We start from the raw sequence: 115,343 nt of genomic DNA on the forward strand, positions 1-115,343 counted from the left end.
TCGGAGTGGTTTTTCGGGTGAAGACTTTTAGTCGCTGTTTCAATCTTTTCCATGCTTTCTTCCCTACCACCAATTGCTATTTGCCTTTATCTCCTTTCCTGTAAGTTGATTCAAATCCGAATCCCAATAGTTCAAATTGAACTGGTTTTCTAACTCCACTTTTATACTCGTTCTTTTATTTTTTTTTCAAAGGTACTCATGAGCTCATTTCAATCGGTTCACGATTTATAGTGAGTTTAAGTTTTGTTTTCAAAAACTTTTCAATGGCTTTTAGCGTTGCAGTTGCATGGCTTTTATACTGAGTATAAATACTAAAATCATCTGCGTAGCGTACAAATCGGAGTTTGCGTCTTGTCAGTTCTTTATCCAACTCGTTGAGCAGGATATTAGACAATAGCGGACTTATTGGAGAACCTTGCGGAACTCCCCTTCTTCGTTTGTGTAATTTACCATTGATTTGGATTGGAGCTCTTAACCATTTACGTATTAAACGCATGGTTATCGGGCATTTTACCTTTTGATAAAGTAGGTTTAGAAGTAAGCAATGGTCTACTTCATCAAAGAATGTTTTCAAGTCAATGTCTACGATAAACGTAAAACCCTCATGGATATGTTCCAACGCTTTACCAACTGCTTGGCGTGCGTTTTTGTTGGGTCTAAATCCGTAACTATTAACGCTGAATTCACTCTCATAATGTGGCATCAGAACTTGTGATACCGTTTGTTGCAACATTCTATCTGTTACTGTTGGTATTCCTAGAAGTCGTGTTTTACCATTTCCTTTAGGAATCTATTCATTTCTTGTCTATTTTTATTTGTATTCATGAGCTCGTTACTCGGTTCTACTCCAAGAATAGGTTGAGCAAGATATTCCATCTCCATTATGGAAGAATAAAGCTGTGTTTTTCCTTTCCGAAAACTTTCGGTCAGTTCATTTACACTTAATCTGTCCACTCCTGCACTACCTTTATTAGCAATTACTTGCTTTAGGGCTCGTTGCACATTGTGAGGATGTAATACTCGTTCTATCATTCTTTTACTTTTAATCTGTTCCGCTTTCTCAAGGCTATCCCGTTAAACGGCATTCCGTTGAGAATTTAGAACCAAAATACGTTCAGTCCTTCCTTTAGTTGTGAGACCTCCGCTTCATTCATCGGCTCGTATCTCCAAAGTACTATGACTTCTGCTGACTTCTTGGCGCATAGAAACCGAATCTATTCCAAGACCTCCCTCGGCGTTGCAGAGAGCCTGTCGAACTGTAAGGCAAATGTCCTTCCGTCTAATCCTGCGGAATCTACATAGTTGCACTTTTGTATTCGTTGGACTTCGCAATGATGTGCTTACTCATCCATACAACTATGCCTCTTATCCCGTTCCTGTTTCCCGATTAAAATGCGGGACAGGCTGTCAGTTCAGACTTTTGTAGCCTCGCTTACTTCACTGCATGGATCGCTCCAAACCAGCTTGCGACTTACTAATGTTTCCAGGCGTTACCCCAGCACATGAGAGACTTGCACTCTCTGGACTTTCTCACAACTTGTTGTGAGAATTTATTTATATTTACCATTCAAGGCACACACACAGCCTTTGACGATCAGCCTGTAAAAACCTTCGATTTTTACATTAATGTATATCTAAATGTTTGTATCTTCGATAAAACATTTAGCAAACAGGCCGCCGCAAAGTCTCAATCATTGTACACGTTGGGCTTGTAAAGTGGCGCTTTTTCTTGTGGATATTTTTGGTATCTATTTATTACTTTTTAATTCCTTCAATAAAAGTTTAGCTTCATTACTGCCTAATTTCTTAGCAAGTTTCAAATTATTTTCAGCCTCGTCCTTTTGATTCAAACAAAGGAGGAGTCTCCCTTTAATGAAATAGAAGAAACTTTCTTTTGGAAGTTCATCAATACATTGATCAATATACTGAACGGAATTTTCACAATTCCCTGTTTTTTCTTTGAGGAGACAATAATTAATTCGCGGTTTAAAATATGAATTACTGCTAATTTCAATTGATTTTTGATAATAAACAAGAGCTGAGTCAGTTTTACCAAGCATTTCGTAATTCCAAGCTATGTCATTAAATACAAACCATTTGTCAACTCTGTATTTCAAACTCTTAAATTGTATTTCAAGTGACTTTTGCCAACTCTCCATATCACTTAATATGTCAGCATAGTTTTGATAAGCTAATGTATCGTCAGGATTGAAAACCAATTTTTTTTCGCAATTCTCTATTCCTAAATTAGGTAATCCATAAAGTGAAAAAGAGCTACAACCATAATCTAATGCATACTTTTCGTATTCGTTATTAACATCAAGTTTTTCTCCCATTTTATAGAAAACACTTGGATCCATTTCAGATTGAATCGCGCGCACTTTCATTCCATAAAATTCAGTCCTTTTTTCTGGCTGTTTTATTACTTCTTGAACCAACCAAAATCCAAAATAAATACCTGGATTATTTGAGTCAATTAACCATGCTTGATTGAATCTTTTCATAGCGGTTTGCAATTGACCTCGGTAAAAAAAATCCATTCCCAACAATACTAATTCTTTAGAAGCTTTACTTTTGGGAACTCCAGCTTCTTCTATTTCCGTCATGAACTCTTCATCTGCATATTCATATTTATAAGCCTTTTCAACTAATGAATTGCCATACATTGGAATTAAATTTATTTTTCCATTTTGATGTAGCGCATCCAAATCTTCTTTGGTTTGTGTTTTTCCATTCAAAAAAGATAGTGATATCAGGATTGTCAATAAATATTTCATGTATTCTTATTTTATAATAACTGCTAACCATTAGCTTAACAAAATAGAGTTTAGCTATCACATATCAACTCAAATATAATAATTTTATGGAGCTTTAAAAAGTTCATCATTTCGAATATTTTGGTTTAAATATGCTGCTGTGAAATGTGTTCAAATGTATATTATTATAATAATGAAATAGCGCTATTTTTTGGTACAGCTTTACCGAATTTATTTAATCAGAAATAATAGTTAACTCTGTTCTTCTGTTGCATCCGTACATTTCTTCTTGTCTTTGTTTATTGTCCTCATCTTTTATAAGATCCATTGGAACTATTGGTTTAGATTCACCATATCCTTTTGTTAAAATCCGAGTTGAATCAATTTGATAATCTTGAATTAGACAATCTTTTATTGCTTTAGCTCTCTTTTAAGATGAAATAAGAAACGCCAATCGGAAACTTTATCCCTGATTGCTTTTTAAATAAAATTAGCAATAAGAATAAGTATTTTTCTTTTTCGCATTGCTCCAAAAAGAAACAAAAAGATCTAGCGCTTAATATTTTTTATTCAATCTTTAATATTTTTTCATTTGTTTTCATGAGCTTGCTTCGCTGCGGTTCTTGTCTCCACTCCTAAAAGTCGATAATGTCGGTGATCTCCTCCGCAAGCTCTGGAGCTACCGCCATTATTAACGACTTTTAGCACGCTTCACCTTCAAAAAAACATAAAGCACGTCCAAAACAAGTGAATTCCTCTAATAATTGATCATTTTGATTTCATAATAATAGCAAAGATCAGTATCACAGTATTTTAAGAACCTCTAATGAAATTTTTAGAATAAGCTTTTATTCTACAAGTAAGAAGAGAGAATAGTCGAATAAATAATTTAGGAGTAAAGAAAACGATAAGCATTAAATAAGATTTCCTTTTTCACTTCCTCTTTGATCTGTATGTGAGCCAATTTCGAATATAAAATTTTCATTACTATTAATAAAATCAGCGATTATAATTAATGAAGAATCTGAGTTTTCTTTTTGAATTCCAGGCCCACCAGACAGATTGAAGGTTATTATAGGACACAAAATCTTGTAATTCTTTTCGAATACGGTGTCGCTAAAAGATTTATATCCTAAAGGAACACATTGAGAATAAACCATACTAAAGTTTATAATAAGAAGAAGTGAAATTATATTTTTCATGCTCATTCGTATAATGTTTTATAATTCATAAACCGATACTTTTAAGCTAAACCAACTAAAAAAGCCTCAAGAAATAATCCTGAGGCTTTCCATTATATAAATTAGTTATTATTGATAGTTGATCTTTTTCTATTGTGAAAAGTTACCTATGTAAACACCATTTGTAATTGTTTTAACGTCACCTCCTCTATATACCTTGCAACTAAATTTGATATGAACTTTAACCTGAATTTCAAAACCTACTTGAACTTGTTTTCTAGAAACTATTTCGAAAGTACTGCCTGCTTGGGGACCATCATTTGAACTGTAGTTAATTCCATTTGGAGAACCAATTTCAATTGAAACTCCTTCTTCTGATAAATCTGCATAAGTGTATGTTCCAGGCATAAAGTAATCATAGAATTCAGAATCACTAAGACTACCATTAGGATAAGTTAAAACCCCCTTAGACACATCAAATATCGCATATTGCTCAACATCATCATACAAATATGAGCTCCAAACTGCGTCTGTGGTACTCTGCCCTATATTCTTACTTGCACCTGTAGCACTGAAAAAAGTCATATTTGCTTCTTGACTTACTGAAACGCCATCTATCGTATATTTAACTTTAGGATTACCATCAATCGCATTGCCTGCTGGTGGAGTTTGAGCATAAATGCAAGAACCATCGTCTTTGTCAGCTTCACTCGAATAATTTGTTGCAGCTGAATCTGTGCAACCTTCCTTTTTACAAGAAGAAATTGTAAGACCAAGAAATAGCATAGATGCTAGTGTAATAAATTTTGTTGTATTCATAATTAGTGTTTTAATTTGTTGCAATATAATGAAATAGAAAACTTCACCAATTAAACTTAGCTTAAAGAGGTTTCGAATTGAAAGGATGTTTTAAAGTTTATTTATGTACTGATATAAGGATTTATCATTTTTCCAACCCCTAATCTCCAGTAATTGTATGAAACTTATTCTTGTACCAAAAAATATATCCACCGCCACAAGATTCAAGATTATGCCCAAAGATTGCATTATATCCCAAAACTAATTTCTTGTTAGCGGGATGATTAAAATCAACATTCAGGTTTGACATTTCTTCATCTTCTGGCCATAAATTAATATTACTGGAGACTGTTTCAAACTGTTCTGTCCAGCCAAAATATAATTCTGTATCCGCTAGATTGTTTTTGGTAATTATTACAGCTTCACTTTTGTTTTCTTGTTTGTAGTTAATAAATCCTAGCGTAATCAATTTTGAGTCTTTGATTTTTATGACTAAATCATTAACGTTATCGCCAAAAAAGTCTCCGTTTAAAATGAATGGATTACTATTTCGGTCTATTTCATAAGTGTTGAATTCAGGATATGCTTTCATTAAATTTTCTAAATCTTGAATGAAAACATCTTCGTTCTCTAAAAATCCGTCAAAAACATATCCGTATTCTGCTTCTTCAGCGTAATTATAAGGATAGTTATGTGTTTTGATTTTCACCCAGTTCCCTTTTATTTCTTTACCGTTTTCATGAATTGATAATTTTTCATTTGTCTTTTCTGAAATATTTATTTTAGATCCAAAGGGAATTAATCCTATTCGTTTGCTTTCTAAACTTGGATTTTTTCTGATGATTATTCCATTTTTCGCGGTGACAATGAATGTGTTTTTTTTATCATTTTCTAATTTGGTTTCATGCGTATTATGGAAATATGAATTGTTTGCTGGAATATTCGCAAAAGAATATAGAGACATTGAAATGAGAAATAATATTGAGAGGATGTGTTTCATTTTAAAGTTTGACGTTTTTTTATTTTAAACAGATTAGTTGCATAATGTAAATTTAGGCATTCTAAAGCTTATAATCTCTTACTTCAATCCATTACCCCATTTCTTGACCAAAGTCAATGAATAAAAAAATACAAGCTTATACTTTTGAGGAAATAAAAATAAACTATGATACTCAGAAAAAAATTACTCGTTATTTTAATGTTTTCGGCATCATTTGTATTTGGACAAAAAGCCGATGCAATAGATTCTTCAAAAAGGGAAAGTCAAATTAAACACAGGAACAGTTTAGGTTCTTCATTTTTTATGTTGGGGAATTTACTAGAAGATGCTCCCGATTATGTTTTACTGACTTATGGATACCGACTCACGAAAAAAGACAGACTTTTTGTGGAATTTAATACTTGGAAATATGCTGAACCATTAGGCACTTATGGCAATTCAAAAGAAATGTACCCTGGATTTATAAGGGCATTTGGGATTGGAGTTGGTTATCAACGCTTCTTGTGGAGAGGATTATTTACAACTATTCAAGCAACTCCTTTTATGAAACAATACCATGATATTAATGATGACAAAACTCAAAAAGGTTTTCAATTATATCTTCAATTGATTGCTGGTTATCGTTTTGAATTTTTCAAAAAACGTTGGTATTTAGAACCTGCTATTGCTTTAAAATATTGGCCTGTTGACACCAATTATCCAGTTGATTTTAAACTAATTCAAAAGGGGACGCCAAAATATATATTTGAGCCTAGTTTGAATTTTGGCTTTAAGTTTTAATCATCCAATGAAACCCTTTTTCGAATTCGACTAAGGGTTTCTGGTTTAATTCCGAGATAACTTGCCAATTGATATTGTGGAACTCTTTGAATTAAATCAGGACGGTTTTTGAGTAAATTTAAATACCTTTCTTTGGGAGTTGAGTTTATAAATATGGACATTTCTTCTTGATTTGATCCCAGCATTTTCTCCATCTCTACTCGGCATACTTCACCAAAACGTGGAAACTTTTTATACAAGTCATTCTCTTTTTCAGCATTCAAAATTCCGATAGTTGTTTCTTCTGCGCAAGTAAAATAGTATTTGGAAGGCTTATTATTTGCCATACTTTCAAAATTTACAGCCGATTGAAATTCCGTATAAAAGTTTTTGGTTTTTTCTTCTCCATCATCAATGGAATACTCTCTTATACAGCCCTTAATTACCAAATAAGCATCTTTAGCAATTTGATTTTCTTTAAGTAAAACAGTTCCTTTTGAGTATGTTTTTATGGGAAAAGCATCTAAAATCCCTTGTTTTTCTTCATCACTTAAGTCAATAAAACTTGACATCATTTCTACTAAAGTATTCTCCATTGGTGTTGTGATTCGTTGATGAATTTTTATATTTCAAAATTGGTAACGTTTGACCTTTTTATTCAATAAGTTGAATAAATAATTTATCGAAGATACAAAGTTTTAGATTTACAATAGTGCAAAATCAAAAGGTTTCTTGAAAGCAGATTCCCATTAAACTTATGATCAACTATGCACCATGATTTTTCGTCTTTCATAAGGAATCAATTTCATGTTATAACTCATTACAGCGGTAGGACTTTATTTATACTATTTTGGAATTCTTGAAAACCAGGTTTAGAAACTCATTTCAAACAATGATTCATAATAAAAAATCACTCGTTTATTTCTTTAATCAAAACTGAATTATTTCCTTTCATTTTCTAGCTTAAAATGGTGCACTATTACTTTTAGCAAATAATTTCCTCTCCATACTACTCACTAAATTACCTTTTGTATATTCAATTCTATTTAATGTCCCAAGCTTGTTTAATAACGTAAGTATTTTTATAACTAAAATATATAATTATTGGTATATTTGATTCATGTATAATTACTTAAAATCAATTGAAGCACTTTCTAACAGCGCAAACATACATAAAGGAGAAATAACTGATTTCGCCAAAGAAGTTTTAATTACTGCAACAAAAACATTGGATTGTAATCGCGGCAGTGTTTGGTTGTTTGAACAAGACCAAACCAAATTAGTTTCACTCATCTCTTATGCATGTTCTGATAATATGTTCAGTAATCAAATGACATTAGACATAGCTCAATTGCCTAACTATTTTAAATTTCTTAAAAAGAATGTAATAATTGTATCAAATGATACGATGAATAATCCGATGACTTCTGAATTATTAGACAGTTATATAATCCCTAATAAAATCACTTCTATGGTTGATGTCCCTCTGCGCTCCGAGGGTAAAATGATTGGTGTAATATGTTTTGAATATATAGAAATTCAGCATTCCTGGACAGACGACGAGCAATTATTTATTCAGTCTCTGGCTCAGCTATTGTCTTTGGCATTAGAGACAAAGAAGAAAAAGGAATATCAAATTGCACTTGAAAAAATAATTATTCAAAAGGAGGTTTTGATCTCTGAAGTCAATCATAGGGTTAAAAACAATATGGCTGTTATTATTAGTTTAATCAATTTACAGAAGCAAAAAACGAAAGATATTTATCATTCTTGGTTATTCGAAGAGATCAATAATAAAGTGTATTCGATGTCGATGATTCAAGAGCAATTAAATGCGAATGGAAATGTTGAAAGTATCAATTTAGGAACATTCTTAAAAAATTTGGTTAACAATCTAAACACCTCCTATGGCGAAGACAAAAACATTGAGATTAATTTAGAATTGGAAAAAGTGGAGGTTGATATTTCTAAAGCCATACCCTGTGGATTAATTGCAAATGAAATTCTCACCAACTCATTTAAGTATGCCTTTGATTTAAGAAATGAATTTCCGAAGTTGACAATTACTTTAAAACAAAAAGACGACAATGTAGAATTAATCTTTTATGACAATGGCCCTGGATTTGACCTAAAAACTCCACAAGCTGGTATGGGATTAGAATTAATTAAAGATTTATCTGAGCAAATAGACGCAGAAATAACTGTTAATTTTGAAAAAGGTGTGGTTATAAAAATAGTATTGCCATCTTTTTAAATTGTTAATTAATGATTTATATAAAGTAGGAATTTGGTGATTAACTGTTTAATTCCTAGTTAAAATCACCACCAGTAAACCCAATCACCAAACCCCTCTTTACGCATTTATTTTGTTAAAAACGCTTACTCTTCTTCATTAAAAAATTCTATTTCCGCAGTATAATCTATCTGTCCGAAATCTTCTTTTTCAATCCATTTCTTTGAAGTAATAATTTCCATTGACTTTTCACCCGTCTTTTTAAAATTCCAAATCACTTTTTCAGCGTCAGTAAAGGCAATTTCTCCTTTTACTTGATCTTCGAAGAGTCTGTGAATTAAATTTCCATCATTTAACCCTCCACACAAAGCTTTTATTAAAATCTCCTTGGTCATTTTTGAATCTAAATCTATTCCATCAAAACTTGCTGTAATAATTGTCGCTTCAGTATCTGGAAACTTTCCATTATAAGCCTTACGCAAAAATTGATTTATGTTGTAAAGATCAAAATGCAAGGCTGGTTCGGCATATTGTTCCGCTACCTTTTCTATCAACATTTCATGCGATAAGTTTTGAATTTGACCTTCATTCAATTTGTCACTCATTTTGTAGGTCAACACAATTTCTGCAGCCTCTGCTGGTTCAAAATCTGAAATTGCCATGAATAAAAACTCCAAAACTTCAGCATCTTTCAATTTCTCCGCATCAGGATAATCGAACGCTTTCAATAGATTTTTGTAATCCTCAATTTCCCAATAAATATCTAATTCATGCACAGTTTTTACATCTTCTACCTTTACTCCTATTTTCATTGATCTTTTGATTTTAGTTTATGAAAGTCAAGTAGAGAAAATATTAATCGTATTTAATCTTTTTGACTTTTACCCCAATTTAGCAATAGAAGTGATATGATATTAATTTGAGGTGCTAAAAGATGTTATAATTGAGAGAGAATACCAATAAGACCTTCCGAATCTTCAAAATTTAAAAAATAATGCTCAAGGTAATCTTGTAGGTTAAATTATCTTCAACGTAAGGAGTAGCGTAGTTTCCATATCTATAAAAAACTCCAATTCCAAAACCTGATATACCGCTAACTAATAAATTATTTACAAGTAAACCAGACTCTGTATATCCTTTCGAATAATCTATAAATTCAATATTTGTGTGACTGGTTCTGCCATTCATTTCTCCCCAACCTAAAGCTGTGTGAATTCCGAATTGAGGTTTAGTCCAATCTAAATTCGTTTTAATTGGAAGGAAATTGAATCGAACAAATAAATCAGAGTGCATTCCGCTATAAAATTCTCCTGGCAACATTGTTTCAAAAGAATTATTAATAGATAAGTTCCAATTTCCACCAGTTCCTTTAGACGCTTGTTGATATGATAAAGGCGTATTTTGAGTTGTTGTACCTGATGACGAAAGGATACTTAAAAACCCAACTCCGCGTATCGAAACATCTTGATACACTTCTAAATTAAATCGATAATAATCATAATCACTCTCAAACAAACCTTTAATTCCTTTTGCAGCCTTTAACTTTATACGTGGAAATTTAGTTCCCCTCGAGATTCTTAAATCGCCCAACTGCATAACTCTTTCTCTGATATTCCATATAAGCTCTACTGCAGTTTCAGCTTGATCAAAAACAGTAGAAGTTGAGTAAACAGAAGGGTCAGACGATGAAAATGCATAACCATCCGTAAACCATCTTCTTTGATAATTGGCAATCAATTTCACTTGAATATTTGATTTTATTCTTCCTGATAAAACAACTTCTCCTAAGCGCTCTCTATCCATTTGATTCACATAAAACCCTGAATAAATCTCTGATTGGGTGAGGTCAAAATTGTCATCATGAAAAGTTGTACCACCTCTTTCTGTAACATCTTCTTGGTATCTAAATTTAAGATTTATTCCCAGAGGTTTAAAAATTCTTATGGTTGAATAACCTCCCCATTTCCATTCTTTATCTCTAAATCCATAAGCAAAATATCCACCAACGTTAAATACTTTACTTATTTTTTTACTCGTTTCTAAACCTAAACCAAGTCTATACCCTTCATACATGTTAAAATCTATGATTCGTTTTAATGGAATATTTACGACGCCCAAAGGAATATTCCCATTCAGTAATTCCGCTGCCAATTCTAGCCTGTATTCTAACTTATTGACATCAGAAATTGAATCTACTTTTATATAAGTAAGCGAATCTTTTTGATCAAATTCAACCGCTCTAGCTGATATTAATTCATTTTGATTTTCTAATGCATCCTCTTCCACAGAAACCTCTACGTTATTAAATTTCTTTTTGACATCAATATCAAACTTTACGTTTTTAGTGTACATGTTGTTCTTAAACAAAAGATGTGTCCCCGTATCATCAAACGTCAATCCGTCTGCTGTAATAGTTGCGCTTAATTTTGAAGGAAACCATTTTTGATTATTTAAGAATGTATATTCTTGCACAATTCGTGGAGTTAAACTGGATTCTTCAGAAGGTTCTGCAATCACTTTTTCAATTGCCCAATTATTGGTATTTATATGTAAAAACCCTTCTAAACCAGAGAAATTTTTGTTTATCCTTGGTTGAAATCGAATAATAAATGTAGAGTCAGCACCTGTGATTATAGTATCTTGTAAAATGAACAAGTAACGCCTCAGACTCCCTTGAGCAATTGGATTAATATACTCAACTCCTAAAATTTCAACTTGACTATCGTAGAAAGAAAAACTTTGCATTTGATTTCCGAAAGTAGCAAATAATGGATTTTCAAATCCTGAAGTTCTGTAAGATGATATGATATCTTCAGTGTATGTTGGTGGACTGAAAATTTTCTTTCCAACCGTTTCAGAAAGGAAAATATGTTGTTTCTCCAGCGTTTCTTTAATTTCCTTCCCTGATTCGGAGAGTGCTGAAGTGTCAATTGCCAAAATTTCATCGTTGGTGACGATAAGTTTATTGTAATATTCACTCGAAAAAGATAAATCTCTCGTTGGATGATTTTCTTTTCGCTTATCAATAGCGTTTTTTATAATTCGATGCGCTGGATTTTCGCCTGGAAGAATGACTACTTCTTCAAAGGATTGCACATCTGGAGAAAGCGTAATTTCGTCTGTTTCCTTTAGAAAATCTGAGGTATAACTTGTGTCTTTATATCCATAAAACCTAAGTTCAATTGAATTTATTCTAGTTAAATCAAGCGTTATTATACCATCAATATCTGATAACAAGACTTCGCCAGTATTGTCTATAACTTTTACAAACGGAAGAACGGTTTTGGTATCAAAATCAACGATTTTAATTTGTTTTTGCGCAAATAAAACTTGTGCAGTAAAAACAATAATCAGTAGTGCAATTAATTTCATAATAGGATAAAGGTAATTGATAATTGACAATTCACAATTGATAATTGATAGTTATGTAGATTGTTTTTAAAATGGTTGCTCTAACGAGCGGCTGGAGTATTGAGAAGTTGTTGGTTTTAATTTCTTTGCTTTAAAAACTTCATTGAAACTAGACAATGTAATCGGTTTAAGGTTATTTGAGGTGATAAAGATGTGATATCATGATCCAATTTAATCAATCTTTAGAATTCTTTGTGTAGTGATTATTTCATTTTCGTTTGATAAAACAGTAATTATATATTGTCCTGCTATTATTCCTGAAAGTGAAACCACTTGTTGATCTGTCATAAAGGATTTTAGTATTTTTCCATTGAGATTTGTTACTACGATTTTCTTACTTCCAAGAACAGGAACTGTGATAAGATTTTTTGTTGGATTAGGAAAAATAAGAAATTGATCTGCTATATCATTGTCTAAAACACTTGTTGTTGCGCCAACTTTTATAACAGACTTTGTTATGCGTTTTGACGAACCAATATCCAACCTAACAAAATAAACTCCGGCAACTAAACCGTCACCAAATAGATTTATATTATAGGAACCACTTGGTAAAACTGTTGATTGAAAAAAAGTTTTCACTGATAATCCAGAGGAATTAAAAACCTCCAAAGTTATTGTATCAGATTCAACAATGTCAAAATGAATTGTTGCAACATGCTCAAAAGGGTTCGGATATACGCTTAAACTGTCTGTGGTTTGAGAATAAATTATTCCAAAACAGAAGGTCATAAGTGATATTAAAAACGTTCGGTTTATGTTTTTCATATTAGTCAAATTTAAGAAAGGTTTTGGTTAATTGAAAATACGTGAATATCTGGTGTTTAAGGTCTGATGAATTATTAGGTTTCTTAGAAAGAAAATTAATACTATAATCCTATTTTACTCATTCTAGATTATCATCCTTTGATTTCTGACTGATTCCTTTTGCATTTGATGATGATATCACACTTTTCCCTGTTTTTTCTTCAATTTCTTTTCTCGTATTTCCAGCAATTGTGCCTCCTTGTTTGGCAATTTTTTTACTTTCTGAAAACAACTTTGGTTTTTTCTCTTTTGAAATTTCGGTTGTCGTAGCTTCTGCCAACATATTCAAAACCAATTCTAGATTCGTCATGTTGTCTCTTAGGTTTTCTTTCTTCAAGTCCTTAAGACCTTTGTACTCTTTAGATGTCAAACCTGCCCAAGCTTTTGTGATTTCATCTGTTAATATTGCATATTCCATTCCTTTTTTAACACCACGTAAATCCCATTCATCCGTTAAATCTTTGCGAACTTCAATACTTTTCAATCGTTGATTAATCCAACTTGCTGAATAACCCTTTTTCATATAGGTATCCATTGCTCGATCGAATGCTTTTTCCGGATCCTCTGTTTCCTCTATTCGTTCATAACCTACTTTGGCTAACCAAGTTTTAAAAGGTTCTGCTTTTGGAGATGGAATTGATTGGATTAATCGCAAAATCTGCTCTGTATCAGCCACATCTGTTCTGTAATACTTACCGTCTGATGAAAGCATTTTCAGTTGACTACAATTTGTAGCCAACTCACTACCCTCCTTTTTTAATCTTGTTTTTAAAACACTCCAGTATTTTCTTGGATTTGTGCTCTCCGTTAATACACCTATAATATCTACAACGGAAAAAAACCATTTCTCTTGGTCGTCATCCCATTCAACGCGAACTCTGTGGTCTTGAAATAATTTTATTGCGGTCTCTTTTTTCATGATTTCAGGTATTAATTTTATAGGCTTTAAGGCTTCAAAAGATTTAGATTTTTATTAATTCTAGTATTCAAATAAAAGGATATACTACATTTCAAATTATTCGTTAACATTTAATGAAGATACAAAATTTTAAATATAAATTTCCCAAATAAATAAACTCTATTCCAAATCACCTAAAATTTAAATCCAAAAACCTCTCCACCAAACCATTAATAATTCCCAATTTCCACCTCTAATCTCAAAGATTAATCCTACTTTTATTCTCTTATTCTAAACTGAAAAATGAAAGTAGAAGATATCGATAACATCACGCTAAAATTTTTAGACATTGATGATTATCAAGAGTTAAAAGAAGTGATGCAGTCAGCTTATCCAACGATGGGTACTTACTGGAGGGAAAATCACATTGAAAAATTATTGTCTATTTTCCCTGAAGGACAAGTGGTTGTAAAAATCAATGGTGAATTGGCTGGATGTGCGCTATCACTCATTGTGGACTACGACAAATACGATGATGCACATACTTATTCCGATATCACAGCCAATGAAACATTCACTTCTCATAACCCAGATGGTGATGTTTTGTATGGAATTGATGTTTTTATTAAGCCTGGATTTCGCGGACTGAGATTAGGTCGTCGTTTATATGATTACCGTAAGGAATTGTGTGAAAAACTAAATTTGAAAGGAATTGCATTTGGTGGAAGAATTCCGAATTACCATAAATATCAAGATCAATTATCTCCTAAAGAATATATAGCGAAGGTAAGGAACAAAGAAATCAATGATTCTGTATTGAATTTTCAGATTTCAAATGATTTTTTCCCAACTAAAGTTTTAAAAAACTATTTAAAAGGAGATGTTCATTCTAACGATTACGCTGTTTTATTAGAATGGCGAAATATATATTATGAAAAACCATCGAAAAAAGCAGGTTCAAACAAGCGTGTTGTAAGGCTAGGTTTGGTTCAATGGCAAATGCGTCCATACAAAGACACAGAAACTTTCTTTGAACAATGTGAGTTTTTCATTAGTTCGTTGTCAGGATATCGCTCTGACTTTGCGCTTTTCCCGGAGTTATTTAATGCTCCATTAATGGGGAATGACAATCACATGTCGGAAGCAAATGCTATTCGTGCTTTGGCTGAATTTACGGAAGAAATAGTTGATAAGTTCTCTGGATTCGCTATTTCATACAACATCAATATTATTACTGGAAGTATGCCAGAAATGATTGATGGAGATTTGTATAACGTTGGGTATTTATGCCGACGTGACGGAACGGTTGATCGTTATGAAAAAATCCACATTACTCCAAACGAGGTGAAGTATTGGGGTATGAAAGGTGGAGATAAGATCAAGGTTTTTGACACGGATTGTGGTAAAATTGGAATCTTGATTTGTTACGATTCAGAATTCCCAGAATTAAGTAGAATCTTGGCAGACCAAGGAATGGAAATTCTATTTGTGCCTTTCTTAACAGATACACAAAATGGATATTCACGTGTTAGACATTGCTCTCAAGCCAGAGCAATCGAAAATGAATGTTATGTTGCCATTGCTGGAAGTGTAGGTAACTTGCCGAACGTGCACAACATGGATATTCAATATGCACAATCTATGGTTTTTACGCCTTGTGACTTCGCTTTTCCAACAAATGGTGTAAAAGCAGAAGCAACGCCAAACTCAGAAATGATTTTAATTGCAGACGTAGATTTAGATTTACTTCGTGAATTGAATGAATTTGGAAGTGTTCGAAATTTAAAGGACAGAAGAACAGATTTATTTGAATTAAATTTGAAACCAAAGAAGAAGCTTTAATATTGTGAAAATATAATTAACCTTTTAAATGTTGGAGATAATTCAGCATTTGAAAGGTTGTATTGAATAGCTTTAGAATAGTAAAAGATTAAAAACTAACAACTATGTTGACATTTTTAAAAGATTACCAATATGAGATAATTTATATTATTGTCACCATTTTCTCAGTATTTGCATTGCGTTTTTTAACCACTTTTATTCAAAAGAAAGCCTTAAAAAAAGGTGCAGAAAGATTGGGCTATGAAAGCGATGGAACTACCAGAACAGTTAGAAAGATTTTAAATACCTTGTGGTTAATTTTAGGTGCAACAGCAATTGTTTTGCTTTTTGTATCTGGTGAGGTTCATGAAAAATTATTAGCCAACTCAAAATTTATCGTTTACACTACTATTGTTGCTATTGGAACAATAGTTTTTGCCTCAACAACCAACAGATGGTTCAAATGGAAGGTTACAAAAAAGAACACCGAACATGACGATCCAACGAGTTTAAAATTCTTAAGATATATAGCAATTGGTGCTATTTATACACTCGGAGTTTTGTTAATTCTATTGGTTCTACCCGGATTTAAAGGAGTAGCACAAACTGTACTAGGAGGAGCTGGTGTGATCGCTGTAATCGCGGGTATTGCTTCTCAAGAAGCTTTAGGGAATATTGTAAGTGGGCTTTTTATCGTATCCTTTAAACCTTTTAAAATTGGTGATGTGATAAAAATCGAAGGCGAAATGACTGGAAAAGTTATTGATATTACTCTAAGACATACGGTACTTCAAAATTTCGAAAACCGTATGATTGTCGTGCCAAATTCTGTTATTAACAAAGAGAAATTAATCAATTATGATTCCATCGACCAAAGGGTTTGCGAAAGATTGGGATTTAATATTTCTTATGACAGTGATATTGATTTAGCAAAAAGCATCATTCGAGATGAGTGTGAAAACCATCCATTACTCCTAGATAAAAGAACTGCCAAAGAAATTAGTGATGGGATTCCAAAAGTGAATGTAAAAGTAATTGAATTAGCTGCTTATGCAGTAGTTATTCGCGCTTGGGCATGGACAGCAAATTCCGATAACAGCTATACTTTACGCTTCGATTTATTAGAAAGTATCAAGAAAAGATTCGATAAAGAAGGCATTGTTATTCCATTTCCTAATCAAACGATTAGTTTTAAAAATCCGTTAAAAACAGAAGAATGAGATTGTTTCGAATTGCTTTAATGTCATTACTATTATTGAGTTTATCTTCTTGTAAAGTAGGCCGTTTTTTCGTTTACAATTTCGCGGGAATAAAAGATTACAAAATATTTCCAAGCCGCACAATTGAGAAAGGAGATTCTACCTTCTACTTTACTCAAGGAGTTGAGAAAAAACCAAAAACGATAAGCTATAAAGACAAAGAGTTATCATTTGAGGAATTCCTAATTGAACAGAAAACAGTTGCATTTTTAGTGATTAAAAACGACTCCATTCTCTATGAAAATTACTTTAACAAATATGAAGAAGAAGCTATTGTTGCTTCGTTTTCTATGGCAAAATCTGTCACGTCTATTCTTATTGGAATCGCAATTGATGAAGGATTAATTCTATCAGTAAACGAACCAGTCACCAAATATATTCCAGAATTAAAAGCAAATGGATTCGACAAAGTGACCCTCAAGCATTTATTACAAATGACTTCAGGATTAGACTACAATGAAGGATATGCAAATCCTTTCGGAGATGTGGCAACGTTTTATTATGGAACAAAACTACGAAAAGAAATTCCAAAAATGAAGTTGAAATACGAACCCGAGGAAAAATTTGATTATGCCAGCGGAAGCACACAAATTTTAGGTTTAGTATTAGAAAGAGCATTAAAAGACCAATCTATTTCGAGCTATTTACAGGAAAAATTATGGATCCCCTTAGAAATGGAATTCGATGCGAGCTGGAGCATTGACAGAAAAAAGAACGGATTAGAAAAGACTTTCTGCTGTTTAAATGCAAGAGCAAGAGACTTTGCAAAAATTGGAAGACTATACCTGAACAAAGGAAATTGGAACGGAAAACAAATCGTTTCGGAAGAATGGGTAGCGGAATCTACTAAATATGACGTCTCCGAAGGAAGCGCAAATCACTACCAATATCAATGGTGGATTCCCTCAGAAAATGGCGACTTCATGGCCCGAGGAATTTTAGGACAATACATTTATGTTCATCCAGAAAAAGACCTCATAATCGTAAGATTAGGAAAAAAAGAAGGAAAAGTAGATTGGTTTAGTGTTTTGCCAAAGATTGGGAAGGCTTATTGAATTACGAATATTGTAATTACGAATTACGAATTGTTGTGGACTTAATTGCCTTCACCAAGTTCTGAACAATGCGATGCAATTGCGGTTAAACTTCCTAATATTAAACTAACTTTGTATTTTAAAACACCAAAAAAATGATTCAAGAGAAACTTCAAGAAAGAAGCAACAATCAATGCGAATTGTGTACTTCGACAAGCGATTTGACGGTTTACACTGTTCCACCAAGAGATACTGAAAGCGAAGAAAATTCGATCTTAATATGTGAGAATTGCAATACTCAAATTAATGATGAGAGTAAAGTAGATCCAAATCACTGGAGATGTTTAAATGACAGTATGTGGAGCGAAGTTTCAGCGGTGAAAGTTGTGGCTTGGAGAATGTTAAACCAATTGCGTGCTGAAGGTTGGCCATCTGATTTATTGGAAATGATGTATCTTGAAGAAGAAACTTTAGCATGGGCAAAAGAAGGTGCTGCAGCTGAAGTGACAGAAGAAGCAATTATTCATAAAGACAGCTATGGAGTAGTTTTAGAAGCTGGAGATACTGTTGTTTTAATTAAAGATCTTCCAGTAAAAGGTTCTAGTTTGGTGGCCAAAAGAGGAACGGCGGTTAGGCGGATTTCACTTGATCATGAGAATGCAAATCATATTGAAGGGAAAGTTGAGGGGCAGCAAATCGTAATTTTGACCCAATTCGTAAAGAAATCCTAAATTTCTAATTTAGAAATTTGTTTTTGTGCTTTAATGGCACTTTCGGTTCTCCCCTTTTTATAATGGTTGAATGTAATTGAAACTGGATTAAAATTATTTATCCATACATAAGTTAAACGAACAAAAGAATAATCCAAGAACTCTGGATGATACTTTTTGTTGCGCTTTAATGGCACGCGGGCCCACTGCAAGAACTGTTACCACGAGATAAAATCACTGTTACCACGAGATAAAATCACTGTTACCACGAGATAAAATCACTGTTACCACGAGATAAAAACTGTTACCACGAGATAAAATCTCGCGGTAACAGTTTAGAAAAAGGATTAATAATCAAAAAAGAGGGATGAAAAATAATGGCGTTAAAACGCCAATATTTTTCATCCCTCTTTTTTGAACGCACACCACCAAAAATCAGTTACCGCGAGATTTTATCACGGTAACATTTCCTATTCACAAAGACCCATTAAAATAAGAGTAGAATCTATTTTTTCTTAAGTAAAGAAATAGACCAAACTGGTAAGAAACACAAAGCTGCTGTTGTCCCCAAAGCACCGCCAAAGCCCTCAAAATACGGAGAGGTAAAAAGATAAATAAAAGTAAACAGAAATCCGGCTATTCCGATTAATAAATAGGAGGAAAGAATTTTATTGGAAGCCATTCCAATAAATGCCGCACCATAGAAAATAACGGGTGCTTCTGTGGCTAACGTTATAGGTAAATAAGGTGCGAAAACCATAACTAATAATGCAAAAACCAATGATGGCAGTGCAGAACCAACTACAATTCCCATTTTGAAATTATTATTGAGAATAAATGCAATTAATGCACCTGCTAATCCGACGATATAAAGTGAGCCTACTATCATCTTAACATAAAGAGTAAAACAGTTGCTAAAACACCTGAAAAAGCGACGCTGCCCAGTTTTCCACCATAACCAATCAGTAATCCTCTGGTGTAGATGTAGAACAATCCAGAAATTGCGCTGGCGATAAAAATGTAATGGATTTCATCAAATAATGAAGTACTTGCCATTCCGACAAATGTTCCACAATAAATAGCAATTGCAGCAGATTTTAGAGATTCAGAAGATGGTTTTATGTAAGGCAATAATCCTCCAGCAAGTCCAACGGTAGCGGATGCTAAAACAGCTCCCCATTCTAAATAATTATTGAGATAAAAAGTGAGTAAGCTTCCTATTACAAGCGCTAGAAATTCAAAAATAGTAGCTTTTGAATTGAATTTATCACGAAGTAAGTGGATATAACTGTAGATTAATAATCCTAAAATAATCAAGAAAAGTAATGATGAAATATTGAAATCTGATGTATCAAGAAGACATTTTCCTATGAAGAAAAGATGCAAAAACAGAAATAATATATAACCAATTATGGATGAATGTTTAGTCATGGAGTGACAAAGATAAATACAAAGGTGACTTCGGCTTCGCTCAGCCACCTTTATATTATATCTTATTTGATTTATTTTTTTTAAAACTACTTTTTCAAGAAACTATACTCTTTTGCATATTCCAACATTTGTTCTTTAAATCCTGAAACGTAATCAACCTAATTACAAATAGTTAACATGCTAAAAACGAACATCAATTGATAAAAGATATTCTAATTATTTTTTTTGTAAACTTGATTAAACATATAAAAGGGTTCTATATGATTTTGTGTGGGTAGTTTTAAAATCTATGGTTTTAATTGAAGCTAAACGATTGTTAATTTGGTTCTACTTTTATTTAAATGGAAACTTTCTATTAAAAATTTAATTCACTTAATTTGATAAGCTCCTGTAATTTACAGTATTTATAATTTTAAGTCCCAGAGGGACGGCATATTAATAGGGATGGACGTAAGTCCATCCGACAAACGATACAAACCGAAACATAACCCCACAAAATCGACCTAATTGCATGCAATTAGGTCGATTTTGTGGGGTTATGTATTATATCTATTTGTTTTAAACCAAGGACTTACGTCCTTGGTTATTAATATGCCGTCCCGCCGGGACTAATCAATTGAAATACAGACCACCATGTGCTTACTTGTAAAAATGAAATGATAATTTTGAAAAATACTTTAAAATACAACTCGTTTAGGTTACAGTTAAATTCGCAGTAGAACCATTAATTTTTCGAAAGATTAAAATTGATTACCCACAGTATTTCATATAGAGCCGTTTAAAAATTATGAAATTCCAATTCTCTGGAAAAAATAAATTTTACAAGCTAAATTTTGTAAAACCAAAAAACCTACAAAACACTTCACTTTCGTTTGGCATTCCGTAGGTTTTTAGAATATTTATCAACTTAATATTACTTTTTCAAGAAACTATATTCCTTAGCGTATTCTAACATTTGCTCTTTAAATCCAGAAACGTAAGTAACTTTTACATCTGTAATGTTTCCCTCTTTGTCCATTTCCGGAACTAAAACTGGATTCACGAATCCGCTGTATGGTGGAATGTTCAAAGGTTTAACACGCTCCAACACTTCAGCGTGAATTGCCTGATCAACATTTACTGCGTAAGTTTCAATTAAAGCTTTACCCGCTTCATAATCACCTTCCGATTTTATGCGTTGGATTTCTTTTAGTAATTCTCCAAACAATCCTTGTAATGCAACATAATCGCGCACTTTGAAATATGTTTTTCCATCACGTTGAATTTTCTCAATAACCGTATCTGCTTTGCCTTTTTCATAAACCCAAGCAGCAACCAATTGACGGTTTCTCATGTGAGATTGTTCAATTTTATCACCTACTTTAAGTCTTTGTAATTGCGTCATCAAACCATTTCTGATGTAACCATCGTACTCCGCTTTTCCAACTTCCAAAGATTCCATTAGATTATAATCAATCAGTTTTTCGTTCATTAAATAGTACAATGCAACCAAATCGGCACGTGCTTCTTCCAAAGCACTAGCATAACTTTTTAAGGTTTCTTTTGGCGTCCCAACACCTGGATTCAATTGTCCACTTGCGTGACCAACCACTTCGTGAAGTGCTGTATGCAATTTAGAACCAATATCTCCATATTTTCTAGCACGTTCAGCTTCTTCTTCATCATAAGTAAATTCGTCCAGCATTGAACCTCCAGATGCTTTTCCATAAGCTTCAACAATGTTTCCAAGGCTCACAGATTTCGAACCATGTTCAGCACGAATCCAATCTGCATTTGGTAAATTAACTCCAATTGGCGTTGATGGAGAAGCGTCACCAGCCTCACCCAATACATTCACAACTTTATAAGTTACTCCTTTTACATTCTTTTTCTTGTGCTCTGCTTGAATTGAAGAATTATCCTCAAACCATTGTACATTTTCTTCAAGCACTTTCATTCTTTTTGAAGCATCAAAGTCTTTCATCTGAACAACCGTTTCATAAGTCGCTCTGTATCCTTTGGCATCGCCGTAAACTTCAATAAATCCATTGATGTAATCAATATCTCCTTCAGTTGCCTTAACCCAAGCAATGCTGTATGCATCCCAATCTTTTAAGTCTCCAGATTTGTAATATTTCACCAATAATTCTAAAGCATGTTTTTGGGCATCATTTTCTGCAACAGTTGCCGCTTTTTCTAACCAATACGCTACTTTTTCTAGTGCCGATCCATACATTCCACCAATTTTCCATGGAATCTCTTCAATTTGTCCTTTATCATTCAAAACCATTTTAGAATTCAAACCATAAGAAACGGGAAATGAATCTCCAGGAACTTTAATTTTCTTGTAATAAGCATCCACCATTTGCTCCGTTACGCCTTCTCCATAGAAGTTGTTTGCACTTCCTTTAATAAGTCCTTTTGAAGCATCCAGATTCTTCGCTTTTGCATCCACTTTAGGATCAAAAATAGCCGTCAATGCTACATCACTGATTTCAGTTTTTGTTTCTGTCAATAATTTATTGAAATAAGCTTTATCAAATTCAGGCGTAAATTTATCTTTTGAATAATGATGGTGAATTCCGTTAGCAAACCAAACTTGCTTGGTGTATTGCATGAATTTATTCCAATCCTCACTTTCATCACCTTCATGATTCGCTACAATATTGTCTAGCGCATTACGAATTTCAATATTGTGTTTATAATTTTGATCGTAAATTATATCTCTTCCGCTTAGTCCAGCTTGGGTAAGATAATACGCCAACTTTTTCTGATCCAAGGTTAACTGGTCGAAGCCATTAATCTTGTAACGAAGTACACGAATATCTGCAAATCGATCTGCTTCATATTCGAAATCTTCATTCTCATCTTGTTCTGTTTGAACGACTGGTTCTTTCTCAGTCGTTGTCTCGTTTTGTCCACATGAAAAAAGTACTCCTGCGGCAAGTGCTCCCAAAACCAATCGGGAATTTATAATTTTCTTCATTCTCTCTTTTTTTTGAAAGTCTAAGGTAGTGATAAAAATCGTTTTTGGGAGTTTTTCAGTATTGAGTAGGGAGTTTTGAGTAAGGAGAGGGAGAGGGGAGAGGGAGAAGGAGAATGAGGAAAGAAAGAAAGAGTTATAGAGGAAGAACGAATGTCAAGGGAAATAATTCATAATTCAAAATTACTTCCCCCGCGGTCTATCGCTTTTTTGAAGGACGATTTCGGAATGTAGAAACTCCGCTGCATCTGCTGAATCTTTCACTTTTGTTGAGCTTCTTTCTAACATTTCTGATTCAAATTGAGTTAAAACACTTTTTCTAATTCCATTTGCTCTCCAATTAGACATTGGTCTGCATCCTTTTGAAATTCCTCTGGCCAGTGCTAGCGCATCTAATAATGCTTGATTCGCACCTTGACCTTTAAATGGACTCATGGGGTGTGCTGCATCTCCAATTAAAGTAATATTTTGTGATTTTGCCAAGGTTTCTGAATCTAGAATTGCCCTATCATAAACAGGATAACCTGAAATTAGTTCTTCATCTGCAGCTTCTAATATTTGTGGAATAGGCATGTGCCATTGAGTTCTTCGAATTGCTTCCGTTTTTAAAGCCTGCTTTCCTTGAACGCTTAATTCTTTAGCTTCTTGTTCTGACATTGGAAAACTCAGTTGCCACATCACAGCATCAGAAGAATAAGGCATTACATAAATTCGTTCATTTCCATTTGCGGTTTGAAAAACTGTAGCTGAATCAAGCAAATCACTGTCTATATCTTTTAAATCTTCCAACGGACAAATTCCCAATATTACAATACAACCCAAATAACGCAATGGAGTTTCCTCCTCACCAATCAATAAATTCCGAACTGAACTTCTAATTCCATCAGCACCAACCAAAAGATCTGCTTTTGTAGTTTTAATTTCACCGTTTACTTTAAAATTCAAATCAACAGTTTCGTCTTTGTTTTCCTTAAAATCGACTAGTTGATGTCCCCATTCAATGGAGTCATGTCCACCCAGTTGTTGCAGCAAAGCCAATCGCAAGGACTGTCGAGCGATATGCATATTAGTTCGTTTTGGAGAAGTTTTCTCATTTTCCTCCATCCATTTTCTCATCCCCCATTCACCAATGATTTTCCCATCAGTAGTGTGAACAACATGTCTGGTTGAAATCACAGCTTCATCCAATGAGAAAATACCAAAACCCTCAATTGCTCTGCTGGCTTGTTGTAAAGTGAGTCCATAACCTTGTGATCTTTCTTCAAAACCTGTATCACGTTCATAAATAGTGAAAGGAATTCCACGGTGCAAACAAGCTACCGCCAAAGCTATTCCGCCTATTCCTCCACCAACAATTGCAACATGAGGAAGATTTTCTTTGTCAGGAATAACGGATTTTTTAGATGGAACTAATCCTGATCCTAAACAATTTAAACAAGAAATTAAATGATTTTTTGGACGAACTGGAACTGCACCTTTTCCATCCGATTTTTCAAAAAGATCTAATTCTCTTTGATATTGAAGACGTACTTTTTTGCGAAGTCTCTGACTTTTTTTCCCGAGTCCTTGACATTCCTCACAAACAGAGTAGTTATTATCCATATTTAGTATCGCCTTTTAAGAATCATTTTTTCAAAGCAAAATAATGTAAACCAAAATTTACAGAGTGAGAAAGAGAGTGAAAACGAGGATGCATTTACAATTTAAAATGACGCCTTAGTTTAACAAAAAAATTAGCTATTCTGGAATCGCTTTTTTTAGAGTAAAAACTACATAGTTAATCGACGTCACCTCAGTTCTCCTTACTCACACTCAATACTATAAATTATTTTTGTTTTATTTCTATTGCCTTTAAAGTATTCATCATCAAAGAAACAATCGTCATTGGACCAACTCCACCAGGCACCGGCGTGATATACGAAGCTTTTTCAGAAACACTTTCGAAATCTACATCTCCTACAATTCTATAACCATTTTTCCTTGATGCATCTTCTAAACGCGTAATTCCAACGTCCATAACCACCACTCCTTCTTTTACCATATCTGCGGTAAGGAAATTCGGTTTTCCAATTGCCGTGATAATAATGTCTGCTTGAAGCGTTAATTCTTTTAAGTTTGTTGTTCTAGAATGTGTTAACGTAACAGTTGAATTCCCAGGATATGCGCTTCTCCCCATCAAAATACTCATTGGAGAACCAACGATATGAGAACGACCGATAACAACACAATGTTTTCCTGAAGTTTCTATTTCATATCTTTTGAAAAGCTCTAACATTCCCGCAGGAGTTGCTGGTAAAAATCCAGGCAGATTTAAAACCATATTTCCTAAATTCGTTGGATGAAAACCATCTACGTCTTTTTTAGGATCTATTGCTAAAGTGATTTTCTTTTCGTCGATGTGTTTTGGAAGTGGCAACTGAACGATAAAACCATCAATTTCATCGTTGTTGTTCAATTCGTAAACCTTTGCCAAAAGTGCTTCTTCTGTAATGGTATCTTCAAGGTGAAACAGCGAACTTTCAAAGCCAATTTCTTTACAAGCCCTTACTTTCGCGCCTACATAAGTTAGCGATCCGCCATCATTTCCAACTAATACGGCTGCTAAATGTGGTGTCTTTTGACCTTTCGCTTTTCTTGCCTCAACTGCTTCTGCTAATTCCTGACGAATTGCTTTTGAAGTCTCTTTACCATCTAAAATCTGCATGTCAAATATGTTTTTGCAAAAATAAGATTTTAATTTTCAATTGACAATTGATAAGTGATAATTGATAATTGATAATTTTTGAACGTGAACTTTATTCCAAAAAGCAAAAAGCGCCTACCCAAAGAGAAAACGCTTTTAATAAAATGTAAATCACTTTTAATTCGTAATTCTAAATTGATAATTCGTAATTACTTCTTCACAATCTTGAAATTTTTCTGGCCTTCATTATTATGCACTCTTAAAGTGTAGATTCCTTTTTCAAGTTGATCAATCACTAAAGTAGCTTCTTTTGCATTATTCAATGCTTTATTTTCTACTAAAACTATTCGACCATTCATATCTGAAATTTCAATTTTTAACGCTGAACTATTTGATGGATTTACTACGGTTATAATACTAGAAGCAGGATTTGGAAATACTGAAACATCCATCAAAAACTCACTCTCTAGTGACACATCTTCTCCCGTAAGTACAAAACCTAAAGGATAAGACCAATCGCTTGTTCCTCCTGCTTGACAATCTGCTTGAACATAAAATTGATATTGTGTTTCCGGCGTTAAACCACTAATTGAATACGGGTTTGAATTCGCTCCATTAATAACAGTTCCTGTTCCTGGCGTAAAACCATTTAGTCCATATTCAATATTCCAAAGTGTTGCAGCTCCATTTTCAGTCCAGCTTAAATCTAAAGTCGTTCCTGTAATGTTAGCAGCTATTACATCAGTTGGAATTGCACAAACGAAACCTGGATCGAGATCAATAGTTAAATTAAAATCAATTGCAGAGCCAAACAAAACACTTCCACATGGTGAAGGATTTGCAGTTGCACCATTTTCACTGCGAATTCTCATTCTATATTCGCCAAGCGCCGTTCCAATAGGAATTGTGACACTCAAAGTTTTTGAAGGATTAGCATCCGCTAGCGTTGCAACAACTTCAGAAGCTTCAAATACATTATTCAAATTCCAATCCACCCAAATATTAACACCGTTTCCGCCGCCCATATATTCAGTGGTAATATCAAAAGTTTGTCCTTCATAAGAAGTGAAAAGCTGAGCCGTTTCATCAACATAACCTCCTGCTGGATAAGTAGTCGTAGAATAGCTTAAATCTACAAGCGCACCCATTGAATTTACGTCCGTTAGGTGATCTCCTTGGTAAGTTGTAGAAACATCACAATATCTAAATTCATAAGGACCAGCCCAATTACTTGAACTTCCAGCAGAACAAATAGAACGAACATAGAAATCATATTCTACTCCAGCAGTAATATTCATTGTGTATGAATTGGAAGTCGTTACTGATACACTTGTACCCGAGCCTTGAGGATAACCGTAAGCTCCATACTCTACCTCCCAAGCGTTAGCTGAATTCATTTCAGTCCATCCAAAATCAATCGTTGTTGGCGTTCCATTACTCACCACCAAAGCCGTTGGAGGAAGACAATTTGGTGAAGCTGTAACATCAAAGGTGTAATCTTCTGCTTCAGAATAGGTGGAACCACAAGGGCCTGGTGAAGGATCAATCCAATCTCCAATTACTCTCATTCTGTATTGACCAACTGCCTGTCCTGAAGGCACAGAAAATGAATTCGAGAAAGGAGAAACACCTTGTGCGGTTGTACCGTAAACTTTTTCGGCAGTACCAAATGTAAAATCATTATTCCAATCAATATAAATCGAATAACCATATTGGCCATTGGAAGAATTCATTGCAATTGTAAAGTTTATTGTTTGACCTTCAAACCCACCAACTGACATAGCTGTAAAATCAGAGTATCCAATAGATGTTGCGCCTATTCCTGTATTGAGATTCAGAATATTTGGTATTCCACCTGTAGTTTCAAAGGAGTTAATATATTCCTGATTGCTAGTTGATGAATAGTTACAGTATTGTGAATTGACATTCAGACTCCAAAAGGCAGCTGCAAAGATCAGCACACCATTAAGTAATGATTTTTTCATAAGCTTGTTTTAAAAAATAGTGAACTCAAATATAAAAATTAATAAATACAAAACAAATGTTAAAAGTAGCGATGGAGAGTCCTATAGCTATTTAAACACTTTATCTAATCCGTATTCTAAACGTTTATATCCTTTCTCACTTTTTGGAATTAGGCCTAATTAACTATATTTCAAATACTATGAACTTAGAATTCATTTTATTCCTTTCTACTATTCTTTCTTATTTGGGATGTTTCTTGTCTTTCTCTCAGGTAAATAATTTTTCAGTATCAGCTATTTCCGATCCCCTTTACTTTCCATCAGCAGCCCTCATTTTAAACAGTGGACAATTTGTCGACAGTTCAATTCCGTTTGATTTTCTATTTTCTTTATGCGACACCAATAATCCCGAAGCTTAACGCTTTAGGTTAAAACCTCTTGAAAATTTGTATTATTCAAAACTTAGCTGATGTAGACTAATTTTTAAAATCTGAATTTTTCTATAAATCATGATTAGACTTCAATTACCAACAAGATCCTCTAATCAGCATAAATTTTTATTGATCAAAGGATGAAATTGTAATGGGGATTAGACGTGAAAAAGTCAGAGTAAAACAATCAATCTATAACCAGTAGATAAAATCCCTATTCCTTTTTCAAATAAATAACACTTTTATCAGGATTTACTACTATTCTGGATTGATAACCTTTTTTAGAATAAGAAACTTCCAAATCTGGACAACCACCAACAGCTCCGGTCATTTCTGATCCTAAAAAATAATTCCCTGTACTGTCTGATAAAACTTCACCATACAAAACTGTTAAAGCTTTCACTAGAACACTATCGATAGGAAGCAGTGTTTCTTCATCAAGTACTTTCCCATTTGCAGATCTACTGCATTCGCATGAAATAAACAAAAATAATACTGCAGCAGAAAAGCATATTTTTAAGATTAACTTTTTCCTAAGATTCATTATTACTGGTTTTTACAATTATTACCGTAAACGAAATCAAAACTCAAAGCGTTGTCTATCAGCATAAAAAAAAGGCGATTACCTTTCGATAATCGCCTTTTTGAAAATATAATCTTAAGCTATTTGCTTATTTTCCTCCACGTTTACGCTGACCTTCAGTTAAGAATATCTTACGAATTCTTAAATTCGTTGGTGTCACCTCAACATATTCATCAGCTTGAATGTATTCTAAACATTCCTCCAAACTGAATACTCTTGGTGGAGCGATTTTCACCTTAGCATCAGTTCCTGATTTACGCATGTTCGTTAATTGTTTCGTTTTAGTAACGTTAACAACAAGATCACTCGCACGGTTATTTTCTCCAATTACTTGACCTTCATAGATCTTTTCACCTGGAGCAATAAAGAAAACACCTCTGTCCTGCAAGTTATTCAATGAGAAAGGAATTGAAGTTCCTAATTCCATTGAAATCAAAGATCCATTTAAACGACCAGGAATATCTCCTTTGTAAGGTTGGAATTCAATAAATCTGTGATTCATGATCGCTTCTCCTGCTGTTTGTGTCAACAAGTAGTTACGTAAACCGATAATTCCTCTAGAAGGAACGATAAAGTCAACAATCATACGGTCACCTTTGGCTACCATATTGGTCATTTCACCTCTTCGTTTTGTTACTGCTTCAACCGCTGTTCCAGAATGTTGTTCTGGTAAATCGATAGTCAACTCTTCAATTGGCTCACATTTCTTACCATCAATTTCCTTGATAATAACCTGTGGTTGACCAACTTGAACTTCGTAACCTTCACGACGCATTGTTTCAATTAATACAGCCAAGTGCATAACTCCCCTTCCGAAGACCATCCATTTATCAGCTTTCTCAGTTGGTTCAATACGCAACGCTAGATTTTTCTCTAACTCTTTATTCAAACGTTCCTCAATGTGACGAGAAGTAACAAGCTTCCCTTCTTGACCGAAGAATGGTGAATCATTAATTGAGAACATCATGCTCATTGTTGGCTCATCAATTGTGATAGTATCCAATGGTTCAGGATTCTCTGGATCACAAATTGAATCTCCAATTTCAAATCCTTCAATACCCGTTACTGCACAAATATCACCTGGTTGAACGCTATCTACTTTTATACGCTCTGTTCCAACATAAACAAACACGTCTTTTACACGGTGTTTCTCATGCGTTCCATCACGTTTTGCAAGAATAATAGGCATTCCTGGCTTCATAGTTCCTCTTTGTAAACGACCGATTGCGATACGTCCAACGAAAGAAGAATAATCTAAAGAAGTAATCAACATCTGAGTATTTCCTTCTTCAATTTTCACTGGAGGGAAATATTCTAAGATTGTTGCTAAAAGTGGCTCGATAGAATCAGTTTGATCTTTCCAGTCTTTCGACATCCAGCTGTTCTTTGCAGAACCATAAACTGCTTCAAAATCTAATTGATCTTCTGTCGCTTCAAGCTCGAACATCAAGTCGAAAACTTTTTCATGTACGATATCAGGTGTACAGTTTTCTTTGTCGACTTTATTAATAACTACTAAAGGCTTCAATCCTAATTGAAGTGCTTTTTGCAAAACGAAACGTGTTTGTGGCATTGGACCCTCGAAAGCATCCACTAACAAACAAACACCGTCAGCCATGTTCAATACACGTTCAACTTCACCACCGAAATCGGCGTGACCAGGAGTATCAATAATGTTGATTTTCGTTCCCTTATACATTACAGAAACGTTCTTTGATACGATAGTAATACCTCTTTCTCGTTCCTGGTCGTTACTATCCATCATTAATTCACCAGAATGTTCACGAATTCTTTCGTCAAAGGATTCTCCTGCTTCAATTATACGGTCAACCAATGTAGTTTTTCCGTGGTCAACGTGTGCTATAATCGCTATATTTCTAATTTCCATTTTTCGTTTATCTGGGTTTTAGTCTAATTTTATTATCTTCTGCGGCTGCTTGAACCACCACCGCTTCTGCTTGAACTGCTTGAGCCACCACTTCTGCTACCTCCTCCAGATCTACCTCCGCTTCTTCTGTCTCCACCAGAACGACTTCCACCACGGCTTCCTCCACCACGACTTCTACCACCTCCACCTGAAGATTTTTCTTGCGTTTTTTCAATGTTCATGCTTTTTCCTTCGAAATCTGCACCTTGAACTTGAGCAAGAATTTTATCAGCATCAGATTTATCAGCATCAAAGAATGAGAATGCTGGCATAATATCAATTCTACCAATCGTATCTGATTTCAATCCAGTAGCATCACATATAATACGTAATAATCCACCAGGATTCAAACCATCCTTATCTCCTAATGAAACAAAGAAACGTTGTTTGTTCTCATCTGTTTCACTTCTTCTTCCTCTTGATGAACCTCTGTCATCTCTGTCTCTACCTCTACCAGAATCTCTATCGTCTCCACCTCTATCAGAAGCTTTAGCGTTAAGATCTCCAGCTTTCTTGTAGTAATCTAAGAATCTGTTGAATTCAGCTGAAACGAATTTTTTAATTACTTCTTCTTTCGATAAATCTTCCAAATCCGCAAGGATATGTGGAATAAAAGGAGCAATCTCTTCTTCGTTTACTTTTGTTGCTTTTACTTTGTTAATCATCGATTCTAATTGAATCGCACAAATTGCTTCAGGTCCTGGGATCTCAGCATAAGCAAACTTTTGATTAATAATCTTTTCGATTTGATTAATCTTGTATTTTTCACGTGTGTTGATTAAAACAAGAGATTCTCCTGTATTTCCAGCACGTGCTGTACGACCACTACGGTGCGTATAGTTCTCTACCTCATCTGGTAGATTATAGTTAATTACGTGAGTAATATCATTTACATCAATTCCACGAGCAGCAACATCAGTAGCCACAAGTAATTGAATACTTCTGCTTCTGAATAAGTTCATTACTCGGTCACGTTGTGCTTGAGATAAATCTCCGTGAATTGCTTCTGCACTGTACCCTTCTTTAGCTAGTTTTTCAGCAACTTGCTGAGTCTCTCTACGTGTACGGCAAAAAACAAGTCCAAATATTTTCGGATTAAAATCGATCAAACGCTTTAATGCAGCGTAACGATCTCTTTCTTTTACTGAAAAGTAAATGTGGTCAATGTTGGCGTTACCTTCATTTTTGTTACCTATGCTCACCTCTAAAGGGTCAGTCATATATGTTTTCCCAATACGAGCAACTTCTGCTGGCATTGTAGCTGAAAACAACCACGTACTTTTTTCGTTTGGCGTAGCGCTCAATATGTAATCCAAATCTTCTTTGAATCCCATATTTAACATTTCATCTGCCTCATCAAGTACTACTACTTCAACTTCGTTAAGCTGTATCGCTTTACGTTTAATCAAATCCACCAAACGACCTGGTGTAGCTACAATAATAGCAACCCCATTTCTGATGTTTTTGATTTGTCGTTGAATGTCTGATCCACCGTAAACGGCTTCAACAGTTGCATTTCTTTCGTACTTAGAATAGTTTTCTATGTCTTTTGCAATCTGCAAACATAACTCCCGTGTTGGACAAATAATTAAGCCTTTCGGATATCTTTGGCTTTCCGTAATTCTGTTCACTAATGGTAATCCAAAAGCTGCAGTTTTCCCTGTCCCAGTTTGTGCTAATCCTACAAAATCACTCTTAGACTTGAGCAAGTGTGGGATAGCTTCTAACTGAATTGGCGTTGGCTGTTCAAACCCCATGTCTGTAACAGCTTTGACCACTTGGCTTCTCAGCCCTAAATCGTTAAAGGTCATACTTTTATTTAAAATTTGAGTGCAAAGGTACGACATTCTGAAGAGAATCAATATTTTAAGGTTTTTTTTCTTCGTTTTTTTTCATATAAACGATGGAGGTTCTTTTAATGCTAGGTTTTTAAGGTGTTGATTTTGTGACCAATAGAAGGATGTGATTGAGTTTATTGAAAATAGTTGAGGAAATGCTAAAAAAACAGAAAACAATAATGAATTGGAGCTTTGCTTGTGTTTAGAAGTTAATATATGATAGCTTTTAAAAGGAACAATACTTTACAGGGACCCAATAAATAAACGTTATTTTAAAGGCAAAAGTCCACTCACTCGAAACAAAAACTTACTTTTGATGTCTTTTGTAAATATGGAAAAACTCGACGACAACGGATTAAATAAAACTTCACGTACCTTATTACTCGTAGGAATCTTATTTGTAGCCATAAATTTAAGACCTGCACTTTCGAGTATCGGACCTTTGATTGATTTTATCCGACAAGATATTGGGCTTTCTGAAACTTTGCTTGGACTATTGACCACTCTTCCATTGATTGCTTTTGGGGTTGTTTCTACAATGACATCTTTATTTACTAAACGTTTTGGAATTGGCAATACATTAACTGGAGCTCTAATTTTATTGACTTCTGGAATTATAATTCGTTCGCTAGGTGGAATATTTCCATTGTATTTAGGAACAATTTTATTGGGAATTGCCATCGCTTTTGGGAATGTGCTTATTCCTGCCTTAATCAAAAGAAACTTTCCTCATAAAGCTGGAATTGTAACGAGTTTATATTCTGGAATAATGTCCTTAGGTGCAGCTTTTGCCGCTGGATTAAGTGTTCCTTTAGCTGTAGAAATGAATTTAGGCTGGAGAGGTTCTTTAGGAGTTTGGGCTGTTTTGGCTTTTATTGCTTTAATCATTTGGATACCGAATATAAAACGCATTAACAGAACTCCGCCACGTAGAAGTTTCAAGGAAGCCATGAAGAAATTAAGTGGTTCCTTATTGGTTTGGAAACTGGCCTTATACATGGGACTTCAATCTTTAGCATTTTACGTGATTCTCGCTTGGTTGCCTGCAATTCTTATCGACCGTGGATTTGATGCTTCTTATGCTGGCTGGATGCTTTCATTGTCTCAAGCAACGGGGATTATTGGAGCTATTCTAATTCCAATTTGGGCGGGTTCAAGAAAAGATCAACGCTTAGTTATTGTTTCCTTAATCATTGTTGAAGTCATTGCTTTAATCGGATTAATGATTCCAGGATTAGGAATGGTTGAACTTTGGGTTGGATTAATCGGAATGGTTTTGGGCGGAACATTCGGGTTGGCTTTGCTACTTATCGTTTTGCGATCCGATGATGCTGAAACAGCTGCGGAACTTTCTGGAATTGTGCAATCCATTGGATATTTTATTGCTGCCTCTGGACCATTTATCGTTGGTGTTATTTATGACTTGACGCATGTATGGAATTATGCTTTGGCTTTATTAATTGTCGTTGCAATTCTCAAACTTTTGATGGGAGTTGGCGTCGGGAAAGATCAAAAGGTTTAGTTTTTTTTTTCTGTAAGAAAACTTCAAATACTGCATTGTACTTACTTCGACAGGCTAAAGACAAAATTCTCATCAGTTTTAGAAGCTCTCTGCGAACCTCTGCTTCTCTGCGAGTCTCTGCGTAATTCTTCTCTTTTTCCTCTCTGCGAACCTCTGCCCCTTTGCGAATCTCTGCGTCATTCTCCCCTTTTTTCTTATCTTGCCTCTATGTTTAAGAAAGCTTTATCTCTTCTCATTTTAAGTCTTCTACTATATACAACAAACTGTTTCAGTCAAAATTTTAGATTGGGCATAATTGGCGGCCTAACTTCTAGTCAAATTAGTGGTGATGGAATTTATGGATTTTCCCAATTTGGAGCAATTGCTGGTGCGGATGTAAATTATAAATTCAATGAAAGCTGGTCTGCATCTTTTGGTTTACAATTCAATCAAAAAGGTGCTCGGAATTTTCAATCGCAAACAGTTTATAGTGCCTATAGATTAAGAGTGAATTACATCGAAGCTCCAGTTATGGTGAATTATCATCTTAATAAATTACAATTCAGTGCAGGATTATATCTCGGCGTAAAAGTCAATCAGAAAGAAAGGAATAGTTTTGGAGCTGTTGATCCTGTGAGAAATTTTAAGTCATTTGATTTTGGTGGACAATTGGGAGTTAATTATGAAATCAAAGAAAATTGGCAATTAGAATTGCGTTTTCAGAATTCATTAATTCCAGTTCGAGATCATTTGGCAAATCAAGTTTATCCGCCGAATCTTTTTGTCTTGGGTAATTGGCACCAGAAGATTTTGGATCAAGGACAGTATTATACGAGTTTGAGCTTGGTGGTGCGGTGGAGTATTTGAAAATAATTTCACCTGTGGTGAGAATTTTTTCCCGCAGATTTTCGCAGATCTTTTTGGTTGGGTGATTGGCACCAGAAGATTTTGGATCAAGGACAGTATTATACTAGTTTGAGTTTGGTGGTGCGGTGGAGTATTTGAAAATAATTTCACCTGTGGTGAGAATTTTTTCCCGCAGATTTTCGCAGATCTCGCAGATTTTTTTTGGTTGGTTGGTTTGGTTGTTCGGAGGGTTTAATCCCATAGGTTTTGTCAGAATTCATCATTCATCACTCATAATTCATAATTACCTCAAACCCTTTTCACGAATGAACGCGTTAACAATTAAACATTAATAATTAACCATTATTTTCACCTTCCTTTAATTCTTTCCCAAAGCTCTCCCATCAATTTTTTTCCATCAGAAACATCTTTTTTGGTTTCTTCAAAATTGATTGTTCCATCTTTATTTTCAATGATTTTATATTGGAATACAAAATTTGTTGCGTCTTCTTCTGTGCTGAGTAATCCGAATCGTAAATCGTTGTAGAATAAATCTCCGTTTTGTTCCAGAATGGTGAACCAACCTTTCGAAATATGAATCATTCTTTGCATTTTCTCATTGTCCATTAAATGGCCTATTAACTGGTGGTTTTTCGGGTAGCTGGAGAATTGAATTGCGCTTTTATCGAAGAAAGAATAATTTCCAATTAAGAAATCTTCTTCTCTTTTAATATTGGCTGTCCAAAGAATAGTATTTAAAGGAGCTGGTTTAGTATCAATTTCTTGATAAGTTATATTTTGGTTTTCCAGTGCATCTGTAAATTGAAAAAACGATAATCCTTTGAGGAGAAAAGTTAAAGCTAAATAGCTTGAACTAATTATTAATCCCGTTCGATTATATCTTTGGCGTTTCGGCGAATCCTTTTTCTGGAACATTGCCAAGATGAGAAAAAACAAAAATGGTAAAGTGTACAATGGATCAATTACAAAAATGGTTTTGAAAGCCAATCGAATATCAAACGGCCAAAAAAGTTGCGTTCCCCAAGTAGTGTGTGCATCAAGAATTGGATGTGTAAAAAGCGCCCAAAAGAATAACATTGACCAACCTTTTACGGATTTATAAGAATCTATTTTGGAGACCAGAAATCCAAATATCGGGGCAAAAACTATGGAGAAAAGTATGGAGTGCGTGAAGCCACGGTGAATTTCCAATGCTCTTACAGTATCTACAAAAAAAGACGAGATGATATCTAAATCTGGAATTGTTCCTGCTATTGCACCATAAAACATAGCTCTATTGCCAACTTTTTTTCCTAAAACAGCTTCTCCAACTGCGGCGCCCAATACAATCTGTGTCAACGAATCCATAAAACCTTATGCTGATATTAAAGTGAAATAATTTTGCAAAACTAATAATTAAAACAAGCGTTTAGATGAATGGTTCGATTGCTTTACAATTTCAAAGTGTACTGCAACATCAAAGTACGCGGCGATTCAATTTTCAATGGACGTAATGAATAACTATTGTTCAATAAATTACTGCAAATCAAAGCCAACTTGTGCTTTTTATTGAAGGCATAACTTACACGTGCATCGATAATCCAAGTTCCATTGTTATTGGCTTTAAAGTAATCCATGTAGCGAATATTTTGGATCGTTTCCACCATTTGAGTAATCTCTTCAAATTCGGCAATCACACCATCCATATTCTCCATTTTACTGAAATACTTTAATGAGCCACCAATGGAGATTTTCTCATTATAATCCCAGAAAACATCCGCTTTTACATTGTGAAGAAATCTGTATTTTAGAATTTGTCGACTCGAATCTAATGAAGTATTGTTGTATGTATATTCTTTCGGCTGAACTGGGTGTTCATCAACAGCATAAACAGCATCAGGATTCAATGTGGTTGGAAGCACATAGTTATACCCGAACATAAAAGTGATCTCATTTTTTTTATTCAACTTCGCTTTTCCGGAGAATGAAGCATCAATTCCGATTACTCTTGATTTTCCTGTATTTAAAAACTTAAATCCTGCACCAAATGGACTAGATAGATCCCAAAACCCAAATAAGTATTCTATTGTATTATCATATTCTTGCCAAAAACCTGCGATATCAATATAACCGTAAATTTTTCCAATTTTAACGCCCTGTTTTATTCCAACCTCACTGTTTGTTGATGTTTCAGGTTTTAAATTTGGATTAGCGAAAACCCCAAAATTACCTACTCCAGTTTGGATAAAGCGTTCTGTAATTGTTGGAAATCTATAGCCTTGTCCATAAGACATTCGCAAATAGGTTTCTTGATGCAGCTTTATATTTCCTCCCGCTCTAAAAACAGGTTTGATTGCTGTTTCATTTCTATTTAATTCGAAATATTCTAATCTTCCTCCAACCGAAATATTTACTATTTCCCACATTTTCTTCTCCAATTGTGCATATCCAGAAACATTTAGCAATGTGTTTTCAGGCGATCCTGACCCAGCATACATTTCTGCATAGGAATCTGTGTAAGTCGAAGAAAGTCCACCAATAAATTCAATTCCAGCTAACTTTGCATAAGAACGTTGAAATTGATAATCGAAATAATATAATTCTGATTGATTACTTTGTCCAGCGGTAATGTCATTATCTGTATATAAAAACCTTGCTCTTAATCGGTGCTTTGAGCCTGAATCTAAATTCAAATCTAAATAAGGATCTATATTGAAAATGGTTTGTTTCTGTAAAAATGTTGCACCGGGATAACCTTGGTACAATCCTGAAGTATCATTAAGCCAAGAATAAATCATTGGAGATTCACTCAACATTCCATTTCCATTTAAACCATAAGATAATCCTTTTAATTTTTTCGAACGGCGACGAATATTAAAATTGATTCTCGCACGTTTAGAAATCATTTGTTCGTTGGTGAAATTTGAAACCGTATCGGGAAATGATTGTGCAATGTATGGATCCAATCTCGGAGCTCCGATATAACCTTCGTCATAATTCAAATTCCCACCAAAAGTAATATCCCAATTCCCCATTTTTCTGGAATGTAGAAAATTAGCTCCCGAAATTAAAGAGGGTCGATTGTCTTGCCAAATTTGACTTGAATCACTCGGATAACTGTAAAATCCAGTGTAAATATTAACTTTTGTCAAAGGATCATTGGAAGGATATTTCGTTCGAATATGAATTGCGCCAGAAAGCGCAGAACTTCCAGAAAGAACAGATCCAGCACCTTTTACAACTTCAATTTGTTTGATATTTTCAACAGGAATAAATCCCCATTCTGGACGTCCAGCATCACCTGAAAGCAAAGGCATATCATCAACGATAACAGCAACTTTACTTCCCACTCCAAAAGTAAATCCACTTCCTCCTCTTATTTGTGGCTCACCATCCATGATGTTCAATCCCGGCGTTTGATCCAAAATTGTTTCAACACTTCTTGTGTTTTTACTTTCTATAATTTCTGGCCCTATGATTTCTAAAGAAACAGTAATGTCTTCGGGACGTTTATCAAATTTCCCCACACGAATTTCTACTTCATCAAGTTCTGTAAAACTTCCGTAATTTTTTAAAGTGATATTGTGTTCGACAAATTGATTGGCCACTACATCCAAAGTAAATGTATCGGTTATCTTATCTGTAAAGCGACAGATTATTTTATTTCTACCTTCAGGAAGTTTTAACTTGTAGTTCCCTTCTAAATCGGTTGAAGCACCAAGTGTAATATCACCTCGATAAATAACTGAAGCACCAATCAAAGGTTTGCCTTTTTCATCCACAACCTGACCAATAACGGTTCCTTCTTGGCTATAGCTTAGAAAAGTAAGACAACAAAATATGAATAGTAAAAACCTCATAGAAAACTGATCTATTGATAATCAATTATTGTTGAATGTAAAGTTTTTTGGTGAAGATCTCATTCTCAGTTTGGATAAGAATAAAATAAATTCCTGAATCATGATAGAAAGGAGTTTTCGCATGCGCATTTCCAGATTGAATCACTTTTCCAGTTACATCTGCAACTTGATAGGTTACTTTACTCTGGTTTTCTACATCAAAATATAAAAATCCTTTTGATCCATTTACAGCAATATCTTGTTTTGAATAAGCATCAATTCCTAGTGGATTATAAATCAACTCCAAATCGTCGATTGCTAATTTTGTTCCGGCTTTAGAAATTGTGCTATCTCCAGCGGCAATTGTAGTCAAGATATATTGAGAAATATTAGTACTTAAGTACTTGAATGGTTGTGAGAAACGCGTCCATTGGGTTTGCGGGGTTGTAAAATTATAGCGCACACTTCCTACTTCATTAGCTATTGTAGTTGCGTTTCTTGGAAGTCTTGCACTTGTACCGCTGTGTAAAATGATTTCTATCTTTCCGGAATCTCCAGCTACTGGCGCATACTTATACCAACCCACTAAACTATCTGGTCGGCTAGAAAATGCGGTGTTCCATTTTTGATTTCCTGCGTCTGTGAATACATAACCATTACTTGGAGTAAAATCTGCATGCACTCTTCCGTTGGTGATAATTCCATTGGCCTGAATTCCTGCTTGGCTTTTAACCTCCAATTCTATGGCATAATCCCCAGTTCTTCCAGAGATTTCGGTTAACACATTAGGCGCGAAAGAGGCCAATGCATCAGCTGTTTTTAATGAACTCCAATTGCTTGGTTCTGCTGTAGCAGTTCCTACATCGTCCCAGTTTTCGAATCCAGGATTTTGTAATTGTTGTTGCGATATAGAGATATTTGCAAGTAAAACTGCAGAAATAATGAGTAGTGAATTTTTCATTTTCTTACCTATTGATTTGTCTACAAAAATACATTTTATTTAGTCCAGAAGGAGCCAAAAGAAAAAAGACTCAAAAAAAACTGGATCTTTCGTGATAAACACGGGATCTAAGTCCTTTCTGAGTCAACTCTGCAAGAGAAAGTTTGCCTGTTAAAATTGAACCCCTTCAATAAAAACCCAAACAAACTATCCTATTGACGAAGCCCAAGATCAAGAGGTTGTTTCATTTTGAAAAATAATTAAATAAAGTTTGAAAGATTCAAGGATTCAAGAATTCAAAGATTGAAGAGCAATCCGATGACTATAGTGTCGAAGGCAACAATTAAAGGGTTTCACAACTTCACAAATTAACGATTTTACGATTTCACAAATTAACAAATTAACAGACCTTAGCATCTCTCACTTTACATTCTGTTTAATAAGCAATAGTTTTGGAACTTAATCAAATTAATACAATATGAAAATCACAACAATTCTATTAGCTACCGCATTAACAATTGGCGCAACAACTGCAATTGGACAAGAGCAAATGTTGCCGGCACCAGTTCAGGAAATAGCACCAAGTGTATCTGATAAAGAACTAGAAAAATTTGCAAACATATACCTTGAGGTGCAAGCTGAAAGTCAAAAAATGCAAGAAGAGGCAGTCGAGATCATCCAAACTGAAGGAATGGAATTGGAGCGATTCAATGAAATTTCTAAAGCTGAAAATGATCCAAATAAAGACATTCAAACAAGTGGAAAAGAAGAAGAGCAGATTGCTAGTATCAGCGTAAAAATTCAAGAAATACAAACTGAATTCCAAGCGTTAATCACAGAGAAGATACAAAACGAAGGTTTAACTATTCAACGTTATCAAGAAGTTTATGCCGCTGTTCAACAAGACCAAGAACTACAACAAAAGATAGGTCAAATGATTAATAGCTAAAATATTTTTTTATATTAAGGCACTTAAAAACAGAGGTAAATGTATATTTACTTCTGTTTTTTTTATTTAATCCGTAGATGTTCCCGTATGGAATAACTATATTTAATCAAAATTATAAATTATGAAAGCGCCGTTTAACTTATTCAAGTGGATTGAAGACAATAGAGGATTACTAAAACCGCCAGTCGGGAATAAAAATCTTTATGTTGAAGCGGGAGATTTTATCGTTATGATTGTTGGTGGACCCAACTCAAGAAAAGATTATCATTATAATGAATCAGAAGAATTATTCCTTCAAATTGAAGGGGATATAACCGTAAGAATTCAAGAAAAAGGGAAAGCTAAAGGTGTTCAAATTCGTGAAGGCGAATTATTTTTACTTCCTGCACGCACACCACATTCACCGATTCGTGGTGAAAACACGGTGGGATTAGTAATTGAAAGAGTTCGAAAAGGAACAAATCTTGTTGATGGTTTAATGTGGTTCTGTGAATCTTGCAATCACCCATTAAAAACGTATAAGTTCAAATTAGAAAACATTGAAAAAGATTTTCTGCCACGATTTAAAGAATTCTATAGTTCAGTAGAAAATAGAACTTGCGATAATTGTGGAAAAATAATGGAAACTGACGAACGTTTTATTTAAGTAATCGTTAATAGATTCTGGCATTGGAAATTGAGTTGATTAGTTTTTTCGATATTATGGTTGGCTCTTGTTGGCTAATACTTCTGATGATTTTCTTCTGGGTACTGCGCTTGTTAAATCAAGATCAACCACATTATAAAATTTTCTATCCAGCTATGCTTTTCAAATTAGGCTTCGCAGCTATATTTGCAATTACCTATACGCTAGTTTTGGAAGGAGGTGACACCACTGCATATTGGGCAGGTGCTGTTAAATTAAATCATTTATTCTGGGACAATCCACAGTCCTATTTCATGGAAATGATTCAGGTTCCTTCTCATGACACTGTTCGTAATTATTTCAATGAACGAACTGGATACCCTCCCTCCTGGATATATAAAGAACCCGAAAGCTTCTTTGTGAGTAAGATTATTTCATTATTCACTTTTGTGACTTTCAATAGTTATTTGGCAATGACATTAATCAGTGCTGCAATAGTTGGAATAACCTCTTGGAAGCTTTATGAATTGGTGAAAGATTTTACTTTTTGCAAACATTGGTTATTGGCTGGCGCAACCTTATTTATTCCAACAGTAGCTTTCTGGTGTTCAGGCATATCAAAGGACACCTTCGTTTTAGCAGCATTCCAAACAATAGTTTACATCGCATTTTCTTTATTACAAAAAAAGAAAAAGTTTAATTTTAAATACTTTTTACTCCTCTTCATTTCTATATTTTTCCTCTTCAAAATGCGTGATTTCATGTTAGTTGCAATCGGTGTTCCGCTAGCCGCTGTATTATTGGTGCGTATGTTAAAAAACATGCAAAACAATCCTTTAGTAATATGGACTTTTCGTATTGTTTTTACTGCGCTATCAATAGGGTTAACGCTAGTTTATTTGCAGTCTATGTCCGATCAAATTGCAGAAAGTGCCTATCTTGAAGAACTAGCTGTTGTGCAACAAGATTTTGCCCAAAATGCGCTTTACACTGGTCCAAAATATGATTTAGGAATTACCGATTATACACCTATTGGGATTCTAAGCGCTGTTCCGATTTCAGTATTGACCGCTTTTTATCGCCCATTCCTTTGGGAAGCCAGTAGTGCCTTTTTACTTCTCAGTGCTTTTGAAGGAATATTTTTAATGGCTTTAACTTACGGTTTCATATTTAGATCGGGTGGAATTAAGAAACACTTCAAGTTTATTCGAACACAAGAATTCTTGATCTTCGCAATTCTATTCTCTTTAATACTTGGGTTTTTCGCTGGATTTACTTCTGGATTATTTAATGTTCTCATCAGATTCAAAGCTCCATTTATGTCTTTTATTATTCTCTTTTTTGCGGCTCGCCGGCCTAGAGAAATAGAAGATATCAAACAGCAAGGACAAGTACCATAGGATTAGATGAGAATAAAATTCTATAGTAATAAAAATAGTGGACGTTAGATGTTAGACACAAGACTTTTTAATCTTTGTCTTGAGTCTAACATCTAACTTCTATTGTCTGATAAACGTTTTTAGAAGACATAACGAGATGCACTAATCCAGATGGCTTTTCAGGAGCGTATTTTCAACTATTTATAAACCACTTAACAATAAATTTTCTGGTTCTACCCTGATTTTAATGGTTAAACCATTAACCTTTCCATTTTTGAGTTCAAATAACTGCAATACATGGGTTTAATATTTTCAGTTCCAGAGGAACGACATATTAATAGATATGAATGAAATCCATCTCTATACAAACCCACCGAAATCGGTATAATTGCATGCAATTATACCGATTTCGGTGGGTTTGTTTTTTGTTTATTGATAACCAAGTACACTAGTGTACTTGGCTATTAATATGTCGCTCCTCTGGAGCTAGTTATTTAAGGAATGAATAATTATTGATAAATATTTTAGAATCCATATTGTATGAGTTCCCATTAAAATAGTGGTAGAACCAATCTTCTTAACGATAAAAACAGATATCTGGATTTCCTAAAGAGAAAGTAAACATTATTCCAAACATAGAATACCAGTCTTTCGTCTCCGCATTTCCACGACTTCCTGTCATTTGAATTTCAGATGACGATCTATCAGATAAATTAGCGGCAATATTCCCATTTTGTTGGGCTAGCTCTGCTGCATTTAAATAATCTCCTTTTCCAACATCATCCAAATAATCTGTAAATGTTTTTCGGATTCCATATTCTAAAGAAACAGCAGCTCTTTTACCTAAATTAACTTTAAATCCTATTCCAAATGGAATAACTAATTGCGTTAAAGGATATGCATTTTCACCTGTAAGTTCACTGTTTTGACCTTCTGTTCCGATGTTTTGCAAACTCACCATTTCCCCTTTATAATCTGTCTGTGGATCCATTTTAAAAACCCCAATATCAATAAACATATAAGGTGTGAAGAAATATTCTTTATTCCCTAATTTATAATTTACATAATTGAATTCTAATCCTCCAGCGACTTCAAAAATTGAAGATTCAAATGAAAGATTTCTCGCTATCTGATCTGCTTTTCCTGATTCTGAGTCATAGCCCTCAATGGTTCCATAGCGAAGTGTTCCACGCAATGCTAATCTAGAATTAACATGAAATCTATAAATAAGTCCAAACGATAAATTTGTATTATTGAAATGTTCGTACTTGTTCAAATCTCCAATATAATAACTTCCACCAACCATAAAGCCCAGTTCAGAGCGTGATCGAAAATTTTCGATTTGCGCATTAACAATGCTAGAGGTTAAAATAACCAATAAACTAATCAGTACTATTTTGAAAATGAATTTCATTCGGAACAACTTAACGACAAAATTAGATAATTATTGTTGAAAATCTATTAATAGTTGAAACGGCGCGTAATTTTATACTTAATTGTAAATACAGACTTAATTATAAAATGAAAATAAGGACAGTAACATTAATTACCTTATTCGATTTTTTGGATCCAATTTAGACATTTACTTTACTCATTCCGCTGATCAATTCCCCACATCATTTTCTCACGAATTGTCTTAAAGAAACCGTTTTCACTAAACTTCACAACGTTAATTGTAAAATCTGCTTTCACCAATCTAATTTCAGTACCATTTTTCACAGGTTTCGAATGTGAATCTAATGTCAGTAAGAAATTTCTATCTCTTCCTATCGCTTTCAAAGTAATTGGAATATGATCTGGAACAATCACAGGACGCACATTCAAATTATGTGCTGCAATTGGGGTTAAGAAATGAACTCCACAACTTGGGTAAATAATTGGACCACCACAACTTAAACTGTATGCAGTAGAACCCGTCGGCGTACCTACCAACAAACCGTCAGCCCAATAAGAGTTCAAATATTCTTCTCCTAAATAAGCCTCTACGGTAATCATAGAAGCAGTATCCTTTTTATGAACCGCTAATTCGTTTAATGCTAAATTGCGATCGCCAAAAATATTTTCATCTGTTTCTACTTGAATTAAAGAACGCTTTTGAAAAGAATAATCTTTCTTCTGAATCCTTTCGATTGATCTTTCAAAATCAGCAGTATTGGTGTCAGCTAAAAAACCTAATCGTCCAGTGTTTATTCCCAAAATAGGAACGCCACTTGAACGCACATAGCTTACACATTTCAAGAAAGTACCGTCTCCTCCAATACTAATTGCCATGTCAATTCCTGTAATGAAATCGGTATGACTACTGAAAGTTTGGTAACCATCCTTCAATCCAATCTGCTGTTTTAATTGCTTATAAAACTCTTCTTCGATGATAGGATTCCAATTCAAATCTTCCATCTGCTTGAAGATCCTATTGAAAAATAGAACCTCGTGTTTCATTATTTTACGAGAATATACTGCTACATTCATTGTTTAAAGATTCAAATAATTCATTAATTCGTCATAACGGTCTTTCAAATCGTCGTGGTAGCTATTGCGTTGAAAACTTGCTTTCACATGATAATCATAACGCTCCAATGCTTTGATCACTCGACCCAATTCCAGTTGATTAATTTTAAGTGTCAATTCTAAATTCTTCGACATCGCATTTGATGTAATAAAAGAACTTAAAATTTTAGCATTTTCACTTTCCACAATTTGAGAAATCTGAGCAAGGGAATAATCCGAATCGCTCATTTCTAAAACTATTATTCCACCAGCTTCTTTTATACTTCCGGTAGAAGCGATATTTTGCATTAATTTAGAAATACTGATATTTCCCAAATAATGTTCTTCGTCATCTAACACAGGAACGACTGTTAAATGATCTATCGAAGCAATGTTCAATACTTCATAAACGTGAGAAGTTCCTTTCACATAAGGGCGCGGCAAATGGCTAAACAATTCTGTGAGTGTTAATGAAAGATCGGCTTTATCCAATAAATCATCTTCGGAAACTAATCCTACAAAGCTCTCATCTTTAAGCACAGAAAGATGATTCACCTTGAATTCATCCATCCATTGTAAAGCTTTTTCCCCAGTATCCGTATGTCTTAACGGCGGGATTTCATCTGTAATTAATTCAATTCCTATCATTGTATTGACCAAAGTAGTAATTCTGCGTTAATGTATATAACTTTGTGCTAAAAATTAATTGTAACATGGCAAAATTAAGCGTTAATGTTAATAAAATAGCAACAATTCGTAATGCCCGTGGTGGCGATGTTCCTAATGTAGTTCAAGTTGCTAAAGATTGCGAACGTTTTGGTGCAGAAGGAATTACCATTCATCCACGACCAGACGAAAGACACATCACTACAAAAGATGTTTACGACTTAAAAAAAGTAGTAACAACAGAATATAATATTGAAGGATATCCTGATGAACGTTTCATGAAATTAATCGAAGAAACGCGTCCTGCGCAAGCAACCTTAGTTCCAGATGGACCAGATGTTTTGACTTCTAATGCAGGTTGGGATACTATAAAACACAAAGAATGGCTAACTAAAATTTGCAAACAATTATCTGAATGGGGAGTTAGGTCATCCATATTCGTGGATACAGATCACAAAAATATCGAAGGCGCTAAAGCAGTTGGTGTAGACAGAATTGAATTGTACACTGGACCTTATGCAGATGATTACGAAAAAGACAGAGATGCAGCGATAAAAGAGTATGTTTATGCAGCTGAATTAGCAAATGAATTAGGCTTAGGAATCAATGCTGGACATGATTTAAGCTTAGACAATTTAGCATTTTTCAAACAATCTATTCCGAATCTAAAGGAAGTGAGTATTGGTCATGCTTTAATTGCAGATGCACTCTATTTAGGATTAGAAACTACAATTAAGAAATACTTAGAATTGCTTAAATAATTAGAAAACATTAAGAAATGGAATTACATTTTAAACAATTTGGAGAAGGAAAAGCATTTGTCATTCTACATGGACTTTTTGGTTCATCAGACAATTGGCAAACACATGGAAAAAAGCTAGCTGATTATTTTGATGTTTATCTAGTAGACCAAAGAAATCATGGGGAATCGGGCTGGAGTGAAGAATTCAGTTATGATATCATGGCAGATGATTTACATGAATTTATCCTAGCAAACGACCTCAAAGAAATTATTCTGATGGGACATTCTATGGGTGGAAAAACAGCCATGCGTTATGCTCAAAAGCATCCTGAAATGATTGAAAAATTAATCATTGTAGATATGGGAGTAAAGGAATATCCGATTTCTCATGATGGAATTATCGATGGATTAAAATCAATTGATTTATCAGTTGTTGATTCTAGAAGTGGCGCCTCAGAACAATTGGCAAAATACATTAACAATAAATCTATTCGTCAGTTTTTGTTGAAGAATTTATATTGGAAAGAAAAAGGCCAATTGGCTTGGAGTATAAATCTTCCAGTTTTAGAAAACAAGCTCTCTGAGATCGTGAAGGCTCTACCAAATGAAGAAACAATGGTAGAGACATTGTTTATCGCAGGAGGACAATCAGATTACATTATACCTGAAGATCATGATAGCATCAGAATTCTCTTTCCATTGGCAGATTTCTACACAATAGAACGCGCAGGACATTGGATTCATGCAGAAGCTCCTGAGGAGTTTATCGAAGAGGTTTTGGGGTTTGCACTGAGATAGTTGGTTTCGACTACGCTAAGCCAACTAAACAACAACAACAACAACAACAGTTTTAACAATAGCAAAAATGTATTTGGTGGCTTCGGCTTCGCTCAGCCACCAAATAAAAAGCCCGCACTCAAGTTGAGTGCGGGCTTTTTTCTATATTAAAATAGAATATTTTATTCAGTCAAAGATTTATTCTCCTTCTGGATCTTCAATATTTTCTTCAACTTCTTTTTCAGTAGAATAATCCATTCTCATTACTTCACCTTCCGTACGACGGTTAAACTGGTGCAGTTGTTCAAATAATTCTTTGTTAGAAGATTTAAACTGGTTAATGTAAGTCTCTGTTAATTCCACTGCTGCAAATTCACCACTTGGTTTGTTTGCGTAGTATTTACCATCTTGTGAGTAAACAATACGAGGCGTACTTTCACCTTTTCCAACAGGTACTAATCTCGCTGGATCAACACCTTTTTCTTTCACTAAGTAATTAACACAAGCTTGCGCTCTTCTTTTTGCTAAGGCAGCATTTGAAGCTGCACCACCACGAGCATCAGAGTGTGAAACCAATCTAAGCACCATTCCTGGATACTCTTTTAGCATTTCAAACACATAGTTTAATGAGTCTTTAGAGTTAATTTCTCCTTCTATCATTTGAAGTTTGTCTGATCCTAAAGCATAACGTACTTCTGGAAGTACAATTGGCGTTTTAGGAAGAATACTCATTTCTAGAATAAAGTTTTGATCGTATGCTAGACCAACAGTAGAAAATTCTTCAACATTATCACTTGCGTGGTATCCTTCTAAAGGAAGAACTTTAATTGAATAGTCTTTTTCTTCGTTGATAAATCGATTACCATCTGGTTGCTTGTCCCAAAAGATTTCTCCTGAAGCATTTGTTGTTCCTTTAAACACAACTGGCTCTGGTTTATCTTGACCTTCTTCCACTTCTTCAGGGATCTCAGTTACTTCAACGATAGCTCCATTCACTCTTGAAGATCCACCTATTTCAGCAACAATTACTTTCAAGTCAAAGATATTTGGTGGCAATTCATACGACCAAACATCTGGCAATGAACGCGTACCTTTAGATCCTTTTCTGTTTGAAGTAAAGTAACCGAATTTTTTCGACACCTCAGTCATGTGGTAATCGTTAGCATCAGAGTTAATTGGTGTTCCCATATTTTCAGGTTTACCAAACTTCATCCCTTCTTCTTTTGCTGCAACGTAGATGTCTAATCCACCTAAACCTTTATGTCCGTCAGATGCAAATAATAAATCTCCGTTTAATGCGAAAGTTGGGAATAATTCATCTCCACTAGTGTTGATTTCTGGACCCAAGTTAATTGGCGTTGTCCAAGAATTTTCTCTTCTTTTATATTCAGAATACCAAAGATCTCTTCCACCTTCACCACCTGGCATATCAGATGCAAAAATCAAAACAGAACCATCTTCATTTGGCAAAGGGTGACCAACACTTATTGAATCATTAACACCTAAAACAACTTTTGATGGAACTCCAAATCCTCTACCTTTCTTTTCAGCTGACCAGATTTGGCAACCAAAATTCTTTTTAAATTCTGAAGGACATCTTGTAAAATAGATAGTTCTAAATCTACCATCCATAGCAATTGTTCCTTCATTAAATTCAGTATTTAAGCTGTCTGCTTCGAAAAGTTTTGGCTCACTCCAGTTTCCTGATCTATCAAGCTCAGCTTCCCAAATATTGAAATAGCCTTCACCCGTTATAGGATCTTTACCTGAAGCAACAGAAGACTGACGTGTAGACGCAAAAGCGATTGCTGTTCCACGACGATTTGAAATGATTGGTGCCATTTCTAATCCTTCTGTATTAATTTTTAATTCTGATTTCACAGTATAGCGCGTACGGTTATCTTTCATCACCTCTGCATCTTCCAATGAAGCTAAAGCATTTAGGGTTTGTTTATCACCTGGAACTAACTTTAAAAAGTTTTCATAGCTGGTTCTCGCTTTGTCATACTCTCCTTTAAGCTTGTATGCGCTTCCTAATCTGAAGTAGACATAAGGATTTTGTTCGAAGTGCTTTAAATCAATAGCACGCTGATACCAATCGATTGACTTATCTAAAAGATAAGCTTTTTCAAAAGAATAAGCAGCTTTGTAAGCCAACTCTGACTTCATAGCTAATGCTTTAGCATTTTTAGGGGATATTCGTTCGTAAGCTTTAACGGCTAGATCAGCGGCTTCGAAGTACTTTCCACTTTCAAAAGCGGCATCCGCTCTGTGCACTGCAGCTGGCTGTGCAAACGCCAAAGCTGAGATGAATATTGAAATTAGCAATAAATAGTTTTTCATAAAAGCAATATTTAACAAGTTATTTTTTCGAAAGAAACTAATTTAAAAAATTAAACACAAGTAATACGTCTAAATATATAGTCTTACTTCGAATAATCTTATAAAATTAATACTTTTTAGTTATTTAACAGACATTATACATAGTTTTAACGCAAAATAGAAACAAAACATTCATTAGCAGTACTTTGTAAAAGTAAAACAATGACTAATCTAACCTTACTTCTAATTTTTATCACGGGCCGAAAGATAGGTCTCCCATCGTTCTAAAACTGTTGTGAAATCGCTTGGTAACTCTGAATCAAAGCGCATAAATTCTTTTGTTTTTGGATGAACAAACCCTAAAGTTTTAGCATGTAAAGCTTGTCCTGTCAATAACGCAAAATTATTTTGCACGAATGATTTATATTTAGAGAATGTTGTTCCTTTTAAAACTTTATCTCCACCATATTCTAAATCATTAAATAAAGTATGTCCAATGTGTTTCATGTGCGCACGAATCTGATGTGTTCTTCCAGTTTCTAATTTACATTCAACCAAAGTCACATATCCAAAACGACGCAACACCTTATAATTAGTCACAGCGTGCTTTCCAAAATCTCCTTCAGGAAATACGGCCATCAATTTTCTATCTTTATTAGATCGTCCTAAATTTCCAGTAATCGTTCCTTCATCTTCTTCAACATCACCCCAAACCAATGCATGATAACGGCGCTCTGTTGTTCGGTCGTAAAATTGTTTAGACAAATTAGTCAAGGCATCTTCCGTTTTCGCAACAACCATTAAACCCGTTGTGTGCTTATCTAATCGGTGAACCAAACCTGGTCGTCCATAAAAATCATCTGACTTTGAAGGCAGTTGATCAAAATGATGGATTAAACCATTTACTAGAGTTCCGGAATAGTTTCCATAACCTGGATGAACAACCATATTTGGCTGCTTGTTTATCACAATTACGGTATCATCTTCATAATGAATATCCAATGGAATATCCTCAGGAATCAATTCTAGTTCGCGAACAGGATAAGGCATAACAATAGAAACCTCATCTTCTGGTTTAATCTTATAGTTCTGTTTTACTGCAACACCGTTCACTAAAATAGTACCGTTTTTAGCAGCGGTTTGAATTTTATTTCGTGACGTATTTGCTAAACGATCCAGCAAAAACTTATCAATTCGCAATACTTCTTGACCTTTATCTGCAATAAATTTATGGTGTTCGTATAACTCTTCGTTTTCTGTTTCTTCGATGTTATCGTTTTTATCTTCTTCTATCATCCTTAATGAACTACTAATTTCTTTGTTTGTATAACCTGACCTTTTTCAATTCGGCTCACAAGATAAATTCCATTGTGAACCATTGATATATCTACTTGTTCTTCGTTGGTAAAACGCGTAACAATTCTTCCATTCAAATCTCTTATTTCAAAAGCTGTTGAATTACTGAAGTTTTCTCCTTTGATATTTAAAATATTTCTTGTTGGATTTGGGTAAATAGTGAAATCCAAATTTTGCGCTGTAAGTATTCGCTCTTTTATTCCCAATTGATAATCCATTTTACTCGTAACCAAAGGTCGCATCATTACCGAACCTTCGAAATTCGAGTTATTCCAATTGCCTCCTCCATCAATACTCCAGAAAATTTTATCTGCATTATCGTGATTCATATCAAATCCAATATTTAATCTATCTTCATCAATTTGACGCATTCCAATGTAATAGGTTTCTCCTACTCCAACTCTCATTGTATCCTTAAAGAAATATGATTTGAAATTATTACGTCCATACGTATAAATAGGCTGGCGGGGATAGAAAAATTCATCTTCATATAAAATAGCTCCTGGCTGTCCGTTTTGATCGTCCCAAACTGTCAAAAGAAACAAATTATTTGAAACATCTACAACCGAAGGAACGAAATGAATTTGAATTGCCACCAATGAATCTGGCTCATAAGCATTAAATTGATAGGCTAACAATCCTTGTTCTGCTGTTACACCATAAGCTTTCTCAGCTGTTCCGTCGTCATAAGCATAATAATTCTTAAACACTTGTTGACCGAATGTCGTATCGTTTATTGGATTATTTGGAAATTGAGCACTTGCTATTCCTTCATAATCAAAAATCCCCATAGTATCATTACTTAAAGTGTGGTCATAAGCATATCCTGATGAAAAATCATGAACGCTTGAATAAGTTGTACGGGGCGAATAATTTATATTTCCTCCTGAAAGTGCTGCTGCGTTTAAAGCGTAATTTCCTTCTAAATTCCCATTATAATAAACATTAACTCTACCGTTCTGATTATTTTCTGTTAATTCACTTCCATTTCTAACAGTAACTTCCACTTCATCACTCATCTTTCCTACAGGATTATTTCTGTAATGTTTCCATGGAACGCTGATGTAATCTTTTAATAGCGTTGAAATAGGATAAACCAAAGCAAAATCTTTAAATAAAGTGTCTTGATATCCTGACAAAGTTCTGAAATCAACATAATCGATATGAAAATGATCTAAAGCACCTGCCAGAGAACCAAAATTTGAAAATCGAAATTGAAATCCTTTTTGGAAATAAATTGGATCAGTTACGGCAATATGCGCCACTTTAAAATCTGTTGTTGAACCTCCTCCAGACCTCCAAACACGTTTCCACAATTGAGTCGCTGGAGAATAAAACTCAAGGTAGATAGAGTCAGAATTGGGTCCTTCTACTCCTGGCATATCTCCGAACCCTTGTGTTTGATATAAAAAACTTAAATAAATAGAATCGCCTGGAGCGTTAGTAGATAAATCTAATGGTTTCCCAATTAGAAGATCTGCTATTCCATTGGCACTCGTTCCAAAATTATATGGATAACCAAACTCATCTAATCCATCGAAAGTAACAACACCAAGCGACCAAGGATTTACAGCGAATCTGTAATTATGATAAGCTTGATCATTTACCCATAATTTATTAGGATCATTGATTGTTGCAATAAATATTCTTGCAGAATCTTGCACAAAATCAGGATTATTGACCCAGATTGTATCCATAGGATTTGCTGTTCCATCCAACGTATCATAAATTATATATCCTGGAAAGGCATACGTTTGAATGTGATTAGGTTCGTAAGTAGACAAATCATCATAAAGGAATCGAGTAGAGTCAAAATAATCGTAAGTCGTTATATCTGATGTTGCGTTGTATTCTAAACGATAAGTTCTTGTGTTGGTTAAAATAGTTCCAGCTGCCAAAGGAACATTAGTAAATTCATCCAAGATTTTATGAAAAAGTTGTTCTGTTACATTAGCATCAGTGAAATCAGCATCATACTTCTGGAATTTATTTCTTGAGAAATCATCAAAGAAAGGCAAGCTAAGCGTATCTGTTTTATAGTAAAATGTACTATCAAAGCTATTTTTTAAAGCTTTTGTCTGCATTACTTTTTGTTTTCCAAACAAATCTGGATTAGCAGTTAATGGACTCACACCATCCTGACCGTAAACGATAGTTGCAAAAAAAGTGAGTAATAAAATTTGAACGTATTTCATGAGTATAATTTTCCTAATTGATTAACCCGCCTTCATTTGGGGATAAAAATATAGTAATCGTAGATCCTTCAGGAATTTTGCTGCTATCTGAAGCAACAGGTGTTTGACGAATCACTCTTGCATTAAGACTATCTTTTGAGGTTTCACAACCTGAATAAACAGGATAAAGTCTTAAGCTAGAACTACCTAAAAAACGCTCTTGTGCTTCATTTATTGTAAGTCCGTTTAAATTTGGGATTCCAACCATTTCTCCTTGTGTTCTTTTCCCTACTGTTAATTCAATTACAGAATTTATAGGCACTTGCTGACCAGTCGTAATATCTTTCCCTTTAAACTTTTGAGAAATCACACTTCCTTGGTCTTCATTACTCGGAACAAAGTTTACTCTCGTGCGCAAACCTTTGGTCATTAAAACAGCTTCTGCAAATCGATGGCTTTTACTTACGACAACAGGAACCATTACCAATCGAGAACGTTTAGAAACACGCACACGAATAACACGATCTGATTTTACAGATAATCCAGAAGAGTCTGTTGGCATAGGATTTTGATAAATTATTGTTCCTTCCACTAAATCTGGATTATAAATAGAATCTAAAATTTCATATTTAATGTCTCTATCCCCAATAAGTGTAGAAATATCATTTACGTTATTGTTCAATAAATTTGGCACCTCAATACTTTCTCCATGACGAGTATAGCTACCAAAATAGGTAGTTCCACCCCAAATAATTAGGAACCACACCAATCCAAATAATAGGAAATTGATAATGAATTTACGACTGATAATAAAATTTCCTAGCTTCTTAAAGAACCCCATACTTCAAATTGGAATAAATAATTAAGCAAATCTAACTAAAATGTTTAAACTCTTTTTAGTTATTTGGATTCGAATTCCAAAAAAAGTAGAATAAACCCTAATTATGAACTAAAAAAAGAAAATAACCGTGATTTCCAGAAACGCTTCGTTTTAGCCTAAAATTTAGAATATCGGTATTCCTTAAACCATTTTACATAAAAAAAAGAGGAGAAAACAATGGCTCAAATTCCCATTATATTCTCCTCTTCTAACAATACATTTTATTAATTCTCAATTATATAATTGAGTAAATGATACTCATTCACTATAGTACTGTAATTTTTCTAGTTTCATTTTTATAACGAACAATATAAACTCCTTTTGATAAAGTTATTTGTTGTGTGTTTCCTTCATAAATTTCTTTTCCTAATAAAGTGAAAACAGAATAATTTCCTTTTCCTTTTAAATCTATAGTTACGATTCCATCAGACGAAGGATTAGGATACACATTAAATGACAACATTTCTTCATTTGAAATTCCCAAAACATTAATATCGACATCTTGTTTTAAAGAATCGGATTGACAATTAGCAGAAGTATGCATTGTTACCTCATAAATCCCGTTACTCGTGTAAGTATGGATTGCATTTTCTTGTGTTGAAGTTTGTCCATCTCCAAAGTCCCATGATTCAAAATCACCATCTGTTATTGTTGGAGTAAATGTTACTTGCGAAGAATTTACAGCTGTTGCAAATGTGTTATTTGTTAAATCAGGTCGAAAATCTATTTGAACAGAATCCACAGCATATACAACATGATCTGCAACTCCTTGTAGATATGCCGTTTCATTTGAAGTCATTCCAGCAGGCAAAAAAGTATTTCCCGTAGACACTCCATTGAAAATAATATTGTTGAAAATACAAGCTGCTAAATACGATCCTTTTATAGTTGGGTGACTTTCATCACTGGTGTATAAATCATTGAAATTTACAACTGCTCCAACTCCAGCTTGTTTAACATGAGCAAATCCAATTCCAACAGGTGACAACATTCCTTCTGCATCGTTTGCCATATATGTGTATGCATCAAATAATCGGCCATTCATTTTCTCAAATGTATTAATCCCTACCCATTGTGAGTCTCCATTTTGTCTACCCCAAGTTCCATAAAACAAAGGAACTGAACATTCATTGTTAGAATAAACACTATCAGCAAGTATTTCTGCATAAGGATAAACATCTGCTTGGACCTGTGCGTCTGGAAAAGATGGTTTTTGACTTTGGTCCTGAAGTATAACGTAGTCCCAGTCTTTAGATGAAATTAAATTTAAAACCGTTGAGTTTACAGCATGTTGACTTAATTGAGAACCGCCCGGTATATGTGCCTGTGCTATAATAGAATTTCCTGCAGCTTGCGCCAAAGAATTAACTAAATCAGGTAGATTATTAGCACTGGTGTAACTATTTCCAATAAATAGCACCTTTTTCTCGGTTTGACTAAAGCCTGTTGTAGCGATTAATAAAAAAGCGAGGGATAAAATTCTTTTCATATTCGTAATATTTAATGCAAAAGACGAACATTGTAAAGAATTAGTTGTCATCAAAAGCCGAATAAATCATTGCTTAAAAGAAGTCACTCTTGGATTGCTAAAATTAGATGAATATAGTATTTAACTGTTACCACGAGATAAATCCTCGCAGTAACAGTTAAGGAATAGGGTTAAAAGTCAAAAACCAATGGTAGAAACTGATTCAAATTAATCAATTTTACTAATTCTTTTTCTAATTACTTCGCCTTTACTTGTTGTCAATTCAATTGTATAAACTCCATTTTCTCCTTTTAAGAAGAAAGAAAATTGAGGAACATCTATAACTTCGAATTCTTGAACTAGCTTTCCAGTCATATCATAAACTCGAATATCTGCTTGTTCTATTGTTTTAGAAAAGCTCATCTCTACCTTTCCTTTTGAAGGATTTGGGTAAACAGTCACTTGTTCAATAGCGTTATTTTCTAGTCCAACATTACCTATACGCAAACAATTAGATGTTACTGTACAGTTTCCTGAGGTAATTATAACTGCGTAATTTCCATTAACAGCTGGAGTATATGTAGCATTTGTAGCTCCTGAAATAGGTGCGTCTCCATTATCACAGTCTATCCATTGGTAACTTGTGTAACCAGAATAGGATGCTAAAGTGCCGCCATTTCCGCTATAACTAATTTGAGAATTAATATTTTCAATTGTTAATTCTAATGTTAGAATGGAATCACAATTGGTAGAGTTATTAATAGCATGAACGTAATTTCCTGTTTCAGAATAAGTTTGTCCGTTTTCTGCCCAAGTGTAAGAATTACAAGCCTCAACTGTAATTGTGTTTGCAGCTATGGATAAATTTGGTGGCAAATCAAAAGCTTCCATTTGATCAAATCTATTATCGCTTGAACCTTGATTTGCAGAATAACCTAATCCTCTTTTAGCAAACACATTCCAAATTAAACATTGATTGTCGCCATTGTTAAATATTTGATCTGCTTGCAAAATTGCATCTCTTCCATCTATAAAACCAGGATAACAACTTTGTAGTTTCAGTCCGTCAATCACCAATTGCATAGCAATATTGTTTCCTCCTGTTCCATTATAAATATCAGCATCAATTCCATATTGATTGATTAAGGCCCAATTCAAATCCCATAACATTGTTGCCCAAACAAATCCAATTCCATGCGGTTGAGAAATCGCTGAATTGTTTGTTGCGTCATAAGTAATGTTATTTATATTGAAATCAGTACTGTAACGTAAAGGACGAATTCCGCCACCTGTTGCGAGTTCACCACTTGCAAAAGTTCCAATACCTCTTCCGTCTGTTCCTAAATCTCCTGGTTCAATTGTTAGCATCATTCCAAACCAATCTGACCAACCTTCGCCCATTTGTTCTTCATTCGCTAAACAATTTGCTTCACTAGCACCACCCGTTAAACGAATAGAAACTCCATGACCATATTCGTGTGCAATAATTCCATTGTCAAAATCTCCATCTAAAAAATTACTCCCGTTTGGAGATGACAAAGTTCCGTTGACTTCTGTTCCATTTTGAATTTGAGTTATAATTGCTAATCCATCGGCTTGAGAAATCATAATAGAAGGAACACCTATTCCAGGATCAGTTCCACCCATCGCGATAATATTTCCAGCTACATTATTAACTACAATTACCGCAATTGCTCCAGCATTTTCAGCGTTTTCAACTTTAGTAACAAAGTTACATCCACCTCTTTTAACCAATACAATTTTACCATCCAACTCTGTTGGATTTATTGCCGTTTGACAACCATCCAAGAAATCTCCAGAGTTATCATCGTAAAGCGCAATATCTGAAGTGATAGGAGCTACAGGAACAATTGGTCCAAAACCAGCTTGTTTGGTTCCATAAACTCCACTAATTGAAGATGGAGAATTTATGGTTAACAAATCAGGATCGGCAGATGACCAAAGATACATTTGCATTCTTGGATTAAATCCATCTGGTCCAGTAGACATATTGGCATTGTTCATTCCACCACCATCTTGTGCTTGTGCGTCGACATGATCATCGTCAGCACCGCCATTTCCATAATTGTTTTGTTGGAAATTACCACTCGCTTCATCGAATCCATATTGATACCATACATCATGCATTATATTATTCATATAAAACAGATTCGTAATTGCAGCATCTTCATAGTCACTTGGAATCAAATTCATGTTTAAAGGAAAATCGAAGTTTAATGTTGTTCCTCCATTTGGTGTATATCCTAAAACATCAGCATCTGATCTGTCTTCACTTGCGTAAACATTATTTCCTTGTGTAGTAGTAAATTCAGCTCCAGCAACTCCATCTGTATCGTGCCATCCATAAGGGGAAGCAATTGGATCATCTGGATCTATTACCAATTGTCGACTTCCATGAATTGGACTTTCTACTGGGATGGGGAAAACATTATATCCTGCTCCAACTCCTGGCGGTGGAGGTGGCAGCATACCTGATTGTGTAAATTGTGATTTCTGATGATTGTGATTTGCATGAGAATCTCCGTGGTTTTCTTTTCCACCAAAATCGCAATTCAACACCCAATCCGTTTTTTCTAAAACAGCTCCTGTTTGCGCATCAACTCTAATACTCCACCAATGCTTCTGATCTAATTGATAGATATGTAAATCCCAAACTACACGAACTGTTGATTCATCTATTTTAAACAACTTGAGCTCAACAGTAATTTCTTCAACTGATAAACCTTTTGCCTCAAAAACATGCTTATTGATACCTTTCGAAGGTAATTCGATAATATCTCCACTGTTTTTAGCTGCTATATTATTTACTGCAGCGAGAATGGCATCTTTAGCAGAAATAGTTGGAGTCAAGGTTTTAACTTTGCTTTCTAAATCTGAAATAAAACCGTTTGAAGTTAAGTATCCTTGGTTGTCTTTTATTGCAATAACACTTATTGCATTGTGAACCAAAACTCCATTGTGTGATTGATGAACATAATAAAATCCAACATTCCCTCTTCTTGCATCATGGTGATTTACCAACTCCCAATTAGAAGCATCTGACTTAGTTAATTCGTATTTTTTTGCATTCGCATCCAACGTTTCTTGAAGAATCACATTCGAATTTTGTGCTAAAGAATAGAAGGGAAGAATAAAAAGGAGAAGGGTAATTTTGAGTATAAATGTTTTCATTTTTATAAGATTTTAAAAGCTTGTGTTTCCCAAAAATAACTTAAAAAGTCTTTTATAAGCTAATTAGGATTCACCAATATATAGATTATGAAGTTATGCGACAAATAATTAACAAGGTATTGGATGTAATTTATTTAAACGGAAGTGGTTGGTTGTTAAACGGAGGAATTGAAGGTGAAAAAGGGAAAGTACTGAATTGTTTATAACAGAAAATCTACGACTGTTATGTTTACCTACAATATGTTAATAAATATGCATTGTATTTTGAATGCGTTAAATTTTGAACGAAAGCGTTTGTTTTCTTACCTTTGAATTTAAGCCAATGACAAAAACACTTCACATAAAAAACATGGTTTGTCCACGGTGTATTACCGCGGTGGAAAACGTTTTTCAGGAAATGAAAATCTCTACAGATAAAGTTGAGTTGGGTCAGGTTTATCTTGGAGAAGAACTCAGTGAAAAACTGCGCAATGAATTAGACCAAAAACTGAATACTTTGGGATTTGAATTGCTCTCTTCCAGTAAATCTCAATTGATTTCAGAAATTAAAACAGCGATAATTCAGCAGATTCACCACAATCCTGAACCTTTAACGGTGAACTTCTCCGATTTTTTGAGTGAAAAACTCAATTACGATTATCCATATTTAAGTCGGTTATTTTCTGCGGTTGAAGGAATAACTATTAATCGATTTATAGTCATTCAGAAAATTGAAAAAGTGAAAGAATTACTCTTTTACGGTGAAATTTCCACCACGGAGATTGCACATCAATTGAATTATAACAGTGTTGCCTATTTATCTGGAGTTTTCAAAAAAGAAACAGGTATGACCTTGACACAGTTTAAGGAATTACGTGATCCGAATCGAAAAGGTATTGATGATTTATAGGGGTGTTTTTGTAGGGGCGATTTGGTAGGGGCGGTTTGCAGCGGTGTTTTTGTAGGGGCGATTTGCAAATCGCCCCTACAAAAAATCATAACCTTCTCTCAAAATAACATAACACACTTGGTGTTTTAATTGTCGATATTTGTATTTCAACAAAAAATCAAATTATGAGCACACAAACAATAGAAAAATCTACATTTCCAGTTACAGGAATGACTTGTGCAGGTTGTGCTTCGAGCGTTGAAAACATCCTTAAGAAAATGGATGGGGTAACTGAAGCAGGTGTGAATTTTGCTTCGAATAGCGTTTTGGTTTCTTACGATACAGGAACTGTCAGTAAAGAGGAATTAAAATCGAATTTACAAAGTGCGGGATATGATATTATCATTAGCACAGAAAATGCAACGGAGGAACAAGAAGAATTACAAGATAAAAATTATAAAGAAGTTAAGAAAAGAACACTTTGGGCAGCCCTATTGACTTTGCCAGTTTTTGTATTGGGAATGTTCTTTATGGAATGGGAACCCGGACATTATATTTCACTGGCTTTTGCAACTCCAGTACTTTTTATTTTCGGTCGTAGCTTTTATATTAATGCATGGAAACAAGCCAAGCATGGAAAAGTAAACATGGATACACTTGTAGCTTTGAGTACAGGAATCGCTTATGCGTTTAGTATATTCAGCACATTTTTCTCTGATTTCTTTATTTCTCGCGGAATGCCTGCACATGTTTATTATGAAGCGGCTACCGTAATTATCACTTTTATTCTTTTAGGAAAAGTGATGGAAGAAAAAGCGAAATCCAATACTTCCACCGCTTTAAAGAAGTTAATGGGATTGCAACCGAAATCTTTACGCGTAATCATCAATGGAGAGGAACAAGAAATTCCTATTGAATCGGTTGAAAAAGGAGATACGATTATCATTCGACCTGGAGAAAGAGTTCCTGTAGATGGAATAGTAATCAAAGGAAGTTCATTTGTAAATGAAAGCATGATAACTGGAGAACCAACAGCTGTCGAAAAATCTGAAGGGGAAAAAGTTTTTGCGGGAACAGTTAATCAGAAAGGAAGTTTTCATTTTAAAGCAGAAAAAGTAGGGAAAGATACTTTCTTGTCTCAAATTATTACGCGAGTTCAGGAGGCTCAAGGAAGTAAAGCTCCTGTTCAGAAATTGGTAGATAAAATCGCAAGTATATTTGTTCCAACCGTAATGGGAATCGCTATTTTGACTTTCATTATTTGGATGGTTGTTGGAGGTGATTTAGCATTTTCACATGGATTAACTACAGCCATTGCCGTATTAATTGTCGCTTGTCCTTGTGCACTTGGTTTGGCTACTCCAACTGCAATTATGGTGGGAATTGGAAAAGGAGCTGAAAATAATATTCTGATAAAAGATGCGGAAAGTTTAGAATTGGGACATAAAGTCGATGCTATAATTCTAGACAAAACAGGAACAATTACCAAAGGAAAACCGAATGTAACAGATGAAAAATGGCTTGTGAACGAAAATAAAGAAGTCTTGCGTTCTAAGTTATTGGCTTTAGAAGCAGATTCAGAACATCCTTTGGCAGACGCAGTAATTAGAAGATTAAAAGAAGATGGAGTTGCTCCTTCTAAAATGAAAGATTTTAACAGCATCACTGGTCAAGGAGTTCAAGCGAAAGACGAAGAGGGAAAATCTTATTTCATTGGAAATAGAGCTTTGGTTGAAGGACAAGGAATTACCATTGACAAAGCATTAAATGATACCATTCAATCTTGGCAAGCCGAAGCTAAAACAGTTGTTTTCTTTACAGATGACCAACAATTATTAGCGATTTTAGGAATTGCAGATGAAATTAAAACGAATTCTATTCAGGCAATTAAAGACTTGAAAGCTTTAGGCGTTGCAGTTTACATGTTGACAGGAGACAATCAGAAAACTGCAGCAGCGGTTGCCAAGCAAGTTGGCATTGAAGAATTCAAGGGAGATGTTATGCCTTCAGACAAATCAGATTTCGTAAAAAAATTACAGAAAGAAGGTCGAGTTGTCGCGATGGTTGGCGATGGAATTAACGATTCTGAAGCATTGGCACAAGCAGATGTAAGTATTGCAATGGCACATGGTTCTGATATTGCGATGGACGTTGCAAAAATCACTTTAACTACTTCTGATTTAGCAACTATTCCGAAAGCTTTAAAGCTGTCTTCAAAAACTGTAAAAGGAATTCGTCAGAACTTATTTTGGGCATTCTTTTATAATGTAATCAGCATTCCAATTGCTGCGGGAGCACTTTACGCAGTGAATGGATTTTTATTAGATCCAATGATTGCTGGTGCTGCAATGGCATTTAGCTCTGTCTCTGTCGTGCTCAACAGTTTAAGATTAAAAAATATTAAACTTTAGCGATTGTAATATCGAAAATATTAATTAAAATTGGGCTTCGGTATTTCGTAGCCTTCGACAAGATCAGTCACCATATGTTCTCTCGTTGACTGCGGTGATTGAGCCTGTCGAAAGCGTCGAAAGCAACAATTGAAACAAATAATTAGGTTTTATTTTAGAATCGTCAATTTCCGCTATCGTTTCTAATTAGGATTTAGTTGATGAGTATATACAAATTGAAAACACAAATTAAAACTATTAAAACATATAGACATGGAAGAACTTAGATTTAAAACAACTTTGAAATGTGGAGGATGTGAGGAAAAAATCACTCCAGGAATGAATGCAATTAATGAAGTTGAAGAATGGGATGTTGACCTAGACAGTGCAGATAAGATTTTAACTGTTGTAGTAACAAAAAACGTAGAAGATCAGATTATTGAAGTCGTAGAAAAAGTTGGTTTTGAAATCACAAAAATAGATTAATTGATTTTTTGTGGATATGTTGAATTGCAACATATCCACAAAAAAATCATTGCTTTACAATTTTATATACATTCTGTTCCTCGTTATTAAAAACCCGCAAAGTGTAAATTCCTTTTTCGAGGTGATCGATCATTAACGTTACTTCTTCGGCAGTACTCAATGCTTTATTTTCTGACAATACGATTCGTCCATTCATGTCTAGCATTTCTATTTTTAAAGCTGAAGTATTTGAAGAATTTATAATTTTCAAATGATTTGACGCTGGATTTGGTACAACGGAGATATTAACAAAATCATTTTTATCAATACTCACATCGGGCCACCAGCCACACTCCATCACTGAAACTCCTACTGCAGTAGAGTCGTTAGGACAAAGAGAGTTGCTAACCACGTATGTATATCCATAATAGCCTGGAATTGATGGTGCGGCTGTCATTGAGCCATTTAATGGATCTCCAGCATAGTCAAACCAAGTCCCATTTAAATCAACATTACCCAACAGTAAGTCAAATAGTGGAAATACTTCTCCTTCACAAACAGCATAATCATTAACAGCTGTTCCTGAAGAATTATAATCAAGTACATTAAGTATTGCTACAGTTGTATCGTAACAAACCAATCGTTCAACATAATAGGCTTCATAAGTTCCCGGAATAAGTATGGAGACATTTAAAATCGAATCTTGCGTCAAAAATCCTGAATGATATGGAAAGGCCCAATAGCCTCCGCCGTTTGGTTTTACAATAATATTACCGTTAAGATTAATTGATCCAACATCAAAACAAACATCTATTGACCCATCTTGACCCGTTGAACTTATACAATCGTCAATTCTTACTTCATCTAATAAGATATCATTGTAAATTGGTTGATTAGTTGTTAGCGTTTGATTTACCATGAAACGAACTTGAATTGTTTGATTCATAAATGCATTCAAATCATAATTTACAAAAATCCAATCTGACGAGTCTCCTTTTAAAGTATCAAGATTGGTCCAAGTTGTGCCATCAAAAACATCAATTATTAATGGAGTATTGTCTCCTGGGAAATCGGTGTTATTACTGAACCATTCGAATGATAAATAAGGTGTTGTTAGTTGAGAAAGATCAATTTCTGGAGAAATCAAAATCATACTGTCGGGATTCGGATTTGAACCATCTGATTTGGCAAATTCACCAGCGACTTTTCCATTGTTGGCAGCTCCGTAATCTCCTTGGTCATTGAAAATCCAGAAATTATCTGGACTTGTACTTGGGTCTGAAGAAAGATTCTCCCAACATAGTGGTTCTGTGCCATTATTAAATGATTCATAAAATGGAGCTGGAATTACTGGACACAATGTTTGAGCATTGAGATTTAGTCCCAAAATTAGAATAATCAACAAAAGTAGGCTATTGCATGTACTAGTTTTCATAGTGTTAGTTGTTTATCATAAGAAATAAAAATTACGGAGAAAATATGAAAACACAATAAATTGAAGCGACGCAATTAATTTCGGTAATAAATTGCATTTAAACATTTTCTATTGCTTCACAATTTTATATACATTCTGTCCTTCGTTATTAAAAATCCGTAAGGTGTAAATCCCTTTTTCGAGGTGATCAATCATTAGCGTTACTTCTTCGGCAGTACTCAATGCTTTATTTTCTGACAATACATTTCGTCCATTCATGTCTAGCATTTCTATTTTTAAAGCTGACGTATTTGAAGAATTTATAATTTTTAAATGATTTGATGCTGGGTTTGGGGAGATTGAAATGTTTTGGAAATCTTGTTTTGTTGTTGAAACTGGAGGTTCCCACCAGTCACAATCTGAAGCTACACTCACATTTACAACTGCTGAATCATCTGGACAGTTGGCGTTAAGAATCACATAGGTGTAATCATAGATGCCAGGTATTGTTTGGGCATTCGGTAAAGAATTAGGCAATGCAGTTCCTGTAAAATCATACCATGTACCGCCAGGTGAAACAAACCCTGACAACACACTAAATAATGGTATGGGTTCATTAGGACAAACCGTAGTTTCACCATCAATACCGGCTGATTCATAATTATAAAAAGAAATGGTCGCTACGGTTGTGTCATAACAAACCAACCTTTCAATATAATACACTTCGTAAGTTGCTCCGACAGTCAAACTTGAAACATTAAAGTGTGCACCACTAATTAAACCAGGCTGACTTGGATAAGACCAATAACCACCACCATTTGGTTTCACGATGATATTGTCGTTTAAATCAACCACTCCATTTAATATACAAAATGTTTTGGAACCATCTTGACCAGTTGTGCTCACGCAATCATCAATTCTTACCTCATCTAATAAAATATCATTATAAATCGGGTGATTTGTTGTCAATGTTTGATTCACCATAAAACGCACTTGAATGGTTTGATTCATGAAAGCATTCAAATCATAATTTTGGAATCTCCATGCAGAACTATCTCCTGACAAAGTATCTAAATTCGTCCAAGCAGTTCCGTCAAAAATATCAATTATTAAAGGAGTATTGTCTGCTGGGAAATCTGTGTTATTACTGAACCATTCGAATGATAAATAAGGTGTTGTTAATGAAGAAAGATCAATTTCTGGAGAAATCAAAATCATACTGTCGGGATTTGGATTTGAACCATCTGCTTTGGCAAATTTACCAGCGATTTTTCCATTGTTAGTGGCTCCATAATCTCCTTGGTCATTAAAATTCCAAAAATTGTCGGGACTTGTACTTGGGTCAGAAGAAAGATTCTCCCAACACAGTGGTTCTGTGCCGCTATTAAATGATTCATAAAATGGAGCTGGAATTACTGGACACAATGTTTGAGCGTTCAGATTTAGTCCAAAAGTTAGAATAATCAATAAAATCAGACTATTAAATATGTTAGTTTTCATAGAGTTAGTTGTAAATCATAAGAGATTAAATTTACGAAGAAAAAATGAAAACACAATAGAATTTAATTCAAGAGCAAGAAAAGAGTAGGAAATTTGGGGGTTAGATTCTAAGACAGTGGTAAAGAAAAAGCGCCTCTCAAATGAGAGGCGCTTCTAAAATAATTTTAACGAGGCAACAAATAGTACGGACGCTATAAATTACGTCGGCACCATTTTATTGCTTCACAATCTTGAAAGTTTTTTGACCATCACTATTGTATACTCTAAGTGTATAGATTCCTTTTTCAAGGTGATCGATTGCTAAAGTAGCTTCCGAAGCATTGTTCAATGCTTTGTTTTCAATTAATACTGTTCTTCCATTCATATCAAACATCTCTACTCTTAAAGCAGCGGCGCTAGACGGATTAACGATATTCAATTGACTTGTTGCAGGGTTTGGATATACTGAAATATCAGTAAATAACTCTTCACCTAGCGATAAGAAATCACAAGTATCTAAAACTTTAATAGTAACGATTGAAGAATCGGCAGGACAAACACCATTATTAGCTACATAGAAGTAGTTGTAATTACCTGGAATCGGTTCTGCTTTCGGTTGTGAGTTTGGAAGCATAGTATTTGTAAAATCAAACCAATCACCACTTGTATCAACATTTCCTGTAAGGGCACCAAACAAATTGATTGGCTCATTCTTACAAACTGTGTCTGCGCCATCAAAACCAGCAGATGAAGGTTTAAATACGTTGATTGTTGCTGTAGTTGTATCATAACATACGTAGCGCTCAACATAAAATATTTCATAAGAACCTGCTGGTAAATATGTTACCCCAAGAATAGAGTCTTGGGATATGAAACTTTGTTGACTTGGGAAAGACCATTCACCTCCGCCATTTGGCTTAACAATGATGTTATCATTTAAGTTAACATTACTGTCTAATCTACAGATATCAAATGATCCATCAACACCACCAAGACTGATACAGTCATCAATTCTTACATCATCTAATAAAATATCATTGTAATAAGAGAAACTTGTAGTGAGTGTTTTGTTAACCATGAAACGCACTTGAATAATATTACCTATAAAAGGGCTCAAATCATAATTTACAAACTCCCAGTCTGGACTATCTCCTCTCAAAGTGTCCAATAACGTCCATGAAGTCCCATCATACACTTCAATAATCAACGGAACATTATCTCCAGGGTTATTCGTATTGTTACTGAACCACTCAAAAGATAAATAAGGAGTTGCTAATTGTGAAATATCAATCTGTGGAGTAATCAACATCACACTATCACCATAAGGTGAATTTCCATCAACTTTTACAAATTCACCAGCATTTCTTCCATTGTTAGCAGCAGCATAATCTCCTTGGTCATTAAAGTTCCAGAAATTATTTACACTAGTGCTTGGATCAGCAGAAAGATTATCCCAACATTGTGGTTGTGATGCATTGTTAAATCCTTCATAAAAAGGAGCTATCATAGGTGGTGACTGTACAAAAATCGCTGTTGAAGAATCTAAAAGACTGCTATTTGAACATGTCACTTCACATTTGTAATGGGTACTCGCTGTCTGAGTTATTGTCTCATTTGGTGATGTTGCTCCAGCAATGGGTGTCCAAGGACCAGTAGCTGTTGGTGCAGATAACCATTGGTAAGTAATTCCTGCTGCAGGAGTACTTCCAGAAAGCGAAAGACCAAAAGCTCCGCAAGCTAAAGAAGGAGCAATTGCAGTTCCACCACTTGGTGTACCTGTACAAGGAGCCGGAGAGGTATAATACATCTCAACTCTACTAATCGCACCAGAACCTGGCTCCCAAGAATAATTTGGAGCGGGTCCAGCTGTAATATTCCCTTGGTAAATCAATCGGTTCAAAGTTAAAGACTGCCCCAATATAGTACTTGGATAAGGACCTCCTGTCACTGAATAACTATTACTTGTCCCAGCTTGACCCAAAATTCCAATAATATCTCCCTGATTTACCAATATGTTCACACTTTGAATAACATTATTGGGTGCTCCTTGGATATATGAAAGCGTAGTAAAATTAGTTGAACTTGTTGCATAAGTCACAGGAGTAGCATCATTAATTTTCATTATATGAATATTTTGTGTTCCTGGTCCAGCATCTGCAGGAACTCTAACTCCTGTAATGATAAAAGAAGTAGGGGCAGTAAACCAATAACCTCTAACGCTTCCTGAATAAGTATTACCAAAATTAGGTAAGGGCATCATGGTTTGTGCCGTAGTTTGTGCATGAGTAGCAAACACCAATAATACCACGAACATATAACGCCAAACAGCATAATTCTTATTATGGTTTTTTAAGCAATTGTGTAAAATTTTCATAAATAAATAGTATTAAATTAAGGTAGCTTCTAACTTATATATATTTAAACAAAGAGTAGAAGCTCCTTAGACTCTTTGAAGTCTTTTCATTATTTTATAAAGATTAATAATACACCCAAACTATAGTTAACTTTTTTTTAATTTCAATCACCAAAAGAGGCATATTTAATAAATTTATCGATCCTTTGGAGTCCATAAACCTAAAAGCTTTGTTTTGGTATATTTAAATTATAATTCGTTAAATATTAATTCAACCATCTGATTGTTCGTGTAGATACAGTGTGTCTCATTTGTAATTAGTGTTTTGTAAATAAATAGTGTTTATATCCATAAAGATATCGTGCAAATAATCAAAGACATCTATAACCAAAAGTACAATTTTTTCTTCATTAGAACAAATTGAGGAAAAACTGAATTTTGGAATCCTGAAATCCTTGTTATCAAGGCAGTATGATTATTAACCGGTAAAAGACGCATTAACTTTTTACAGCTGAAATCCTTCTATAAGAGGTATGAATCAGGGTTCCGATTTTTTTTGAACAGAACTTCGATTTTATTTCCTTTAATGAAGCGTTGATAAATTTGAATGTCAAAGTGACAATGGCTTTTACCTTTGACCCCTGTTATATTTCTAAATCTGGAAAAAATACATTTGGAACTACTTACTCTTGGAGTAGCTGTGCTGGAAAAACCATATGGGGATAGGAACTATGTGGTTTGGTAATATTGGATTTGTAAAGATCAACTCCTGACATTTAAAAACTTCACAAGCTTTGTATTTTTCTTATCAAAGACTTAAAAATATTTAGTTTTCTTGTGTACACTAATTATAAGTTAATGAAAAATAAAACATAAAAAAATAGAGATACAAATTCATGTATCTCTATTTCTATTTTAAGTAATTAATATTTTACTGTTTCACAACTTTGAAAGTCTTCTGACCATCGTTGTTGTATACTCTAAGTGTATAGATTCCTTTTTCAAGGTGATCGATTGCTAAAGTAGCTTCCGAAGCATTGTTCAATGCTTTGTTTTCAATTAATACTGTTCTTCCATTCATGTCAAACATCTCTACTCTTAAAGCAGCTGTGTTAGACGGATTCACGATATTTAATTGACTTGTTGCAGGGTTTGGATATACTGAGATATCAGTAAATAACTCTTCACCTAGCGCTAAGAAATCACAAGAATCTAAAACCTTAATAGTAACGATTGAAGAATCTGCAGGACAAACACCATTATTAGCTACATAGAAGTAGTTGTAATTACCTGGAATCGGTTCTGCCTTTGGTTGAGAATTAGGAAGTGCTGAATTTGTAAAATCATACCACTGTCCACCAAAATCAACATTTCCGCCAATTGCAGCAAACAAATCGATTGGTTCATTCTTACAAACTGTGTCTGCACCATCTGTACCAGCAGATGAAGGTCCGAATACATTGATTGTTGCTGTAGTTGTATCATAACAAACATAACGCTCAACATAATATACCTCATAAGTACCAGCTGGTAAATAAGTTACCCCAAAGATTGAATCTTGCGTTAAGAAAGCAGGCTGGCTTGGGAAAGACCATTCTCCTCCACCGTTTGGCTTAACAATAATGTTATCATTTACGTTAACATTACTGTCTAATCTACAGATATCAAATGATCCATCAACACCACCGAGACTGATACAGTCAGCAACTCTAAACTCATCCAATAAAATATCATTGTAGTAAGAGAAGCTTGTAGTGAGTGTTTTGTTAACCATAAAACGCACTTGAATAACATTACCTATGAAAGCGCTTAAATCATAATTTACAAATTCCCAATCTGGACTATCACCTCTTAAGGTATCCAATAACGTCCAAGACGTTCCATCATTTACTTCAATAATCAAAGGAACATTATCTCCAGGGTTGTTTGTATTGTTACTGAACCACTCAAAAGATAAGTAAGGAGTTGCTAATTGTGAAATATCAATTTGCGGAGAAATCAACATTACACTATCGCCATAAGGTGAATTTCCATCAACCTTTGTAAATTCTCCAGCATTTCTTCCATTGTTTGCAGCAGCATAATCTCCTTGGTCATTAAAGTTCCAGAAATTATTTACACTAGTGCTTGTATTTGAAGACAAATTCTCCCAACATTGTGGTTGAACAGCATTGTTAAATCCTTCATAAAAAGGAGCTACAGCAATTCCACAATCAGTGTAGAAAGTCAAAGGACCTCTCCAAGCACTTGAATCTCCTGCTCCACAATCAGACCTCACATAGAAGTCATAGTTTGCGCTTGGGTTCAATCCTGTAACTGTAAATGGATTTGTGTTGGCCACAACTTCAGTACCATTCCCTTGGATATATCCGTTTAAACCATATTCAATAATCCATGATGAAGCTGAATTTAATTCAGTCCAACTTAATTCTGCAGTTGTTGTAGAAACCGTTATAGTATCTAAATCTAAAGGAGGCAAGCATGATGGAGGAGTAATTACATTAATAATATAATCCTCAGCTTCGGCACTGTTTCCGCTACATGGTAGTGGATTTGCAGTAAGGTCATCTGCAATTACACGCATTCTGTGTTGTCCTACTGTAGCTCCTAATGGAATTGCGAAGGATCCTGCTGCTGGAGTATTTGTATATCCCGCAGAAGAATAAGCTTGTTCTGATACATCAAATATAAAGTCATCATTCCAATCTACATAAATAACAATTCCATAAGAGAATGTGCTACTTGTTTCGATAGAGAAATCGATTGTCTGTGTTTCATAAGCATCCATTACTATTGTAGTAAAATCTGAATAACCTGGACTTGTTGTACCAGGCCCTGACGCAGGGTTACTAATATCTACAATTGCTCCATTTGTAATAAAAGAAGTAATGAATTTAGGACTCCCATTGGTTACAGTATAATCACAATACTGATTAGAGAAAAGATAAGGTCCAGCCCAAGCACTTATATCTCCACCTCCACAATCTGTTTGCACGTAGAATTCATAATCTGTATTTGGTGTAAGTGTGATATTATAAGGATTGGTGACACCATTTTGAAGATTACCTGCAGCAGATCCAGGTGTAAACCCAGCAACACCCCATTCAAGATTCCAAATAGAAGAACCGTTGTTTTCTGTCCACGTTAAGTCAGCTGATGTTCCTGTAATATTAGTTGCAAGAAGTCCAGTTGGTTTTAAACAAGTTGGGGCTTCAAAAATCGAAACATCATCAATAGCAATATCGTCATAAAAGTCAGTACCATTTATTTCGTCTACAACAAATCTAGCCTGAATATCACCAGTAATTGTCAAGTTATTTAAATACACTTCAATTTCTTCCCAACTATTATTCATGGTATTTGAATTGCTTGTAAAGACGCCTATATTCCATGCAGCACCATCCCAAACGTCAACTGAAAAGTTTACATTTGTATAGCCTTCGTTGTCACTTATTAAGTAAAAGGTCAACATTGGAACATTTAATCCCGTAACATCAACAAAAGGAGTAATTAAAGAAGTACCTATTGAATTTGGGGATGAATCGTCAACCCATGCAAAATAACCACCACTTGCTGTTGTACCATTTAAAGTACCATTAGTTCCAATGTGATTAAATCCACCTGTATTGTCAAACTTCCAATCTTCACCATTCGACAAACCTTGTTCCCAACATGTAGGAAGAGCGCCTCCATTTTCAAAATCTGAAATCCAAGGAGCTACCTCTGTTCCACAAAGTGTCATAACACTCAATGGACCTAAAACATAATCATCATTTCCACTGTTACAGTTTTCTGTGATGATTACATGGTAAACTGAATTTGCTGTTAAACCAGTTATGTTTTCAGTATTTGAAACTCCTGTAATTAAACCAGAAGAACTAAATCCTGTACCTGGTGTAAATCCTGCCGGGCCATACTCAATTTCATAATCATCATTTCCTGAACCGTGATCCCAAGTTACATCAAAACCAGTTGAGGTAACATTAGTGAATGTAGTATTTGAAATAACACCACAAACTAAACCTAAAGGAAGTGATTGATTGTAAGTTGAGCTAATTTCACCAGCAGTTAAAGCGCGGTTGTATAAACGAAATTCATCCATCGCACCATCTACACCGTTACTGCTAGAGTTACCCTGAGTTCCTACACCAAATCCATTACCTGTGAAACTTAAATTAGTTGCTTGGGTTAAAGAATTTACTGAAACTCCATTTACATAAGCTTCACTAAGACCAGTTGACGCAGTATAAACAACTGTAATAATATTTGGCACAGTTGTTCCCAAAACGTTAGTTATTTGAAGATCTGTCCATCCAGTTCCTCTCACAACAAGTCCGTTAGCTGGAGCTACTCCACCACCAAAACATCTAAAACCTGATGCTGTTGCGTCTCCAAAAAGATAACTTGTTCCAGTAGGCTGATTCATATCAAGCCAAAAAGAAATTGTCCAATCTCCTGTTAAAGCAGTCGGCCAATTGGTATTAATATTGTTGGCTGTCCCTGATGTCCCAGTTCCAACAAGTGCAGATCCAAACTGCCCAACACCCGCTTGAGTGAAATTACCATTTATTGCTCCAGCTCCCGGGGTACCAGGATTAGCAAAATTTTGAACTGTTGTTCCTGACTGGTCGAATTTATAATATAAGACCTCTGGAAGGTTGTTTGTCCAAATGCATGTAAAGCAAAAAGCATTGTGACAAACCCCATAAATTTAATGTAGTTTGTTTTCATAATAATAGTTTTTTGCAAGATAGGGTAAATAAATAAATTGATAAAGTAAATTACTCTAAAATCAGAATATAAATTTTCAGTACACCTCTATAAACCAGTGACAACGGGCGATAAAGTCATGATAAACAATTCCGTCTCTATCAAGTTTCCGCTTACTATGCACGCACTATTTAATGCAAAAAACGCCTCCCAAATGAGAGGCGTTTCTTGTTAATTTAACAACATCTAAAGATTGCTTAAACTATTATTGTTTTACAATTTTGAAGGTTTTTTGTCCATCGTTATTGTAAACTCTTAAAGTATAAATTCCTTTCTCAAGGTGATCAATTACTAAAGTAGCAACAGATGCATTACTTAATATTTTGTTTTCAACCAATACAACACGTCCATTCATGTCTAGCATCTCTACTTTTAAAGAAGCTGTGTTAGATGGGTTAGCTATATTCAATTGACTTGATGTTGGATTAGGATATACTGAAATATCAGTAAACATCTCTTCTGCAACAGACAAAAAATCACAATCTGGTCTTACTCCTACCTCTACAGTTGCTGTATCCGCTGGACAAACACCATTATTGGCAATATAAGTAAAGTTATATTGACCTGGGATATTTGCTGCTTTTGGCTGAGAGTTTGGAAGCGGTGTATTCGTAAAATCAAACCACTGTCCACCCATATCTATGTTACCTGATAATGCTTCAAAAAGATTAATTGGTTCATTTTTACAAACAGAAAGTGATCCATCACTACCTGCAGAAGAACTTCCAAATACATTGATTGTTGCGAAAGTCGTATCATAACACACCGTTCTTTCAACATAGAAAACATCGTAAGTACCTGTTGGTAAATAAGTCACTTCTAGAATTGAATCTTGGCTAAGGAAATTTGGCTGTCCAGGGAACGACCATTCACCTCCACCGTTTGGTTTAACTATAATGTTGTTGTTTAAGTCAACAGTATTGTCTAACCTACAAACGTCTAATATACCGTCAACACCACCAAGATCGCTACAGTCATCAATTCTAACTTCATCCAGTAAAATGTCGTTGTAGTAAGAATAACTTGCAGTAACTGATTTATTAACCATGAAACGTATTTGTACTAAATTGTTTGAGTATGCACTTAGGTCATAATTAACAAACTCCCAATTAGGACTATCACCTTTAAGTGTATCAATAAAATTCCAGTTGTTACCATCGAACAACTCAATAATTAAAGGAACGTTATCCCCTGGGTTATTCGTATTGTTACTGAACCATTCAAAAGATAAAAATGGATTATTCAATTGAGAGATATCAATTTGAGGAGTAACTAACATTACACTATCAGCGTATGGTGAGTTCCCATCAACTTTGGTAAATTCTCCAGCATTTCTTCCATTATTTGCTGCTCCGAAATCTCCTTGGTCATTAAAGTTCCATGTGTTATTTACACTAGTACTCACTGTAGATGATGTATTATCCCAACACTGTGGTTGAACAGCATTGTTGAATCCTTCGTAATAAGGTGCAACAGCAATTCCACAAGCTGTATAAACAGAGAAAGGTCCTCTAAAAGCACTTAAATCTCCATTTCCACAATTAGATTGCACATAGAAATCATATTGCATACTTGGATTTAAACCTATAATTGTAAAAGGGTTACTTGTAGCAGCTGCCATTGTTCCGTTACCCGGAGTAAATCCACTTACACCATACTCTATATTCCAAGCAGTAGAACCGTTTAATTCATTCCACATTAATTCAACAGAGTTTGTAGTTGTGCTTACTGTATCAATATCTAATACAGGAAGACAGGATGGAGGCGAAACTATTTCTAAAGTATAATCTTCAGCTTCTGCACTACTTCCTGAACATGCACTAGGTGTACCTCCTAAATAATCAGAAACTACTCTCATTCTGTATTGACCAACTGGGGTTCCGGCTGGAATCATTACTGAACCAGAAGTAGGCATAGCAGTGTATCCTGAAGATGAGTAAACTTTTTCTGCTGGACTAAAAGCAAAATCATTGTTTAAGTCAACAAAAATAGAAGTACCATACGTTGAAGTATTACTTGCTTCGATTGTAAAATCAATAATTTGTGTTTCATAAGCTTGTAAAACAATTGTTGAGAAATCAGAATAACCAGAAGTAGTTATTCCAGCTCCAGAGCTTAAGTTACTAATATTCTGAACTGCACCAATTGTTGTAAAAGAACTGATATGTTGAGGAGAAGAACTTGAAATTGTGAATGCACAATAATCATTAGAGAAGAAGAAAGGACCAGCCCATCCACTTAGGTCACCATTTCCACAGTCAGATTGAACGTAAAATTCATAATCCGTCATTGGTGTAACTGTAAAAGTGTAAGGATTATTAGCCACTCCATTTACTGTAGTTCCGTTACCAGGTAAAAATCCGGCTGCACCATATTCTATATTCCAAGATGTAGCTGAGTTAATTTCAGTCCATCCAATCTCTGCAGAATTAGAAGTTAAACCTGAAGTATAAATGTTTTGTGGAGGTAAACAAGACGGAGCAGCAACTATTTCGATTGTATAATCCTCTGCTTCAGCATCAGACTGCCCACAAGGCCCAGGAGTTCCACCTCCTAAATATGCAGCAATAACTCTCATTCTGTACTGTCCCATCGCCGTTGCGGCAGGAACAGTAAATGAATTAGACAGTGGTAATGATGTATACCCTGTTGTTCCATAAACTTTTTCAGCAGGATCAAAAGTAAAATCATTATTCCAATCAATAAAAATTGACACTCCATAAGTAGAAGTGTTACTTGCTTCAATGGTAAAATCGACTGTTTGGGTCTCGTAAGACTGTAAAACAGTTGAAGTGAAGTCAGAATAGCCTGATGTTGTAGTGCCTTGACCTGATCCTATGTTATTAATATTCGTAACAGCTCCTGTCGTAACAAAGTTATTAATATGTTTAGGAGAACTTGATGTTATTATGTAATCACAATATGTTTGCGCATTAAGATTTGAGCCAAATGTAAAAGCTGTAAAAAGCATCAAACCTTTTAGTAAATTTTTCTTCATGTATTTTAGTATATAGTTTAATAATTGAACCCAAACATAGCCCTAAATCCGAATTTAGGAGTTGAAAAAATGTTAAATATTTGGAAAAGATTTACACCTCTAAATGTTAAGTATAGCTGAGGACCTAGCGGTTTTACACAATCTTTTTATTACAGAATATCACCTCCAAATTAATAACCATTTGACAACATGATCAATAGAGGGTTAAAACGTTTTAAAACGCTATGGATGTTCTAATGAAAATACTAAAATCAGAAAGAAGAAATATTTTAGTTTTATAAAAGCAAAAAAGGGAGCTCCGAAGAAACTCCCTTATTCAATTGATTATTGTCTATTATAACTTCAATAACAAACGCAACATAATATTTCTTCCAGCTTGTGGATAGTAAAAATTCTCTTGTGTTCTGTCTCCACCTACTAAATAAGAAAAGGTGTAACCATTGTTTTCGTACATTTCATTGAATAAATTATTGATTCGACCACCTATTGTGATTTCTTCGAAACCTAGAGCAGCAAAACTATAAGATAGATCTAAATGACTTACGAAATAAGCATCCATAGAACGAGATTCATTTGATGTATTGTCAAGGAATTGTTTTCCAACGAATTTATTCATCAAGCTTATTCTTAATCCTTTTACTGGAGCGTAATTTAAAGCTAAACCTGTAATTATAGAAGGTGAAAATGCTAAATCTGTTGTTCCATATTCAATAACTGTTTGTGGAATTGTGTTGAATGAAGCATCATAACTGTCCACATATTCCACAAAGTTTTTGATCTTGTTTTGACTCAATGAAAGATTAGCCGTAATACCTAATTTCTTCAGGATTTGATAACCTCCTTCTAATTCTAATCCTAAACGGTAACTTTCGTCCACATTTGTTCTTGTGTAACCACCAACATCATTGATTTCTCCTGTTAAAACCAATTGATTATCATACAACATATGGTAGATATTTGCATTTAAGAAAGCTTTCTTGTTTGTTAACCTGTAACCCGCTTCTAAATTGTATAAAACTTCAGCTGACGGTCTGTTGGCCAATGTTTTTTCACGGAAATCTTTTCTAACAGGTTCACGATTTGCAATTGCATAAGAAGCATAAACAGAGTTCTGTGCATTGAAACGGTAAGACAAACCCGCTTTTGGATTAATAAAATTATAAAATACTCTTTGATCCAACTCAGCAATTTCTCCGTTAACTTCATCAATTCCTAAAAACTGATAATCGATGTGTCTGTATTGAGCATCAGCAAAAAACGTAAACTTCTTCCATTCATAACTTGCTTTAGCAAAGAGATTACCATCATATTTTGTGGATGTATTGTCGTAATATTTATCTCCTTTTTTATTGTTCGGCATATATTCCGCCCAAATAACATCTCCAAAGTGATCTCCAACATACTTATTTAATCCTCCACCTAAAACAAGTTCAAGACCTTTATTATTAGCATAATTGAAATTAAAAACTCCACCACCAAAATGATTATCTAACCACCTTCTTCTGATTAAATCCATTCTATCAATTGAATCACCATTCACAACGATAGGTGCATAACCATATTTAGAAAACTTATCATCGGTTTCATAATTTTCATAATATCCAAGACCTCTCGTATAATGTCCTGCAACTTTCATGTTCCAATTTTTGTTGAACTGATATGCATAATGCAATTGGTAATGATCTTGCTGATAATTGTCCGTTTCGTTTTCGTAGGTGTAAGCATTATAAGTTCTTCCAGAATTCAATAAGTTTTCCAAATCTGAATCAGACAAACCGTTGCGACCTGCGTAGTCAATCATGGCTTGTTCATCACCCTCTACTCTACTCTCAGGAGTTCCATACCAAGCTTGATATGTTTTTTCTTTCCCACTGAAGATATTTAATCTTAAAGTCGATTTTTTACCGTGATATGCTCCAGAAAGAAAATAAGATTTCAAATCTGCACTAGATCGGTCAATATAACCTTCAGATTTAATTCTCGAAAGTCGCGCATCAACTGTAAACTTGTTATTAATCATTCCTGTCCCTACGTTTACAGAATTTCGGATGGTATTGAAAGAACCGCCAGAATTATCAATAACTGCGTAAGGTTTTTGCTTGAGTTTATTGGTTGCAATATTAATACTTGCACCAAATGCTCCAGCACCGTTAGAAGATGTTCCCACCCCACGTTGAACTTGCATGCTTTCAATTGAAGAGGAAAAGTCGGGCATATTCACCCAGAAAACTCCTTGTGATTCTCCATCGTTCATTGGAATTCCATCTACCGTTACGTTGGTTCTTGTTGGATCTACTCCCCGAATTCTAAATCCAGTGTAACCAACTCCAGCACCTGCGTCTGATGTTACAACAGTTGATGGCATTGACGATAACAAATATGGCAAATCTTGACCATAATTTTGCTTTTCGATGTCTTCTGCACTAATATTTGTATAAGTTGTCGGCGTTTTTTTATTTGCCCTAACTGCACGCACATCAATTCCTTCTTGCATAAAGAAAGAAGGCTTCATAGAAAAGTTAACCACTTGATTTTTGTCCAACACGATGGTTTGAGACAATGTTTCATACCCAAATAAACTTGCTTTCAGTTCGTAGGTACCATTTTTAAGATTTTTGATGACAAAATCGCCATCTGATTGAGTAATTGCTCCGGAATTCTGTCCAACAACGAAAACGGTTGCACCAGTAAGTGCTTCACCGACATCATTTTGGACTTTACCAGAGATTTGTAATTGTGCGATTGCACTTGATGACAGCAATAAAGCTGCTGTCAAAGCTTTCATAACATTTCTTGTTTTCATGTTGTAAAACATTTAACAAGAATCAGGGGCTAATTCTTGGATTTATAATAATCCGATTGTTATCGGATTCGAATTAACACTATTGTTTCTTGGTCATCTTCCCGCCGCAGGTACTAGCCTGATCCGGTTCAATGGGTATAATCTCAGTCCGTCAGTTGACGGACACCCCTTAGAGACGCGGCAAAGATATGAATGAAATTTGATTCTTAACGATAAATTTTAAATAACTCATGCCGCTTCAAATAAACTAGTTCAATCGTAGAATGAAAAATTAAAAATGAAGAATGAAAAAGGTGAAATCCTAAAATACGACGATGTGTTTTGGAATATAATTATACCCCGAAAATTTCAAGAACCTTTTTATTTCTGAATTCAAAAATTTCTTTCACTTTACTTTTGACGAACAAAGCATGAGCGATTTTTCCGAAAATTCCAAAGGGAATAACGTAAGATAAAATGTCTTCCATTTCTACTCCGCCTTCTACTTTTCTGAAATGATGTTCATGGTGCCAGATTTTGTATGGGCCTTTTCTTTGTTCATCGACGAAATAAGATAAATGCTCAACTTTGGTGATTTCTGTAATCCAATTCATCGGAATATTTAACATTGGAGTTACTGTATATTCGATCATCAGACCTTCATACATTTTCTCTGGAATTTCATTTTTCACATGAAAACCCATATAAGAAGGAGTGATTTTTTTCAAGTTATTAGGTGATGAGAAAAAGTCCCAACATGTTTCTAAATCCGTTGGAACAAATTGCTTATGTTTTAATTGATACATTTCTGTTGTGTTTTGGTATAGAACAGATAGGGAGGGATTTTGTTTTAGAAGATTAATGAAAAAAGAAAATCCATTTTTTATAATGATTAGTATTTGAGGAATAAAAGAATTAATTTTAATTTGTAGAAAACAGTACTCAGATAAATTACATAGCTAATAAATTAGATACAATGCCCCTTGTTACAATAATGACATCTGATAATAATATTGACATTCATATGATGAAAGGTAAACTCGAAAGCGAGGAAATCACATGTTATGTTTTTGATGAAAATATTGTGACCCTTAACCCTCTTTTCAATATTGCAGTAGGAGGAATTAAACTCAGGGTCCACGAATTGGATGCCGAAAAAGCAAAAGATATAATTAAAGAGATCAATTCAACTCCATCGAGAGATGAATTTCAAAATGTGATAAAATGTCCTCAATGTGGTTCTGAAAGTTTGTATACAAACTTTAGATCAATGAAAGGAATTTTCGGATTAATTTCAGCAATTATCTCTTTTATACTATCCATATTCCCGATTTACTTTAAATCAGTATATAAATGCAAGGCGTGTGATTTCGAGTTTAAAGGGTAGAGAGAGGTCTAAAAAACTGTTTTAAAACATTTCTCTCCACTATTCCTTCTCCTCCTTAGCAAACCTCACAGGGAAATCTTTTTCATTTCCATACAATTTGATTTCTTGAATATCTGCTGGCATACTGAACCCTCCTTTTTCTAATGCTTCTTTGACGTTTCTAATTACATTTCCTTTTGTGATCAATGCGCTTTTTCTGAAGTCTTTTGTGTCTACCCAAAAGTAAACTTTTAGATTTACTGTGCTAGTAGCTAGTTCGTCTTCGATTACAAAGTTTTCATGTTCTTCGTCTGAAATCACATCTGGCTCAACCCTTAAAGTGTTTAGAATTGCAATTTTTGCTTCGCTGATATTATTTTCATAAGCGATACCCACAATAAATTCCCAACGGTAAAAACCATCTTCTGTGTAATTGGTAACAGGCTTTGTAAGCACATCGCTGTTGGGTATGTAGACATCCTTTCCATCAAAGGTTTTTAGTTTTGTGTAGCGAAATTCTAATGCTTTTACTTTTCCGAAGTTTTCTCCAATTTCAACCGTATCGTTAACATCATAAGGTCTGTTGAAAGCCAAAATTACGCCTGCTATAAAGTTCTCACCAATGTCTTTAAAGGCAAATCCTAATACAACCGCACCTGCGCCCGCTGCCGTTAAAACTCCAGTAGCTATTGAGCCTAAACCAGCAGCTTTAAGTGCCAACATTATTGCAATTAAGATTAATGTTATTTTTATTGCTCTACTCAAAAAGCGACTCATTAATGGATCTTGCGTTTTTTTCGATATGCGTTTTAATGCAAATCGTCCTATGACAGAAGCTATTAAAACTCCCAAAATTATGATCAACAATCCTAAGCCAATTCCAGGCAATTGATGGACAAATTCATTAAAGAATTCAACAAACGAATCTGCAATAGATTTTGCTGAAGCTGGTTCTGTAATTATAGGTTTTGCCATATTTTTATTTTTTCTATTTAATGATTTCTATGTTTTCAGTTGAAAAAATAAAGATTTTAAACTTAATCTCAACAATTCATGATGATTTTCTTTTAAAAAGACACGGAGGTTAAAAAATCAAAGGTTTCTTTTAAAAGTAAAATCAGTCCTCTTATTCACGGGAAAACACTTTAAATTAATTGGAATAATTACAGATATCGAAATAAAACAAACTGCATAAATGTTAAGAAATCAGAAATATCATTTCCGAAAACTTGAAACGAAAGCCCCTTATTAAATGCTAATAAAAACGTTCTAAGTCTTTAAAAACAAGATGAAAAGCAGAATTTTATTACCATTTCAAAAGGTGGTTTAGCGTTAAATCTGTATGAGTACCTTACTGTAGGAATGTCATTTATTTCACTTTTTTTTATTATTTTCCGGTAAAAATAAAACAAATATCATGTCACTACTCACAATTATTTTGAACATTTTACTTCCGCCATTAGCTGTATTTTTAAATCACGGATTGAGCGGAAAACTATTAATTAGCTTATTACTCACTCTAGTTGGATGGTTACCTGGAGTAATTTATGCTTTTTATGTGAATCAATAAGTTTGGAGGTTAAATTCTCGCTTTTCGTTGAAAAGGATATTAATTGATTTAAAAACGAGATACAATTTACTCTGTAATTTTGTGATTTCGGAAAGAAAAATATCAAATAAAGAGGGCTCTGTATGAACTACTGTGGGTAAACAATTTTAATCCTTCGAAAAATTAATAGTTCGTCTACGAATTTAACTGTAACCTACAAGAGTTGTGTTTTACAAGTATTTATCAAAATTATCATTTCATTTTCATAAGAAAGCACATGAAAGCCAGTATTTCGAATGGTTATTACCGGCGGGACGGCATATTAATAGCCAAGCACGTAAGTCCTTGGCTATTAACAAATAGATATAATACAAAACCACTCAAAATCATATAGCTCCATAATAAGTTGAATTGGGATAGGAAAACACTATTGAATTCATAGAAAACCATTAATCAGAATCAACGAATTATAAGAATTATCTTATTTTTAATGAAACATCTGAACTTAGTCACAAATCCTGTGTTTTATGCAAGTAAAGTGACTCATTCAGATAAAAATGGAATGAAATAAACGCTTTAACTTTTATAGATAAGCAATAAATTATGATAAATAAAAAGACAGCATTAATTACAGGAGCCAGTAGCGGAATAGGTAAAGAATTTGCTCATATACATGCCGAAAAAGGCGGGGATTTAATCATCGTTGCGCGAAGTGAGGACAAACTGAATGCATTAAAAAACGAACTTGAAAAAGCGTTTAAAATTAATGTATTTGTAATTCAAAAGGATTTAACGGCTCCTAATTCAGCTAAAGAAATCTATGAAGAAGTTCATTCTGCCGGATTAAAAGTAGATTATTTAATTAATAACGCAGGATTCGGTGGTTTAGGGAAATTCCATGAAAGAAAGTTAGAGGATGATTTAGCCATGATTAATCTAAACATAAGTGCTTTGACTGCATTAACACATTATTTCTTACAAGATTTCACTAAAAATAATTCAGGAAAGATTCTTAATGTTTCTTCAACTGCAAGTTTAATGGCTGGTCCACTTCAAGCTGTTTATTATGCAACCAAAGCTTATGTAACGTCATTTAGCAATGCAATTGCAGAAGAATTAAGCGGAACGAAGGTTACTGTCTCCAACTTAATGCCTGGCGCAACAGAATCAGAGTTTGGTAGAATATCTGGAATGGATAAAACAGTACTTTTTAATAAAACCGCCAGTGCAAGACAAGTCGCAGAACAAGGTTATAATGGTATGCTTAAAGGAAAGCTAGATGTTATTGCTGGTCTGCCTTTTAGCCAGAAATTAATGTTTAAAATGATTCCTTTTCTTCCTAAAAAGTTGCTGTTGAAGCAGGTTAAGAAGATGCAAGATATTTGATTTCCACCATGGATTATAATCCTTGCTGGAATTCCACACTATTGCTGGATTTATATTCTAAATTTCCAATCCGTAATAAGGTGAAATCATAATGTATACCACAACTCCAGTAACGGCCACATACAGCCAAATTGGGAATGAAAAACGCGTCCATTTCTTATGTTTCTCAAATGCTCCTTGCCACGCATAGAAATACGTGAAAAGCACTAAAGGAACTACACCAACACTTAAAATAATATGTGAAATTAGAATGGTGTAATAAACAATTGGGAATTGACCTCCGTAAGATGTACTGTCTGACGTAATGTGATAAACGATGTACAATACCAAGAACATCAATGAAAAACCTAATGCTGTTTTCATGAGATTTTCATGCAGCTTGTATTTTTTGTTTCTAACTGCTAATACTGCACTTACCAACAAAATAGCTGTTATTCCATTAATTGTTGCATAAATTGAGGGTAAAAATGAAAAATCCATTCCTTCTGGCTTCACTTTAATTTCAAAAAGTAAAGCTACGGCCACAGGAATAACAATAGATAAAGCAACAATAATCTTCTTGAAAGACTTTATTTGAGCTGGGGATTTCACTTTAGTTTGCATCTAGTAATTTTTTAGCGTCTTCAATTAACTGGTTTCGACTATCTTCATCTAGTCCATCATAAACGCCTCGAATATGTTGATTCTTGTCAATTAAAACGAAATTTGGACTGTGTGCATAACCTCCAGGGGAATTCTCATCGGCATTCGCGTGAATTTGAAATCCCTCTAACCCTAATGTGTGCGTTTCGGCTTCATCACCTGTTAAGAAGAACCAATTTTCAGCTGTAATTTCATGACGTTTTCTGTACAAACGCAATCTTGCTGGTGTGTCTCTGTCTGGATCGATAGAAAATGATAGAAAATTCAGGTCTTTCTGGTAAGCACTTAATGAATCATTAACTCCTCGCATGGCTTTCGTCATAGGTGGACAAATGGTTGGACAATAAGTAAACATAAAGTCTACAATCCATACTTTATTATCAATATCATCTGAACTTAAGAAGATTGAATCTTGCGTTAAATAATTCCATTTTGGAACCTTATGAAACATAGTGTCACCAACTTCGTAACCTTCTATTGCTTCATAAACGATATCGTGATGACCAATAAATGGTAGATTTACTCTTTTCTGTTCGTCTTTAGAATCAGAACAAGCGAAAAGTAAAGTGAATAAAAAGAGAGTTGATAAAGTTAAAGATCTATTTCTCTTCGTTTTTGATTTTGTCATCTTTGTCATACTGCTTCTGTAAAAGTGCAACGTGCTGCTTATAATCACGAATTAAACCTTCTTGATTACCTCTTCTAACAAGTCGCAATTGATTTTCTTTGTCCACAATAAGCATTGTTTCAAGGAAAGATTTTCCTGCAAATGTGCTGTCTGAAGTGGTAGAATAAAGATTTATTCCATTATTTTCTATATCGTAAATTTGCTTAGGGTCTCCTGTAACTAGATTCCAGATTGTAGAGTCATAACCTTCAATCACATCATTCAATGTATACAATAATTCATCGATGTTATCTACTGGATTTCCATCTTGATCTGTTACAACAGAGATGATTTTAATATGACCTAAACTCTTCTGATTTTTTCTGTAGTCTTGATAAATTTGAAGATTAAACTTAAAAAGATCTATAGCACAGTGCTGTGGACAAGAAGTTTGAATAGTGGTAAAAAGCGTGATTTTACCTTCTTGCGTTTCATTGTTAACCAACTTTCCATTTGCTCCAACAAATTCATATTCTGGCATTTCAGAATAAATTGGTAATGTTTGGAAGTTGTGTTCGCATTTCCCCATTGTGATCAAAACCAAAGCAGATGCTGGACCGAAAACAATTATCATCATAAGAAGCGGTTTAAGAAAACCGCCTCTTTTTTTATTTTTTGTCAAAACAATATGTTTTTGAAAAATTACATTTTCATTCCTACAGCTGCACCTTCAGTCAACCCAACAAATATTAGGTAAAATATAAAAATAAGGTACGGCAAAAGAATGATCCATTTGAACGCTTTCTTCTCGTCACCAAGGTGCATAAAAGATAAGACAATGTATCCAGCTTTTACTACTGTTAGTATAATGAAGATTACTTTAATAGCATGCCAACTGAAGCTATCTCCTTGTTTAAATATCAATCCGCAAATTACTTCGAAAAGTGTAACCAAAGAAAGTATCAATGTTACTTTCCAAATCTTTTTCCTCATTTTCTTACCCTCCTCTTCAGAATGGTGATTATATAAAGAATATTCTATAATGTCGTCTCTTTGTTCCATGTTTTAAAATATACAAGTGAATAACTGCGCTTACAATTAAAATTTATATCAAGTAGAAGAATGTAAATACAAACACCCATACTAAATCGACAAAGTGCCAATAAAGTCCACCTTTTTCAACCATTTCATAATGGCCTCTTTTGTGGTAAGTACCTTTCAATACGTTTAAGAAAATAACGATGTTAAGGATAATACCAATTGTAACGTGGAATCCGTGAAATCCTGTTACGAAGAAAAAGAAGTGACCATAAGTTTGTGGTCCATATTCGTTTTCATGAAGGTTAGCTCCATAAACTACGTTTCCTTTTGAAAGTGCCTCATAATATAAAGCGACAGAACCTTCTTCTTCATGAATACGGGTTGTTTCGTCATCAGCAGAAGAAAGTGCGTGTAATGTCCCAGCTTCTTTAACAATCAACTGAAGACCTTGATCTGCATCTTTATTAACTCGAGCTACTGTTCCATCGTGCAAAGTAATCATCATAGCACCTGCAGTACCTGATAAGTTTCTTTTTGCTGCTGCATGTTGAAATGCGTGCATTAAGTCACCATCTTCTTTGGTAATGTTGTCATTGGTAATTAACTCACCGATTCCTGCATAATGCGCTCCTGGTTTAACGATTTCGAAGCTTTGGATTTTTCCAAACTCTCCTTTAGCCGTTGCAACAGAACCGTCACTTAACTCCACTCTACCAAATTTAGTTCCGTGGATGAAGTGTGACCACTCCCAAGCTTGAGAACCAACGAAAATAAGTCCACCTAAAACAGTTGCAAGCATCCATTTAGTAACTCCTTTTCTGTCCATTCTATGTCCTGCTTCAACAGCAAGTACCATAGTTACAGAACTTATAATTAGGATAAAAGTCATCAATGCTACATAAGCAAGTGGATAACTACCGTGTAAGAATGGTAAGGCATCAAATGTTTCTTCACCAATAGGCCATGATCCTCCATAAGAGTATCTTGTAAAACCATAGGCGATTAGGAATCCTCCGAATGTCAAAGCATCCGATACAAGGAAAAACCACATCATTAATTTACCGTAACCTACGCTAAAAGGGGAACCTTTTCCGTCCCATCCTACGTTAGCATTAATTTCATTAGAAGCGTGTCCCGACATTTTTCAATTAGTTTTGTGTGCGAATTTAATGAATAAAAAGTAAAAATAGTAATAAATATAACCATAAAACACCTAAAAAGTGCCAGAAGATAGATCCAGCGCCTAAAGATATGGCCATTTTATAAGCATTCTCAGCTGTATATGAACGAATTGACATCACTATCAACATTATCAATCCAGCTACAACATGCAACAGGTGCAATATAGTAATTACGTAGAAATAAGCCGTACTCATGTCTTTATTTCCTCTTAAAAGTTTATTTTGAAGATTCGCACTAAGTGGTTTCCCCTTATACATTAACGTACGTTCTTTATAATCTAGTTCGTTTCCATTATAGTACAACTTAAAATCTTTACCCATTTCACCTTGCATAAAGAAATCTGCTCTATCATCTTTTACGTTTTGAGCTAAATCTCTTAATCTTCTAAAATCTAATTCTTCTAGTCGCTCACCATTTGGACGAATAAATTCGCCATCAATGAAAGTTAAAGGTTCACTCTTATATAATAATGTAAATTCACCATAGTTGATATTCTTTCCTTTTAAATCGGATAAACTAGGAACAGTAAACTGATCAGCGAAAGCTTGTAAGTTTTTCTTATCGTCTCCTTCGATCTTTTTATCATTAAGATAAAACTGATTATTATCAACAGTTAAATATTCTCCACCTTTTTTAATCTCGTAGTAATCTCCGTAACGGCCATCATCAACAATTACATTAGTTACCCAATGCGCACCGCTTTTAACGAGTGCTTTATATCCTAAAAATTGAAAAACACCAAATCCTATCCCTAACAATAGTGTTGTAACAACCATTAGACGTGCACGAGAAACATTCCCTGCTTTTGCCGCTCTTGTAGCACCAATGAGTACAATACTACTTAAGATAATAATTGCGGTACTTACAAAAAATGCTTTTGGCAAATCAACTTTCACCCAAAAGCTATCTCCCATAGAAACAATATAAGCGGAGGTAAGTCCGGCAAACATCATACTAATACTTACACAAACTATCCAAACTAAGTTTTTTTTAGCTTTCGCCTGTACCTCTCTTGGATATGAATCGTCAAAATTCCTTTTCATGACTTTATTTATTTTTTTGCTTCTTTCTTAAAATAGGTAATTCACACTATGTAAAAAAGAAATATTTATCAATGACATAAACAAACTGGATCAAAGGTAAATAAATGAATGATGCAAACATTAATTTTCTAGCGTCTTTGTCTTCTAATGTCAAATACAGTTTATATGCATATAAAAAGAAGAGCAATCCTAAAACTGAAGCTGCCAATACACTAAAAGGTCCTACGAAATTAAGTACCCATGGAAAAAGTGAAAATGGAATCAATAATAATGCTGAGAGTGCTATTCTAAATGCTGAAGTTTTAGATTTTCCAGACATTGAGGGCAATAAATAAAAATTAGCTTTTTGATAATCGTCGTGTGCTACCCAAGCAATTGCCCAGAAATGTGGTAATTGCCAAACGAATTGAACAAAGAATAATGCGCCTGGCATTGCTGAAAACTCATTCGTTACTGCAATTGCTCCTAACATTGGAGGAATTGCTCCTGGAAATGCTCCCACAATCACAGCCCATGGTGTAACTTGTTTTAATGGAGTATATATAAATGAATAAGAAACATAAGCGATCAAACCTAGAATCATTGAATTCAAATTTAGCTGATAAAGCATCCATGAACCAATAACCAAAGAAAGTATTACAACAGTATATGCTTCAGCAAGGCTCATAGAACCACGTGGAAGTGGACGTTTTTCAGTACGCGCCATTTTTTTATCTAGGTCTCGCTCCCAAATTTGATTACTCCCGTTACTTGCTGCTGTCACTAAAAGTCCACCTACTAAAAGGTAAAAAGCTTCTAACCATGTTCCGCCACCAGCAAATAAAAATCCTGACAACGCGGAGATAATCACAGAAAATGATAACCTGAACTTTGTGAAGAGTCCGTAATCTTTAAGTTTTGAATTCTCAGCCATGACCTTTAAACAGGTTTTTTTATTTCTAAAATGTGGGACAAAATTAATGATTATTTTAGCTAAACTTAACAAATTCCAAATCAATATTGATTCCTTGTCCTATGAATTGCCCTTTGACATTGTTTATCTAGTGATTACACTACTTTTAAGCCTTCAAAAATTGATATTAAAATGCTGTTTTTCTCATGTTAAATTCAAGTTTAGATGAATCATCATTTTCCAAAACCTGATAAAACTCAATTTTATATTCACATTAAAAACTTTAGGATTGATTAGCTTTGCAAAAAACTTATAGCAGATGTATCAATATTGGGATAAAAAATCAGAGGAAGAAATTAAAGAAATTGTTTTCGGTTCTTTGGCTAAAAACATTAATTACGATGAGCAAAATGTATTGGGTGTTCCAGCATCTTACTTAGATAAAACAGTTTTTAGTCAGGATGCAGCTTTTTTAAAAGATGCTCCATTTCTTTCTACCTTGATTAAGAACCCAAACCACATTGGATGTCATACTATAGGTGCTTCAGAACCATTCTTTGCTGGAACACATGAAATAGAGAAAGATTTAATTAAAATCTGTGCTCACGATATATTACATGGAGATAAAGAAGAAGAATTTGATGGCTATGTTGCTTCTGGAGGAACAGAGGCTAACATGCAAGCCATTTGGATATACCGTAATTATTTCAAGCAAGAAAAAGGTTTAAAAAATGAGGAGATTTGTATCCTGACTTCACAAGACAATCATTACTCAATGGACAAGGCTGGAAATGTTTTCAGTCTACCCGTTCAAAAAGTTGGAGTTTCAGAAAATGGTCGTTTTATTTCAGAAGAAAGTGTTCAGGCTGCTGTTGACATTCAAAAAGCAAAAGGTGTAAAAGCCTTTATCGTTGTTGCTAATATGATGACCACAATGTTTGGTTCTATTGACGAACCAGAGTTTTATTCGACAGTTTTAGAAAGAGAAGGTTTAGACTATTTCATTCATGTAGATGGTGCTTATGGCGGTTTTTACTTTCCTTTTTCTCAAAAAGAACATCATTTAGACTTTAGAAATCCGAAAATTACATCTGTTACATTGGATGCACATAAAATGGCACAAGCTCCTTATGGGACAGGAATATTTGTGATCAGAAAAAACTATATGCGTTACGCCAACACCAAAGAAGCGAGTTATGTTGAGGGAGAAGATTCAACATTAATTGGAAGTCGATCTGGTGCAAATGCTGTTGCCGTTTGGATGATTTTATCGAAATACGGACCTTATGGTTGGATGGAGAAAATTTTCATTCTCCAGAAAAGAGCAGCTTGGATGTGTGAACAATTAGATGACTTAAAAGTTAAGTATTACCGTCATCCGTCTTCTAACATCATAACAATTAAAAGCGAATTTATCACAGCAGAAATCGCTAAAAAATACGGACTAGTCCCAGATAATCACCACGCTCCAAAATGGAATAAGATTGTGATTATGGACCATGTTACTATTGAAAGATTGAGTGAGTTGATTGAAGAGCTTAAATAATTATTAATGGTAAATTATTAATTATTAACGCGGTAAATAATTACGAATTATCAATTACGAATTTTGGTTGACTTTGAAGAATGAAAATTTTTTGTTGACTCGGAGGTAATTAATTACGAATTTTACAAATTATCAATTCAAATTCTTCGCCATAAAACATATCCCGCTCCACTAATAGCGTAGCACAAAACATCCCATGGATCATAAACGTAGATTGGACTTTTTTGAGGGAGAATGTATTCAAAAAATATGGAGAACATTATAACGCTCAATAACACTAGCGGAATAGGTAATTCTAAATTGGGTTTATTCTTAATTTTTCTGATGCTCCACAATGCAAAAGTGTTAACTAAAAAGATACTGAGTAAATCAGCGAGGTAATTGGAAACCAAAACAGGAAAAACTAAATCTGTTTGTTTTAAGCCATAATAGACTGCGTAGATAATGGCCAATACTATAAAAAGTGGATGTGTAATTGTTTTCATTACCCAACTGCTGCTGACGCTATATACATGATAATCATCACGATTCCTGCGTACACAAAATATATCCCCATTAATATATAGTAGATTACTTTTAAGAATGGATTTTTCGATGTTCTTAAATACTCCATCGCTTTTTTCAGCTTCGAAGGTGGTTTCGGTGGATTAAGTTTTTCGTATTCCTTCTGTTTAATTTCGTCTTTTATTTCCTGACTAATAATATATCCGCAATGTTCACAAATTTTTGTGTCGTTTGACCATTCTCTGCATTGCATACAAAGAGCTTTTTTCTTACTCATTATTTAACAGCTTAAAACAATTCCTAAATAATTATCCTTTTGACTCTTGTGGAGGAGTTGGCGCATAAACAATCTCACGTTTAGGAATCGCAATCTTAATTCCATTAGCATCGAGCGCCTTTTTCACATTTGCTAGTTGATCCCAATAAATTGGCCAATATTCTTCTGTATCTGACCATGCTCGACCAGTGAATCTCAAACAATATTCCTCAATTCCATCAAGAAAAGTATCTGGAGCAGGCTCTTTTAAAGCTGCTGGATTAGCGCTCATTGACTCGTGGATAATCGCGATAACTTTATCAATATCTTCGTCCAAGCCCACACGAATTGTTAAGTCAACTCTTCTGGTCAGATTTATAGTTCTGTTGTCAACATTACTATTGGCAACATTTCCGTTGGGCATCGTAATCATTCTTCCGTCATACGTTTTTAAACGGGTGTAAAGAATATCGATTTTTTGGACGAAACCTAAAGTATTATTGACCTCTATTAAATCGCCAACTCGAAATGGTTTAAAAGCTAAAATTAAAACTCCACCAGCAAAATTGGCTAAACTTCCTTGCAACGCTAAACCAACTGCAATGGCTGCACCACCAAACATAGCAATGAATGATGTGGCCTCAATTCCAATTATAATTCCAATAGTTGCGAAAAGAACTCCATATAAAACGAAAGTGGCTAAACTTTCAATAAACGAACGCAAAGAAAGTTCAGTATTGGCTCTCCTCATGAATCTTTTGAGGAGCTTTTTGAGTATACGAATTAGGAAAACCCCTACAACCAATGCTACAATAGCTTCAATCACAACTGGCCCAATCTTCCATAAAAAAGCGACAAGTTTATCTAATACTCCTACATAAAATTCTTCGTTCATCTATTTGATTACTTCTTTTTAAATGCATTTATAGCGTTAATCGTAAAATCAGAAAGAACAAGTTCTCCGCTCATTGCAGCACGATCTTGTAATAATGTATCCCAATTCTCTGTTCCTTCCCAGAAGATTCCTTTTAATAACCTCATTGCCTCTGGATTAGAAGTCGCCAATTTATTTGCTAAAGTTTCAACTGCTGCATCCATTTCCTCAACAGTATCAAAAAGTTCTGCATACAATCCTTTTTCTCTTGCCCAATCTGCTGTTTGCCATTCCGTAGCATTTGTTGCCAACTGACTCATTGCAGAAACGCCAACTTTTCTAGCGACTGCTGGCCCAACCACAAATGGTCCGATTCCAATAGCTAATTCAGATAATTTCACTGCTGAAAACTTTGTAGCATAACAATAATCAACAGCTGAAGCAAGTCCTACTCCACCTCCAACAGTTTTTCCTTGCACTCTTCCGATGATTAATTTAGGACATTTACGGCAAGCGTTAATTACATTAGCAAATCCCATAAAGAATTTCTTTCCCGTTTCTAAATCCTTGATAGAAATCAACTCATCAAAACTAGCACCAGCACAGAATGCACGATCACCTTCAGATTTCAATACGATTACTTTGGCTTCGTCTTTTTGACCTAACTCCGTAATTGTATCTGCTAATTTCTTCAATACGCGACCTGGTAAAGAATTACTTAACGGATGATTAAATATCACGGTTGCAATTCCTTTGTCATTAATTGAATACTTAACATCTCCTTGATTTATCGCGTCTGTTGTGCTCATTTTTGTCTTTTTTTGTTTGGATTCCAAAAATAGAGAATTGTCTTTACAATAGATAATTAATAATTGATAATTGTCAATTAACAGGGGGATTTGGTGAAAATAGGGCGTTTTTTGGTTGATAAATGATTGATTGGTTATTATTTTATCGGTTTTCAATCAAAATGCCTTTCTCTTTAATGTTTTGAAGTGAAGTGGTTTCTAGTAAAGCTTACATTTAAATTGATGAAATAAAAAAATCTATACGTAATTGTAGCTTGCAACGGGGTAGGAAAAACTACTGCTTCTTATGCAATGCTAAAATGGAACGCGGACCTTTGTCACGTATTTTAATCGGATTGACGCTGATCTTCGACCGCAGAATTACACGGGTTTTTTCATCTTTGGTGAAGTAGATTTGAACGGATTTTGAAACCCGAAAATTATAAAGAAAAATAGGCTCAGTTCTAATTATCGTCACATTTTGGGATGAAATTCTTTAGACCAAAAAATAAACTTAATTTCTTCAATTTTTACTTTGCTCATTTGGATAAACTGTATTTTAATAAACACAGGCTTTAACACCAAGAACCCCCAATGACTGTCATCCTTTAATTACTATAAATCTATGATTTTAGTAATTGAAGGGTCTTGTTGGAGAGCGAGGCTAAAACCTAAATAAATCTTCATTCAAACTAAAAAGCACATCCTTTCAGACATGCTTTTTAGTATAAAATTCATTAATCAAAACTAATTACCCACTGCACATTTCGCAATCATCTGGATCATCCAAAGAACAATTTACTTGCGCTTCTAATTCTAAAGCCGTTAACGGCTTGTTGGTTTCTGTTATATTTTCAGTGATGCTTTTGTCTACTGTAAATTTAATTGCATCGGCCGCTGCTTTGGTTCTGAGATAATACATTCCCGTTTTCAAACCTTTTTTCCAACCATAGAAATGCATTGAAGTCAGTTTACCAAAATTGGCGTTTTCCATGAAAATATTCAACGATTGTGACTGACAAATATATGCTCCACGGTCTGCTGCTAATTCAATAATTGCTTTTTGAGAAAGTTCCCAAGCCGTTTTGTATAAATCTTTTAAATGCTGAGGAATTTCTGGAATCGCTTGAATTGAGCCATTTGATGACATTAATTTCTGACGTATTGTGCTGTCCCAAAGTCCTTCTTTTACTAAATCTTTCAGTAAATGTTTGTTGACAATAATGAATTCTCCTGAAAGCACTCTTCTTGTGTAAACATTTGAAGTATAAGGTTCAAAACACTCGTTATTTCCTAAAATTTGAGCAGTTGAAGCAGTTGGCATTGGAGCAACTAACAATGAATTTCGTACTCCGTGTTTAATTACTTCTTCTCTCAATACATCCCATTCCCAGCGGTCTGTTGGTTTCACGTTCCACATATCGAATTGGAAAATACCTTTAGAAATTGGTGAACCCTTCCATGTTTCATAAGGTCCTTCCGCTTTTGCCAAATCTTTTGAAGCCGTCATTGCAGCGTAATAAATCGTTTCAAAGATTTCCTTGTTCAGTTGTTTAGCCTCCGGAGAATCAAAAGGCATTCTCAATAAGATAAATGCATCTGCCAATCCTTGCACTCCCAATCCAATTGGACGGTGGCGCATATTTGAATTTCTCGCTTCTTCAACAGGATAATAATTCCCATCGATAATGCGGTTCAAGTTAATTGTTGCTTGATAAGTAACTTCGAATAAAGCGTTGTGGTCAAAGCCGTCTTCTGTTACATATTTCGGCAAAGCCAGAGAAGCTAAATTACAAACTGCCACCTCATCTGGAGCAGTATATTCGATGATTTCAGTGCATAAGTTAGAGGACTTTATCGTTCCTAAATTCTGCTGATTTGATTTCTTATTCGCTGCATCTTTGTACAACATATAAGGCGTTCCAGTCTCAATTTGAGATTCTAAAACTTTAAACCATAAATCTTGTGCTTTGATTGTTTTCCGACCTTTTCCTTCGCTTTCGTATTTTGTATAAAGCGCTTCAAATTCATCTCCATAAGTATCAGAAAGTCCAGGACATTCGTTTGGACACATTAAAGTCCATTCGCCATTTTCTTCGACACGTTTCATAAATAAATCGGGGATCCATAAAGCATAGAATAAATCTCGTGCTCTGTTTTCTTCTTTTCCATGGTTCTTTTTCATGTCTAAGAAATCAAAAACATCTGCATGCCATGGCTCAAGATACATTGCGAAAGAACCTTTTCTTTTTCCTCCACCTTGATCAACATAACGAGCGGTATCGTTGAAAACACGCAACATTGGAATTAATCCATTGGACTGCCCGTTTGTTCCTCGGATATACGAACCTTTTGCGCGAATATCGTGAATCGCTAATCCAATTCCACCAGCTGATTGTGAAATTTGAGCACAATTTTTTAACGTATCGTAAATTCCCGAAATGCTGTCTTCTTTTATGGTCAATAAAAAACAAGAAGACATTTGTGGTTTTGGTGTTCCAGCATTAAACAAAGTTGGCGTAGCGTGTGTGAACCAACCTTCTGACATATAATTGTAAGTTTTTATTACAGAATCAATGTCATTTTTATGAATCCCTACACAAACTCTCATCAGCATGTGCTGCGGACGCTCAACGATATTTCCATTCAATTTCAATAAATAAGAGCGTTCTAAAGTCTTAAAACCAAAATAATCGTAGTTGAAATCACGGTCATAGATTATTGAAGAATCTAATCTATCACTATTTTCCATGATAATTTCATAAACGTCCTCAGCCAGTAATGGAGCATCTAAATTCGTTTTTGGATCAACGTATTTGAATAAATCTTCCATCGTTTCAGAGAAAGATTTCTTGGTATTCTTATGCAAATTAGAAACTGAAATTCGAGAAGCCAACAACGCATAATCAGGATGTTCTATCGTTTTTGAAGCTGCAGTTTCAGCAGCTAAGTTATCTAGCACAACTGTTGTCACACCATCATAAATCCCTTCAATCACTTTCATGGCAACCGTGTCAGGAGAAACCAAAGGATCTAGTCCATAAGCCATTTTAGAAATACGTGCTGTTATTTTATCAAATTTCACTGGCTCTCTCCTGCCGTCTCTTTTTATTACTTCCATTTATGTTTAATTCTTTTAGGTTTTTATTATTTAAACTCACAAATTAAAAATCCTCGTTAGTTGAGAATGCCTGCTGATCATTTCCACCCATCACATTAGCTTTCTGATATTCTGCTACACGTTTTTCAAAGAAATTTGTTTTTCCTTGAATTGAAATCATGTCCATAAAGTCAAACGGATTTTTTGCATTGAATACCTTCTCACATCTCAATTCAACCAATAAACGATCGGCAACGAACTCGATATATTGAGACATTAATTCAGAATTCATTCCGATTAATCTTACTGGAAGCGCTTCAAGAATGAATTCTTTTTCAATTGCTACGGCGTCCATTATTATATCTTGTACTTGCGTTTTTGGCAATTGATTCACTAAGTGATCATTGTACAATAAACAAGCGAAATCGCAATGCAGACCTTCATCTCTAGAAATTAACTCATTAGAAAAAGTTAGACCTGGCATCAAACCACGTTTTTTCAACCAGAAAATTGAACAAAAAGATCCAGAAAAGAAAATTCCTTCTACGGCAGCAAAAGCAATTAAACGCTCGGCATACGTTCCTTCATCTATCCATCGCAATGCCCAATCTGCTTTTTTCTTCACACATTCCATTGTGTCCAAGGCATTGAATAATCCTGCTTTTTCCTTATCATCTTTGATGTAAGTATCAATCAACAAAGAATACGTTTCAGAGTGAATGTTCTCCATTGCTATTTGAAATCCGTAGAAGAATTTCGCTTCTGTATACTGAACTTCTGCAAGGAAATTCTCAGCTAAGTTTTCATTTACAATTCCGTCAGAAGCTGCGAAAAATGCCAAGACATGCTTGATGAAAAAACGCTCGTCATCGTTTAATTTTGTATCCCAATCGATAAGGTCTGGAGCTAAATCAATTTCTTCCGCTGTCCAGAAACTTGCTTCTTCTTTTTTGTAAAACGCCCAAATATCATCGTGCTTTATTGGAAATAGAACAAATCGGTCTTTGTTTTCCTCTAAAATCGGTTCTGGTAATGCCATAATTCTATATTGTTTTTTTTGAATAGTTGTCTGCTCAAAGAATGTTAAATAGCTTTCTCATTCTTCTACAAAAATTGACATTTAATTTCGCTAAAACAACCTAAAGAAATACACATAAAAAAAATTTAGATGTGTATAATTTATCAACTCCTTGACTATCGCATCGAATGACGTTTATGAACAGCAAAACAAAAGATATGCACAAAAATAATTCTTGATTTATCGATTTTTTATCTTACTTTATGGAACGATGCACACTATTTATATGTAGATCAAAATCGATAAAAACCCATTATTGCTCAGTATTTTAGAGTAATCGGGGAATATAAAGAGCGTGTTTAAACGGTTTATAAATGAAAAACAAACTACTTAAATTCACAAATCAATATCTCGAAGGAGTGATGGCGTTAATCTTCCCTCATTTTTGCGTTGTTTGTGGACATGAGTTGAACCAAAAGCGAGAACATTTTTGCTTTCTGTGTGAAGAGGATTTACACTTTACTTATTTCGAAAAATACCCAGATTATACTGTTGCTGACCAAGTATTTTGGGGGCGTTTAAAAATTGAAAATGTTTATGCTTTACTTTATTATGAAGAAAAAACTTCAACAAGAAAAATCCTTCACCATATAAAATATAATGAAGGAAAAGAGTTAGCACATTTTATGGGAATAATGATGGCTAAAAAGTTAAAATCCAATCCTAAATATGCAGATATTGAAGTCTTGATTCCTGTGCCAATACATTCTAAAAAGAAATTTTCTCGTGGCTATAATCAAAGTTTATTAATTGCTCAAGGTGTTAGTGAAGAACTTGGTATTCCAATTTTAGATGTTCTGTATCGAAAAACACACGACAAATCTCAAACCCGAAAAAGCAAAGATGAAAGATACAAAAACGTAAAGGGAAAATTTGCACTAAAAAAGGGAGCCTTGATTGGAATAAAACATGTGATGATTATCGACGATGTTTTAACTACTGGGTCTACTTTGGAATTTGCTTCACGTGCAATTTATGAAGGTTGCGGAGATGTGAAGGTGAGTTTGGGAACGGTGGCTGTGGCGCATTGATTGATTTTTCCGTTTGATAATGTTCGTATCATGGTACAGCCTTGCGCTGCATTGGAACACGGAACTTGTCCCGTATTTCAATCATGACCCAGATTTCCGACCGCAGATTATCGTAGATTTTTTTTTAATTCGTAATTGGCAATTATTTAAGAACCTCTTGACATCAGTCTTTTAGATAACTCTTCTTTTTTATCTTTATCAATTGCATCACATAATTGGATATATTGATACACAATGTCAACATTATTTAAACACATTTTCATTAATCTTCCAGTAGCTAAAGAAGTGATTCCATCCTTCTCTATATTTGAAATAGTGTTTTTACTAAATACTAAAAGTAGATGCGGGGATTCTATATTGTTTTCTAAAACTAATAATCTCATTAGGTGCAGCGGCTCCTTTTGCAATATAAAAAACATTCTTTAACGCTCTCATATTACGTTTAATTTGACTTTTAGTATAATATTTAACCTTCTTTTCCCTATTGATTATCCCAGTATCTTCATCTACTTCATAATCCAAATAGTAAACCTCAGGATATTCAAGTTTCATTCCTTTATAAAATTTCACAACAGAACCAGTTATCTCATTAGTCGACTCGTTTTCTCTTGTTAATATTTTATTCGTTTTCATGATCATCAACAACTTGATGATTATTCAATAATTATGGATGCAGATATCCAGATTATCGGAGTACCTGTTTGGTTAAGTGAAAAATCTTCTGAAGTTCAAAAGTTAATTTAAAGACTCTATGCAATGATTAGAAAACAAGAGACAATATTAAAACAAAAACATTTTATCAAAATAAATCACAATAATTTTCAAATAACTAAACGATTGGTTAGTTTTGTAAAGATTTAAGTAGAGATGGCAAGACAAAAAAAATATAGTGAAGAGGAGGTTGTTGAGAAAGCAATGAATCTTTTTTGGAAAAACGGATTTGAATCTACTTCAATGCAGATGCTCGAAAAAGAGATGGGCATCAACAAATTCTCAATTTATTCAAGTTTTGGAAGTAAGAATGGTTTGTTTATAGAATGTTTAAATTCCTACAAAATCGAACTCAATCGATTAATGGACAAGTTAAGGGCTACCGAAAATGGTGCTGCAGACATTAAGCAATATTTTTACGACTTTCTTGAGTTTTCAAAAGGTTCTGATTTAGGAAAAGGTTGTTTAGTGACCAATACTTCAAATGAAATTGACATTTATACTGATGAAAAAATAACAGAAGTATTGATTAATTCCACCAATGATGTTAAGCAACTATTTGCTTCCTCATTGCGTAAAGAATTGGAGAAAGACGAGCTAATTATAGAGCAACAAGCAGATTATTTACTTTTAGCAATGTTTGGATTGTCATCAGCAAGCAGGTTGTTTACCAAAACTCAATTGCATAATTATATAGAAAACACATTTAAAAATATTTAATATTTTTTTACCCTTAAACTAAACGAACGTTTAGTTATTTTAATATATAAAACGATAAAAATTATGAGCATATCAGAAAGAAGAGAAGAATTTAAGATTCACAGTATTGAATCAGCACCAGAAGAAAGCAAAGTTTTATTAGAGCAATCTAAGAAAGCCAATGGTTATGTACCTAATCTTCATGGCGTTCTTGCTGAATCTCCAGGATTATTAAAAACATATTTAAATACGCATGAGTTATTTGCTAATTCTTCATTTAATGCAGAAGAAATTACGGTGGTTTGGCAAACAATTAACGCAGAACACGAATGTCATTATTGCGTTCCTGCACATACTGCAATTGCAAATTTCATGAAGGTGGACGAGGCTATTACGGAAGCTTTGCGTAACAGAACTGAAATGCCAACAGAAAAATTACAAGTATTACATAATATGACATTGTCATTGACAAGAAATCGTGGAAATGTAAATCAAGAAGAATTGGACACTTTTTACGGAGCAGGCTATAACCAAAGGAATTTGTTTGATATAATTCTTGGTTTATCACAAAAAGTAATAAGTAATTACACCAATCATATTGCAGAAACACCTTTAGATAAAGGTTTTGAAAAGTATGAATGGAAAAAATAATTCTAAAATTTAAAAAAATGATCAAAGTATCTGTAATGTATCCAAACGGAAAAGATGTGAAGTTTGATAAAGAATATTACCAAAACATCCATTTACCAATGGTATTAAAAACAGTTGGTGATGCAATAAAAGAATTAGAACTCGATTTTGGAATTGTAGGAAGAGTTGCTGGAGAACCGGCTCCTTATGTTGCAATCGCACATATGAAATTTGAAGATATTGCGTCTTTCAATTCTTCATTTGCTCCGCATGCTGAACTATTAGCTGCTGATTTAAAAAACTACAGCAATATAAAAGGAGAGCTTCAAATTAGTGAACTTAAAACATTTTAAAACATGAATGAGAAATTAAAAATAGACATCGTTTCTGATGTTGTTTGCCCTTGGTGTACCATTGGATACAAGCGCTTAGAAAAAGCCATTTCAGAACTAGGAATTGAAGACAAAGTTGAAATAGAATGGCATCCATTCCAACTTAACCCAAATATGCCTGTAGAAGGTCAAAACGTTAAGGAACATATCACTGAGAAATACGGTGCTACTTTAGAACAACAAAAGGGATCGGAGAAAAACATGATCGATGTTGGTGAAGAGCTTGGTTTTAAATTCGATTATTTTGATGACATGAAAATGGTAAATACCTTCGAAGCTCATATCCTTTTAGATTACGCGAAAAAATTCGGAAAACAAACCGAACTTAAAATGCGTTTAACAACCGCCTTTTTTAGCGAAAGAAAAGATGTTTCCGACAGAATGATTTTGAAACAAGCTTTACTTGATGTTGGTTTAAATGCTGAAGAAGCGCTAGCTAATCTAGATAATGAAAAGGTTCGTCAGCAGATAGCAGAAGAAGAAACGCATTGGAAAAATTTAGGGATAAATTCTGTTCCAACTATTGTTTTCAATATGAAAAGTGCTGTTACCGGCGCTCAACCTGTTGATGTATTTAAAAAGGTATTGACAGATTTAATTTCAGCTTAAAAAACACAAACTTATTAAAAGTACGGCCTTAAATCATAATAATTCAAGACCGTACTTTTAAACTTAAAAAAAGATAAAATGAATACTAAAATTAAATTATTGACTGGCGCTCTAAGTGTTTTAATAATGTCATGTAACACCGGCGAAGAAAAAAATCAGCAATCAACTTCTATAAAAGAAAACACTTCAAAAGAAGAAGCAAAGACGTTCCAAAACAAAGGACATGAATTGGTCTACAACATGGTTCAGAAAGTGGGTAATTACAGCAAATTATATAATAAAAAAGATGTTGTTTATACCTATTCTTACACTACGCCTGATGGTAAAACAGACATTACAACCGAGAAATATCTTTTTAATGGTGAGCTTTCCTACGGAGAATATAAAAAACATGAAAGAACTTTACCCGACTTAGAAGGGTCGATCGAGCAAGGATATGACGGGAATGAGTATTGGATAAAACATGATGAAAAAGTATTAACTGACGAAAAGTTGTTGGACAAAGTGAAATTTAATAGACCCACAAACTTTTACTGGTTCACAATGATGCAAAAATTATTGGATAACGGACTTCATTATGAGTATTTAGGCGAAAAAACAATAAGCGAAAATGACTATGATATCGTAAAAGTTACTTTCGATTTAAATGGAAAAGAGAATACAGATATTTATCAATTATACATTAACAAAGAGACATTATTGGTCGATCAATTCCTATTTACTGTTGTTGATTATGGTGTAATAGATGAGCCATTCTTAATGGTAATGGAGTATGAAGAAATTGATGGATTATTGATACCAACACAACGTAAATATAAGAAATCAACTTGGGATGCAGGAGTAACAGAAGGCCCTTGGATTAATGTAACATGGAGTGATATTCAATTTGGAAATGGTTTGACGATTGAAGATTTCAAAAAATAAAAATCAGCTTTTAAATAACATCTTTCGATTGACAATCCACCACAATAGGAATTTCATAATTCGTAATAGATTATGAACCCATTCCATTCTATAATGTACCATGATAAAACAAAAACATTTTATCATGAAAAAATACATTTTAGTTTCCTTTTTATTCTTTGGTTTATTTGCACAATCTCAGACCAAAATCATTGCACATAAAAGTCACAGCGGGTCGGTGAAGAACTTTTCAAAAGCTTACAAAAACAATTTGTTTGATATCAATCGTTCGAATTTTGGCGGCCCATTTATTCGACCTCTAATATATCTTGATACAGTTATTGCAGTGAATGATTCTACAACGATTTTAAAAACTAGGCATGCAAACTTCTGCAGTATAGATGGAACAATTGATCAAAGAAATGATTCTTCTAATTATACATACAGATCAGAAACAGTTTATAATCATCCATTATTTAAGCAGAAGAATTCTATTAAAAGTATAAAATCAGATAATGAAAGTCAATATTATTATGATTATTCAAATCCTGTAAAAGATGTCGTATTCATAGGCTTTAAAGAGAAATAACTCATGATGAAAAGATTGAGTTCTTCAATATATTCCATTCTGCTTTTAATTGGCTTTCTTGGCGTGATATTCATTCCTTTTTCTTTCAGAAATTTGAATTTACAAGAGGAAATAACGCGATTTATTTTTGAAGATTCACTCTTATTTTTGGCTTCACTTTTTGAGGGGATTTCCATTACGAATCCAGCAATTTCTTCTGACTCAACATCAATGTATTTATTGGTGTTGATTTTACTTTTTATTGCAATTATATTTTCACTCCTACTTCCCCTCTTTAGTTTCTGGAAAAAACATAAGAATAAAATCCTCACCATTATTCAACTGATTTTGGTCTATTACTTAGCGTTAATCATGCTAAAATATGGTTTCGACAAGGTCTTTAAAGCGCAATTCTATCTTCCAGAACCTAATTTACTTTTCACTCCTCTGGGAAAATTGGATAAAGATATATTGTATTGGAGCACGATGGGAAGTTCCTATTCTTACAATATTTTTATGGGATTGATGGAAGTAATTCCTGCTTTGCTGTTGCTCTTTAAGAGAATGAGAATCCTTGGTTTATTCATTCTTTCTGGAGTATTAATTAATGTAGTTTTTGTCAACTTTAGTTTTGATATTTCAGTCAAACTTTTCTCATCTTTTCTGTTGTTCATTAACCTGTTGTTGCTTGCTCCATCAATTAAAAAGATAATTCAGTTTTTTGTTTTGAATAAGTCAACCTCTCTTCCTTATCTCACAGGACAAAAGCTCATCGCATCTAAAACCATCCGATTTTCAATAAAAACCATTGCAATAACATTCATTTTCCTAGAAACGCTTCTACCGTATATTCAATCTGGAAATTTCAATGATGATACTGTGCCGAGAAATCCATTGCATGGTGCTTATGAAATTTCACAAACTGAATCAGAAGGATTGCCAGAAAACTTCAACATCAAACGATTCTTTATTCACCGACAGAATTATTTTATCTTTCAATACGAAGATGATTCCATGGAAGACTTTGCTTTGGAAATCAAACAAAATGAATTGATTTTAACTGATTATGAAGGAGAAATAATAAGATTGGAATATAAATATTCTGAGGATTCAAAAAGTCTAGAAATTAAATCTGATGTTTTTGGATGGACTATTTATGCGAAGGAACTTAATTGGCGAGAATTGCCTTTGATGCAACCGCTTTTTCATTGGAATGTAGATGGAATAAATGAAAAATTATAATCCGATAGAGATCGGATGAAGAATGAAAAATGTTGCGTGAGTGAGATCGTTGGAAATGAGTTTAAATAAATAGAAATAATGAAGAAATATTTGATGATTATAATTTTCACAATGGCTTTGAGTGTAACATTTGCTCAAATTGACAGCGTTGGAGTAAAATTTCAAGATTATCTAACAAAAGTTAATGAAAAAGATTCACTTGCTTTTGAGAGAATAAAAAAGGAGTTGGAGCTTCCAATAGCTCAAAGTTCGCTTGAACTAATAGAATTTGCAAATTCAATTGACCCGAATGCAAAATGGAATTTGGTAGGTCGTAAAATTGAAAGATGGGAATCCTTATCACCTTATGAATTGAAGGAGTTTTTATTGGAAGTTGATAGCAGCAAACTAAGCAAACCAATCAAAGAGGGAGAACCAGGCAATGAGAGAACTGATATATATGCTCCGATCTCAGTAGAAAATAATTCTTTCAATTCAGAATTCCTATTTGATGCGTTTAAGATCAAAGAAAAAAATGATTTTCGGGATGAAATTATAACAGCTATTCTTATACCATTATCATCCTATTCATGGACACCTTTTTACTACCAAGATTTACTTATTCTAAAAAAGCAACATGAATATATTGGTCAATTAACAAACCATTATAAAACAGTTTTTTATTATTTTAGAAAGTTGGAATAAATGAAAAATTCGGGCTTTATTCGAACCAAAACTCCATCAATCATGAACACTAAAATAATAATATTTATCCTTTCAGCTCTCCTTTTTTCCTGTAATAGGAAGGAGGAAGTAGCGCAATCAGAATCCATTTCGGAGGATATTGATACTATAAAACCAATAACGCAAAAATTCTTTACAGATGTAATTCCAACACATTTTACGGATGGTGCAAAGATTGAAGCATTTGGGGAATAAAATAGACCTTGACACAAATCTTGTGCTAAAAGAGGTTATTGATCCTTTTGGGAAAACCTATATACTTCGCCGAATTGACTCTATAGTTAAAATTGATTCTGTCGGGAAATCTAATGCGTTTTTTAGGAATGATTATTTAGTTAAATGTTTATAAGGCAGCAACCTACTGACTCTTCAAACATCCATAACCAAAATAAAAGTATCCATAGGAGGTTCGGGCGGAATGGATTCCTACAATTTCTATATAGATAAACTGATATATTTAAGTAATGAATGCAGAGGTTCTATGTCCACTGCGATGTGTAACTCGGGTTATTTTAGTTTCAACTCCTATTTTTATCAAGATAAAATAATTGACCAAATACTTGAAACGAGCGCTGGTTTTTCATCTACTAGATGTCCGTGTGGTTTTGAGTATAGTTTTAGTGAGAAGATAATGAACAGCAAAAATCCAGAATATGAGATAGATAGAATAAAAGCACTAGTAAAGAATTTATCAAATGATAAAAGTATACGAGTTCGAGTGATAGAATAACTCGAATGTTTGAAACCAGCATATATCAAATTGGATTCTAAATTATCACAGCTACTTAAATTTCAACCAAGTTGGAAATCACAACCATTTGGAGAATTAACAAAAAAAATATAACTTTATTGAAACATTAGAAACCAAACATATAAAACTACATCATGAGAAATATTCTGATTTTTACATTTATTGTGGCTATTTCAGCATTATTCTCATGTGAAAAGAACAATTATTCACCTGTAATTGAAACTATTGAACCCTTGCCCTATTTTCCTGCATTTCCTGGTTCCTATTGGATTTATGACAGTGGTGACACAATGAAGGTTGATAGTTATGTGGAATATGAATATAATACTGCTGATTACAATTCTAAACCTAACTACAAAACTTATAAATTCCCGAGATTAATTCTTAGTGGAATATATAACGACTATGTTCTTGGGGATGATATTTTCACCTATGTTAATGAATATTCTATTTTAAAATCAAGTGCTTCTGGTAATTTAAATCCTCCTTTTAAAGAACTCCTCTCATTAACTGAGGGTTCAGAATTTACAATTGGAGCAGCGTATAAAAACAGTAAAGAAACCGGAAAAACCATAAAAGTCGATACTACAATAACGATAGGGACTACCCAGTATAATGATGTAATTGTAACCATTCAGTTTAACGAAGAATGCATTTATGAGACTGGAGGAACTCCTGAAAGTTGCGCAACAATAAGAGAATATTACGCGAAAAATGTTGGATTAATAAAAAGAGAAAGGAAAGATTTCGGATCTAACACTGTTTTTGTTGATGATATTAACTTGGTAGAATACTATATAGCACCTTAAACCTTCATTGAGAATTGAGAATTACAAAGATGAACAGTTTAAATTTGAAGTGTTAAAGATGATCAATTGATAATTAGCTGAGCTGAGGGCTAAAGCCGTTCGTAATTCCTAGTTCGTAATTCCAACCGCTTTCAACATCATATTATGCAAAAATGTATTCTTGATAAAAGGAGTTAATAATTCACTTCCAGGACCAAAGGCAGCACATTCTACAAAGTCAGCGGAATGACTCATGTCTCCAAAGCCTACATTGGTATATTTTTTTTGAATTTGAGCGTATTTCTCGTAGGGCATTTTGTTGTAATCTTGAAGTTCCTTTTCGTTTAAACCTTCTACATAATCAAGAATTATTTTAGATTCTTCTTTCGAAATCGCAAAACCTTGAGCGTATTCTATCATTTCTGTCAAATTGTTTGAAGTCAAATTTGAATGAAGATTTTGCATTACATAAGTATTACTTTTTTTCATCGTTTGGAATCGTGCGAAATTCTCATCGGCTTTTCTTCCTTTGAATAAACCTGGATTTGCATTTCCGTGATCTGTTGTTACGATAATTAAAGTGTTTTTATCCTCAATTGCAAAATCTAAGGCTACTTTTAACGCTTCGTCAAAAGCGATTTGATCGTAAATTAATCCTGGAGCATCGTTCGCATGAGCCGCCCAATCCACTTTTCCACCTTCTACTTGTAAAACAAATCCTTCTTTATGATTTTTCATTTTAGCTATGGCAACAGCAGTCATTTCGGATAAAGTTGGAACTGTATTCTGTAATTCAGCATCACTATTTTGATCGATAGTGTAAGGCAAAGGATCATCAGCAAAAACTCCTAAAATCGGAGAATCAGAATTTAAAACAACATTCATTTGTGATTTTGACTTTACTACATCATAACCAGAAGCAGTAAATTTGCCATAAACATCTTTCTTATCTTCTCTTTTATCAGCAGAGAAATATTGATCTCCACCTCCCATCATGACATCAAATTTCAAATCCAAATATTGTTCAGCGATTTCTGGTTGGTTTCTTCTGCTTTTATTTACAACACAAAATGAAGCGGGCGTTGCATGTGTGATTGGAACTGTGGTAACACAACCCACTTTCTTTCCTTCGTTTTTAAACTTTTGTAGAATTGGCGTGTGCTTTTCTCCATTTGCTCCCATATTCAAAGAACCATTCGGAACACGCACTCCGCCTCCCCAAGCTGAACCTCCAGCAGCAGAATCTGTCACCAAAGAATCTGATGAAGCAGTGTCCATCATCCCTCTTTTGAAACGTCCATTTTTGTAATTCTCAACCCAAGTTGTGTGCTTTCCTGTGGTCGTCATCAAATGCATATCCGCCATTGTCAACGTTCCAATACTCATTCCGTCAGAGACTAAAAAGATAATGTTCTTGGCTTGTTTATCAAGATCTGTAAGAAGTAAAGAAGTATTGTCATCAGCAGCGAACAACATTGGAGATAATGCTAATCCAGCAGCTGTAAGTGAAGAATTTCGGAAGAAGTCGCGACGTTTCATGTTTTGGTTTGTTTTGGGTAAAGATAAAAAATTACGCAGAGATTCCCAGAGGGGCGAAGATTCGCAGAGAAAAAAAGAATTACGCAAAGATACGCGGAGGTGCAGAGTCCAGTACGACTGTCGTTACGAAAAAAGAAAAGTTACGCTAGAAACGTGGGGAAGAATTAGTCGAAATATCCAATTAAATAGAAGTTTTCATAGAGAAAAAGAATTCCGAAGTGATCTATATTCTATGCTTGAATTACTTTAAAATTCTTCTTCATCCACAAAGAAACCTTCACCAATAAAATCAATACAGGAACTTCCACCAACGGCCCAATAACTCCTGCAAAAGCTTGCCCTGAGTTGAGTCCGAAAACGGCGATGGAAACAGCAATTGCTAATTCGAAATTATTTCCTGCTGCGGTGAAAGCGACTGATGCCGTTTTATCGTAGGAAGTTCCCATTGCTTTTGTAAAGAAAAAGCTAATGAAAAACATTAACGTAAAGTAAATCAATAATGGAATGGCGATAATCACAACATCCATCGGAATTTCAACGATTAATTCTCCTTTGAGGGAAAACATAATGACAATCGTGAATAATAAAGCTATTAATGTCAGAGGAGAAATCGCTGGAATAAATTTTTCATTAAACCATTTCTCTCCTTTTTGTTTCATGAGGATTTGTCTACTTAAAATTCCCATTAAGAATGGAATTCCCAAATAAATAGCAACACTTTCTGCAATAGTAGCAATTGAAATGTCGATAATCGCTCCTTCGAATCCGAAATAAGGCGGAAGAATTGTGATAAAAAGCCATGCATAAAAGCTATAAGCAAATACTTGAAAAATACTGTTCAATGCAACTAATCCAGCGCCATACTCACTATTTCCTTCAGCTAAATCATTCCAAACCATAACCATTGCAATGCATCTGGCTAATCCGATTAAGATTAATCCAACCATGTATTCTGGATAATCTCGAAGAAAAATAATTGCTAATGCGAACATTAAAATTGGACCAACAATCCAATTCAAAAACAGTGAAATGGAAAGGATTTTTGTGTTTTTAAAAACCTTTGGTAAGAGTCTATAATTGACTTTTGCCAAAGGTGGATACATCATTACAATTAACCCAATTGCTATTGGAATATTGGTTGTTCCGCTGCTTAGAGAATTGACAAAATCAGGGAAAGTTGGAACGAAATATCCTATTCCTACACCGATTGCCATTGCAACAAAAATCCAAAGAGTTAGGTTCCTATTTAGAAAACTCATGTTTTTCATTTCCAATTTGGGACTTTTATTCGTGAGAAAACATAACTCATTTCATTCGCTATTTTCATACTGGTCAAACTGTATTCTTCCATTTTGTCTGGTGAATTATCAAACTCTTTGGGATCATTGTAATGAATTGGCACACGCTTTTCTGCACCAAAAACAATTGGACAATCAGCATCCGCTTCAGAACAAGTCATCAACGCACAAAACCCATCTTTTGGATTTGCAGCATCGTCCCAAAGTTTAGAGAAACCAATGATAGGTTGTTTCATTTCGGCATATTTGATTGCATGTTTTGGATTTTCGTCATCAGATAAGAAGTTGATATTAAATCCAGAAGCTTTCAAAGTATCAATCACAGCAGGAAATACAGCGGTTGCTTCTGTTCCGCCAGAATAACAATAAACATTCGAAATATTAAAGTAATGCGCAGCTGTTTGCGCCCAAATTTGCCCCAAATGACTTCTTCGAGAATTGTGCGTACAAATAAAATTGAGCTTAACAGCTTCTCGTTTGTCGACTTTTCCTTGAATAAATTCAATTAAAGGTTGAAGAGTGTTTTTCCTCACCTCATCAATCGATTCAAAATCTAATTGTGAAATTAAACCGTCTATCTTTCTATATAATTCCATTGGTTAATCTAAATAGTTTGTCTTGCATCTTTGGTGCTTTTTTTATTACACTGAGATGCACAGCGATGCACTGAGCTTGCCGAATGTGAGGTTTTTCACAGAGGGTCACAGAGAAGAAAAAAAGAGACATATAAAAGCAAGTTTGATTTCGTCTCAATCTGTGCCGATTTTTATCGGTAAACTCCCTACTCAAAACTCCCTACTCTCTACTGATTTCTAACAGCATCCTCCTCCTGGCGTACAAGTCCCACCTTCATCAATCCCAGTATTTACCATTTGTAATTTCGGTTCTTTACGCTGCAGTTGCACTGCTGCGTCTTCTTCAATCCCACATTTGTCCTTCGCTAAGCAATCCGTCGCTTTATTCACTAACAAAAAGTTCTTTCCATCAAATTCCAATGCGAATTTCTCGATGGTTTGACCTTGATATTCCACTTCAATTTCTTGATCTTTTAATTCTAGAACCTTTTCAGATAATTCGATAATGTTCAACAATTTCTCAGGATGCAATCTGTGATCGTAATCATCTGCATTCCATAATTGGAAATTAATTACTTCTTCATTTCTTATTGTTCCACCACAATCAATGAAATTCTTTGTGATTTTCCCCACTTCAGTTACGTGAAAATGATTCGGTACTAATTCTCCATTCGGCAATTGAAAAGCTATTGTTTCCAAGTTTGTCAATACTGTTTTAACATCTGATAATTTCATGTTCTTTATTTATTTAATCGTATTTATATAATGTTAGTGCGGCGCTGCAGTTGCACTGCTGCGCTTAGCACTAACAACAATCTGATGATATTAAATCTTGATCAAAAAACTCCCCCAACATATCTTTCATCTTAGTCCAAGTCTCATTATTTATACAATAACAAACGCTTGTCCCTTCAACAGAACCTTGGATTAAGCCGATATTTTTCAATTCTTTAAGGTGTTGAGAAATTGTAGATTGCGCCAATCCAATTTCATCAACGATATCGCCACAAACGCAAGATTTGGATTCAAATAAATACTGTAGAATTTTTACTCTCGCTGGATGTCCGAATGCTTTTGCAAATAAAGCAATCTGAGTTTGCTCTTCGGTGAATCTGTTTTCTTTGATAATTTCCATAGATGTTTTTATTCAATCGTAAAATTACGATTAAAGGATTTACTGTGCAAGGAAAAATTCAAATTAAAAGATATTTTCGTCAAATGTGGATTTGATTATGTTCTCGTAGAAATTGGCTTTTGGTTTATTAACAGCTGCGTTTTGGACTGATCATCCGTTTCACACCGCGTATGTTTTCAAAATGTAGTATTATATACTGCTTTATTCGCACGATAAACTTCACATTGTTCTGTTGGATATGGACGTCGTCCTTTAGGATATAGTCGCCAATTATAGCCATAATAAGGTGACAAACCCATTGATTTGCAATTCATGAATAACAAAAAGGGATCATTCAAATTATTACCGAAATAACTGTTAAATGGACTTACCTTTTCATTGCAATTTGACTCATCTACAAAATACCTGTCAATTGCTCTGGTCATAGCAATCGGTTCGATATTTCCTTTTTTCAATTCAATCATTAGAAAGTTATAGTTCTCAATTATCCAATCTCGGCCTAGATGCAAAACTACTCGGGAAACAGATTGATCCCAAGACCCATTCACACCAGCAGGAAAACCGTGCTTTCTCGAATATGTAATTAAATTAATTCCATTTTTAATATCTTGAGCTCTCATAAGCTTGTAATGATATTCGACCAAAGTATCATTTTCACGTAATGAATAATACGGTTCAATGGAGTCGGAGATTAATCTTCTCAATCTTTGATCATGATAAGTCAATGAATCTATAAAATCGGTATGTTTCCAGTTTAAGGCCGCTTCTTTTCCATTATATTCCATGATTTCCACTATACTATTTCGAGTATTCAAAGCCATATTCTCGAAATAAGTAGTATCGGTCAAAAAGTAGCTTGAAAAAGCTGCCTTCTTTAGTTCCTTAATTGATTTCTTTGTTTTATTTACCTCCCACAATGCCCTACAATAATTGTAATGGTGATCAGGTTTTCGAATGTCAACAATTTTAAAGGCTTTTTCGAACAAATCTAACGATTTGGGATAGTCCATTTCATAAAAATTGTATTCAGCCTCATTTACAAAGTTATAATAATCAATGTAATTGCCCTTTTTTGATTGTGAGAAAGAATAGGTTTGGGTACAAAAAATAAAAATCGATAATAGAAGAAAAGGGTTAATCATTTTCATACGTTTTTGATTTTAAACATTATTTCAATTAGACATAAACATTTACACACATCCAGCCGAAATCAAATATACTAAATTTCTCATTCCAAACAACACCCCAAACCCCCAAAGAATTAACCCCAATCCATACCCAAAAAATCACTAACATGCACATGCCTAACCCCTTCAACAGATTCCTTCCAGAAATCATCCATTGACACAACATATTTAGGATATTGGTCTTTAATTGCCAGTAAATTTCCAAATTCTCGTTTTACTGTTTGTTCGCTTTCTAGTTTATAACAAACTTGCACATAAATTTTCTCTCCTTGTTTCTCAGCTACAAAATCAATTTCTGTTTGGGCTAATTTACCTACGTACACTTTATATCCTCTTCTTTTTAATTCCAAAAACACAATGTTTTCTAATATTCCTGAAATCATTTGGTCTTTATATCCCATGGTAGCATAAATCAATGAAACATCACTAACAAAGAATTTCTCTTGTGTTTTTAGAATCTCTTTACCTTTAATATCATAACGTGAAACGCGATGAAGAATAAATGCGCCCTCCAATGCATTGAGGTAATTGTAAACCGTATTGATATCCATTTTACGCTGTTGGCTTTTAAAATAATCGGCTACATTTTTCCCTGAGAAAGTATTCCCAATATTGTCAAAAGCAAATTTTATAACCCGTTCTAATAATTCAACATCTCGTATTTTATAGCGTTGGATGGTGTCGCGCAAAATAACAGAGGAATAAATATCATAAACCACTTTATACGCTGACTCACGTGTATAATCCATCGTATGAATAACAGGGAATCCACCAAAGCGCAAGTAGTTTAAAAATGATTCTTTTGTAGATTTATTCTCGTTAAAATAATGATTTCTAAAGGTTAGACATTCTTTAAACGACAAGGTATAAATTGGAATTTCGACATATCTCCCAGCCAAATAAGTGGCCAATTCTGAAGAAAGTAAATGCGAATTAGAACCTGTCAAATAAACATCTACATCAAAATCAACCAAAAAAGAATTAATGGCTTTTTCCCAACTTTCTACTTCTTGAATTTCATCTAAGAGTAAATAATATCGCTTTTTAGATGTGATTCTTTCTTGTATATAATTATAAAGACTTCGTCCATCAGACAATTGAGAAAAATTAAAACTTTCAAAATTGACGTAAATAATTTGTGCTTCTTCAACTTTTCTATTGAGTAACTCTTTCTTTAACAGTTTTAAGACTGTAGATTTTCCTGATCTTCTAATTCCAGTGATAATCTTTACTTGTGGCTTGTCGATAAAGTCATTAATGTAAGCTGTATAAATTGGTCTTAAAATCATGAAGTGAGTTATTTTAATCCATAAATATACGACTTTAAATCAAACCATAACCATAAATACTTTTAAAATAATACTGTTTTTATGGTTATAACCCTAAAAACTTTATCAAAAACTAATTAAAACAGATTACAACTAGAAAAACTAATTCACATATAAACAATTGGCAATTCATAATAGAAGAACGAATAAGAATGATTTTCTATGTCAAATAAAAACAGTCTCTATTTCAACAAAAGCTGCAAAAACAACAAATCCAACCATCTATCAAACTTAAATCCAACTTCTTTAAAAGTACCAATCTCTTTAAATCCAAACTTTTTGTGAAATTCAATACTGCGTTCGTTTGAAGCATCTACTCCAGCAATCATTGTATGAAAACCATTTTTCTTGGCTAATGTGATAAGTTCTTGCAAAAGTTGTTTACCCATTCCGTGGGCTCTGTATTCTTTATCAACATAAATTGAATGTTCAACGCTGAAACGATAACCGTCAAAAGGTCTAAAAATTCCAAAAGTTCCATAACCAATTACTCCGATTTTACTTTCAGCGACAATCACCGGCATTCCATCTTTCTTTTTCTGTCTCAGCCAATTTAGCTGAAATTCATAAGTTCTTTCGTTGTAATCATAAACTACCGTTGAATTCAGAATTTCATAATTTATGATTTCAAGGATTTTACCCACATCACCTTCTTCTGCATCCCTAATAATTATTTCCATGGTTTAATCAACTACCTTTTTTATTTTTTATTTTCTTTTTCCTCTTGAAAAGCACTAAGTAAACGATACCTCATATTAGAATGAAAAACTTTATTAAACTCGCATTTTTCATTTATAATTTTTCACTTTTCATTTTCTTTTTCCTCTTGAAAAGCACTAAGTAAACGATACCTCAATTTAGAATGAAAAACTTTATCAAACTCGCATTTTTCATTTATAATTTTTCACTTTTCATTTTCTTTTTCCTCTTGAAAAGCACTAAGTAAACGATACCTCAATTTAGAATGAAAAACTTTATCAAACTCGCATTTTTCATTTATAATTTTTCACTTTTCATTTTCTTTTTCCTTTCCATATAACTCGACCTAGAAATCATGAAAACTCCACCGAAAATCATCAACATATACCCAATTTTTTCCAAACTAATTGCTCCAATAAAGTTTTCTGTCCAGCCGATATAAGCAAACAGAAATGTAAAGAACATCACCAGAATTGGCTGAGTATAAATGTAACTTCCACTCACACTCGGCGTAACATGCTTCAATGCAAAAGTGTTCAACAAATAAGTAAAAAACGTTGCCCCAATGATTATGTAAGCCGTTTTAGCCCAAATATCTAAAGGAAACGAACTAAAATCAGCGGCTGCAAAGTCTGTCCAAACTTTGGGGTACATCATAATAAATATAAATCCAAAAATGAAGTTGTAAGTGATGACCGTCATGGGTTTGTACTTGTTCATCAATGGTTTGACCAACACTAAATAGAGTCCAAATGAAAGTGCGTTGATAAAGATATACATGTCACCCAATGAGGAATCAAATTCAGGTTGTTTTCCGACGGTTGTCAATGCAATTGCTCCTACTGCTCCAATAAAAACACCAATTGCTTTCAGTTTGGTAATCTTTTCTTTGAGAATAAAATAGGACAAAACAACAACCAAAATTGGCGTTGAAGTCATTATGATTCCAACGTTCATAGGCGAAGTCAATGCTAATCCGTTAAAGAAAAACAATTGATTTAAACACACTCCAAAAAGTCCGGTAATGGCTAATCTAGGCAAATCTTTTTTATCTACTTTTTCACGAATAAACCCAAAAAAGATAATGAGAAAAAGCACAGTGGTAATTCCGCCACGCAACAAGATAAATCCATTTGGACCTAAATAATCTGGCGTAACTCCTTTTGCCAATAAATGATTAGCGCCGTAAATCGCATTGAGCGTGAACAGCGCAATGTGTGCGAGTACAATTTTATTCATTAGCTATTAACTGCTCTGATAAGCTTTCTTTGCTGCTTCAACAGTTGCTTTTGCATTTCCAACAAAAACTTCATCTTCAAAAATGATAAATGGCCGTTTCAAGAAAGTATATTCTTCTAACATGTACTTTTTATAATCTTCTTCAGAAAGTTTCATTTCATTGAGTCCCATCGAACGGTATTTCATTGCTCTTTTACTGAACATAGCTTCGTAAGAACCCACCTTTTTCTTGATGAAATCCAATGCTTTTTCGTCGATGTTTTCTTTCTTGATGTCTTGCAATTCAACATCATCACCCAATTCCAATTCTTTGAGGATTCTTTGATTGGTGTTGCAAGAAGAAAGATGATAAATCTTTTTCATAATCAAACGTTTGTTTTTTGAATTGCAAATATAGTGAAATGTGATGCTAAAGCAATTGAATAGCATGGTTAAGCGCTGAAATGGAACGCGGATTATACGGATCTTCGATCGCGAATTTTCACGGATTTAAAATCACAACCCTTGGAATAAAGCACACTTCGACGAATTCATCATTCATCGTTCATCATTCCTAATTAATCTTCGCTTCCTTATGCTTCAAGCAGCTCATAGATTTTTCAACCATGTCTTTTGAACCAGCATAATATCCGCAACGTTGGTGCAATTCTGTTGGCACGATGTCTAGCGTTCTTTGGTGACCATCTGTTGATAATCCTCCAGCTTGTTCAGCGATAAATGCCAATGGATTACATTCATACAACAATCTCAAACGACCTTCAGGCCAGTTGTTTGTCGTTGGGTAAATATAAACACCACCTTTTAATAAGTTACGGTGAAAATCAGCTACTAATGAACCAATATATCTTCCTGAATAAGGTCTTCCTGTTGCCGCATCATCTTCACGACAATATTGGACATATTCTTTTACTCCTGGATCACAACGGTCTAAATTCCCTTCGTTGATAGAATAAATTCTTCCTGTATCTGGAGATTTAATGTTTGGATGAGACAAGCAAAACTCACCAATTGATGGATCTAAAGTAAAGCCATTCACACCATTTCCAGTTGAATAAACCAACATTGTAGAAGAACCAAACAATACATATCCTGCCGCTACTTGGTCAGCTCCTTTTTGTAAGAAATCTTCCAAAACTGCTGGTGTTCCAGGCTCAGAAATTCTTCTATAAATTGAGAAAATTGTTCCAATAGAAACATTTACATCAATATTTGAAGAACCATCTAATGGATCAAATAAGACTACGTATTTACCATTTATTGAATTTTCATCTTCGAAAGCGACGAAATCATCATTTTC

Annotated in this window: 96 protein-coding genes and 1 riboswitch (1 of these 97 running past the window's edge); of the genes, 31 read left to right on the forward strand and 65 right to left on the reverse strand. The window is 34.2% G+C overall.

Annotated elements, in window-relative coordinates; translation table 11 throughout:
- Window positions 1-196: 196 nt before the first annotated feature.
- The 6 genes from ERX46_RS17660 to ERX46_RS07320 all read right to left on the reverse strand — a co-directional run bounded on the left by ERX46_RS17660 (window position 197) and on the right by ERX46_RS07320 (window position 5,735).
- Entirely contained in the window at window positions 197-733 is a 537-nt protein-coding gene (locus ERX46_RS17660) for a reverse transcriptase domain-containing protein (protein ID WP_242494548.1), read from the reverse strand.
- A gap of 23 nt (window positions 734-756) precedes the next feature.
- Window positions 757-1,032: a hypothetical protein gene (locus tag ERX46_RS17665; RefSeq protein WP_242494549.1), complete on the reverse strand. Its 276-nt coding sequence runs from the start codon at window positions 1,030-1,032 to the stop codon at window positions 757-759.
- A 716-nt stretch (window positions 1,033-1,748) separates the two neighbouring features.
- A complete protein-coding gene (locus tag ERX46_RS07305; RefSeq protein WP_130093208.1) occupies window positions 1,749-2,777 on the reverse strand; it encodes a tetratricopeptide repeat protein in 1,029 nt (342 codons plus the stop codon).
- A gap of 893 nt (window positions 2,778-3,670) precedes the next feature.
- Complete coding sequence (locus tag ERX46_RS07310) at window positions 3,671-3,958, reverse strand: hypothetical protein (RefSeq protein ID WP_130093209.1); 288 nt, start codon at window positions 3,956-3,958, stop codon at window positions 3,671-3,673.
- Window positions 3,959-4,087: 129 nt separating this feature from the next.
- Window positions 4,088-4,756 carry a hypothetical protein gene (locus ERX46_RS07315; RefSeq protein ID WP_130093210.1) on the reverse strand — a complete coding sequence of 223 codons (669 nt, stop codon included), beginning with the start codon at window positions 4,754-4,756 and terminating at the stop codon, window positions 4,088-4,090.
- A gap of 139 nt (window positions 4,757-4,895) precedes the next feature.
- The gene (locus tag ERX46_RS07320; protein ID WP_130093211.1) at window positions 4,896-5,735 is read right to left on the reverse strand and encodes an SH3 domain-containing protein; all 840 of its coding nucleotides are present in this window, start codon (window positions 5,733-5,735) and stop codon (window positions 4,896-4,898) included.
- 165 nt (window positions 5,736-5,900) lie between these two features.
- Between ERX46_RS07320 and ERX46_RS07325 the strand changes: the two genes are divergently transcribed.
- Window positions 5,901-6,515, forward strand: coding sequence for a hypothetical protein (locus ERX46_RS07325; protein ID WP_130093212.1), 615 nt, complete (start codon window positions 5,901-5,903; stop codon window positions 6,513-6,515).
- On the opposite strand, the gene ERX46_RS07330 is transcribed toward ERX46_RS07325, so the two are convergent.
- The gene (locus tag ERX46_RS07330; protein WP_130093213.1) at window positions 6,512-7,090 is read right to left on the reverse strand and encodes a Crp/Fnr family transcriptional regulator; all 579 of its coding nucleotides are present in this window, start codon (window positions 7,088-7,090) and stop codon (window positions 6,512-6,514) included. The two genes, ERX46_RS07325 and ERX46_RS07330, sit on opposite strands and share 4 nt — an antisense overlap.
- A 524-nt stretch (window positions 7,091-7,614) precedes the next feature.
- On the opposite strand from ERX46_RS07330, the gene ERX46_RS07335 reads away from it, so the two are divergent.
- Entirely contained in the window at window positions 7,615-8,748 is a 1,134-nt protein-coding gene (locus ERX46_RS07335; protein ID WP_130093214.1) for a histidine kinase dimerization/phosphoacceptor domain -containing protein, read from the forward strand.
- Between the two features lie 125 nt (window positions 8,749-8,873).
- On the opposite strand, the gene ERX46_RS07340 is transcribed toward ERX46_RS07335, so the two are convergent.
- The 4 genes from ERX46_RS07340 to ERX46_RS07355 all read right to left on the reverse strand — a co-directional run bounded on the left by ERX46_RS07340 (window position 8,874) and on the right by ERX46_RS07355 (window position 13,861).
- A complete protein-coding gene (locus tag ERX46_RS07340) occupies window positions 8,874-9,539 on the reverse strand; it encodes a hypothetical protein (RefSeq protein WP_130093215.1) in 666 nt (221 codons plus the stop codon).
- 172 nt (window positions 9,540-9,711) lie between these two features.
- On the reverse strand, window positions 9,712-12,099 hold the full coding sequence (locus tag ERX46_RS07345) for a DUF5686 family protein (protein WP_130093216.1): 2,388 nt from the start codon (window positions 12,097-12,099) through the stop codon (window positions 9,712-9,714).
- 210 nt (window positions 12,100-12,309) lie between these two features.
- Complete coding sequence (locus ERX46_RS07350) at window positions 12,310-12,903, reverse strand: T9SS type A sorting domain-containing protein (protein WP_130093217.1); 594 nt, start codon at window positions 12,901-12,903, stop codon at window positions 12,310-12,312.
- A 118-nt stretch (window positions 12,904-13,021) separates the two neighbouring features.
- Entirely contained in the window at window positions 13,022-13,861 is an 840-nt protein-coding gene (locus ERX46_RS07355; RefSeq protein ID WP_130093218.1) for a BRO-N domain-containing protein, read from the reverse strand.
- Window positions 13,862-14,143: 282 nt separating this feature from the next.
- Between ERX46_RS07355 and ERX46_RS07360 the strand changes: the two genes are divergently transcribed.
- The 4 genes from ERX46_RS07360 to ERX46_RS07375 all read left to right on the forward strand — a co-directional run bounded on the left by ERX46_RS07360 (window position 14,144) and on the right by ERX46_RS07375 (window position 18,685).
- The gene (locus tag ERX46_RS07360; protein WP_130093219.1) at window positions 14,144-15,682 is read left to right on the forward strand and encodes a carbon-nitrogen hydrolase family protein; all 1,539 of its coding nucleotides are present in this window, start codon (window positions 14,144-14,146) and stop codon (window positions 15,680-15,682) included.
- Between the two features lie 104 nt (window positions 15,683-15,786).
- Window positions 15,787-16,881, forward strand: a complete 1,095-nt coding sequence (locus ERX46_RS07365; RefSeq protein WP_130093220.1) for a mechanosensitive ion channel family protein — start codon at window positions 15,787-15,789, stop codon at window positions 16,879-16,881.
- Window positions 16,878-17,975 (forward strand): serine hydrolase domain-containing protein, encoded by a 1,098-nt coding sequence (locus ERX46_RS07370; protein WP_130093221.1) that lies wholly within the window; start codon window positions 16,878-16,880, stop codon window positions 17,973-17,975. The genes ERX46_RS07365 and ERX46_RS07370 overlap by 4 nt, the downstream gene beginning before the upstream one ends.
- Before the next feature lie 134 nt (window positions 17,976-18,109).
- Window positions 18,110-18,685: a PhnA domain-containing protein gene (locus ERX46_RS07375; protein WP_130093222.1), complete on the forward strand. Its 576-nt coding sequence runs from the start codon at window positions 18,110-18,112 to the stop codon at window positions 18,683-18,685.
- A 484-nt stretch (window positions 18,686-19,169) separates the two neighbouring features.
- Here ERX46_RS07375 and ERX46_RS07380 read toward each other — a convergent pair whose 3' ends face one another.
- The 9 genes from ERX46_RS07380 to ERX46_RS07420 all read right to left on the reverse strand — a co-directional run bounded on the left by ERX46_RS07380 (window position 19,170) and on the right by ERX46_RS07420 (window position 32,456).
- Window positions 19,170-19,553 carry a hypothetical protein gene (locus ERX46_RS07380; protein WP_130093223.1) on the reverse strand — a complete coding sequence of 128 codons (384 nt, stop codon included), beginning with the start codon at window positions 19,551-19,553 and terminating at the stop codon, window positions 19,170-19,172.
- Window positions 19,550-20,095: a hypothetical protein gene (locus ERX46_RS07385; protein ID WP_130093224.1), complete on the reverse strand. Its 546-nt coding sequence runs from the start codon at window positions 20,093-20,095 to the stop codon at window positions 19,550-19,552. Before ERX46_RS07385 ends, ERX46_RS07380 begins: the two co-directional genes overlap by 4 nt.
- A 913-nt stretch (window positions 20,096-21,008) precedes the next feature.
- On the reverse strand, window positions 21,009-23,060 hold the full coding sequence (locus ERX46_RS07390; protein ID WP_130093225.1) for a dipeptidyl-peptidase 3 family protein: 2,052 nt from the start codon (window positions 23,058-23,060) through the stop codon (window positions 21,009-21,011).
- Between the two features lie 180 nt (window positions 23,061-23,240).
- Window positions 23,241-24,659, reverse strand: coding sequence for an FAD-dependent oxidoreductase (locus ERX46_RS07395; protein ID WP_130093226.1), 1,419 nt, complete (start codon window positions 24,657-24,659; stop codon window positions 23,241-23,243).
- Between the two features lie 223 nt (window positions 24,660-24,882).
- Window positions 24,883-25,761: a bifunctional 5,10-methylenetetrahydrofolate dehydrogenase/5,10-methenyltetrahydrofolate cyclohydrolase gene (locus tag ERX46_RS07400; protein ID WP_130093227.1), complete on the reverse strand. Its 879-nt coding sequence runs from the start codon at window positions 25,759-25,761 to the stop codon at window positions 24,883-24,885.
- A gap of 188 nt (window positions 25,762-25,949) precedes the next feature.
- Window positions 25,950-27,725 carry a GEVED domain-containing protein gene (locus ERX46_RS07405; RefSeq protein ID WP_130093228.1) on the reverse strand — a complete coding sequence of 592 codons (1,776 nt, stop codon included), beginning with the start codon at window positions 27,723-27,725 and terminating at the stop codon, window positions 25,950-25,952.
- Window positions 27,726-28,349: 624 nt separating this feature from the next.
- Entirely contained in the window at window positions 28,350-28,679 is a 330-nt protein-coding gene (locus ERX46_RS07410; protein ID WP_130093229.1) for a hypothetical protein, read from the reverse strand.
- 127 nt (window positions 28,680-28,806) lie between these two features.
- On the reverse strand, window positions 28,807-30,606 hold the full coding sequence (gene typA / locus ERX46_RS07415; RefSeq protein WP_130093230.1) for a translational GTPase TypA: 1,800 nt from the start codon (window positions 30,604-30,606) through the stop codon (window positions 28,807-28,809).
- Between the two features lie 32 nt (window positions 30,607-30,638).
- Window positions 30,639-32,456, reverse strand: a complete 1,818-nt coding sequence (locus ERX46_RS07420) for a DEAD/DEAH box helicase (RefSeq protein WP_130093231.1) — start codon at window positions 32,454-32,456, stop codon at window positions 30,639-30,641.
- Window positions 32,457-32,814: 358 nt separating this feature from the next.
- Between ERX46_RS07420 and ERX46_RS07425 the strand changes: the two genes are divergently transcribed.
- Both ERX46_RS07425 and ERX46_RS07430 read left to right on the forward strand, forming a co-directional pair.
- A complete protein-coding gene (locus tag ERX46_RS07425) occupies window positions 32,815-34,005 on the forward strand; it encodes a CynX/NimT family MFS transporter (protein ID WP_242494550.1) in 1,191 nt (396 codons plus the stop codon).
- 207 nt (window positions 34,006-34,212) lie between these two features.
- Entirely contained in the window at window positions 34,213-34,851 is a 639-nt protein-coding gene (locus ERX46_RS07430; RefSeq protein WP_130093232.1) for a porin family protein, read from the forward strand.
- A 348-nt stretch (window positions 34,852-35,199) separates the two neighbouring features.
- Here ERX46_RS07430 and ERX46_RS07435 read toward each other — a convergent pair whose 3' ends face one another.
- The 3 genes from ERX46_RS07435 to ERX46_RS07445 form a co-directional block, all read right to left on the reverse strand.
- Complete coding sequence (locus tag ERX46_RS07435; protein WP_130093233.1) at window positions 35,200-36,198, reverse strand: metal-dependent hydrolase; 999 nt, start codon at window positions 36,196-36,198, stop codon at window positions 35,200-35,202.
- An 83-nt stretch (window positions 36,199-36,281) separates the two neighbouring features.
- The gene (locus tag ERX46_RS07440; protein WP_130093234.1) at window positions 36,282-38,690 is read right to left on the reverse strand and encodes a TonB-dependent receptor; all 2,409 of its coding nucleotides are present in this window, start codon (window positions 38,688-38,690) and stop codon (window positions 36,282-36,284) included.
- Window positions 38,691-38,715: 25 nt separating this feature from the next.
- On the reverse strand, window positions 38,716-39,630 hold the full coding sequence (locus ERX46_RS07445; RefSeq protein ID WP_130093235.1) for a T9SS type A sorting domain-containing protein: 915 nt from the start codon (window positions 39,628-39,630) through the stop codon (window positions 38,716-38,718).
- 457 nt (window positions 39,631-40,087) lie between these two features.
- Here ERX46_RS07445 and ERX46_RS07450 point away from each other — a divergent pair, with 457 nt between their 5' ends.
- The 3 genes from ERX46_RS07450 to ERX46_RS07460 all read left to right on the forward strand — a co-directional run bounded on the left by ERX46_RS07450 (window position 40,088) and on the right by ERX46_RS07460 (window position 42,583).
- Window positions 40,088-40,558 (forward strand): DUF4168 domain-containing protein, encoded by a 471-nt coding sequence (locus ERX46_RS07450; protein WP_130093236.1) that lies wholly within the window; start codon window positions 40,088-40,090, stop codon window positions 40,556-40,558.
- A 121-nt stretch (window positions 40,559-40,679) separates the two neighbouring features.
- On the forward strand, window positions 40,680-41,204 hold the full coding sequence (locus ERX46_RS07455; RefSeq protein WP_130093237.1) for a 3-hydroxyanthranilate 3,4-dioxygenase: 525 nt from the start codon (window positions 40,680-40,682) through the stop codon (window positions 41,202-41,204).
- Window positions 41,205-41,359: 155 nt separating this feature from the next.
- Window positions 41,360-42,583 (forward strand): hypothetical protein, encoded by a 1,224-nt coding sequence (locus tag ERX46_RS07460; protein WP_130093238.1) that lies wholly within the window; start codon window positions 41,360-41,362, stop codon window positions 42,581-42,583.
- A 556-nt stretch (window positions 42,584-43,139) separates the two neighbouring features.
- On the opposite strand, the gene porG is transcribed toward ERX46_RS07460, so the two are convergent.
- The 3 genes from porG to ERX46_RS07475 form a co-directional block, all read right to left on the reverse strand.
- On the reverse strand, window positions 43,140-43,976 hold the full coding sequence (porG, locus tag ERX46_RS07465; protein ID WP_130093239.1) for a type IX secretion system protein PorG: 837 nt from the start codon (window positions 43,974-43,976) through the stop codon (window positions 43,140-43,142).
- A gap of 173 nt (window positions 43,977-44,149) precedes the next feature.
- Window positions 44,150-45,031 (reverse strand): NAD kinase, encoded by an 882-nt coding sequence (locus tag ERX46_RS07470; protein ID WP_130093240.1) that lies wholly within the window; start codon window positions 45,029-45,031, stop codon window positions 44,150-44,152.
- A gap of 3 nt (window positions 45,032-45,034) precedes the next feature.
- Window positions 45,035-45,697: a CBS domain-containing protein gene (locus ERX46_RS07475; protein WP_130093241.1), complete on the reverse strand. Its 663-nt coding sequence runs from the start codon at window positions 45,695-45,697 to the stop codon at window positions 45,035-45,037.
- A 65-nt stretch (window positions 45,698-45,762) separates the two neighbouring features.
- Between ERX46_RS07475 and ERX46_RS07480 the strand changes: the two genes are divergently transcribed.
- Both ERX46_RS07480 and ERX46_RS07485 read left to right on the forward strand, forming a co-directional pair.
- A complete protein-coding gene (locus ERX46_RS07480) occupies window positions 45,763-46,476 on the forward strand; it encodes a pyridoxine 5'-phosphate synthase (RefSeq protein WP_130093242.1) in 714 nt (237 codons plus the stop codon).
- A gap of 17 nt (window positions 46,477-46,493) precedes the next feature.
- Complete coding sequence (locus tag ERX46_RS07485; RefSeq protein WP_130093243.1) at window positions 46,494-47,255, forward strand: alpha/beta fold hydrolase; 762 nt, start codon at window positions 46,494-46,496, stop codon at window positions 47,253-47,255.
- Between the two features lie 177 nt (window positions 47,256-47,432).
- Here ERX46_RS07485 and ERX46_RS07490 read toward each other — a convergent pair whose 3' ends face one another.
- The 6 genes from ERX46_RS07490 to ERX46_RS07515 all read right to left on the reverse strand — a co-directional run bounded on the left by ERX46_RS07490 (window position 47,433) and on the right by ERX46_RS07515 (window position 58,626).
- Entirely contained in the window at window positions 47,433-49,577 is a 2,145-nt protein-coding gene (locus ERX46_RS07490) for an OmpA family protein (RefSeq protein ID WP_130093244.1), read from the reverse strand.
- 222 nt (window positions 49,578-49,799) lie between these two features.
- Entirely contained in the window at window positions 49,800-50,852 is a 1,053-nt protein-coding gene (locus ERX46_RS07495) for an RluA family pseudouridine synthase (RefSeq protein WP_207214139.1), read from the reverse strand.
- Between the two features lie 2 nt (window positions 50,853-50,854).
- Entirely contained in the window at window positions 50,855-53,107 is a 2,253-nt protein-coding gene (locus tag ERX46_RS07500) for a T9SS type A sorting domain-containing protein (RefSeq protein WP_130093245.1), read from the reverse strand.
- Between the two features lie 13 nt (window positions 53,108-53,120).
- A complete protein-coding gene (locus ERX46_RS07505; RefSeq protein WP_130093246.1) occupies window positions 53,121-53,927 on the reverse strand; it encodes a PASTA domain-containing protein in 807 nt (268 codons plus the stop codon).
- A 304-nt stretch (window positions 53,928-54,231) separates the two neighbouring features.
- Entirely contained in the window at window positions 54,232-55,455 is a 1,224-nt protein-coding gene (locus ERX46_RS07510; RefSeq protein ID WP_165366180.1) for a DUF4886 domain-containing protein, read from the reverse strand.
- A gap of 207 nt (window positions 55,456-55,662) precedes the next feature.
- Window positions 55,663-58,626 (reverse strand): T9SS-dependent M36 family metallopeptidase, encoded by a 2,964-nt coding sequence (locus ERX46_RS07515; protein WP_130093248.1) that lies wholly within the window; start codon window positions 58,624-58,626, stop codon window positions 55,663-55,665.
- A gap of 322 nt (window positions 58,627-58,948) precedes the next feature.
- Between ERX46_RS07515 and ERX46_RS07520 the strand changes: the two genes are divergently transcribed.
- From ERX46_RS07520 to ERX46_RS07530, 3 genes are all read left to right on the forward strand, one after another.
- Window positions 58,949-59,515: a helix-turn-helix domain-containing protein gene (locus ERX46_RS07520; protein WP_130093249.1), complete on the forward strand. Its 567-nt coding sequence runs from the start codon at window positions 58,949-58,951 to the stop codon at window positions 59,513-59,515.
- Between the two features lie 164 nt (window positions 59,516-59,679).
- On the forward strand, window positions 59,680-61,905 hold the full coding sequence (locus ERX46_RS07525) for a heavy metal translocating P-type ATPase (protein ID WP_130093250.1): 2,226 nt from the start codon (window positions 59,680-59,682) through the stop codon (window positions 61,903-61,905).
- A 252-nt stretch (window positions 61,906-62,157) separates the two neighbouring features.
- Window positions 62,158-62,370: a heavy-metal-associated domain-containing protein gene (locus ERX46_RS07530; RefSeq protein ID WP_130093251.1), complete on the forward strand. Its 213-nt coding sequence runs from the start codon at window positions 62,158-62,160 to the stop codon at window positions 62,368-62,370.
- 46 nt (window positions 62,371-62,416) lie between these two features.
- Here the strand turns inward: ERX46_RS07530 and ERX46_RS07535 are convergent, their stop codons facing one another.
- The 7 genes from ERX46_RS07535 to ERX46_RS07565 all read right to left on the reverse strand — a co-directional run bounded on the left by ERX46_RS07535 (window position 62,417) and on the right by ERX46_RS07565 (window position 78,951).
- Entirely contained in the window at window positions 62,417-63,784 is a 1,368-nt protein-coding gene (locus tag ERX46_RS07535) for a T9SS type A sorting domain-containing protein (protein ID WP_130093252.1), read from the reverse strand.
- A gap of 108 nt (window positions 63,785-63,892) precedes the next feature.
- A complete protein-coding gene (locus ERX46_RS07540; RefSeq protein WP_130093253.1) occupies window positions 63,893-65,263 on the reverse strand; it encodes a T9SS type A sorting domain-containing protein in 1,371 nt (456 codons plus the stop codon).
- A gap of 214 nt (window positions 65,264-65,477) precedes the next feature.
- Window positions 65,478-67,616, reverse strand: coding sequence for a T9SS type A sorting domain-containing protein (locus ERX46_RS07545; RefSeq protein WP_130093254.1), 2,139 nt, complete (start codon window positions 67,614-67,616; stop codon window positions 65,478-65,480).
- A 910-nt stretch (window positions 67,617-68,526) separates the two neighbouring features.
- A complete protein-coding gene (locus ERX46_RS07550; protein WP_317127190.1) occupies window positions 68,527-72,306 on the reverse strand; it encodes a fibronectin type III domain-containing protein in 3,780 nt (1,259 codons plus the stop codon).
- A 264-nt stretch (window positions 72,307-72,570) separates the two neighbouring features.
- On the reverse strand, window positions 72,571-75,363 hold the full coding sequence (locus ERX46_RS07555; RefSeq protein ID WP_130093256.1) for a GEVED domain-containing protein: 2,793 nt from the start codon (window positions 75,361-75,363) through the stop codon (window positions 72,571-72,573).
- 334 nt (window positions 75,364-75,697) lie between these two features.
- Window positions 75,698-78,166 carry a TonB-dependent receptor gene (locus tag ERX46_RS07560; RefSeq protein WP_207214140.1) on the reverse strand — a complete coding sequence of 823 codons (2,469 nt, stop codon included), beginning with the start codon at window positions 78,164-78,166 and terminating at the stop codon, window positions 75,698-75,700.
- 82 nt (window positions 78,167-78,248) lie between these two features.
- A riboswitch (TPP riboswitch) is annotated at window positions 78,249-78,346 on the reverse strand.
- Window positions 78,347-78,498: 152 nt separating this feature from the next.
- Window positions 78,499-78,951, reverse strand: a complete 453-nt coding sequence (locus ERX46_RS07565; protein WP_130093257.1) for an SRPBCC family protein — start codon at window positions 78,949-78,951, stop codon at window positions 78,499-78,501.
- A 188-nt stretch (window positions 78,952-79,139) separates the two neighbouring features.
- Between ERX46_RS07565 and ERX46_RS07570 the strand changes: the two genes are divergently transcribed.
- The gene (locus ERX46_RS07570; protein WP_207214141.1) at window positions 79,140-79,532 is read left to right on the forward strand and encodes a putative signal transducing protein; all 393 of its coding nucleotides are present in this window, start codon (window positions 79,140-79,142) and stop codon (window positions 79,530-79,532) included.
- Window positions 79,533-79,571: 39 nt separating this feature from the next.
- Here ERX46_RS07570 and ERX46_RS07575 read toward each other — a convergent pair whose 3' ends face one another.
- Entirely contained in the window at window positions 79,572-80,486 is a 915-nt protein-coding gene (locus tag ERX46_RS07575) for a mechanosensitive ion channel family protein (protein ID WP_130093259.1), read from the reverse strand.
- Between the two features lie 442 nt (window positions 80,487-80,928).
- Between ERX46_RS07575 and ERX46_RS07580 the strand changes: the two genes are divergently transcribed.
- Both ERX46_RS07580 and ERX46_RS07585 read left to right on the forward strand, forming a co-directional pair.
- The gene (locus ERX46_RS07580; protein WP_130093260.1) at window positions 80,929-81,081 is read left to right on the forward strand and encodes a YqaE/Pmp3 family membrane protein; all 153 of its coding nucleotides are present in this window, start codon (window positions 80,929-80,931) and stop codon (window positions 81,079-81,081) included.
- A 582-nt stretch (window positions 81,082-81,663) separates the two neighbouring features.
- Window positions 81,664-82,446, forward strand: coding sequence for an SDR family NAD(P)-dependent oxidoreductase (locus ERX46_RS07585; protein WP_130093261.1), 783 nt, complete (start codon window positions 81,664-81,666; stop codon window positions 82,444-82,446).
- A gap of 57 nt (window positions 82,447-82,503) precedes the next feature.
- On the opposite strand, the gene ERX46_RS07590 is transcribed toward ERX46_RS07585, so the two are convergent.
- The 7 genes from ERX46_RS07590 to cyoE all read right to left on the reverse strand — a co-directional run bounded on the left by ERX46_RS07590 (window position 82,504) and on the right by cyoE (window position 87,874).
- Entirely contained in the window at window positions 82,504-83,049 is a 546-nt protein-coding gene (locus tag ERX46_RS07590; RefSeq protein ID WP_130093262.1) for a DUF420 domain-containing protein, read from the reverse strand.
- Complete coding sequence (locus tag ERX46_RS07595; protein WP_165366181.1) at window positions 83,039-83,716, reverse strand: SCO family protein; 678 nt, start codon at window positions 83,714-83,716, stop codon at window positions 83,039-83,041. The genes ERX46_RS07590 and ERX46_RS07595 overlap by 11 nt, the downstream gene beginning before the upstream one ends.
- On the reverse strand, window positions 83,688-84,332 hold the full coding sequence (locus ERX46_RS07600) for an SCO family protein (RefSeq protein WP_130093264.1): 645 nt from the start codon (window positions 84,330-84,332) through the stop codon (window positions 83,688-83,690). The genes ERX46_RS07595 and ERX46_RS07600 overlap by 29 nt, the downstream gene beginning before the upstream one ends.
- A 65-nt stretch (window positions 84,333-84,397) precedes the next feature.
- Complete coding sequence (locus tag ERX46_RS07605; protein ID WP_242494551.1) at window positions 84,398-84,757, reverse strand: cytochrome C oxidase subunit IV family protein; 360 nt, start codon at window positions 84,755-84,757, stop codon at window positions 84,398-84,400.
- 43 nt (window positions 84,758-84,800) lie between these two features.
- Window positions 84,801-85,877 (reverse strand): cytochrome c oxidase subunit 3, encoded by a 1,077-nt coding sequence (locus tag ERX46_RS07610; protein WP_242494552.1) that lies wholly within the window; start codon window positions 85,875-85,877, stop codon window positions 84,801-84,803.
- A 25-nt stretch (window positions 85,878-85,902) separates the two neighbouring features.
- Window positions 85,903-86,961, reverse strand: coding sequence for a cytochrome c oxidase subunit 3 (locus ERX46_RS07615; protein WP_130093265.1), 1,059 nt, complete (start codon window positions 86,959-86,961; stop codon window positions 85,903-85,905).
- A gap of 46 nt (window positions 86,962-87,007) precedes the next feature.
- The gene (gene cyoE, locus ERX46_RS07620) at window positions 87,008-87,874 is read right to left on the reverse strand and encodes a heme o synthase (protein WP_130093266.1); all 867 of its coding nucleotides are present in this window, start codon (window positions 87,872-87,874) and stop codon (window positions 87,008-87,010) included.
- Between the two features lie 298 nt (window positions 87,875-88,172).
- On the opposite strand from cyoE, the gene ERX46_RS07625 reads away from it, so the two are divergent.
- Window positions 88,173-89,399, forward strand: a complete 1,227-nt coding sequence (locus tag ERX46_RS07625) for a pyridoxal phosphate-dependent decarboxylase family protein (protein WP_130093267.1) — start codon at window positions 88,173-88,175, stop codon at window positions 89,397-89,399.
- Window positions 89,400-89,536: 137 nt separating this feature from the next.
- Here ERX46_RS07625 and ERX46_RS07630 read toward each other — a convergent pair whose 3' ends face one another.
- The 6 genes from ERX46_RS07630 to ERX46_RS07655 form a co-directional block, all read right to left on the reverse strand.
- Window positions 89,537-89,884, reverse strand: coding sequence for a hypothetical protein (locus ERX46_RS07630; RefSeq protein WP_130093268.1), 348 nt, complete (start codon window positions 89,882-89,884; stop codon window positions 89,537-89,539).
- Complete coding sequence (locus ERX46_RS07635) at window positions 89,884-90,180, reverse strand: hypothetical protein (protein WP_130093269.1); 297 nt, start codon at window positions 90,178-90,180, stop codon at window positions 89,884-89,886. The genes ERX46_RS07630 and ERX46_RS07635 overlap by 1 nt, the downstream gene beginning before the upstream one ends.
- A 31-nt stretch (window positions 90,181-90,211) precedes the next feature.
- Entirely contained in the window at window positions 90,212-91,054 is an 843-nt protein-coding gene (locus ERX46_RS07640; protein WP_130093270.1) for a mechanosensitive ion channel family protein, read from the reverse strand.
- Window positions 91,055-91,062: 8 nt separating this feature from the next.
- Entirely contained in the window at window positions 91,063-91,842 is a 780-nt protein-coding gene (locus ERX46_RS07645) for an enoyl-CoA hydratase/isomerase family protein (protein ID WP_130093271.1), read from the reverse strand.
- A gap of 730 nt (window positions 91,843-92,572) precedes the next feature.
- The gene (locus tag ERX46_RS07650; RefSeq protein ID WP_130093272.1) at window positions 92,573-94,942 is read right to left on the reverse strand and encodes a ribonucleoside-diphosphate reductase subunit alpha; all 2,370 of its coding nucleotides are present in this window, start codon (window positions 94,940-94,942) and stop codon (window positions 92,573-92,575) included.
- A gap of 43 nt (window positions 94,943-94,985) precedes the next feature.
- Window positions 94,986-95,960 carry a ribonucleotide-diphosphate reductase subunit beta gene (locus ERX46_RS07655; RefSeq protein ID WP_130093273.1) on the reverse strand — a complete coding sequence of 325 codons (975 nt, stop codon included), beginning with the start codon at window positions 95,958-95,960 and terminating at the stop codon, window positions 94,986-94,988.
- A 353-nt stretch (window positions 95,961-96,313) separates the two neighbouring features.
- On the opposite strand from ERX46_RS07655, the gene ERX46_RS07660 reads away from it, so the two are divergent.
- The gene (locus ERX46_RS07660) at window positions 96,314-97,030 is read left to right on the forward strand and encodes a ComF family protein (protein ID WP_130093274.1); all 717 of its coding nucleotides are present in this window, start codon (window positions 96,314-96,316) and stop codon (window positions 97,028-97,030) included.
- Window positions 97,031-97,354: 324 nt separating this feature from the next.
- On the opposite strand, the gene ERX46_RS17670 is transcribed toward ERX46_RS07660, so the two are convergent.
- Window positions 97,355-97,663 (reverse strand): hypothetical protein, encoded by a 309-nt coding sequence (locus tag ERX46_RS17670; protein WP_242494553.1) that lies wholly within the window; start codon window positions 97,661-97,663, stop codon window positions 97,355-97,357.
- A gap of 234 nt (window positions 97,664-97,897) precedes the next feature.
- Between ERX46_RS17670 and ERX46_RS07675 the strand changes: the two genes are divergently transcribed.
- The 10 genes from ERX46_RS07675 (at window position 97,898) to ERX46_RS07720 (ending at window position 105,067) form a co-directional block, all read left to right on the forward strand.
- Window positions 97,898-98,461: a TetR/AcrR family transcriptional regulator gene (locus tag ERX46_RS07675; protein WP_130093275.1), complete on the forward strand. Its 564-nt coding sequence runs from the start codon at window positions 97,898-97,900 to the stop codon at window positions 98,459-98,461.
- Between the two features lie 63 nt (window positions 98,462-98,524).
- The gene (locus ERX46_RS07680) at window positions 98,525-99,091 is read left to right on the forward strand and encodes a carboxymuconolactone decarboxylase family protein (protein ID WP_130093276.1); all 567 of its coding nucleotides are present in this window, start codon (window positions 98,525-98,527) and stop codon (window positions 99,089-99,091) included.
- 17 nt (window positions 99,092-99,108) lie between these two features.
- The gene (locus tag ERX46_RS07685; protein WP_130093277.1) at window positions 99,109-99,423 is read left to right on the forward strand and encodes an EthD family reductase; all 315 of its coding nucleotides are present in this window, start codon (window positions 99,109-99,111) and stop codon (window positions 99,421-99,423) included.
- A gap of 3 nt (window positions 99,424-99,426) precedes the next feature.
- Window positions 99,427-100,071, forward strand: a complete 645-nt coding sequence (locus ERX46_RS07690) for a DsbA family oxidoreductase (RefSeq protein WP_130093278.1) — start codon at window positions 99,427-99,429, stop codon at window positions 100,069-100,071.
- A gap of 78 nt (window positions 100,072-100,149) precedes the next feature.
- Window positions 100,150-100,995, forward strand: coding sequence for a DUF6503 family protein (locus tag ERX46_RS07695; RefSeq protein WP_130093279.1), 846 nt, complete (start codon window positions 100,150-100,152; stop codon window positions 100,993-100,995).
- A 124-nt stretch (window positions 100,996-101,119) separates the two neighbouring features.
- Window positions 101,120-101,563: a hypothetical protein gene (locus ERX46_RS07700; RefSeq protein ID WP_130093280.1), complete on the forward strand. Its 444-nt coding sequence runs from the start codon at window positions 101,120-101,122 to the stop codon at window positions 101,561-101,563.
- A gap of 3 nt (window positions 101,564-101,566) precedes the next feature.
- Window positions 101,567-102,784 carry an ABC transporter ATP-binding protein gene (locus tag ERX46_RS07705; protein WP_130093281.1) on the forward strand — a complete coding sequence of 406 codons (1,218 nt, stop codon included), beginning with the start codon at window positions 101,567-101,569 and terminating at the stop codon, window positions 102,782-102,784.
- A 78-nt stretch (window positions 102,785-102,862) separates the two neighbouring features.
- Window positions 102,863-103,468 carry a hypothetical protein gene (locus tag ERX46_RS07710; protein WP_130093282.1) on the forward strand — a complete coding sequence of 202 codons (606 nt, stop codon included), beginning with the start codon at window positions 102,863-102,865 and terminating at the stop codon, window positions 103,466-103,468.
- Between the two features lie 42 nt (window positions 103,469-103,510).
- Window positions 103,511-103,702, forward strand: a complete 192-nt coding sequence (locus tag ERX46_RS07715) for a hypothetical protein (protein ID WP_130093283.1) — start codon at window positions 103,511-103,513, stop codon at window positions 103,700-103,702.
- Between the two features lie 690 nt (window positions 103,703-104,392).
- Entirely contained in the window at window positions 104,393-105,067 is a 675-nt protein-coding gene (locus ERX46_RS07720; protein WP_130093284.1) for a hypothetical protein, read from the forward strand.
- Between the two features lie 108 nt (window positions 105,068-105,175).
- Here ERX46_RS07720 and ERX46_RS07725 read toward each other — a convergent pair whose 3' ends face one another.
- From ERX46_RS07725 to fbp, 11 genes are all read right to left on the reverse strand, one after another.
- The gene (locus tag ERX46_RS07725; RefSeq protein WP_130093285.1) at window positions 105,176-106,585 is read right to left on the reverse strand and encodes an alkaline phosphatase; all 1,410 of its coding nucleotides are present in this window, start codon (window positions 106,583-106,585) and stop codon (window positions 105,176-105,178) included.
- A gap of 230 nt (window positions 106,586-106,815) precedes the next feature.
- Complete coding sequence (arsB, locus tag ERX46_RS07730; protein ID WP_165366182.1) at window positions 106,816-107,853, reverse strand: ACR3 family arsenite efflux transporter; 1,038 nt, start codon at window positions 107,851-107,853, stop codon at window positions 106,816-106,818.
- Window positions 107,850-108,479, reverse strand: a complete 630-nt coding sequence (locus ERX46_RS07735) for a low molecular weight phosphatase family protein (protein ID WP_130093287.1) — start codon at window positions 108,477-108,479, stop codon at window positions 107,850-107,852. Before ERX46_RS07735 ends, arsB begins: the two co-directional genes overlap by 4 nt.
- Window positions 108,480-108,695: 216 nt before the next feature.
- Complete coding sequence (locus ERX46_RS07740; RefSeq protein WP_130093288.1) at window positions 108,696-109,193, reverse strand: DUF6428 family protein; 498 nt, start codon at window positions 109,191-109,193, stop codon at window positions 108,696-108,698.
- 70 nt (window positions 109,194-109,263) lie between these two features.
- A complete protein-coding gene (locus ERX46_RS07745) occupies window positions 109,264-109,593 on the reverse strand; it encodes an ArsR/SmtB family transcription factor (RefSeq protein WP_130093289.1) in 330 nt (109 codons plus the stop codon).
- A gap of 176 nt (window positions 109,594-109,769) precedes the next feature.
- The gene (locus ERX46_RS07750) at window positions 109,770-110,741 is read right to left on the reverse strand and encodes a hypothetical protein (RefSeq protein WP_130093290.1); all 972 of its coding nucleotides are present in this window, start codon (window positions 110,739-110,741) and stop codon (window positions 109,770-109,772) included.
- Window positions 110,742-110,854: 113 nt separating this feature from the next.
- Window positions 110,855-112,069: an ATP-binding protein gene (locus tag ERX46_RS07755; RefSeq protein ID WP_130093291.1), complete on the reverse strand. Its 1,215-nt coding sequence runs from the start codon at window positions 112,067-112,069 to the stop codon at window positions 110,855-110,857.
- A 221-nt stretch (window positions 112,070-112,290) separates the two neighbouring features.
- Window positions 112,291-112,788, reverse strand: a complete 498-nt coding sequence (locus ERX46_RS07760; RefSeq protein ID WP_130093292.1) for a GNAT family N-acetyltransferase — start codon at window positions 112,786-112,788, stop codon at window positions 112,291-112,293.
- Window positions 112,789-113,104: 316 nt separating this feature from the next.
- The gene (locus tag ERX46_RS17910; protein WP_130093293.1) at window positions 113,105-114,046 is read right to left on the reverse strand and encodes a DMT family transporter; all 942 of its coding nucleotides are present in this window, start codon (window positions 114,044-114,046) and stop codon (window positions 113,105-113,107) included.
- A gap of 6 nt (window positions 114,047-114,052) precedes the next feature.
- Window positions 114,053-114,409, reverse strand: a complete 357-nt coding sequence (locus tag ERX46_RS07770) for an arsenate reductase family protein (protein WP_130093294.1) — start codon at window positions 114,407-114,409, stop codon at window positions 114,053-114,055.
- A 190-nt stretch (window positions 114,410-114,599) separates the two neighbouring features.
- Window positions 114,600-115,343, reverse strand: partial view of a class 1 fructose-bisphosphatase gene (fbp, locus tag ERX46_RS07775; protein ID WP_130093295.1) — the 3' portion only. 276 nt of this gene lie beyond the right edge of the window; the window shows 744 of its 1,020 coding nt (coding positions 277-1,020); the start codon falls outside the window, past its right edge; it ends in the stop codon at window positions 114,600-114,602.

The sequence above is a fragment of the Brumimicrobium glaciale genome (genome assembly GCF_004152935.1).
GTDB lineage: Bacteria > Bacteroidota > Bacteroidia > Flavobacteriales_D > Crocinitomicaceae > Brumimicrobium > Brumimicrobium glaciale.

Coding starts and splice junctions, on each gene's coding strand:
- ERX46_RS17660 (WP_242494548.1), bottom strand. CDS start 733: ATGTTGCAACAAACGGTATCACAAGTTCTGATGCCACATTATGAGAGT.
- ERX46_RS17665 (WP_242494549.1), bottom strand. CDS start 1,032: ATGATAGAACGAGTATTACATCCTCACAATGTGCAACGAGCCCTAAAG.
- ERX46_RS07305 (WP_130093208.1), bottom strand. CDS start 2,777: ATGAAATATTTATTGACAATCCTGATATCACTATCTTTTTTGAATGGA.
- ERX46_RS07310 (WP_130093209.1), bottom strand. CDS start 3,958: ATGAAAAATATAATTTCACTTCTTCTTATTATAAACTTTAGTATGGTT.
- ERX46_RS07315 (WP_130093210.1), bottom strand. CDS start 4,756: ATGAATACAACAAAATTTATTACACTAGCATCTATGCTATTTCTTGGT.
- ERX46_RS07320 (WP_130093211.1), bottom strand. CDS start 5,735: ATGAAACACATCCTCTCAATATTATTTCTCATTTCAATGTCTCTATAT.
- ERX46_RS07325 (WP_130093212.1), top strand. CDS start 5,901: ATGATACTCAGAAAAAAATTACTCGTTATTTTAATGTTTTCGGCATCA.
- ERX46_RS07330 (WP_130093213.1), bottom strand. CDS start 7,090: ATGGAGAATACTTTAGTAGAAATGATGTCAAGTTTTATTGACTTAAGT.
- ERX46_RS07335 (WP_130093214.1), top strand. CDS start 7,615: ATGTATAATTACTTAAAATCAATTGAAGCACTTTCTAACAGCGCAAAC.
- ERX46_RS07340 (WP_130093215.1), bottom strand. CDS start 9,539: ATGAAAATAGGAGTAAAGGTAGAAGATGTAAAAACTGTGCATGAATTA.
- ERX46_RS07345 (WP_130093216.1), bottom strand. CDS start 12,099: ATGAAATTAATTGCACTACTGATTATTGTTTTTACTGCACAAGTTTTA.
- ERX46_RS07350 (WP_130093217.1), bottom strand. CDS start 12,903: ATGAAAAACATAAACCGAACGTTTTTAATATCACTTATGACCTTCTGT.
- ERX46_RS07355 (WP_130093218.1), bottom strand. CDS start 13,861: ATGAAAAAAGAGACCGCAATAAAATTATTTCAAGACCACAGAGTTCGC.
- ERX46_RS07360 (WP_130093219.1), top strand. CDS start 14,144: ATGAAAGTAGAAGATATCGATAACATCACGCTAAAATTTTTAGACATT.
- ERX46_RS07365 (WP_130093220.1), top strand. CDS start 15,787: ATGTTGACATTTTTAAAAGATTACCAATATGAGATAATTTATATTATT.
- ERX46_RS07370 (WP_130093221.1), top strand. CDS start 16,878: ATGAGATTGTTTCGAATTGCTTTAATGTCATTACTATTATTGAGTTTA.
- ERX46_RS07375 (WP_130093222.1), top strand. CDS start 18,110: ATGATTCAAGAGAAACTTCAAGAAAGAAGCAACAATCAATGCGAATTG.
- ERX46_RS07380 (WP_130093223.1), bottom strand. CDS start 19,553: ATGATAGTAGGCTCACTTTATATCGTCGGATTAGCAGGTGCATTAATT.
- ERX46_RS07385 (WP_130093224.1), bottom strand. CDS start 20,095: ATGACTAAACATTCATCCATAATTGGTTATATATTATTTCTGTTTTTG.
- ERX46_RS07390 (WP_130093225.1), bottom strand. CDS start 23,060: ATGAAGAAAATTATAAATTCCCGATTGGTTTTGGGAGCACTTGCCGCA.
- ERX46_RS07395 (WP_130093226.1), bottom strand. CDS start 24,659: ATGGATAATAACTACTCTGTTTGTGAGGAATGTCAAGGACTCGGGAAA.
- ERX46_RS07400 (WP_130093227.1), bottom strand. CDS start 25,761: ATGCAGATTTTAGATGGTAAAGAGACTTCAAAAGCAATTCGTCAGGAA.
- ERX46_RS07405 (WP_130093228.1), bottom strand. CDS start 27,725: ATGAAAAAATCATTACTTAATGGTGTGCTGATCTTTGCAGCTGCCTTT.
- ERX46_RS07410 (WP_130093229.1), bottom strand. CDS start 28,679: ATGAATCTTAGGAAAAAGTTAATCTTAAAAATATGCTTTTCTGCTGCA.
- typA (WP_130093230.1), bottom strand. CDS start 30,606: ATGGAAATTAGAAATATAGCGATTATAGCACACGTTGACCACGGAAAA.
- ERX46_RS07420 (WP_130093231.1), bottom strand. CDS start 32,456: ATGACCTTTAACGATTTAGGGCTGAGAAGCCAAGTGGTCAAAGCTGTT.
- ERX46_RS07425 (WP_242494550.1), top strand. CDS start 32,815: ATGGAAAAACTCGACGACAACGGATTAAATAAAACTTCACGTACCTTA.
- ERX46_RS07430 (WP_130093232.1), top strand. CDS start 34,213: ATGTTTAAGAAAGCTTTATCTCTTCTCATTTTAAGTCTTCTACTATAT.
- ERX46_RS07435 (WP_130093233.1), bottom strand. CDS start 36,198: ATGGATTCGTTGACACAGATTGTATTGGGCGCCGCAGTTGGAGAAGCT.
- ERX46_RS07440 (WP_130093234.1), bottom strand. CDS start 38,690: ATGAGGTTTTTACTATTCATATTTTGTTGTCTTACTTTTCTAAGCTAT.
- ERX46_RS07445 (WP_130093235.1), bottom strand. CDS start 39,630: ATGAAAAATTCACTACTCATTATTTCTGCAGTTTTACTTGCAAATATC.
- ERX46_RS07450 (WP_130093236.1), top strand. CDS start 40,088: ATGAAAATCACAACAATTCTATTAGCTACCGCATTAACAATTGGCGCA.
- ERX46_RS07455 (WP_130093237.1), top strand. CDS start 40,680: ATGAAAGCGCCGTTTAACTTATTCAAGTGGATTGAAGACAATAGAGGA.
- ERX46_RS07460 (WP_130093238.1), top strand. CDS start 41,360: ATGCTTTTCAAATTAGGCTTCGCAGCTATATTTGCAATTACCTATACG.
- porG (WP_130093239.1), bottom strand. CDS start 43,976: ATGAAATTCATTTTCAAAATAGTACTGATTAGTTTATTGGTTATTTTA.
- ERX46_RS07470 (WP_130093240.1), bottom strand. CDS start 45,031: ATGAATGTAGCAGTATATTCTCGTAAAATAATGAAACACGAGGTTCTA.
- ERX46_RS07475 (WP_130093241.1), bottom strand. CDS start 45,697: ATGATAGGAATTGAATTAATTACAGATGAAATCCCGCCGTTAAGACAT.
- ERX46_RS07480 (WP_130093242.1), top strand. CDS start 45,763: ATGGCAAAATTAAGCGTTAATGTTAATAAAATAGCAACAATTCGTAAT.
- ERX46_RS07485 (WP_130093243.1), top strand. CDS start 46,494: ATGGAATTACATTTTAAACAATTTGGAGAAGGAAAAGCATTTGTCATT.
- ERX46_RS07490 (WP_130093244.1), bottom strand. CDS start 49,577: ATGAAAAACTATTTATTGCTAATTTCAATATTCATCTCAGCTTTGGCG.
- ERX46_RS07495 (WP_207214139.1), bottom strand. CDS start 50,852: ATGATAGAAGAAGATAAAAACGATAACATCGAAGAAACAGAAAACGAA.
- ERX46_RS07500 (WP_130093245.1), bottom strand. CDS start 53,107: ATGAAATACGTTCAAATTTTATTACTCACTTTTTTTGCAACTATCGTT.
- ERX46_RS07505 (WP_130093246.1), bottom strand. CDS start 53,927: ATGGGGTTCTTTAAGAAGCTAGGAAATTTTATTATCAGTCGTAAATTC.
- ERX46_RS07510 (WP_165366180.1), bottom strand. CDS start 55,455: ATGAAAAGAATTTTATCCCTCGCTTTTTTATTAATCGCTACAACAGGC.
- ERX46_RS07515 (WP_130093248.1), bottom strand. CDS start 58,626: ATGAAAACATTTATACTCAAAATTACCCTTCTCCTTTTTATTCTTCCC.
- ERX46_RS07520 (WP_130093249.1), top strand. CDS start 58,949: ATGACAAAAACACTTCACATAAAAAACATGGTTTGTCCACGGTGTATT.
- ERX46_RS07525 (WP_130093250.1), top strand. CDS start 59,680: ATGAGCACACAAACAATAGAAAAATCTACATTTCCAGTTACAGGAATG.
- ERX46_RS07530 (WP_130093251.1), top strand. CDS start 62,158: ATGGAAGAACTTAGATTTAAAACAACTTTGAAATGTGGAGGATGTGAG.
- ERX46_RS07535 (WP_130093252.1), bottom strand. CDS start 63,784: ATGAAAACTAGTACATGCAATAGCCTACTTTTGTTGATTATTCTAATT.
- ERX46_RS07540 (WP_130093253.1), bottom strand. CDS start 65,263: ATGAAAACTAACATATTTAATAGTCTGATTTTATTGATTATTCTAACT.
- ERX46_RS07545 (WP_130093254.1), bottom strand. CDS start 67,616: ATGAAAATTTTACACAATTGCTTAAAAAACCATAATAAGAATTATGCT.
- ERX46_RS07555 (WP_130093256.1), bottom strand. CDS start 75,363: ATGAAGAAAAATTTACTAAAAGGTTTGATGCTTTTTACAGCTTTTACA.
- ERX46_RS07560 (WP_207214140.1), bottom strand. CDS start 78,166: ATGAAAACAAGAAATGTTATGAAAGCTTTGACAGCAGCTTTATTGCTG.
- ERX46_RS07565 (WP_130093257.1), bottom strand. CDS start 78,951: ATGTATCAATTAAAACATAAGCAATTTGTTCCAACGGATTTAGAAACA.
- ERX46_RS07570 (WP_207214141.1), top strand. CDS start 79,140: ATGACATCTGATAATAATATTGACATTCATATGATGAAAGGTAAACTC.
- ERX46_RS07575 (WP_130093259.1), bottom strand. CDS start 80,486: ATGGCAAAACCTATAATTACAGAACCAGCTTCAGCAAAATCTATTGCA.
- ERX46_RS07580 (WP_130093260.1), top strand. CDS start 80,929: ATGTCACTACTCACAATTATTTTGAACATTTTACTTCCGCCATTAGCT.
- ERX46_RS07585 (WP_130093261.1), top strand. CDS start 81,664: ATGATAAATAAAAAGACAGCATTAATTACAGGAGCCAGTAGCGGAATA.
- ERX46_RS07590 (WP_130093262.1), bottom strand. CDS start 83,049: ATGCAAACTAAAGTGAAATCCCCAGCTCAAATAAAGTCTTTCAAGAAG.
- ERX46_RS07595 (WP_165366181.1), bottom strand. CDS start 83,716: ATGACAAAATCAAAAACGAAGAGAAATAGATCTTTAACTTTATCAACT.
- ERX46_RS07600 (WP_130093264.1), bottom strand. CDS start 84,332: ATGATGATAATTGTTTTCGGTCCAGCATCTGCTTTGGTTTTGATCACA.
- ERX46_RS07605 (WP_242494551.1), bottom strand. CDS start 84,757: ATGGAACAAAGAGACGACATTATAGAATATTCTTTATATAATCACCAT.
- ERX46_RS07610 (WP_242494552.1), bottom strand. CDS start 85,877: ATGTCGGGACACGCTTCTAATGAAATTAATGCTAACGTAGGATGGGAC.
- ERX46_RS07615 (WP_130093265.1), bottom strand. CDS start 86,961: ATGAAAAGGAATTTTGACGATTCATATCCAAGAGAGGTACAGGCGAAA.
- cyoE (WP_130093266.1), bottom strand. CDS start 87,874: ATGGCTGAGAATTCAAAACTTAAAGATTACGGACTCTTCACAAAGTTC.
- ERX46_RS07625 (WP_130093267.1), top strand. CDS start 88,173: ATGTATCAATATTGGGATAAAAAATCAGAGGAAGAAATTAAAGAAATT.
- ERX46_RS07630 (WP_130093268.1), bottom strand. CDS start 89,884: ATGAAAACAATTACACATCCACTTTTTATAGTATTGGCCATTATCTAC.
- ERX46_RS07635 (WP_130093269.1), bottom strand. CDS start 90,180: ATGAGTAAGAAAAAAGCTCTTTGTATGCAATGCAGAGAATGGTCAAAC.
- ERX46_RS07640 (WP_130093270.1), bottom strand. CDS start 91,054: ATGAACGAAGAATTTTATGTAGGAGTATTAGATAAACTTGTCGCTTTT.
- ERX46_RS07645 (WP_130093271.1), bottom strand. CDS start 91,842: ATGAGCACAACAGACGCGATAAATCAAGGAGATGTTAAGTATTCAATT.
- ERX46_RS07650 (WP_130093272.1), bottom strand. CDS start 94,942: ATGGAAGTAATAAAAAGAGACGGCAGGAGAGAGCCAGTGAAATTTGAT.
- ERX46_RS07655 (WP_130093273.1), bottom strand. CDS start 95,960: ATGGCATTACCAGAACCGATTTTAGAGGAAAACAAAGACCGATTTGTT.
- ERX46_RS07660 (WP_130093274.1), top strand. CDS start 96,314: ATGAAAAACAAACTACTTAAATTCACAAATCAATATCTCGAAGGAGTG.
- ERX46_RS17670 (WP_242494553.1), bottom strand. CDS start 97,663: ATGAAAACGAATAAAATATTAACAAGAGAAAACGAGTCGACTAATGAG.
- ERX46_RS07675 (WP_130093275.1), top strand. CDS start 97,898: ATGGCAAGACAAAAAAAATATAGTGAAGAGGAGGTTGTTGAGAAAGCA.
- ERX46_RS07680 (WP_130093276.1), top strand. CDS start 98,525: ATGAGCATATCAGAAAGAAGAGAAGAATTTAAGATTCACAGTATTGAA.
- ERX46_RS07685 (WP_130093277.1), top strand. CDS start 99,109: ATGATCAAAGTATCTGTAATGTATCCAAACGGAAAAGATGTGAAGTTT.
- ERX46_RS07690 (WP_130093278.1), top strand. CDS start 99,427: ATGAATGAGAAATTAAAAATAGACATCGTTTCTGATGTTGTTTGCCCT.
- ERX46_RS07695 (WP_130093279.1), top strand. CDS start 100,150: ATGAATACTAAAATTAAATTATTGACTGGCGCTCTAAGTGTTTTAATA.
- ERX46_RS07700 (WP_130093280.1), top strand. CDS start 101,120: ATGAAAAAATACATTTTAGTTTCCTTTTTATTCTTTGGTTTATTTGCA.
- ERX46_RS07705 (WP_130093281.1), top strand. CDS start 101,567: ATGATGAAAAGATTGAGTTCTTCAATATATTCCATTCTGCTTTTAATT.
- ERX46_RS07710 (WP_130093282.1), top strand. CDS start 102,863: ATGAAGAAATATTTGATGATTATAATTTTCACAATGGCTTTGAGTGTA.
- ERX46_RS07715 (WP_130093283.1), top strand. CDS start 103,511: ATGAACACTAAAATAATAATATTTATCCTTTCAGCTCTCCTTTTTTCC.
- ERX46_RS07720 (WP_130093284.1), top strand. CDS start 104,393: ATGAGAAATATTCTGATTTTTACATTTATTGTGGCTATTTCAGCATTA.
- ERX46_RS07725 (WP_130093285.1), bottom strand. CDS start 106,585: ATGAAACGTCGCGACTTCTTCCGAAATTCTTCACTTACAGCTGCTGGA.
- arsB (WP_165366182.1), bottom strand. CDS start 107,853: ATGAAAAACATGAGTTTTCTAAATAGGAACCTAACTCTTTGGATTTTT.
- ERX46_RS07735 (WP_130093287.1), bottom strand. CDS start 108,479: ATGGAATTATATAGAAAGATAGACGGTTTAATTTCACAATTAGATTTT.
- ERX46_RS07740 (WP_130093288.1), bottom strand. CDS start 109,193: ATGAAATTATCAGATGTTAAAACAGTATTGACAAACTTGGAAACAATA.
- ERX46_RS07745 (WP_130093289.1), bottom strand. CDS start 109,593: ATGGAAATTATCAAAGAAAACAGATTCACCGAAGAGCAAACTCAGATT.
- ERX46_RS07750 (WP_130093290.1), bottom strand. CDS start 110,741: ATGAAAATGATTAACCCTTTTCTTCTATTATCGATTTTTATTTTTTGT.
- ERX46_RS07755 (WP_130093291.1), bottom strand. CDS start 112,069: ATGATTTTAAGACCAATTTATACAGCTTACATTAATGACTTTATCGAC.
- ERX46_RS07760 (WP_130093292.1), bottom strand. CDS start 112,788: ATGGAAATAATTATTAGGGATGCAGAAGAAGGTGATGTGGGTAAAATC.
- ERX46_RS17910 (WP_130093293.1), bottom strand. CDS start 114,046: ATGAATAAAATTGTACTCGCACACATTGCGCTGTTCACGCTCAATGCG.
- ERX46_RS07770 (WP_130093294.1), bottom strand. CDS start 114,409: ATGAAAAAGATTTATCATCTTTCTTCTTGCAACACCAATCAAAGAATC.